Source organism: Arsenicicoccus piscis (genome assembly GCF_022568835.1).
Lineage (GTDB): Bacteria > Actinomycetota > Actinomycetes > Actinomycetales > Dermatophilaceae > Arsenicicoccus > Arsenicicoccus piscis.
Genome location: NZ_JAKZHV010000006.1, coordinates 1 through 112,651 on the forward strand (window position 1 = coordinate 1; position 112,651 = coordinate 112,651).

104 protein-coding genes, 3 tRNA genes, 1 other RNA gene, 6 pseudogenes and 1 other annotated feature (1 of these 115 cut by a window edge) are annotated in these 112,651 nt (G+C 70.9%); of the genes and pseudogenes, 52 read left to right on the top strand and 62 right to left on the bottom strand.

What is annotated here, in order from left to right; all coding sequences use genetic code 11:
• The first annotated feature begins 61 nt into the window (after window positions 1–61).
• Both MM440_RS11620 and MM440_RS11625 read left to right on the top strand, forming a co-directional pair.
• Window positions 62–693, top strand: a pseudogene (locus tag MM440_RS11620) (methylmalonyl-CoA mutase family protein).
• 383 nt (window positions 694–1,076) lie between these two features.
• Window positions 1,077–1,919, top strand: a pseudogene (locus MM440_RS11625) (adenine nucleotide alpha hydrolase family protein); the annotation flags it as partial.
• A 3-nt stretch (window positions 1,920–1,922) separates the two neighbouring features.
• On the opposite strand, the gene MM440_RS11630 reads toward MM440_RS11625, so the two are convergent.
• Window positions 1,923–2,228 (bottom strand): DUF6703 family protein, encoded by a 306-nt coding sequence (locus MM440_RS11630; protein WP_241444466.1) that lies wholly within the window; start codon window positions 2,226–2,228, stop codon window positions 1,923–1,925.
• A gap of 80 nt (window positions 2,229–2,308) precedes the next feature.
• Between MM440_RS11630 and MM440_RS11635 the strand changes: the two genes are divergently transcribed.
• On the top strand, window positions 2,309–3,718 hold the full coding sequence (locus MM440_RS11635) for a glycine--tRNA ligase (RefSeq protein WP_241444467.1): 1,410 nt from the start codon (window positions 2,309–2,311) through the stop codon (window positions 3,716–3,718).
• Between the two features lie 81 nt (window positions 3,719–3,799).
• Here MM440_RS11635 and MM440_RS11640 read toward each other — a convergent pair whose 3' ends face one another.
• Window positions 3,800–4,084 carry a DUF2277 family protein gene (locus MM440_RS11640; protein WP_241444468.1) on the bottom strand — a complete coding sequence of 95 codons (285 nt, stop codon included), beginning with the start codon at window positions 4,082–4,084 and terminating at the stop codon, window positions 3,800–3,802.
• A gap of 274 nt (window positions 4,085–4,358) precedes the next feature.
• Here MM440_RS11640 and MM440_RS11645 point away from each other — a divergent pair, with 274 nt between their 5' ends.
• From MM440_RS11645 to dusB, 4 genes are all read left to right on the top strand, one after another.
• A complete protein-coding gene (locus tag MM440_RS11645) occupies window positions 4,359–5,498 on the top strand; it encodes an LLM class flavin-dependent oxidoreductase (RefSeq protein WP_241444469.1) in 1,140 nt (379 codons plus the stop codon).
• A 1-nt stretch (window position 5,499) separates the two neighbouring features.
• Window positions 5,500–6,198: a CE1759 family FMN reductase gene (locus tag MM440_RS11650; RefSeq protein WP_241444470.1), complete on the top strand. Its 699-nt coding sequence runs from the start codon at window positions 5,500–5,502 to the stop codon at window positions 6,196–6,198.
• An 84-nt stretch (window positions 6,199–6,282) separates the two neighbouring features.
• Complete coding sequence (locus tag MM440_RS11655) at window positions 6,283–6,945, top strand: phosphatase PAP2 family protein (protein ID WP_241444471.1); 663 nt, start codon at window positions 6,283–6,285, stop codon at window positions 6,943–6,945.
• 15 nt (window positions 6,946–6,960) lie between these two features.
• On the top strand, window positions 6,961–8,157 hold the full coding sequence (gene dusB, locus MM440_RS11660) for a tRNA dihydrouridine synthase DusB (RefSeq protein ID WP_241444472.1): 1,197 nt from the start codon (window positions 6,961–6,963) through the stop codon (window positions 8,155–8,157).
• A gap of 51 nt (window positions 8,158–8,208) precedes the next feature.
• Here dusB and MM440_RS11665 read toward each other — a convergent pair whose 3' ends face one another.
• From MM440_RS11665 to MM440_RS11675, 3 genes are all read right to left on the bottom strand, one after another.
• A complete protein-coding gene (locus MM440_RS11665) occupies window positions 8,209–8,619 on the bottom strand; it encodes a class F sortase (protein ID WP_241444473.1) in 411 nt (136 codons plus the stop codon).
• A gap of 280 nt (window positions 8,620–8,899) precedes the next feature.
• Window positions 8,900–9,202 (bottom strand): hypothetical protein, encoded by a 303-nt coding sequence (locus MM440_RS11670; protein WP_241444474.1) that lies wholly within the window; start codon window positions 9,200–9,202, stop codon window positions 8,900–8,902.
• A gap of 33 nt (window positions 9,203–9,235) precedes the next feature.
• On the bottom strand, window positions 9,236–9,469 hold the full coding sequence (locus MM440_RS11675) for a hypothetical protein (protein WP_241444475.1): 234 nt from the start codon (window positions 9,467–9,469) through the stop codon (window positions 9,236–9,238).
• A gap of 173 nt (window positions 9,470–9,642) precedes the next feature.
• Between MM440_RS11675 and MM440_RS11680 the strand changes: the two genes are divergently transcribed.
• From MM440_RS11680 to MM440_RS11690, 4 genes are read left to right on the top strand one after another with little or no spacing between them, the layout of a single operon-like run.
• Window positions 9,643–10,047, top strand: a complete 405-nt coding sequence (locus MM440_RS11680) for a response regulator transcription factor (RefSeq protein WP_338155648.1) — start codon at window positions 9,643–9,645, stop codon at window positions 10,045–10,047.
• Window positions 10,047–10,232: a winged helix-turn-helix domain-containing protein gene (locus MM440_RS17390; RefSeq protein ID WP_338155649.1), complete on the top strand. Its 186-nt coding sequence runs from the start codon at window positions 10,047–10,049 to the stop codon at window positions 10,230–10,232. The genes MM440_RS11680 and MM440_RS17390 overlap by 1 nt, the downstream gene beginning before the upstream one ends.
• Before the next feature lie 10 nt (window positions 10,233–10,242).
• Window positions 10,243–10,467: a hypothetical protein gene (locus tag MM440_RS11685; protein ID WP_241444476.1), complete on the top strand. Its 225-nt coding sequence runs from the start codon at window positions 10,243–10,245 to the stop codon at window positions 10,465–10,467.
• A 56-nt stretch (window positions 10,468–10,523) separates the two neighbouring features.
• A complete protein-coding gene (locus tag MM440_RS11690) occupies window positions 10,524–11,435 on the top strand; it encodes a sensor histidine kinase (RefSeq protein WP_241444477.1) in 912 nt (303 codons plus the stop codon).
• A gap of 28 nt (window positions 11,436–11,463) precedes the next feature.
• Here the strand turns inward: MM440_RS11690 and MM440_RS11695 are convergent, their stop codons facing one another.
• Complete coding sequence (locus tag MM440_RS11695; RefSeq protein ID WP_241444478.1) at window positions 11,464–12,336, bottom strand: sulfurtransferase; 873 nt, start codon at window positions 12,334–12,336, stop codon at window positions 11,464–11,466.
• Between the two features lie 166 nt (window positions 12,337–12,502).
• On the opposite strand from MM440_RS11695, the gene MM440_RS11700 reads away from it, so the two are divergent.
• On the top strand, window positions 12,503–13,417 hold the full coding sequence (locus tag MM440_RS11700; RefSeq protein ID WP_241444676.1) for a GNAT family N-acetyltransferase: 915 nt from the start codon (window positions 12,503–12,505) through the stop codon (window positions 13,415–13,417).
• 49 nt (window positions 13,418–13,466) lie between these two features.
• On the opposite strand, the gene MM440_RS11705 is transcribed toward MM440_RS11700, so the two are convergent.
• From MM440_RS11705 to MM440_RS11720, 4 genes are all read right to left on the bottom strand, one after another.
• Window positions 13,467–13,856, bottom strand: a complete 390-nt coding sequence (locus tag MM440_RS11705) for a type II toxin-antitoxin system VapC family toxin (RefSeq protein WP_241444479.1) — start codon at window positions 13,854–13,856, stop codon at window positions 13,467–13,469.
• Window positions 13,853–14,101 (bottom strand): type II toxin-antitoxin system Phd/YefM family antitoxin, encoded by a 249-nt coding sequence (locus tag MM440_RS11710; protein WP_241444480.1) that lies wholly within the window; start codon window positions 14,099–14,101, stop codon window positions 13,853–13,855. The genes MM440_RS11705 and MM440_RS11710 overlap by 4 nt, the downstream gene beginning before the upstream one ends.
• Before the next feature lie 168 nt (window positions 14,102–14,269).
• A complete protein-coding gene (locus MM440_RS11715; RefSeq protein WP_241444481.1) occupies window positions 14,270–15,223 on the bottom strand; it encodes a cation diffusion facilitator family transporter in 954 nt (317 codons plus the stop codon).
• Window positions 15,220–15,618 (bottom strand): ArsR/SmtB family transcription factor, encoded by a 399-nt coding sequence (locus MM440_RS11720; RefSeq protein WP_241444482.1) that lies wholly within the window; start codon window positions 15,616–15,618, stop codon window positions 15,220–15,222. Before MM440_RS11720 ends, MM440_RS11715 begins: the two co-directional genes overlap by 4 nt.
• Before the next feature lie 111 nt (window positions 15,619–15,729).
• On the opposite strand from MM440_RS11720, the gene MM440_RS11725 reads away from it, so the two are divergent.
• From MM440_RS11725 to MM440_RS11735, 3 genes are all read left to right on the top strand, one after another.
• Window positions 15,730–15,942: a CopG family transcriptional regulator gene (locus MM440_RS11725; RefSeq protein WP_241444483.1), complete on the top strand. Its 213-nt coding sequence runs from the start codon at window positions 15,730–15,732 to the stop codon at window positions 15,940–15,942.
• A complete protein-coding gene (locus tag MM440_RS11730; protein WP_241444484.1) occupies window positions 15,939–16,367 on the top strand; it encodes a type II toxin-antitoxin system VapC family toxin in 429 nt (142 codons plus the stop codon). The genes MM440_RS11725 and MM440_RS11730 overlap by 4 nt, the downstream gene beginning before the upstream one ends.
• A gap of 151 nt (window positions 16,368–16,518) precedes the next feature.
• Window positions 16,519–16,962, top strand: coding sequence for a pyridoxamine 5'-phosphate oxidase family protein (locus MM440_RS11735; RefSeq protein WP_241444485.1), 444 nt, complete (start codon window positions 16,519–16,521; stop codon window positions 16,960–16,962).
• Between the two features lie 5 nt (window positions 16,963–16,967).
• On the opposite strand, the gene MM440_RS11740 is transcribed toward MM440_RS11735, so the two are convergent.
• Window positions 16,968–17,375, bottom strand: a complete 408-nt coding sequence (locus MM440_RS11740; protein ID WP_241444486.1) for an aldolase/citrate lyase family protein — start codon at window positions 17,373–17,375, stop codon at window positions 16,968–16,970.
• A 20-nt stretch (window positions 17,376–17,395) separates the two neighbouring features.
• Between MM440_RS11740 and MM440_RS11745 the strand changes: the two genes are divergently transcribed.
• Entirely contained in the window at window positions 17,396–19,297 is a 1,902-nt protein-coding gene (locus MM440_RS11745; RefSeq protein WP_241444487.1) for a tripartite tricarboxylate transporter permease, read from the top strand.
• 26 nt (window positions 19,298–19,323) lie between these two features.
• Window positions 19,324–19,707: a universal stress protein gene (locus MM440_RS11750; protein ID WP_241444488.1), complete on the top strand. Its 384-nt coding sequence runs from the start codon at window positions 19,324–19,326 to the stop codon at window positions 19,705–19,707.
• A 61-nt stretch (window positions 19,708–19,768) separates the two neighbouring features.
• Here MM440_RS11750 and rraA read toward each other — a convergent pair whose 3' ends face one another.
• Genes rraA through MM440_RS11775 form a run of 5 tightly spaced genes read right to left on the bottom strand, consistent with a single transcriptional unit; the run spans window position 19,769 to window position 25,320 of the window.
• Window positions 19,769–20,290, bottom strand: coding sequence for a ribonuclease E activity regulator RraA (gene rraA / locus MM440_RS11755; protein WP_241444489.1), 522 nt, complete (start codon window positions 20,288–20,290; stop codon window positions 19,769–19,771).
• A complete protein-coding gene (acnA, locus tag MM440_RS11760; RefSeq protein ID WP_241444490.1) occupies window positions 20,287–22,971 on the bottom strand; it encodes an aconitate hydratase AcnA in 2,685 nt (894 codons plus the stop codon). Before acnA ends, rraA begins: the two co-directional genes overlap by 4 nt.
• A 27-nt stretch (window positions 22,972–22,998) precedes the next feature.
• The gene (locus MM440_RS11765) at window positions 22,999–24,135 is read right to left on the bottom strand and encodes a lactonase family protein (protein ID WP_241444491.1); all 1,137 of its coding nucleotides are present in this window, start codon (window positions 24,133–24,135) and stop codon (window positions 22,999–23,001) included.
• Window position 24,136: 1 nt separating this feature from the next.
• Window positions 24,137–24,952, bottom strand: a complete 816-nt coding sequence (locus MM440_RS11770) for an MFS transporter (RefSeq protein WP_241444492.1) — start codon at window positions 24,950–24,952, stop codon at window positions 24,137–24,139.
• 11 nt (window positions 24,953–24,963) lie between these two features.
• Window positions 24,964–25,320, bottom strand: coding sequence for an MFS transporter (locus MM440_RS11775; RefSeq protein ID WP_241444493.1), 357 nt, complete (start codon window positions 25,318–25,320; stop codon window positions 24,964–24,966).
• A gap of 194 nt (window positions 25,321–25,514) precedes the next feature.
• Between MM440_RS11775 and MM440_RS11780 the strand changes: the two genes are divergently transcribed.
• The 5 genes from MM440_RS11780 (at window position 25,515) to MM440_RS11800 (ending at window position 30,351) form a co-directional block, all read left to right on the top strand.
• On the top strand, window positions 25,515–26,186 hold the full coding sequence (locus tag MM440_RS11780; RefSeq protein ID WP_241444495.1) for a GntR family transcriptional regulator: 672 nt from the start codon (window positions 25,515–25,517) through the stop codon (window positions 26,184–26,186).
• Between the two features lie 142 nt (window positions 26,187–26,328).
• Window positions 26,329–27,585, top strand: coding sequence for a deoxyguanosinetriphosphate triphosphohydrolase (locus MM440_RS11785; RefSeq protein ID WP_338155650.1), 1,257 nt, complete (start codon window positions 26,329–26,331; stop codon window positions 27,583–27,585).
• A 46-nt stretch (window positions 27,586–27,631) separates the two neighbouring features.
• Window positions 27,632–29,593, top strand: a complete 1,962-nt coding sequence (gene dnaG, locus MM440_RS11790; protein ID WP_241444496.1) for a DNA primase — start codon at window positions 27,632–27,634, stop codon at window positions 29,591–29,593.
• A complete protein-coding gene (locus tag MM440_RS11795) occupies window positions 29,593–30,180 on the top strand; it encodes a hypothetical protein (RefSeq protein ID WP_241444498.1) in 588 nt (195 codons plus the stop codon). Before dnaG ends, MM440_RS11795 begins: the two co-directional genes overlap by 1 nt.
• A gap of 98 nt (window positions 30,181–30,278) precedes the next feature.
• Window positions 30,279–30,351 (top strand) — tRNA-Asn (locus MM440_RS11800).
• A gap of 156 nt (window positions 30,352–30,507) precedes the next feature.
• On the opposite strand, the gene MM440_RS11805 is transcribed toward MM440_RS11800, so the two are convergent.
• Together MM440_RS11805 and MM440_RS11810 are read right to left on the bottom strand one after the other, a co-directional pair.
• Window positions 30,508–31,359, bottom strand: coding sequence for a transporter substrate-binding domain-containing protein (locus tag MM440_RS11805; protein ID WP_241444500.1), 852 nt, complete (start codon window positions 31,357–31,359; stop codon window positions 30,508–30,510).
• A gap of 156 nt (window positions 31,360–31,515) precedes the next feature.
• Window positions 31,516–31,863, bottom strand: coding sequence for a C40 family peptidase (locus tag MM440_RS11810; protein ID WP_241444501.1), 348 nt, complete (start codon window positions 31,861–31,863; stop codon window positions 31,516–31,518).
• Between the two features lie 1,064 nt (window positions 31,864–32,927).
• Between MM440_RS11810 and MM440_RS17395 the strand changes: the two genes are divergently transcribed.
• Window positions 32,928–34,664 carry a malectin domain-containing carbohydrate-binding protein gene (locus MM440_RS17395; RefSeq protein ID WP_241444502.1) on the top strand — a complete coding sequence of 579 codons (1,737 nt, stop codon included), beginning with the start codon at window positions 32,928–32,930 and terminating at the stop codon, window positions 34,662–34,664.
• Window positions 34,665–34,764: 100 nt separating this feature from the next.
• Here MM440_RS17395 and MM440_RS11820 read toward each other — a convergent pair whose 3' ends face one another.
• The gene (locus MM440_RS11820) at window positions 34,765–35,301 is read right to left on the bottom strand and encodes a hypothetical protein (RefSeq protein WP_241444503.1); all 537 of its coding nucleotides are present in this window, start codon (window positions 35,299–35,301) and stop codon (window positions 34,765–34,767) included.
• 202 nt (window positions 35,302–35,503) lie between these two features.
• Between MM440_RS11820 and MM440_RS11825 the strand changes: the two genes are divergently transcribed.
• Together MM440_RS11825 and MM440_RS11830 are read left to right on the top strand one after the other, a co-directional pair.
• Window positions 35,504–35,580: transfer RNA gene (locus MM440_RS11825), tRNA-Ile, on the top strand.
• 234 nt (window positions 35,581–35,814) lie between these two features.
• Complete coding sequence (locus tag MM440_RS11830; protein WP_241444504.1) at window positions 35,815–36,348, top strand: DUF3145 domain-containing protein; 534 nt, start codon at window positions 35,815–35,817, stop codon at window positions 36,346–36,348.
• Between the two features lie 114 nt (window positions 36,349–36,462).
• Here the strand turns inward: MM440_RS11830 and MM440_RS11835 are convergent, their stop codons facing one another.
• From MM440_RS11835 to MM440_RS11855, 5 genes and pseudogenes are all read right to left on the bottom strand, one after another.
• Window positions 36,463–37,713 carry a beta-ketoacyl-[acyl-carrier-protein] synthase family protein gene (locus MM440_RS11835; RefSeq protein ID WP_241444505.1) on the bottom strand — a complete coding sequence of 417 codons (1,251 nt, stop codon included), beginning with the start codon at window positions 37,711–37,713 and terminating at the stop codon, window positions 36,463–36,465.
• Between the two features lie 138 nt (window positions 37,714–37,851).
• Window positions 37,852–38,100 (bottom strand): acyl carrier protein, encoded by a 249-nt coding sequence (locus tag MM440_RS11840; RefSeq protein ID WP_241444506.1) that lies wholly within the window; start codon window positions 38,098–38,100, stop codon window positions 37,852–37,854.
• Window positions 38,101–38,227: 127 nt separating this feature from the next.
• A pseudogene (locus MM440_RS11845) lies at window positions 38,228–39,263 on the bottom strand (beta-ketoacyl-ACP synthase III).
• Window positions 39,260–40,255 carry an ACP S-malonyltransferase gene (locus MM440_RS11850; protein ID WP_241444507.1) on the bottom strand — a complete coding sequence of 332 codons (996 nt, stop codon included), beginning with the start codon at window positions 40,253–40,255 and terminating at the stop codon, window positions 39,260–39,262. The pseudogene MM440_RS11845 and the gene MM440_RS11850 overlap by 4 nt, the downstream one beginning before the upstream one ends.
• Window positions 40,256–40,425: 170 nt before the next feature.
• Entirely contained in the window at window positions 40,426–41,649 is a 1,224-nt protein-coding gene (locus MM440_RS11855; protein ID WP_241444508.1) for a PucR family transcriptional regulator, read from the bottom strand.
• Between the two features lie 128 nt (window positions 41,650–41,777).
• Here MM440_RS11855 and MM440_RS11860 point away from each other — a divergent pair, with 128 nt between their 5' ends.
• Window positions 41,778–42,953: a glycerophosphodiester phosphodiesterase gene (locus tag MM440_RS11860; protein ID WP_241444509.1), complete on the top strand. Its 1,176-nt coding sequence runs from the start codon at window positions 41,778–41,780 to the stop codon at window positions 42,951–42,953.
• A gap of 113 nt (window positions 42,954–43,066) precedes the next feature.
• On the opposite strand, the gene aceE is transcribed toward MM440_RS11860, so the two are convergent.
• Entirely contained in the window at window positions 43,067–45,811 is a 2,745-nt protein-coding gene (gene aceE / locus MM440_RS11865) for a pyruvate dehydrogenase (acetyl-transferring), homodimeric type (RefSeq protein WP_241444510.1), read from the bottom strand.
• 80 nt (window positions 45,812–45,891) lie between these two features.
• A complete protein-coding gene (gene fdhD / locus MM440_RS11870; RefSeq protein WP_241444511.1) occupies window positions 45,892–46,848 on the bottom strand; it encodes a formate dehydrogenase accessory sulfurtransferase FdhD in 957 nt (318 codons plus the stop codon).
• 129 nt (window positions 46,849–46,977) lie between these two features.
• Here fdhD and MM440_RS11875 point away from each other — a divergent pair, with 129 nt between their 5' ends.
• The 6 genes from MM440_RS11875 (at window position 46,978) to MM440_RS11900 (ending at window position 50,932) form a co-directional block, all read left to right on the top strand.
• Window positions 46,978–47,406, top strand: coding sequence for a DUF3052 domain-containing protein (locus MM440_RS11875; RefSeq protein WP_241444512.1), 429 nt, complete (start codon window positions 46,978–46,980; stop codon window positions 47,404–47,406).
• Between the two features lie 65 nt (window positions 47,407–47,471).
• Entirely contained in the window at window positions 47,472–47,951 is a 480-nt protein-coding gene (locus MM440_RS11880) for a peroxiredoxin (RefSeq protein WP_241444513.1), read from the top strand.
• A 133-nt stretch (window positions 47,952–48,084) separates the two neighbouring features.
• Window positions 48,085–48,157 (top strand) — tRNA-Val (locus MM440_RS11885).
• A gap of 1 nt (window position 48,158) precedes the next feature.
• Window positions 48,159–49,010: a Nif3-like dinuclear metal center hexameric protein gene (locus tag MM440_RS11890; protein WP_241444514.1), complete on the top strand. Its 852-nt coding sequence runs from the start codon at window positions 48,159–48,161 to the stop codon at window positions 49,008–49,010.
• Window positions 49,007–49,747: a zinc ribbon domain-containing protein gene (locus MM440_RS11895; protein ID WP_241444515.1), complete on the top strand. Its 741-nt coding sequence runs from the start codon at window positions 49,007–49,009 to the stop codon at window positions 49,745–49,747. The genes MM440_RS11890 and MM440_RS11895 overlap by 4 nt, the downstream gene beginning before the upstream one ends.
• Before the next feature lie 3 nt (window positions 49,748–49,750).
• Complete coding sequence (locus tag MM440_RS11900; protein WP_241444517.1) at window positions 49,751–50,932, top strand: bifunctional RNase H/acid phosphatase; 1,182 nt, start codon at window positions 49,751–49,753, stop codon at window positions 50,930–50,932.
• On the opposite strand, the gene MM440_RS11905 is transcribed toward MM440_RS11900, so the two are convergent.
• Window positions 50,913–51,659: a YaaA family protein gene (locus MM440_RS11905; RefSeq protein ID WP_277626655.1), complete on the bottom strand. Its 747-nt coding sequence runs from the start codon at window positions 51,657–51,659 to the stop codon at window positions 50,913–50,915. The genes MM440_RS11900 and MM440_RS11905 overlap by 20 nt on opposite strands.
• 51 nt (window positions 51,660–51,710) lie before the next feature.
• On the opposite strand from MM440_RS11905, the gene MM440_RS11910 reads away from it, so the two are divergent.
• From MM440_RS11910 to MM440_RS11940, 7 genes are all read left to right on the top strand, one after another.
• Complete coding sequence (locus tag MM440_RS11910; RefSeq protein ID WP_241444521.1) at window positions 51,711–53,150, top strand: RNB domain-containing ribonuclease; 1,440 nt, start codon at window positions 51,711–51,713, stop codon at window positions 53,148–53,150.
• Window positions 53,151–53,233: 83 nt separating this feature from the next.
• The gene (locus tag MM440_RS11915) at window positions 53,234–56,170 is read left to right on the top strand and encodes a GGDEF domain-containing protein (protein ID WP_241444523.1); all 2,937 of its coding nucleotides are present in this window, start codon (window positions 53,234–53,236) and stop codon (window positions 56,168–56,170) included.
• Window positions 56,168–56,553, top strand: an RNA gene (gene rnpB, locus MM440_RS11920) — RNase P RNA component class A. Before MM440_RS11915 ends, rnpB begins: the two co-directional genes overlap by 3 nt.
• Before the next feature lie 52 nt (window positions 56,554–56,605).
• Window positions 56,606–58,048: a GGDEF domain-containing protein gene (locus MM440_RS11925; RefSeq protein WP_241444525.1), complete on the top strand. Its 1,443-nt coding sequence runs from the start codon at window positions 56,606–56,608 to the stop codon at window positions 58,046–58,048.
• 40 nt (window positions 58,049–58,088) lie between these two features.
• Window positions 58,089–59,570 carry a GGDEF domain-containing protein gene (locus MM440_RS17400; RefSeq protein ID WP_241444527.1) on the top strand — a complete coding sequence of 494 codons (1,482 nt, stop codon included), beginning with the start codon at window positions 58,089–58,091 and terminating at the stop codon, window positions 59,568–59,570.
• Window positions 59,567–59,986, top strand: coding sequence for a hypothetical protein (locus tag MM440_RS11935; protein ID WP_241444529.1), 420 nt, complete (start codon window positions 59,567–59,569; stop codon window positions 59,984–59,986). Before MM440_RS17400 ends, MM440_RS11935 begins: the two co-directional genes overlap by 4 nt.
• 29 nt (window positions 59,987–60,015) lie before the next feature.
• Window positions 60,016–60,723 (top strand): MBL fold metallo-hydrolase, encoded by a 708-nt coding sequence (locus tag MM440_RS11940; protein ID WP_241444531.1) that lies wholly within the window; start codon window positions 60,016–60,018, stop codon window positions 60,721–60,723.
• 30 nt (window positions 60,724–60,753) lie between these two features.
• On the opposite strand, the pseudogene ppgK reads toward MM440_RS11940, so the two are convergent.
• A pseudogene (gene ppgK / locus MM440_RS11945) lies at window positions 60,754–61,523 on the bottom strand (polyphosphate--glucose phosphotransferase).
• Window positions 61,524–61,574: 51 nt separating this feature from the next.
• Window positions 61,575–62,441, bottom strand: a complete 867-nt coding sequence (gene map / locus MM440_RS11950; RefSeq protein ID WP_241444533.1) for a type I methionyl aminopeptidase — start codon at window positions 62,439–62,441, stop codon at window positions 61,575–61,577.
• Window positions 62,442–62,516: 75 nt separating this feature from the next.
• Between map and MM440_RS11955 the strand changes: the two genes are divergently transcribed.
• Window positions 62,517–62,708 (top strand): methionine aminopeptidase, encoded by a 192-nt coding sequence (locus MM440_RS11955; protein ID WP_241444535.1) that lies wholly within the window; start codon window positions 62,517–62,519, stop codon window positions 62,706–62,708.
• A gap of 8 nt (window positions 62,709–62,716) precedes the next feature.
• Here the strand turns inward: MM440_RS11955 and MM440_RS11960 are convergent, their stop codons facing one another.
• Entirely contained in the window at window positions 62,717–63,124 is a 408-nt protein-coding gene (locus MM440_RS11960) for an SRPBCC family protein (protein ID WP_241444537.1), read from the bottom strand.
• A 132-nt stretch (window positions 63,125–63,256) separates the two neighbouring features.
• On the opposite strand from MM440_RS11960, the gene glnA (MM440_RS11965) reads away from it, so the two are divergent.
• The 3 genes from glnA (MM440_RS11965) (at window position 63,257) to MM440_RS11975 (ending at window position 69,914) form a co-directional block, all read left to right on the top strand.
• Window positions 63,257–64,594, top strand: coding sequence for a type I glutamate--ammonia ligase (glnA, locus tag MM440_RS11965; RefSeq protein WP_241444538.1), 1,338 nt, complete (start codon window positions 63,257–63,259; stop codon window positions 64,592–64,594).
• 20 nt (window positions 64,595–64,614) lie between these two features.
• Entirely contained in the window at window positions 64,615–67,701 is a 3,087-nt protein-coding gene (locus MM440_RS11970) for a bifunctional [glutamine synthetase] adenylyltransferase/[glutamine synthetase]-adenylyl-L-tyrosine phosphorylase (RefSeq protein ID WP_241444539.1), read from the top strand.
• A gap of 209 nt (window positions 67,702–67,910) precedes the next feature.
• On the top strand, window positions 67,911–69,914 hold the full coding sequence (locus MM440_RS11975; protein WP_241444678.1) for a PhoX family protein: 2,004 nt from the start codon (window positions 67,911–67,913) through the stop codon (window positions 69,912–69,914).
• A gap of 38 nt (window positions 69,915–69,952) precedes the next feature.
• Here MM440_RS11975 and MM440_RS11980 read toward each other — a convergent pair whose 3' ends face one another.
• The gene (locus MM440_RS11980; RefSeq protein ID WP_241444540.1) at window positions 69,953–70,864 is read right to left on the bottom strand and encodes a diacylglycerol/lipid kinase family protein; all 912 of its coding nucleotides are present in this window, start codon (window positions 70,862–70,864) and stop codon (window positions 69,953–69,955) included.
• Between the two features lie 30 nt (window positions 70,865–70,894).
• Between MM440_RS11980 and MM440_RS11985 the strand changes: the two genes are divergently transcribed.
• Entirely contained in the window at window positions 70,895–71,479 is a 585-nt protein-coding gene (locus MM440_RS11985; RefSeq protein ID WP_241444541.1) for a TetR/AcrR family transcriptional regulator, read from the top strand.
• Window positions 71,480–71,498: 19 nt separating this feature from the next.
• Here the strand turns inward: MM440_RS11985 and MM440_RS11990 are convergent, their stop codons facing one another.
• From MM440_RS11990 to MM440_RS12025, 8 genes and pseudogenes are all read right to left on the bottom strand, one after another.
• Window positions 71,499–72,473 (bottom strand): 3-oxoacyl-ACP synthase III family protein, encoded by a 975-nt coding sequence (locus MM440_RS11990; RefSeq protein ID WP_241444542.1) that lies wholly within the window; start codon window positions 72,471–72,473, stop codon window positions 71,499–71,501.
• A gap of 261 nt (window positions 72,474–72,734) precedes the next feature.
• Complete coding sequence (locus MM440_RS11995; protein WP_241444543.1) at window positions 72,735–73,880, bottom strand: IS110 family RNA-guided transposase; 1,146 nt, start codon at window positions 73,878–73,880, stop codon at window positions 72,735–72,737.
• 243 nt (window positions 73,881–74,123) lie between these two features.
• Window positions 74,124–74,409: pseudogene (locus tag MM440_RS12000) on the bottom strand (DDE-type integrase/transposase/recombinase); the annotation flags it as partial.
• A 34-nt stretch (window positions 74,410–74,443) separates the two neighbouring features.
• Window positions 74,444–75,175, bottom strand: a complete 732-nt coding sequence (locus tag MM440_RS12005) for a transposase (protein WP_241444544.1) — start codon at window positions 75,173–75,175, stop codon at window positions 74,444–74,446.
• Window positions 75,162–75,548: an IS110 family transposase gene (locus MM440_RS12010; RefSeq protein WP_241444546.1), complete on the bottom strand. Its 387-nt coding sequence runs from the start codon at window positions 75,546–75,548 to the stop codon at window positions 75,162–75,164. The genes MM440_RS12005 and MM440_RS12010 overlap by 14 nt, the downstream gene beginning before the upstream one ends.
• A 294-nt stretch (window positions 75,549–75,842) precedes the next feature.
• On the bottom strand, window positions 75,843–76,304 hold the full coding sequence (locus MM440_RS12015; protein WP_241444547.1) for a hypothetical protein: 462 nt from the start codon (window positions 76,302–76,304) through the stop codon (window positions 75,843–75,845).
• Window positions 76,209–76,340, bottom strand: a sequence feature (AL1L pseudoknot). It overlaps the preceding gene by 96 nt.
• On the bottom strand, window positions 76,301–76,612 hold the full coding sequence (locus MM440_RS12020; RefSeq protein WP_241444548.1) for a transposase: 312 nt from the start codon (window positions 76,610–76,612) through the stop codon (window positions 76,301–76,303). (Overlaps the previous feature by 40 nt.) The genes MM440_RS12015 and MM440_RS12020 overlap by 4 nt, the downstream gene beginning before the upstream one ends.
• 102 nt (window positions 76,613–76,714) lie before the next feature.
• Entirely contained in the window at window positions 76,715–77,962 is a 1,248-nt protein-coding gene (locus MM440_RS12025) for an IS256 family transposase (RefSeq protein ID WP_241444549.1), read from the bottom strand.
• A gap of 138 nt (window positions 77,963–78,100) precedes the next feature.
• Here MM440_RS12025 and MM440_RS12030 point away from each other — a divergent pair, with 138 nt between their 5' ends.
• Window positions 78,101–78,712, top strand: a complete 612-nt coding sequence (locus tag MM440_RS12030) for an ATP-binding protein (RefSeq protein ID WP_284285138.1) — start codon at window positions 78,101–78,103, stop codon at window positions 78,710–78,712.
• A 61-nt stretch (window positions 78,713–78,773) separates the two neighbouring features.
• On the opposite strand, the gene MM440_RS12035 is transcribed toward MM440_RS12030, so the two are convergent.
• The gene (locus tag MM440_RS12035; protein ID WP_241444551.1) at window positions 78,774–79,103 is read right to left on the bottom strand and encodes a hypothetical protein; all 330 of its coding nucleotides are present in this window, start codon (window positions 79,101–79,103) and stop codon (window positions 78,774–78,776) included.
• Window positions 79,104–79,292: 189 nt separating this feature from the next.
• Here MM440_RS12035 and MM440_RS12040 point away from each other — a divergent pair, with 189 nt between their 5' ends.
• Window positions 79,293–80,363, top strand: coding sequence for a hypothetical protein (locus MM440_RS12040; protein ID WP_241444552.1), 1,071 nt, complete (start codon window positions 79,293–79,295; stop codon window positions 80,361–80,363).
• A 160-nt stretch (window positions 80,364–80,523) separates the two neighbouring features.
• Here MM440_RS12040 and MM440_RS12045 read toward each other — a convergent pair whose 3' ends face one another.
• From MM440_RS12045 to MM440_RS12090, 10 genes are all read right to left on the bottom strand, one after another.
• The gene (locus tag MM440_RS12045; protein ID WP_241444554.1) at window positions 80,524–82,194 is read right to left on the bottom strand and encodes an FAD-dependent oxidoreductase; all 1,671 of its coding nucleotides are present in this window, start codon (window positions 82,192–82,194) and stop codon (window positions 80,524–80,526) included.
• A complete protein-coding gene (locus tag MM440_RS12050) occupies window positions 82,172–82,279 on the bottom strand; it encodes a UBP-type zinc finger domain-containing protein (protein WP_241444555.1) in 108 nt (35 codons plus the stop codon). Before MM440_RS12050 ends, MM440_RS12045 begins: the two co-directional genes overlap by 23 nt.
• Before the next feature lie 167 nt (window positions 82,280–82,446).
• Window positions 82,447–82,899 (bottom strand): thioredoxin, encoded by a 453-nt coding sequence (gene trxA, locus MM440_RS12055; RefSeq protein WP_241444556.1) that lies wholly within the window; start codon window positions 82,897–82,899, stop codon window positions 82,447–82,449.
• The gene (gene clpB / locus MM440_RS12060; RefSeq protein WP_241444557.1) at window positions 82,896–85,532 is read right to left on the bottom strand and encodes an ATP-dependent chaperone ClpB; all 2,637 of its coding nucleotides are present in this window, start codon (window positions 85,530–85,532) and stop codon (window positions 82,896–82,898) included. Before clpB ends, trxA begins: the two co-directional genes overlap by 4 nt.
• A complete protein-coding gene (locus tag MM440_RS12065; RefSeq protein WP_241444558.1) occupies window positions 85,523–85,843 on the bottom strand; it encodes a chaperone modulator CbpM in 321 nt (106 codons plus the stop codon). Before MM440_RS12065 ends, clpB begins: the two co-directional genes overlap by 10 nt.
• Window positions 85,840–86,817: a DnaJ C-terminal domain-containing protein gene (locus MM440_RS12070; protein WP_241444559.1), complete on the bottom strand. Its 978-nt coding sequence runs from the start codon at window positions 86,815–86,817 to the stop codon at window positions 85,840–85,842. Before MM440_RS12070 ends, MM440_RS12065 begins: the two co-directional genes overlap by 4 nt.
• On the bottom strand, window positions 86,817–87,368 hold the full coding sequence (locus tag MM440_RS12075) for a nucleotide exchange factor GrpE (RefSeq protein WP_241444560.1): 552 nt from the start codon (window positions 87,366–87,368) through the stop codon (window positions 86,817–86,819). The genes MM440_RS12070 and MM440_RS12075 overlap by 1 nt, the downstream gene beginning before the upstream one ends.
• A 5-nt stretch (window positions 87,369–87,373) precedes the next feature.
• Window positions 87,374–89,269, bottom strand: a complete 1,896-nt coding sequence (gene dnaK / locus MM440_RS12080; RefSeq protein WP_277626645.1) for a molecular chaperone DnaK — start codon at window positions 89,267–89,269, stop codon at window positions 87,374–87,376.
• Between the two features lie 106 nt (window positions 89,270–89,375).
• Window positions 89,376–90,242, bottom strand: a complete 867-nt coding sequence (locus MM440_RS12085; protein WP_241444682.1) for an MEDS domain-containing protein — start codon at window positions 90,240–90,242, stop codon at window positions 89,376–89,378.
• Between the two features lie 845 nt (window positions 90,243–91,087).
• Window positions 91,088–92,218: an NAD(P)/FAD-dependent oxidoreductase gene (locus tag MM440_RS12090; protein WP_241444562.1), complete on the bottom strand. Its 1,131-nt coding sequence runs from the start codon at window positions 92,216–92,218 to the stop codon at window positions 91,088–91,090.
• Window positions 92,219–92,495: 277 nt separating this feature from the next.
• On the opposite strand from MM440_RS12090, the pseudogene MM440_RS12095 reads away from it, so the two are divergent.
• Window positions 92,496–93,023 (top strand): annotated as a pseudogene (locus tag MM440_RS12095) (IS256 family transposase); the annotation flags it as partial.
• 98 nt (window positions 93,024–93,121) lie between these two features.
• Here the strand turns inward: MM440_RS12095 and MM440_RS17630 are convergent.
• Entirely contained in the window at window positions 93,122–93,256 is a 135-nt protein-coding gene (locus MM440_RS17630) for a DUF4192 family protein (RefSeq protein WP_420914161.1), read from the bottom strand.
• A 169-nt stretch (window positions 93,257–93,425) separates the two neighbouring features.
• Window positions 93,426–94,850 carry a type I glutamate--ammonia ligase gene (gene glnA / locus MM440_RS12100; RefSeq protein WP_241444564.1) on the bottom strand — a complete coding sequence of 475 codons (1,425 nt, stop codon included), beginning with the start codon at window positions 94,848–94,850 and terminating at the stop codon, window positions 93,426–93,428.
• Window positions 94,851–95,109: 259 nt separating this feature from the next.
• Between glnA (MM440_RS12100) and MM440_RS17405 the strand changes: the two genes are divergently transcribed.
• A complete protein-coding gene (locus MM440_RS17405; RefSeq protein ID WP_241444566.1) occupies window positions 95,110–95,550 on the top strand; it encodes an RDD family protein in 441 nt (146 codons plus the stop codon).
• 23 nt (window positions 95,551–95,573) lie between these two features.
• On the opposite strand, the gene MM440_RS12110 is transcribed toward MM440_RS17405, so the two are convergent.
• The 3 genes from MM440_RS12110 to lipB form a co-directional block, all read right to left on the bottom strand.
• Window positions 95,574–96,311 carry a DUF4191 domain-containing protein gene (locus MM440_RS12110; RefSeq protein ID WP_241444567.1) on the bottom strand — a complete coding sequence of 246 codons (738 nt, stop codon included), beginning with the start codon at window positions 96,309–96,311 and terminating at the stop codon, window positions 95,574–95,576.
• 44 nt (window positions 96,312–96,355) lie between these two features.
• Window positions 96,356–97,372 carry a lipoyl synthase gene (gene lipA / locus MM440_RS12115; RefSeq protein ID WP_241444568.1) on the bottom strand — a complete coding sequence of 339 codons (1,017 nt, stop codon included), beginning with the start codon at window positions 97,370–97,372 and terminating at the stop codon, window positions 96,356–96,358.
• A 95-nt stretch (window positions 97,373–97,467) separates the two neighbouring features.
• On the bottom strand, window positions 97,468–98,187 hold the full coding sequence (gene lipB / locus MM440_RS12120) for a lipoyl(octanoyl) transferase LipB (protein WP_277626663.1): 720 nt from the start codon (window positions 98,185–98,187) through the stop codon (window positions 97,468–97,470).
• A gap of 79 nt (window positions 98,188–98,266) precedes the next feature.
• On the opposite strand from lipB, the gene MM440_RS12125 reads away from it, so the two are divergent.
• Window positions 98,267–99,802: a serine/threonine-protein kinase gene (locus tag MM440_RS12125; protein ID WP_241444570.1), complete on the top strand. Its 1,536-nt coding sequence runs from the start codon at window positions 98,267–98,269 to the stop codon at window positions 99,800–99,802.
• Between the two features lie 24 nt (window positions 99,803–99,826).
• Here MM440_RS12125 and MM440_RS12130 read toward each other — a convergent pair whose 3' ends face one another.
• The 4 genes from MM440_RS12130 to MM440_RS12145 all read right to left on the bottom strand — a co-directional run bounded on the left by MM440_RS12130 (window position 99,827) and on the right by MM440_RS12145 (window position 105,667).
• Window positions 99,827–100,813, bottom strand: coding sequence for a TIGR01777 family oxidoreductase (locus MM440_RS12130; RefSeq protein WP_241444571.1), 987 nt, complete (start codon window positions 100,811–100,813; stop codon window positions 99,827–99,829).
• On the bottom strand, window positions 100,810–102,654 hold the full coding sequence (gene sucB, locus MM440_RS12135; RefSeq protein WP_241444572.1) for a 2-oxoglutarate dehydrogenase, E2 component, dihydrolipoamide succinyltransferase: 1,845 nt from the start codon (window positions 102,652–102,654) through the stop codon (window positions 100,810–100,812). Before sucB ends, MM440_RS12130 begins: the two co-directional genes overlap by 4 nt.
• A gap of 72 nt (window positions 102,655–102,726) precedes the next feature.
• Entirely contained in the window at window positions 102,727–104,133 is a 1,407-nt protein-coding gene (gene lpdA / locus MM440_RS12140) for a dihydrolipoyl dehydrogenase (RefSeq protein ID WP_241444573.1), read from the bottom strand.
• Window positions 104,134–104,146: 13 nt separating this feature from the next.
• Window positions 104,147–105,667: a leucyl aminopeptidase gene (locus tag MM440_RS12145; RefSeq protein ID WP_241444574.1), complete on the bottom strand. Its 1,521-nt coding sequence runs from the start codon at window positions 105,665–105,667 to the stop codon at window positions 104,147–104,149.
• 99 nt (window positions 105,668–105,766) lie between these two features.
• On the opposite strand from MM440_RS12145, the gene gcvT reads away from it, so the two are divergent.
• Together gcvT and MM440_RS12155 are read left to right on the top strand one after the other, a co-directional pair.
• A complete protein-coding gene (gcvT, locus tag MM440_RS12150; protein WP_241444575.1) occupies window positions 105,767–106,873 on the top strand; it encodes a glycine cleavage system aminomethyltransferase GcvT in 1,107 nt (368 codons plus the stop codon).
• A gap of 907 nt (window positions 106,874–107,780) precedes the next feature.
• On the top strand, window positions 107,781–110,360 hold the full coding sequence (locus tag MM440_RS12155) for an HNH endonuclease (protein ID WP_241444576.1): 2,580 nt from the start codon (window positions 107,781–107,783) through the stop codon (window positions 110,358–110,360).
• Window positions 110,361–110,718: 358 nt separating this feature from the next.
• Here the strand turns inward: MM440_RS12155 and MM440_RS12160 are convergent, their stop codons facing one another.
• Window positions 110,719–111,507: an FAD:protein FMN transferase gene (locus MM440_RS12160; protein ID WP_241444577.1), complete on the bottom strand. Its 789-nt coding sequence runs from the start codon at window positions 111,505–111,507 to the stop codon at window positions 110,719–110,721.
• Window positions 111,507–111,758 (bottom strand): FMN-binding protein, encoded by a 252-nt coding sequence (locus MM440_RS17410; protein WP_338155652.1) that lies wholly within the window; start codon window positions 111,756–111,758, stop codon window positions 111,507–111,509. The genes MM440_RS12160 and MM440_RS17410 overlap by 1 nt, the downstream gene beginning before the upstream one ends.
• Before the next feature lie 22 nt (window positions 111,759–111,780).
• Here MM440_RS17410 and MM440_RS17415 point away from each other — a divergent pair, with 22 nt between their 5' ends.
• Complete coding sequence (locus MM440_RS17415) at window positions 111,781–111,960, top strand: hypothetical protein (RefSeq protein ID WP_338155653.1); 180 nt, start codon at window positions 111,781–111,783, stop codon at window positions 111,958–111,960.
• A gap of 139 nt (window positions 111,961–112,099) precedes the next feature.
• Here the strand turns inward: MM440_RS17415 and MM440_RS12170 are convergent, their stop codons facing one another.
• A protein-coding gene (locus MM440_RS12170; RefSeq protein ID WP_241444579.1) for a ferredoxin reductase family protein crosses the window boundary here: on the bottom strand, window positions 112,100–112,651 show its end. The gene runs 888 nt beyond the window's last position; the window shows 552 of its 1,440 coding nt (coding positions 889–1,440); its start codon lies beyond the right edge, outside the window — the gene reads right to left on this strand; the stop codon is at window positions 112,100–112,102.

Here is a 112,651-nt window from a genome sequence, read left to right on the forward strand (position 1 = left end):
CAGGCGGCGACCGACGAGCGGATGGAGCGCATCGGGTGGCGAAGTCCCCTACACGCGCGGGCTGCACGCGACGGGCTACCGCGGCAAGGCCTGGACGATCCGCCAGTTCGCCGGCTCGCGCAACGCGGTGCAGACCAACGAGCGCTACAAGATGATCCTCGAGCGCGGGGGCGGCGGTCTGAGCGTGGCGTTCGACATGCCGACCCTGATGGGGCGCGACTCCAACGACCCGATGAGCCTCGGCGAGGTCGGGCACTGCGGGTCGCGGTCGACAGCGCGTCCGACATGGAGGTGCTGTTCAAGGACATCCCGCTCGGCGCGACGACCACGTCGATGACGATCAGCGGCCCGGCGGTGCCCGTCTTCTGCATGTATCTCGTTGCGGAAGCTCGCCAGGGCGATGCCGACACGTCGACGCTTCAACGGCAGCTCTGCATCACGTTGAGGATCTTCAAGGAGTACATCGCCGTCTCGGGGCGCAGGAGTGGCTCTTCGTCCTGCCCGAGCCGCACCTGCGGCTGATCGGTGACCTGATGGCCTACTGCGACGCCGAACATCCCTGCCTACAAACCGCTCTCGGTCTCCGGCTACCACATCCGCGAGGCCGGCAGCACCGCCGCGCAGGTGGTCGGCGGGAGGAGCGGACCCCACGGTGATCACGCGTCAAGGCGACGCGACGGCCAGGTCGGCTAGTCTGTTGTCGTGCCCGAGGTTCTGACGGGCCGTCGCGCGGCCTCGACGTTCGACGTCGGCCTCGTGCCGGTCCTGTCGCGTTCGCGACCGTGCCACCTACACCGCCGACATCGGCCAGGGCTCGCCGACATCGCCTCGGTGCCGGATGCGCGCTGGCTGCATGAGCGCAGCCGGCGCTGCCGCCCGCCTTCGAAGGCTCTGCACCGCGCTTCCAGCACCCAGATCCCCGCTGATCGAGTAGTTCAGCCTGACGCCGTCCGCGCTGCCTGGTCGATGGCGGCAACGTCGTGCGCACCACCTTCGAGGCGCAACGCCGCGGTGCTCGGCCTGTCGCGAACCCGTCGCTCAGCACACCTTGTAGACGCGCGACGGACTGGGTCGCCGCCAACATCTGGGGCGCGACGCACGAGGCCAAGACCCTCGAGCACCTCGACACCGGCGTCGAGTCCGTGGAGCCGATCATGGGCGTGAAGTTCTGGGACGACACCGTCGAGATCGCCCCCGAGGTCGTGTCGGTCCGGTTCGAGCAGGGCCGCCCCGTTGCCATCAACGGGCACGTCTTCGACGACGCCGTCGCGCTCGTCATGGAGGCCAACGCGATCGGCGGGCGCCACGGTCTCGGCATGTCCGACCAGATCGAGAACCGCATCATCGAGGCGAAGTCGCGAGGGATCTACGAGGCGCCGGGCATGGCGCTGCTCGCGATCGCCTACGAGCGCCTGCTCAACGCCATCCACAACGAGGACACCCTCGAGACCTACCACGAGCAGGGCCGCAAGCTCGGCCGGCTGATGTACGAGGGGCGCTGGCTGGACCCCCAGTCGCTCATGCTGCGCGAGTCGCTGCAGCGGTGGGTCGGGTCGGCCGTCACCGGCGAGGTGTGGCTGAAGCTGCGCCGCGGCGAGGACTACTCGCTCCTCGACACCCAGGGTAGCGGGTTCTCCTACCACCCCGACAAGCTGTCGATGGAGCGCACCGAGGGGGCGGCGTTCGGTCCGGTGGACCGGATCGGTCAGCTCACCATGCGCAACCTCGACATCGCCGACTCGCGCGCGCGGCTCGAGCAATACGCCTCGCTCGGTCTGCTCGGCCGCCCGCAGGCCCAGCTGATGGGCGAGCTCGAGGTCGGCCGTGCCGCCGCGATCTCGACCGATGCGCGCTACGTCGACGCCGACGAGGATGTGGAGAGCCTCGACGCGGCCGCGATGGAGTTCGGCCTGGACTGACCTCTAGCGAGGGACCAGCTGGATGACGACGACGGCGACGGCGAAGCAGATCACGGCGATCCGCATGAGCCGGCCGTTGAGGCCGAGGGCGGGCCACGACAGGTAGAGCATCCAGCCGATGAACGCGAGCGCCAGGACGAAGAGGGTCCAGCCGACCGGGCCGGTGATCAGTGCTGCCGCGAGGCACAGGCCGAAGAACACGGCGAGCGGCGCCCAGGGCGGCAGCCGCAACAGCTGCTGGGCGAGGGGCGTGCTGGCGCGGTGGACGGACTCCCGGACGGGTCCGAGGTGGGGCGGGGTGGAGGACACCGCTCCAGGGTAGGACACGGGCTCCGACGGCCAGGCACCGGCGCACGGTGGGCCCCCGGTGACCCGGTAGCCTTGACACCATGGCAAAACAGACCTCCACCGTCGACACCGTCGTCAGCCTCTGCAAGCGTCGGGGCTTCGTGTTCCCGTGCGGTGAGATCTACGGTGGGACCCGCTCCGCGTGGGACTACGGGCCCCTCGGCGTCGAGCTCAAGGACAACATCAAGCGTCAGTGGTGGAAGGCCATGGTCACCAGCCGCGACGACATCGTCGGCCTGGACTCCTCGGTGATCCTGCCGCCCAAGACCTGGGAGGCGTCGGGTCACGTCTCCACCTTCACCGACCCGCTGGTCGAGTGCCTGTCGTGCCACAAGCGCTTCCGGGCCGACCACCTGCAGGAGGCGGCCGCCGAGAAGGCGGCCAAGAAGGCCGGCGCCGACGTCGACCCCGACACCATCTCGCTGAGCGAGGTCGCCTGCCCGAACTGCGGGACGCGGGGCCAGTGGACCGAGCCGCGCCAGTTCTCCGGGCTGCTCAAGACCTACCTCGGCGTGGTGCAGGACGAGAGCGGGCTGCACTACCTGCGCCCCGAGACGGCGCAGGGCATCTTCTTGAACTTCCTCAACGTGATGCAGAGCTCGCGCAAGAAGCCGCCGTTCGGCATCGCCCAGATCGGCAAGAGCTTCCGCAACGAGATCACCCCCGGCAACTTCATCTTCCGCACCCGCGAGTTCGAGCAGATGGAGATGGAGTTCTTCGTGGCGCCCGGGTCGGACGAGCAGTGGCACCAGTACTGGATCGACGAGCGCACCCGCTGGTACACCGACCTCGGCATCAACCCCGACAACCTGCGGCACTACGAGCACGCCAAGGAGAAGCTCTCGCACTACTCCAAGCGCACCGTGGACATCGAGTACCGCTTCAACTTCGCCGGGAGCGAGTGGGGCGAGCTCGAGGGCATCGCCAACCGCACCGACTTCGACCTGTCGACCCACTCCGAGCACTCGGGCACCGACCTGTCCTACTTCGACCAGGCGACCGGCGAGCGCTACGTCCCCTACGTCATCGAGCCCGCAGCGGGGCTGTCGCGCTCGCTGATGACCTTCCTCGTCGACGCCTACACCGAGGACGAGGCGCCCAACACCAAGGGCGGCGTCGACAAGCGCGTCGTGCTGCGCCTGGACAAGCGGTTGGCCCCGGTCAAGGTCGCGGTGCTACCGCTGTCGCGCAACGCCGACCTGTCGCCCAAGGCCAAGGACCTCGCCGCCCAGCTGCGCCGGTACTGGAACGTCGAGTTCGACGACGCGCAGGCGATCGGCCGGCGCTACCGCCGCCAGGACGAGATCGGCACGCCGTTCTGCGTCACGGTCGACTTCGACACCCTCGAGGACCACGCCGTCACCATCCGCGAGCGCGACACGATGTCGCAGGAGCGCGTGGCGCTGGACCAGGTCGAGGGCTACCTCGCCGCCCGGCTGATCGGCTGCTGACCCTGGTCGACCCCACCCACAGACAGACGCGAAGGGCCACCGCCCGGCAGGCGGTGGCCCTTCGTCGCGTGCGGGGCGACCTCAGCCGACGGCGGCGAGCCCGGAGCCGTGGTCGGGGCGTGCACTCGTGTCGGAGGCTGCTGCGGCGACCCGCTCCTGCGCCCGGTCCATCAGCTGCTGGGTGATGGCGGCGATCTCCATCACGGCCGCGGAGAACGCCCGGCGGTCGGGGCCGGTCGGCAGCGCGGTGCCGGAGACGAGCCGGACGTACTGCAGGGCGGCGGCCCGGGCCTCGGCCGACGTCGGGGACTCGGCGAAGGTCGCAGCGGGGCGGTTGACCTCGTGGAGTGCGCGGACCGTTGTCATGCGGTCCAGCGTCACAGAATCGGCCGAGCACGTCAGGCAAATCGCTCGGGAGCGGACTTTTCCACCCAGAGGGGGCAACGGCCCAGTGCGGAGCGCCACGTCTGGCCCAGGGCTTGAACGGTCTAAATCACGCTCAGTGAGATGTGACAGCGGCTCGCCGGATGTGACGTCGGCACTGCGTGATCGCCGTTCACCCGTGTCGCACCGGGGAATGGACCGCAGGTCACCTCTGGTTACATGATTCAAGATTCAACTACCTAGCAAGGAGGACGACGTGCAGTTCGGCATCTTCAGCGTCGGTGACGTCACCATGGACCCGACGACCGGCCGCACCCCCACCGAGGGTGAGCGCCTGCAGGCGATGGTCGCCATCGCGCGCAAGGCCGAAGAGGTCGGTCTCGACGTGTTCGCCACGGGCGAGCACCACAACCCGCCCTTCGTGCCGTCGTCGCCGACCACGCTGCTCGGTTACCTCGCCGGTCAGACCGACCGGCTGCTGCTCTCGACGGCCACCACGCTGATCACGACCAACGACCCGGTCAAGATCGCCGAGGACTACGCGATGTTGCAGCACCTCTCCGGCGGTCGGGTAGACCTCATGATGGGTCGCGGGAACACCGGTCCGGTCTACCCGTGGTTCGGCAAGGACATCCGCGACGGCATCCCGCTGGCGGTCGAGAACTACCACCTGCTGCGGCGACTGTGGCGCGAGCGGGTCGTCGACTCGGAGGGTCAGTTCCGCACGCCGCTGCGGGGCTACACCTCGACGCCGGCGCCGCTCGACGACACTCCGCCGTTCGTGTGGCACGGCTCGATCCGCAGCCCCGAGATCGCGGAGCAGGCCGCGTTCTACGGTGACGGCTTCTTCCACAACAACATCTTCTGGAACATGGAGCACACCGCGGCGATGGTGCGGCTCTACCGCGAGCGGTTCGAGCACTACGGCCACGGCGCCGCCGACCAGGCGATCGTCGGGCTCGGTGGCCAGGTCTTCCTGGGCGAGAGCCAGGCCGACGCGATGCGGCGGTTCCGGCCCTACTTCGACAACGCCCCGGTCTACGGCCACGGGCCGTCGCTGGAGGAGTTCATGGAGCTCACCCCGCTCACCGTGGGCACGCCCGAGCAGGTCGTCGAGCGCACGCTGACCTTCGCCGACGAGGTGGGGGACTACCAGCGTCAGCTGTTCCTGATGGATCACGCGGGCCTGCCGCTCGAGGTGGTCCTCGAGCAGCTGGAGATCCTCGGCCGCGAGGTCGTCCCGGCCCTGCGCCGGGAGATGGAGGCTCGTCGACCGGCGCACGTGCCGAGCGACCCGCCCACCCACGCCAGCCTCGTGGCGGCCGGGCCGGACAGCCCGCACCACCTGGTGCTCCCCAACACCACCACCAGCGACAACACCACCGTGGAGGTCTGACATGACTCGTCGTCTCGTCGTCGTCTCGGCCGGTCTCTCGGCCCCGAGCAGCACCCGGCTGCTCGCCGACCAGCTCGCCGACGCCGTCACCGCTGCGGTGACGGCGCGGGGCGAGGCGCTCACCGTCGACACGATCGAGGTGCGCGACCTCGCCAGTGACCTGGTCACGACACTGACCGCCGGGGGACTCCCCACGGCGTCGGTGACCCGGGCGCAGGAGCTGCTCGCGTCCGCCGACGCGGTGATCGCCGTGACCCCGGTGTTCAGCGCGAGCTACAGCGGACTGTTCAAGATGTTCTTCGACGTCCTGGAGCCCGGCACGCTCGACGGCACCCCGGTGCTCGTCGCGGCGACCGCCGGCACGCCGCGCCACTCGCTGGTGCTCGAGCACGCGCTGCGGCCGCTGTTCAGCTACCTGCACGCCGTGGTCGTGCCCACCGCCGTGTTCGCCGCCACCGAGGACTTCGGCGGCACCAGCGAGCTCGGCCCGCGGGTCGCTCGCGCGGCGGCCGAGCTGTCGGCGCTCATGGTCGCCGAGACCGGCGCCGTGGGCGGGTTCGCCGCCGTGCCGGGGGTGGACTCCGCACGGTCGGGCGGCCGGTCGGGCGGCCGATCGGGCTCTCGTGCGGGCGCCGGCGCAGGCGCCGGCCGCGCGGCGGTCACGCCGTTCGCGGAGCTGCTGCGCGGCCACAGCGGCTGAGCGCTGCGCGCCCGTAGCGGCTGCGTGCGGCCTGGGCAGCCCGCCGATGGGGTGCCGATAGGTGCCGATGGATAGGGTGCGGCCATGAACGTGGACGTCACCCCTGAGCTCGGTCGCGCGGTCCTGCGCGAGGTCGTGCTCCCCGGGGCGGTCGGTGTCGGTCTCATCGCCGGCATCGGCCGCCTCATCATGGGCCCGCTCGACGGCTTCCCGGCCGAGGACGCCGTCAACCGCGAGCTGGAACGGCGACGGACCCCTGCGGCGAACGCCGTGACCTGGGCGGTCTCGACCTATGCCGACACCGTCCCGACCATCGCCGCGGCGCTCGGCTACGGCGCGCTGGCTCGGCGGGCCTACGGCCGGTGGGACCTCGCCGTCGCACCGCTCGCCGCCATCACGGTCGAGACCACCGTCTTCGTCGTGGGCTCGCACCTGGTGGGTCGCCCGCGTCCGGACGTCACCTGGCTGGACAAGCCCGCCCCGACCTCGTCCTTCCCGAGCGGGCACACGGCGGCCACCACGGCGCTGCACCTCACCTTCGCGGACCTGCTGTCCCGCAGCACGAGCCCGCGCGTGCGGGCCGTCGCTCCTGTGCTGCGCTGGGGGTTCCCGCCGGTCGTGGCCTACTCCCGGCTCTATCGCGGGATGCACCACCCGAGCGACGTGGTCGTCGGGGTGGCCCTGGGGGTCTGGGCCGCCGGCGCCGTGCGTCGGGTCATCGCGACCCGGCCGGGGGCGCGGGTCTGAGACAATCGGGAGGCCATGTCTGTCCTGCTCCCGCTGCTGCCTCCGCTCACCCTCGGACGTCACATCCTCGACGTGCCGGTCGTCCTCGCGCCCATGGCCGGCATCACCAACCGTGCCTTCCGGCGCCTGTGCCGTGAATACGGAGAGGTCGGTCTGCGGGCCGCTGGGGCCGGCGGGGCGTCCGCGCTGTTCGTCAGCGAGATGATCACGTCGAGGGCGCTCGTCGAGCGAACTCCGTTGTCCATGAAGCTGATCGAGCACGACCCGGGGGAGTCGCCCCGGTCCGTCCAGCTCTACGGCGTGGATCCCGGCACCGTCGCGGCCGCGGTCCGGATGCTCGTCGAGGAGGATCGCGCCGACCACATCGACCTCAACTTCGGCTGCCCCGTCCCCAAGGTGACCCGCAAGGGCGGCGGGTCGGCCCTGCCGTGGAAGACGACGCTCTTTCGCGACATCGTCGCGGGCGCCGTGCGAGAGGCCGGCCGTGGCGGGCTGCCCGTCACCGTGAAGATGCGCAAGGGCATCGACGACGACCACCTGACCTATCTCGAGGCGGGCCGGATCGCCGAGGGTGAGGGCGCTGCCGCCGTCGCGCTGCACGGGCGGACGGCGAGCCAGCACTACTCCGGGCAGGCCGACTGGTCCGCGATCGCCCGGCTCAAGGCCGAGGTCCGCACGATCCCGGTGCTCGGCAACGGCGACATCTGGTCCGCGCAGGACGCGGTGCGGATGGTGCAGGAGACCGGCTGCGACGGGGTCGTCGTGGGTCGCGGCTGCCTCGGTAGACCGTGGCTCTTCGCGGACCTGGCCGCGGCCTTCGCGGGCGGCGACCACCGCGCGACACCGACGCTCGGTGAGGTCGGCGAGGCGATCCGGCGGCACGCGGCCTACCTGGTCGAGTTCTACGGCGACGAGCTCAAGGGCTGCCGCGACATCCGCAAGCACATCGCGTGGTACCTCAAGGGATTCCCGGCGGGACACGAGGTGCGCCACCGGCTGGCGCTGGTCGACACCCTCGAGGCGCTCGACGAGCTGGTCGCGACGCTCGACGCCGACGCTCCCTGGCCGGGGGATCCCGCCGAGGGTCAGCGCGGGCGGGCCGGCTCGCCGAAGCGGGTCGCGCTGCCGGACGGCTGGCTCGACTCGCGCGAGCTGGACGCCGCGTCCGCGGTGACGGTCGCCCAGGCCGAGCTCTCGGTCTCCGGCGGCTGAGCCCCGCGCGGGCCAACCCTGGTCGCGCACCGATCGGGCGACTCGGGCGACTCAGACGACCAGCCGCGCGTAGACGATGACGTTGTCCGGGTAGGAGTGCTGCTCGGCGTCGTAGCTGCCGCCGCAGGTCACCAGGCGCAGCTCGGGATCACTCGTGTCGCCGTAGACCCGCTCGGTCGGGAACGCGTCCTTGGCGACGGTCTCGCTCCCGGTCACGGCGAACTGTGCCACCGAGCCGTCGAAGCGCCGGACCTGGATGCGGTCGCCCGGGCGCAGCCGGGTCAGGGCGACGAAGGCACCGTCGCGTCCCCGGCCGGTGACGTGCCCGAGCAGGACCGCCGGACCGAGGGTGCCGGGGGCGGGTGACCCGTCGTACCACCCCACGTCGTCGAGCTGGCTCATCGTGGGCACCTCGACCGTCCCGTCCGGGTTGAGCCCGGTGCCCAGCACGGTCGCGTCCACCCCCCGATCGCCGGGATGACGATGCGCTGCGGCGCCGAGTCCGGCAGCGGCCGGACGCTGGTGGTCGTGGTGGTGGTGCTGCGGGATGTGGTGCCGGTGGTGGGGTCGGACGAGGGGTTGGCTGCCGTGCTGGCCGACATGCTGCTTGTCTCACTGGGAGCCGTGCGGGTCGACACCGTCCCCCCGGGACCCCCGGGGGAGGTGCCGGCGGACTGGCACCCCCCGAGGGCCAGGACGAGGGCGACCCCGAACGCCGCCCCCGCCCGGGTGGAGACCCTGGTCACGCGAGGGACGCGGCGCGGCGACCGACCGCGTAGCCGGCGCTCGCGACCAGGGTCAGCAGACCAGCAGCCGCCCCCAGCTCGGCTGCGTGGTCGTCGGTGGCCGGCTCGCCGCCGGTGGCTGCGGCGCCGCGGGGACGCTGGACCACCTGGTGCCCCCGGGTGGAGGCGTCGCCCTTCTTGGTGACGGCCTTCGGCACACCCGTGGTGGCCGCCGGCGCTGTGTGCAGCGTGATGTCGGCCTCGGCACCGCCGGCGCAGGTCATCGTGTACGTCACGTTGCGCGAGATGGTCCCAGGCATGGTCAGCTCGGCACCGAGGGCCGCGACCCCCGCCTAGTTGACTCCGCAGTCCCCGTAGACCGCGATGGTCTGGCCGGGAGCGAGGTGGCCCTGGACCCACACGCGAGGCGTGGGCCTGGGCTTGGCGGGTGCCTCGGCGGCGGCGTGGGCGGCCGGGGCGACAGCGAGTCCGGCGAGGCCGAGGACGGCGACGGCGCCGAGTCGGTGCGCGGTGCGGTGCGTGGTGCTGTGAGCGGTGCGGCGGGTGGCGCGGGCGGTGCTGGTCATGCTGGGCTCCTGGTGAGCGGGGCGAGCGCCCGTCCTGACCGGGTCGCTCTCGATGTGCCGGACACTAGGGAGCCGGATCGACGAACCGATGGCGGTCAGGCCCCGACGGCGGTCGAGGACGACGACGGCATCCGTGAGGCGACCGCGATGGCGCTCGAGCTCTAGGGTTCACGGTGACGACGGCCGCGGACGGGCTGCAGGGGCGGGCCGCGCTGCGCCGGGTCGAGCCCGACATCGTGCTGCTGGACGTGATGATGCCGTTCGTCGACGGCTTCACGTTGTGCCGCGAGATCCGGAGCCGCTCGACGGTGCCGATCATCATGCTGACCGCCCGTTCGGACAGCGTCGACGTCGTCCAGGGGCTCGAGGCGGGAGCGGACGACTACGTCACCAAGCCGTTCGACCCCATGGTGCTGGTCGCTCGGATGCGGGCGGTGCTGCGCCGCGGTCCGGTAGACCCAACGGCCGGCTCCCAGCACCACCGCAGCGCGGTCGGCGACCTCGTCGTCGACCACGAGGCGCTGGAGGTGAGCATCGGGGGCAGCGGGTCGACCTCACGCCGACCGAGATGCGGCTGATGATCGAGCTGGTCGAGAACGTCGGGATCGTGCTCAGCCGAGACACCCTGCCGACCCGCGTGTGGGACTACCCCGGCGGTGGCGACACGCGGGTCGTCGACGTGCACATGCAGCGGCTGCGTCTGAAGGTGGGCAAGGATCGGATCGAGACCGTCCGTGGCCTCGGCTACAAGCTGAGGCGCTGAGCTCGCCCCGATGAAGCTCTCCGTCAAGGTGCCGGTCCTGCTCGGGGCGGTCGTCGTGGTGCTCGCCGTCGGGTTCGCCTCGTGGCTGCACCTGGTGATGACCAACGCGACCGAGCAGGCGGCCCGTGACACGGCGCTGCAGTCCCTGCAGGTGGCCCGCAGCGCCTACACGTCGGGTGCGTCCATCCCCGACTTCGCGCCCTGCTCGACGACCCGACCACGCCCGCCGAGCTGAAGGCCCAGGCCAAGGCGGGGCACACCGCGACCTACCTGCTCGACGACCCGCCGCAGGTGTGGGCTGCGACCCAGCTGCCCGAGGGCTACGTGCTGGCGATCCACCAGGACTGGACGAGCGGGAGCAGCCAGCTCGACGACCTCGACCAGTACCTCGTCGTCGGGGTGCTCAGCGTCGCGGCCGTGACCGTGCTGCTGGCCATCGGCACCGGCGTGGCGCTCAGCCGGCGGCCCGGGCGCGCCGAGCTCACCGCGCGCCGGATCGCGGACGGTGAGCTGGGGCTACGGGTGTCCGACGCCGTGCGCGGTCGCGACGGGGTGGCGTCGCTCGGAGCGGCCATCGACCACCTCGCGAGCAGCATGCAGGACCGGCTCGCGTCCGAGCAGCGGGTCACGGGCTACATCGCGCACGACCTGCGCACGCCCGTGACGAGCCTGGTCACGGCCTCGTCGTTGCTGCCGGACGACCGGGCCGGCAACCTCGTCCGCAGTCAGGCCACCCGGTTGTGGCGGCTCATCGAGGACCTGCTCGAGGTGGACTCCGCCGAGCAGCAGGTCGACCTGGTGCCGACGAGCACGCCCGCCCTCGCCCGCGCCGCGGTCGAGGCCGCGTCGCAGCCGGTGCGCCTGACCGTCGAGGAGTCCGCCGACGTGACCACCGACCCGCGGCGGGTCCAGCGGGCACTCGTCAACCTCCTTGAGAACGCCATCCGGCACGGCGGGGCCGAGGTGGAGTGCGTGGTGCGTGGGCGGGCGATCCTGGTGCAGGACGATGGCGACGGCTTCCCGCCCGTGCTGCTGGAGCACGGGCCGCGCCGGTTCGTGACCGGCTCGCCCTCGCGCGGCGGCGGCAACGGGCTCGGCCTGACCATCGCGGCCGGTCAGGCCGGCGCCATCGGTGCCACCTTGCAGCTGGCCAACCGCGCCCAGCCGCGCGGGGCGGTCGCGACGCTCACGCTGCCGGCGTGAGCCGGCGTGAGGCGGGGCGGGTGTGGGCTCAGGCGACGGGGCGGCTCGGGTCGCTGATCCAGTCGCTCCACGACCCGACGTAGACCGCGGCGTCCGGCGCCACGTCGCTCGCCGCCGCGGCGAGGGCCAGGTGACAGGCCTGCACGCCGGAGCCGCAGTAGGTCGCCAGCAGGTTGCCGTCGACCACGCCTGCGGCCCGCAGCCGCTCGGCCAGCACGGCGTTGGGGAGGAACCGGCCCTGGTCGTCGACGTTCTCGAGCGCAGGCACGCTCACCGCGCCGGGGATGTGCCCGGCGACCGGGTCCATCGTCTCGTTCTCCCCGCGGAAGCGGTCGGCCGGTCGCGAGTCGACCAGCACGGCGCTGTGGGCGTAGCGCGCTGCCTCGTCGGCCGTGATCACCCGACGGTGCCCCGGCTCGGCCTGAAGGTCACCCGGCTCGGGGACCTCCGAGCCGGTCGACACCGGCAGGCCCGCCGCGACCCACGCCTTCCAGCCACCGTCGAGCACCCGGACCCGCTCGTGCCCGAAGTAGCGCAGCAGCCACCAGGCGCGTGCCGCAGCCACCGAGCTCCAGTCGTCGTAGACCACCACGTCACGGTCGGCGCTCACGCCGGCCGCACGCATGCCCTCCTCGAAGGCCTCCGCGCTCGGGAGCGGGTGCCGACCACCCACGCCGTCGGGTCGTCTCGGGCCGGCGAGGACGGTCTCCAGATCGAGGAAGACCGCACCCGGCACGTGACCCCGCGCGTGCTGCTCGCGCCCGTCGGCACGGCCGGGGGAGTAGCGCACGTCGAGCACGACCGGCCGTGCTGCCGGGTCGCCGGTGAGCTCCTGGTGCAGCTCCTGGATGTCCACGAGCGGGCTCTGCGGGAAGTCGGGACCAGCGGGGTTCGTCGCCATGCGGACACTGTAGAGCCCTACGCCTCGCGGCCCCCGGGTCCTGCCGAGGCCTACCGAGGCCCACCGCGGCCCTCGCGGCTCACCGTGCTGCTGATCCCAGCCGCCTGGACGCTTGGATAATCGGGTGCGGTTCGCGCACCCAGGGTGCTGGACTGAGCCCGTGAGCATGACCTCGATGACGCCGTCGGTGGCTGACCTACCTCGTGTCTTAGCGGCTCTGGCGTCGTTCCAGACCGATGACGACGGTCCGCCGCAGCTGCACCCGGGCGACGTCGGCTGGGGCCAGAAGGACGGCGCCGCGGCCCTCGCGCACCAGATCCGCGTCTGGGAGCGCGAGGGCGACCCCGTCGTCATCGGCGTGGGCGACGCCTCCGTCATGCGGCTCGCGGTGTCGCCGACGGTCGCCGAGGACGAGGCGTTGGCGGTGAGCATCGCCGACGACCTGGCCGGCGACGGGGTCATCGGCGGTCCGGTGGCCAGCGCCGAGGTGCGCTACGGCGGGGCGCTGCGACGCACGCTGCACGCCCGCGGCTGGACGCCGGGCGATGCGTGGGCCTGCTTCACCAGGGACCTGTCCCGCCCGGTGCCGGCGCCTGCCCTGCGGGTCGAGGTCGTGGACGGCGCAAGCGGCGCAACCGGTGCCGACGCCGAGACCGCAGACGAGATCGGCGACGAGACCGTCGTGCGGGACGTCGTCGCCGCGCACCTGGCGGCGTGGCATCGCTCGACGTTCAGCGTCGAGAAGTTCCGTGCGATGGCCGCTGGGCCGGCCTTCCGCCGCGCCAGGTTCCTGGTCCTGCATGCCGATGACGCCCCCGTCGCCACGGCGTGCGTCTGGTCCGCCGGGCCAGAGCGTCCGGGGCTGATCGAGCCGTTGGGCGTCGGTCGCGAGCACCGCGGCCATGGGCACGGTCGAGCGATCGTGGACGCCTGCGCCTGGGCGCTTCGCGAGCTGGGAGCCAGCTCGATGCGCGTCGCCACGCCGGTGACCCAGTGGCCTGCCGTCCCGCTCTACGCCGCGACGATGCGCCGGCTGCCCGACGTCCCGGACTTCGTCCGGCCCGCGCGCGAGCGGTCGTGATCATCACCACCGCTCTCGCGTCACCAGTCGCGTCACGGAAAGCCGCTCGTCATACGGGAGCGATGACCCGCAGGCCCAGGTCGCGCGCGCTGGAAGCCAGTCGCGTGTCGTAGGTGACGATCGCGTCCACCCCGATGCGTAGGGCGGCGGCGACATGGATCGCATCGAGGGACCGCAGCTGCGGCCCGGGCAGCACCCCGGCCTCGGTGAACAGGGAAGCCGGCACCTCGTAGAGCGCGACGCCCTCGAGGAACTCGGTGATCAGCGGCTGGGTCACCTGTGGCGCCCGGTGCGCCGCGCGCCGCAGCTCTGTGTCGAGCAACCAGCACGCCACGAGGTCGGGCTGCTCCTCATCGATGCGCCGAGCCAGGGCGTCGGACTCCGCCTCGTCAACGATCAGCTTGAACGCGGCCGACGGGTCGAGGTACCAGACGGTCACCGCTCGCCGCGCAGGTCGTCGAGGAGGGCCGCGGTCGGCACGTCGAGGACGACCCGCGCCTGGGTGCTGTACGTCGGGCGTCGCCGCGCCGGCCGGTCGCACCGCAGATCGGTGGCGGCGCCGATCGGTCCGAGTCGCGCCACGGGGACGCCCCGGCGAGTGACGACGAAGGTCTCGCCGGCCTCGACGCCCCGCATGACGTCAGCGTTGTCGTTGCGCAGCTCCCGCTGACTGATCGTCCTCATGGCGCCAACGTAGCACGTTGTAGCACATGAAGGCGGACGACAAGCCCGATGCGTGCTCGGGACAGCGGTGGTCCGCCCACCGTGTCCGATGTCGTGGCTTCCCAAGACAGTGGCAGTCTGCACGTCAGATGTGACCAGCAGACTGCCACTGTGATGGGCCGGGGGTCGTCAGGTGTGCAGGTGCTCGGCGTGCGCCGCCGCGAGCGACGCGGACTCCAATTGCAGTGTGGCGTGCTCGATCTCGACGCCGTGGTGCGAGGCGACGCAGGCGTGCAGCGCGGTCAGGATCTCCAGGCAGTGCCCATCGCCGAAGCACTCGTCGTCGAGCACCACATGACAGGTCAGCACCGGCAAGCCACTGGCCACCGTGGACGCGTGCAGATCGTGGACTCCCCGCACGTGCGGCTGCGCCAGGATGTGCGACCGCACCTCGTCGAGATCCAACCCCGCCGGCGTCGACTCCAGCAGGATCGCGGCCGACTCGCGCAGCAGGATGACGGCCCGCGGCACGATCAGCGCCGCGACGAACAGGCCGGCGACGGCGTCCGCGCGCATCCATCCGGTCAGGGCGATGACCGCACCCGCCACGAGCACGGCCACGGACCCGAGGGCGTCGTTGGCGACCTCGAGGAAGGCGGCTCGCATGTTGAGGTTGTCGCCTCGCCCGCCCGACAGCACCAGCAGCGAGGCCACGTTGGCAGCCAGACCGATGGCGCCGACGATCGCCAACAGGCCCGAGCCCATCTGAGGCGGGTGAATGAGCCGCTGCACACCCTCGTAGACCGCGTACGCACCGACGACCAGCAGGATCGACGCCTGGGCCGCCGCCGCGATGACCTCGGCGCGCTGCCAGCCCCAGGTGCGGCGAGTGGTGGCCGGCCGCGCGATCAGGGTCGCGGCCAGGGTGGCCACGACGAGACCGACCGCATCGGTGAGCATGTGCGCGGCGTCGACCAGCAGCGCCAGCGAGCCGGTGACGACGGCGGCCACGACCTCGATGCCAAGCACCGACAGGGTGATCGCGAGCGCGACGAGCAGTCGACCGCGGTTCGCGGTGGCGAGCCCGTGGTCATGGGCGTGGCCGAGGGAGGGCGCGGAGGTGCGCCCGAGCTGGTTCGTCATCGCGCGTCCACCTGCCGGTCGGTGGCCAGACCGGTGGCCGGTCCGCTGGTCGGGCACGGCACGACGGCGTCGCCGGTGGCGGCGAGCAGGGCCTCGGCGCCGCTCAGCAGGACGCCTGTCAGCTCGGGCTCGGCGAGGGAGTAGTAGGTCGACCGGCCGCGGACCCGGGTGGCGAGCAGCCCGCAGTCGCGCAGGCAGGCCACGTGCGCCGAGACCGTGGACTGGGCCAGCCCGAGGTGGTCGGTCAGGTCCGCGACACGATGCTCACCGAGCAACAGGTGCTGCACGATGGCGAGCCGGTTCGGGTCGGCGAAGGAGCGGAACAGGAGGGCGACCGGTTCTAGTGGGGCAACCTCGATTGCCACATCATCGAGACGTGGCGCTTTCATCGACATGCGCCGATGATAACCCACGGTTCCTGGATGATGTGAATCAGTGATGTCAGAGTCGTGCATCAGTGATGCTAGTATCCAACGATGAGGACTACGGTGCGATTGGATCCTGAGGTGGCAGCCGCCGCCGAGCGGCTGCGCAGGGAGCGAAACATCGGTCTGGGCGAGGCAGTCAATGAGCTGGCCCGAGCCGGGTTGGCGCCACGGGAGCATCCGGCCCGTCGCTTCGTGCAGCGGACGGCGATTGTCGGGTTGAAGGTCGACGTCACCGATGTCTCGGGGACGTTGGAGCTGCTGGACGAGTACGACGCCGAGGACCACAGGTGATCGTCGACGCCAACGTCCTGCTCTATGCGGTCGACGGGGCGTCGCCTTTCCACCGCGTAGCCCGAACCTGGCTCGACGACGCGCTCAACGGCACCGAGCGCGTAGGCCTCCCGTGGGTGTCCCTTCTGGCATTTCAGCGGATCGTGACGCACCCGCGAGTGACAACCGATCCGCTGTCACCGGCGGACGCGTGGAGCTATGTCAACGACTGGCTGGACGCGGATCTCGCCTGGGTGCCCACCCCCGGGCAGCGACACCGTGACATCCTGCGCCGGCTCATCCTCGCAGGCACCTTTCGGGGCAACATGATCACTGACGCACACCTGGCTGCACTCGCGCTCGAACATGGCACGAGCGTCTGCTCCTTCGACAGCGACTTCGCACGGTTCGACGGGCTTCGGTGGACCAACCCGGCGCGTCCCTAGCACGGATCCGGTCAGGGCGCCTTGGCGGTTGCCGCGCGCCAGCACGTCATCCATCTCTTGCGGAGAGGCGGTGGCAAGGTCGACGTGGGTGCGGTTCTGTCGCCGTTTCAGGCCCCTCCCACGCGCCGACCGTGCCCCTAGCGTTGAGGGCATGAGCAACGACGCGATCGATCTCGGCTCGTCCGAGGCGCCGGCGGAGGCCGTCTCCCGCCGGCTGGACACCGACACCATCGGCTGGCTGACGACGATCCGCCGCGATGTTCGTCCGCACGCTGTGCCCGTCTGGTTCCTGTGGCACGCGGGCGTCGTGCTGATCATGAGCGAGCCGGACACCGTGAAGGTGAAGAACATTCGCCGGAATCCGCACGCCCTGATCCACCTGCATGCCGACCCTAGCGGCAACGGTGTCGTCGTGCTGGACGGCCGCGCGACGATCAGCGACCGGACGTCCACCCAGTGGTTGGCCGAGATCCGCGAGTCACACACCGCGAAGTATGCCGACGCCATGGTCGCGTTCGGCATGGGGCTGGACGACATCGCCGCCAAGTTCTCCACGGTCATCGTCCTGACGCCGCAGAGCCTCACTGCCTGGTGACCGGGCTACTCGGCGGTGAGGTCGAGCACGGCCCGCGCGCCGAGGTCGGTCAGCGCGATGTCCGTGGCGACGGCGATCGCCCGAATCCCTTGGGCGCGTAGGGCGTTGACGCGCGACGGGTCTCCCGCGAAGGCGGCGACCGTCCGTCCCGAGGCGGCGGCTGCCGCCACCATCCGCGGGATCGGCGCCCCGGCCGAGCGGTCGGCCAGCACGTCGTCCAGGTCGTGACCGAGAGCCAGCGAGAGGTCTACGGGCCCGAGGAAGAGGCAGGTGACGCCGTTCAGGGCGGCGATCTGCTCGACCTCCTCCAGTGCCCCTGCGGTCTCGATCATCACCGCACACTGGACGCCGGCATTGGCCGACTCCGCGTCCGGCGCCGGCCGGCCCCACAGCGGGGCGAACGGGCCCCTCACGGTCGAGTGAGGCACCCGAAATGATGGATTCAGCCCTGTCCGCGCTCGCCTCGCTGGCGCAACCCTCCCTGCTCATCAAGCTCGCGATCGGCGTCGTCGCCGGTCTCGTGATGGGCCTCATCCCCGGCCTCGGTGGCACCGGTGCCGTCGCCATCCTGCTGCCGGTCACCTTCGGCATGGACCCCGAGCAGGCCTTCGCGCTGCTCATCGGTGCGCTCGCCGTGGTGCACACCTCGGACACCGTGTCAGCGGTGCTGCTGGGCGCGCCAGGCTCGGCCTCTGCGAGCGTCACCATGCTCGACGGCTATGCCATGGCCCGCAAGGGTCAGGCGAAACGGGCGCTCTCCTTGGCCTTCCTTTCCTCCATGGCCGGTGGTGTGATCGGCGCGCTCGGCCTGACGCTGGCTATCCCGCTGGCCCGGCCGCTGGTCCTCTCCTTCGCCAGCCCCGAGCTCTTCATGCTGACCGTGCTCGGCGTCTCGCTGGCGGCGGTGCTGTCCCGCGGCAACGTCGTCAAGGGTCTGCTCAGCGGCTTCCTCGGCCTGCTGCTCGGCATGGTCGGCACCTCGCCGACCACGGCGGAGGAGCGGTTCACCTTCGGCAGCCTCTTCCTCGGCGACGGCCTGTCGCTGGTCGCGGTGGCGCTGGGCATCTTCGGGCTGGCCGAGATCGCCTCCCGGGTCGGACAGCGCACCGTGGACAAGGACATGGTCACCCTCGGCGGTGGCTGGGGCAGCGGCATCGTGGAGTGGCTCAAGCACTGGAGCCAGGTCATCCGCGGCGCGCTCATCGGCATCTGGGCAGGCGTGCTCCCGGGCGTCGGCGCCACCGCCGGCACCTGGCTCGCGTATGGCCAGGCGGTCGCCACCGCCAAGGACAAGCGCCAGTTCGGCAAGGGCGACCCGCGCCGCATCGTCGGCCCGGAGAGTGCCAACAACTCGGTCGAGGCCGGTGACCTGATCCCGACCCTGCTCTTCGGCATCCCCGGCGGTGTGCCTTCGGCCATGCTGCTCGGCATGCTGCTGACCTACGGCATCCAGCCGGGTCCGTCGATCGTCACCGAGCACGAGAGCCTGATGTACCTCATCGTCTGGTGCTTCGCGATCGCGAGCGTCGTCGGCGCCTTCCTGTGCTTCCTTGCCACCCCGAGCCTGGCGAAGCTGACCAAGGTGCCGTTCGCCGTGCTCGGTGCCGGCCTGCTGGTCATCATGCTGCTCGGCGCCTTCCAGGAGGGTGGCCAGATCGGCGACCTGTGGATCATGATCGTGCTCGGTGCGGTGGGCTGGCTGATGAAGGCCACCGACACCCCGCGGGCGCCCTTCCTCATCGGCTTCGTGCTGGCGATCCCGATGGAGCGCTACTACTACCTGACCGAGAGCCTGTACGACGGCTTCGACTGGGTGACCCGTCCGGGCGTCCTGGTCTTCCTCGCGGTGCTGATCGCGCCGGCGCTGTGGGCCTTGTTCAAGAAGGTCCGCGGCGGCTCGCAGGCCAACGCCGACCTCGGTCACCGCGGTGACGTGGAGATCGCCCACGGTGAGGACGACGAGTCCGAGGAGGGCGCGCTGAAGGACTCGGTGTGGTCGCTCGGGATGGCGGTCGGCATGACCATCGTCTTCGCTGCCGCGCTGATGGTCAGCCAGGGCTTCTCCTCAGAAGCCAAGCTGATGCCGACACTGGTCGGCGCCGGCGGGCTGATCACCGGACTCATCCTGGTGTTCAACGAGCTCCGGGCGCGGCGAGCCGGTGGCCTGCGCGGCCCGAGCTGGACGCACGACGTCACCCTGGCGCTGCGGATGTTCGGCGGGATGGCGATCTTCCTGGTGCTGGTCATGCTCGGCGGCTACCTCTTCGCGGTCTGCCTGCTCGCCCTGCCCTCGTTGCTGCCGGTAGACCTGCCCACCGGTCTGCTGCAGAGCTGACCCCTCGTCTCGAAAGGACTTCAGTCATGACCATCGTCGTCGCCTACGCCGACACCGAGCCCGGCCACGCGGCCCTCCGGGCGGCCGTCCAGGAAGCGGTCCTTCGTCGACAGGACATCGTCGTCACGCCGCCGGTCAGCGATTTTCACCCGACCGAGCAGGACATCACGGCCTTCCTGGCCGGCAGCGAGGAGGACCTCGGCACCACCGGGGTGCAGCTGAGCGTCAAGACCTCGCAGCTGCACGACCCGGCGGACGCGGTCATCCAGGTCGCGCAGGAGGTGGGTGCCTCGGCGATCTGCCTCGGGCTGCGGCACCGCACGGCGATCGGCAAGCTGCTGCTCGGCAGCACCGCCCAGCGGATCCTGCTCGACGCGCCGTGCATGATCATCGCCGTGAAGCCGAGCTGACCGGCGCTCGCGAGTGAGCCGGGGAGTGCCGTCCGCATTCCCCGGCTCTCGCGTCTGCTCGTCAGGAGCTGCGTTCAGCCGACCCGCCTGGGGTCAGCACGACGACGCCGTCCTCGTCGGCCACGAGCAGATCGCCTGGGCTGATCGTGATGCCGCCGAAGGACACCGGCACGTCGCGGGTGCCGATCCCGGCCTTCGCGCTGCGCCGCGGGTTCGACCCCAGCGCGAATACGCCGAGATCGACCGCGGCGAGCTCCAGCCGGTCCCGGACGGCGCCGTGGATGACCAGGCCCTCCCAGCCACTCTTCGCGGCACGGGCCGCCATGTTGCCGCCGACCATCGCGCAGTGCAGGGTGCCGCCGCCCTCGACGACCAGCACCTTGCCGTGCCCATCCTCGTCGAGCATGGCCTTGAGGACGAGGTTGTCCTCGCGGCTGTCGAGAGTGACCACCGTCCCGGCGAATTGGGGCCGGGCTCCGAAGCTGATGAAGGCGGTGTCCGGGACGCGGGCCTGCTCGGGATAGGCGTCGTAGACGTCCGAGGTCAGGGCGGGGCGGGGGAGCTCGAACTGGCTCGTGCTCATGGGTGGTTCCCTTCTGCCGCGTCCTGGTCGTTGCGGCTCGTCACGGTGCTCAGGATGGCGGGGATCGCGCCGCCCTCGCGCAGCAGATCGACCTCGGCGCTGGTCTCGATCGCGGCGGTCAGCGTCAGCTCCGTGCGGGAGCCGTCGGGCCGCTTGAGCACCACGGAGACCGGGCAGCGCGGGCTGATCGATCCGGGCTCGGCGTCGACCTGCACGAGGTCGTCGGCGTGGATCTCGCCCAGCGCTGCGCGGGCCTGCGGCGGCAGCAGCAGGGGCAGGATGCCCATGCCGATCAGGTTGGTCCGGTGGATCCGCTCGAAGCTGGCCGCGAGCACGGCCCGTACGCCGAGCAGGCGCTGGGCCTTGGCCGCCCAGTCGCGCGAGGAGCCCATGCCATAGCGCTCACCGGCAATCACGACGGTCGGGCGGTCTTGAGCGGCATAGTGATTCGCGGCATCGAAGATGGTCATGAGGTCTCCGCCGGCGACCATGGTGGTGCCCACCGGGGCATTGGGTGCCAGCTCGTTGACGAGGGACGCGGCGTAGAACGCCCCTCGGGTCATGACCTCCCAGTTGCCGCGCCGGGAGGCGAAGACGTTGAGATCGGCGCGGTCCTCGCCCCGCTCGACGAGGAAGTCCGCGACGGGGCTGTCCGCCGGTATGGCGCTGGCGGGTGAGATGTGGTCCGTCGTGACGTCGTCCCCGAGCACCAGCAGCGGACTGGCGTCGAAGGTCCCGAGCAGGGTTCCCTGCCCGGCGCCGGCAAAGGGCGGCCGCCGCAGGATCGTCGACGTCTCGGACCACGGGAAACGAGCCGCGGACGGACTCTCCAAGGCGGCCCACAACGGGTTCGCGTGGGCGCGGGCAAAGGCCTCCGGGAAGTCCTGTGCTCGCACCGCCGTCGCCAGCACGGCATCCACCTCGCTGGTGCTGGGCCACAGCTCGTCGAGCATCACCGACCGACCGTCCGGGGTGTGGGCGACCGGCTCGCTGGCGAGATCGCGAGCGGCGTCCCCGCCGAGGGCGTAGGCGACGACCAGGGCGGGCGTCATCAGATAGCCGGTCCGCAGGTCGGGGTGGACTCGGCCCGAAAAGTTCCGATTGCCCGACAGGACGGCGACCGGGGTGACGGTGCCCGCCCGTCGGGCCGCGTCGACCCGCGGCGGCAGCGGCCCGGAGTTGCCGATGCACGTCGTGCACCCGAAGCCGACGACGTCGAAGCCGACCGCGGACAGGTCGGTGTCCAGGCCGGAGCGGGCCAGGTACGCCGCTGCCGCAGGTGACCCGGGGGCCAGGGAGGTCTTGACCCAGGGCGCCGCAGTCAGCCCGAGGGCTCGTGCCCGCCGGGCCAGCAGCCCCGCGGTGACGATGAGCCGCGGATCGGAGGTATTGGTGCAGCTGGTGATGGCGGCCAGCGCTACCGGGAACGCGGGTAGCCCATCGATGTCCGACGCTCCGGCAGCTGGCTGTGCCAGGGTGCTCGGCGCCGCCGGCTCGCCTGCAGGCAGACTGGCCGGCACCGCAGCCGGTGTCAGCAGGTCCTGGGGTCGAGCCGGCCCGGCGATGCTGAGCTCGATCGAGGTCAGGTCGAGGTCCAGGACTCGGCTGTACGTCGGCGCCGAATCCGGCTCGAGCCACAGCGAGCTCGCCCGACAGTAGGCCTCGACCAGGCCGGGGTCGACCCGGTCCCGGGCGACCAGCGCCAGGTAGTCGCAGACCTGAGCGTCGACCGGGAAGTACCCCGTGGTCGCGCCGTACTCCGGCGCCATGTTGGCCACGACCGCGCGCTGACCGACGGTGAGCGACCCCGCGCCTGGTCCGAAGAACTCGACGAAGTCACCGCTGACACCGAGGCGCCTGAGCTGGTGGGTGAGGGTGAGCGCCAGGTCGGTCGCGGAGATCCCGTCGCGCAACCGGCCAGTCAGCCGCACCCCCACGACGTCGGGCAGCCGCAGGGTGCACGGCAGCCCGAGCATGACCATCTCGGCCTCGAGGCCGCCGATGCCCCAGCCGAGCACGCCCAGACCGTTGATCATCGGGGTGTGGCTGTCGGTGCCGAGCATGACATCCGGTGTGAGCCAATCGGATTCGCCGTCGCTGGCGGTGACGACGCTGACCACCGTGGCCAGCTGCTCGAGGTTGATGGTGTGCATGATGCCCGTCCCGGGCGGGTTGAGCCGCACGGTGTGCATCGCCGTGGCCGCCCACTTCAGGAAGCGGTAGCGCTCCGCGTTGCGGCGCAGCTCAAGGCGCAGGTTCGCGGTGGCCGCATCGGGATTGGCGTACGACTCCACGGCCAGGGAGTGATCGACCGACACGTCGACCGGCAGTGTCGGCGACAGCAGTCCCGGGTCGTACCCAGCCTCCGCGAGCGTGTCCCGCATGGCTGCCAGATCGACCAGGGCGGGAGTGCTGGTCGTGTCGTGCATGAGCAGTCGACCCGGCACGACCTCGAGCTCGGCCACGCTGGTCCCTTCGGCGAGCCACCGGGTCAGCGCGGCCTGCAGCGCGGTCAGCTGCGTCGGGCTGCCGTGGCGGGCCACGTTCTCGGCCAGCAGCCGCAGCGCGAACGGCAGTCGATCCAGGTCCGACGCGAGGGTCGCCGGCAGGTCGATCATCCGGTAGGTGCGGCCGACATGCGTCAGGCTGGTCGCGGCGCGGGCCCCGGAAGCGGTTGTCATGACAGGATTCTCCGTGGTCAGGGGTGGTCAGGGGTGGTTCGGATCGCTTGCGGCGGGCTGTGGTGCGCCACGACCGGTGGTTGTCGGGTCGGTCGCGAAGACGAGACAGACCGGGGAACCGGTGGCTGCGACCTGGGTCGGCGTCGCGAAGGTTCCGGTGGCGGGGTCGGGGCGGAGTCGCGTGACCGTGTGAGTGCGCTCGTGCGTGACGTAGAGCGCGCCGTCGTGCCAGGCCATGAAGCGGGGTCGGATCCCACCGGTCCGGATCCATCCGCAAGGAGTGAGCGAACCGCCCGGTGCTACAGCGAACTCGGCGACGTAGTCCTCGCCGGGCCCTCCCGGCTCTCGGTCGCCGGCACCGGAGCGCAGGCTCACCAGCAGTCGTCGCCCGTCGGGAGAGAGCACCACCTCAGCGCCCCGGAAGTCGCGCACGTCATCCGGATCCAGCGCCGAGTGGACGGCCTGCAGGGTGAGCCGTCCAGCGGCTGCGACGGTGAAAACGCTGATCGTGCAGGCGAGCTCGTCGATGGTGTACGCCGCGGACCCATCGGCCGCCAGCGCAATGTGTCGCGGCCCGCTGCCGTCACGCAGCCGGACTCGGCCGAGCGTCGTCAGAGCCCCGGTGCGCACGTCCAGCCTCAGCGTGACGACGACGTCGAGCCCCTTGTCGGGCACCAGGAAGAGCTCGCTGTCGTGGTCTGCCGAGCCGGGAATCGGCACCACCTGATGTGGTCGTGGACCGGGTTGGTCGCTGCGGTGCGGGCCGGGGGTGCCGGTCAGCTCCACCCGGCCGGCGGGGGAGCCCAGCTCCCCGAAACTTGCCACCGGCAGAGCAACCACGCTGCCGGAGTGGTTGACGATGAGCAGCCACGAGCCGGAGCTGTCCAGCGCCAGGTGCACCGGATTGGTGCCTGTCGTGTCGACCTCCTGGACGGCGCGCAGCTGCCCGCTGGCGGCAAGGCTCAGTCGGGTCAGCCGGTGGTCGTCACCGTGAACGGCGTAGACCATGCCCGCGGCCCGTCCCTGCACAAGAAACGAGGGGTTATCGGCCGGCCACTGACACACCTGGCGCCAGTCTCCGTAGCTGGTCGAAAAGACAGTGATGCCAACACCTTTGGCCTGCCGCCTGGCAGTCGTGCGGGACCCGACGAGCGCGAACGGCATGTCAGTGCACCGGGTCACTGGTCGACTCGTCGGGCTCCCGCAGTCGGATGACGACCATCATGATCGTGGCCACGACGAGCAGGATGCCGAAGAAGATCAGGCCTGCGGTCTTGGAGCCCGTTCGGTCCACGATGATTCCTTGGGCGTACGGTCCGACGAAACCACCGAGGTTGCCGATCGAGTTGATGGCCGCGATGGCGGTCCCCGCCGTCGCCGTGGAGAGGAACAGGCTGGGGACGGCCCAGAAGGGCGACTTGAACGAGTAGAGGCCGGCCAGCGCGATGCTGATGGCGGCGATCGCCAGCACCGGGCTCTTCGTCATCGCGGCGGCGAACATCGCGACGGCAGACAGGGCCAGCGGCAGGTAGCTGTGCGCCTTGCGCTCCTGGAGACGATCCGAGCGGCGCGACCACACGATCATTGCGGCCGTTGCCACGACATAAGGGATCATGCCGATGAGCCCGACCTGGGTGTTGGTCAGCGACCGACCGAAGGACTTGATGATCTGGGGCAGCCAGTAGCCCGTGCCGAGGCTGCCCACCTGGTAGACGAAGTAGATCGCCCCGAGGTAGAGCACCTTGGGGTTGGCCAGCGTGGCGAGGATGGACAGGTGCTTGACCTGGCCGGACTTGGCCTCGTCCTGGCGGCGCAGCTCGTCGGTCAGCCAGTCCCGCTCGGCTGGCTCCAAGAACGTTGCCTGCGCGGGGGACTCGGTGAGTCGGAAGTAGCACAAGACGCCGAGGAAGACCGCGGGCAGGCCCTCGAGGATGAACATCCAGCGCCAGCCGGACCAGCCGAACCAGTGGATGTGGTCCATGATCAGCGTGCTCAGTGCACGGTGATGAGCTGGAAGTCGTTGTGCACGAAGCCCATTGCGGTCGCCAGGGCACCCCAGGTGAGCAGGATGCGGGCGATCCAGCGACGCGCCCCAAACTTGGCGAGGGCGATGTTGCTCGGCACCTCGAAGAGGAAGTAGCCGATGAAGAAGAGGCCGGCGGCGAGTCCGAAGGCCTGACTGGTCAGGCCGAGCTCCTTGTTCATCTGCAAGGACGCGTAGCCGATGTTGGCGCGGTCGATGTAGTTGACGATGTAGAGGACGAAGACGAAGGGGATGACGTTGCGGGTCACCTTGCGGACAACGGTCTGAGGGTCGATCTCGACCGTCGGTGTCGCAGTGCTGGACATCGCATGAATCCTTTTCCAGGGCCAGGTCGTCGGTGACGCTGGCGGGACGGGGCGGAGCGTGTCAAGGCTGGCCAGCCGTAGGACCATGGTGACGGTTATAACCTATAACCGTCAAGGGGCAGCGCGAAACTCCCTTGCGAGAGGGTGGTGGCCCAGGCTCGGAGTCGGCTATAACCTGACCCGCAGGAGGTGCCATGGAGACTGGTGTCGAGTTCAAGACCAAGAGCGACTTCGCCTATCGCGTCGTGCGGGACCGGATCGTCTCCGGGGACCTGGCGCCGGGTGCGGCCATCCAGCAACGGGACCTGGCCGCAGAACTCGGCATCAGCACCACCCCGTTGCGCGAGGCCATGCGGCGGCTGCATGCCGACGGCCTGGTCGAGCTGGACTCGCACAAGGACGCGCGGGTATCGGCGCTGCGCGCCCAGGAGGCGCAGGACTTGCTGGAGCTGCGCCTCGCCCTGGACCCGCTCGCAGCCTCGCTCGCGGCGCAGCGGCGCACCGAGGCGGACCTCACGGCGTTGCAGTCGGCGTTGGCCGCTCTGCGCCCACTGCCGAGTCCGCCCAGCCTGGACGACCTGGTCCGGCACCGTCAGTTTCATCAGGCCGTCTACCGGGCCGCCCACAACGTCCTGCTCGAGGGCGTGCTGGACACCTTGTGGGACAAAGCGGATCGCTATCGGCTGCACGGCCTGCGGTCCGACCCCGGGCAGCGGCACCGCGATGCCAAGTCCGGCGATCACCGGCGGATCGTCAATGCCATCGTCAAGGGTGATGCTGCCGCCGCAGAAGAGGTCATGCGCGCACACATCGACTCCAGCCATGGTGCGCACGCTCTCGTCGAGCTGGGGGAGGCAGGCGCCTGACCGCAGGGTGATCGGATCCACTTGGCCGATCGCGCAGACGTGGGTGACGTTCCGGCTCCGCAAGCGGCTCGGGACCTCGGGCGAGCCGATGACACCAACGCCCGAGGGGGGTGTGTCGGTGCCCTGGTCTACTGTCGGGCGCGTGGACCAGTGGACAGCAGCCTCGCGCTACGACGCGACCGACCGGGAGCGAGCGGTCATGGAGGACACGCGGCACAAGCACTCCGACCGTGACGAGTTCGCCCGCGACCGCGGCCGGGTGGTCCACAGCGCTGCGCTGCGTCGGCTGTCCGCCAAGACCCAGGTGGAGCAGCCCGGGTCGAGCGACTTCGTCCGCACCCGGCTCACCCACTCCCTCGAGGTGGCGCAGATCGGCCGCGAGCTCGGCGCCGCGCTCGGCTGCAGCGCCGACGTCGTCGACACGGCCTGCCTCGCCCACGACCTCGGCCACCCGCCGTTCGGGCACAACGGGGAGGTGGCACTCGCTGCCGCGGCCGCCGACATCGGGGGGTTCGAGGGCAACGCCCAGACGTTGCGCCTGCTCGTGCGTCTCGAGGCCAAGAGGTTCACCCCGAGCGGTCGGTCGGTGGGCCTCAACCTCACCCGCGCCAGCCTCGACGCCTCCAGCAAGTACCCGTGGGCGCGTGGCGAAGGGCCCGCTGGGACAGCCAAGTTCGGGGTCTACGCGGATGACCTCGAGGCCTTTGAGTGGGTGCGGCTCGGTGCCGTGCCGGGGCACACCTGCCTCGAGGCGCAGGTGATGGACTGGTCCGACGACGTCGCCTACTCCGTGCACGACGTCGAGGACGCGGTCGCGAGCGGGCGGCTCGACCTACGCTGGTTGTCCTCGCAGACCGAGATGGCGGCCGTGCTGGACGTCGCGCACGCCACGTACGCGCCGGACAGCACGATCGACACGCTGGCCGCGGCCCACGACCGGCTGCTCGCCTCCGGTGCCGTGCCGAGCACCTTCGACGGCTCGCGGCGTGCGCTCGCCGCGCTGAAGGACATGACAAGCCGGCTGGTCGGGCGGTTCGTCGCGGCGAGCGAGGCGGCGACCCGGGCGCGCTACGGCCCCGGCCCGCTCACCCGCTACGACGCCGACCTCGTCGTCCCCGAGGAGGTCCGGGCCGAGTGCGCCGTGCTCAAGGGCATCGCCGCGCACTTCGTGATGTCCACCGACGAGCGACGCGACCTGCAGGTGCACGAGCGGTCCATCGTCGCCGACCTGCTGGCGGCCTACGCGGTAGACCCCGAGGGCCGCCTCGACGCGGACCTGCGGGCCGACTTCGTCGAGGCCGCCGACGACGCGGCGCGCCGCCGGGTGCTCGTCGACCAGGTGGCCTCGCTGACCGACGCCCGCGCCATCCACACCCACGCACGGTGGTGCGCGGCCTGAGCGACGCAGCCGCATAGACTCGATCGGCAGAGGACAAGGAGGGCACGTGGCGGGGCGGATCAAGGCCGAGGACGTCGCGCTCGTCAAGGAGCGTGCCTCCATCGAGGACGTCGTGCGTCAGCACGTCACGCTGCGCAACGCCGGGCCGGGATCGCTCAAGGGGTTGTGCCCTTTCCACGACGAGAAGACCCCGTCGTTCACCGTGCGGCCGGCCGTCGGCTCCTACCACTGCTTCGGCTGCGGCGAGGGCGGCGACGTCATCGACTTCGTCCGCAAGGTCGACCACCTCGACTTCACCGAGGCCGTCGAGCGGCTCGCCGTGAGCAGCGGTGTCGAGCTGCACTACGAGGAGGGTGGCGGCCCGCGTCAGGGCGAGGCGCCCGGCCGACGGGCCCGGCTCGTCGAGGCGCACCGCGCCGCTGCCGAGTTCTACGGCGATGCGCTGATCACCCTGGGTGAGGCGCGCCAGGGCCGAGACTTCTTGCGCGGCAAGGGTTTTGATGGTGCCGCGGCCAAGCGGTTCGGGGTCGGCTACGCCCCCCGTGGGGGAGAGGACCTGACTCGTCACCTGCGTGGCAAGGGCTTCTCCGACGACGAGCTGGTCCTGGGAGGCCTCTCCGCACGGGGCCGCCGAGGGCTCTACGACCGGTTCCGGGGGCGGGTCGTGTGGCCGATCCGCGACGTCACCGGCGACACCGTCGGCTTCGGTGCGCGCCGCATCTTCCCCGACGACCGCATCGAGGCGAAGTACCTCAACACCTCGGAGACCCCGATCTACAAGAAGACCACCGTGCTCTACGGGCTCGACCTGGCCAAGAAGGCCATGGCGCGCGACCGCCAGGCGGTGATCGTCGAGGGCTACACCGACGTGATGGCCTGCCACCTGGCCGGCATCGAGCATGCCGTGGCGACCTGCGGCACGTCGTTCGGGCTCGACCACATCAAGGTGCTGCGCCGGATCCTGCGCGACGAGGCGGACCAGGCGCCGGCCAAGGTGATCTTCACCTTCGACGGCGACGCGGCCGGGCAGAAGGCTGCCATGCGCGCGTTCGCCGAGGACCAGCGCTGGGCCTCCCAGTCGTTCGTGGCGGTCGCGGATGCGGGGCAGGACCCCAACGAGCTGCGCCAGTCCGGTGGAGACGAGGCCGTGCAGCACCTCGTCGCCGACGCGGTCCCGATGTTCGAGTTCGCGGTCCGCACCACGATGGGTCGGTTCGACCTCGCGACCGCCGAGGGTCGGGTGGGCGCCATCCGGGCCGTCGCCCCGATCATCGCGGGCATCCGCGACCAGGGCCTGCGCCCTGAGTACTCCCGCACCGTGGCCGGGTGGCTCGGCGTCGGCGTGGAGCAGGTGACGGCCGAGGTGGCGCGGGCCGGGCGGGCCGGCCGCGATCAGCGCGAGCACGTCCTTGCGCACCGACCCGAGGCCGACGACCGAGACCGGGGAGTCGACGGGGGAGTCGACGCGGGAGCGGCCGGTGGCGTCGACGCAGCCTCGGCGTTCACGCTCGCGCAGCCCGACCTGCGGCACCCCGCGATCCGGCGCGAGCGCCAGCTGCTCGTCAGCCTGCTGCAGTACCCCGGCTCGCACGACCCCGAGCTGGTCGCTGAGCTCGATGCCGAGATGTTCAGCCCGGGTGCCCACCGGCACGTCTTCGAGGCGATGCTGGCCGCCGGGGGCTGGGAGGCCGCGCGTGCCCAGTCGGCGAAGGCCTGGGTCGCCGCCGTGGCCGAGCAGGCGGGCGAGGTCGCGCAGGGCCTGGTGGCCGAGCTGTCCGTCGCGGAGCTGCCCGAGCGGCCCGACCCGATGACGGGCCAGCCGACGCGCCGCTACCTGGACTCGCTGGATCTCGGGGTGCACGAGGCCGCGCTGCAGCGCCGCATCGACGACGCGATCAGCGCGCTGCAGCGCAGCGACGGCTCCGACCCCGAGGCGGCGCGACAGATCGCCGTGCGCCTGACCGAGCTCCAACGCCGACTGAGTGCCCTGAAGACGAGGATGGCCTGATGCCCCTGTTCCGCCGCAGCTCCGACCGGCGCCGCAGCTCTCACCAGCCCGGTGCGCCCAAGCCCGACCGCCTGCCCCGCCTGACCAAGGCGCAGCGACTGCTGCTGTGCCTGCGCGACGGCGACCGGGTGCTGGGCCACGACGTTGCCAAGGACGGCGCCGTGCTCGTCGCCGGCCTGCACACCGTCTCGCTGCTCGCGCCCACCGTGCTCGGCGAGCCCGCCGACCACCTCGTCGACCAGGCGCCCTGGCATGTCGTCGAGCGTGGCTCGTGGTCGGCCTCGCTCGGTCGCCTGGTCATCACCTTCGTCGACGGGCGGCCGGACCTATCGGTCGAGCTCCAGCCGACCTCGCCCGTGCTCGCCACGGTGCGCGAGCGGGTGCAGGCGAGCGTGATCATGCACCAGGACGTCAAGGTGCGCGGTGGCACCGCACGCGTCGTGCTGCGCCAGGACCTGGCGCGGTCCGCGCCGTTCGTCCAGACGGTCTACGGGCAGGGCGTGGAGGCGCAGGACCCGGCCGTCGCAGGTTCCGTCGAGGCGGCCGCTGCCGAGCTGCGCGAGTCGATCGGTCTCGCGCGCGCCTGAGGCGATCTGCGCAGGCCCCGGTAGCGCCCGCGGCGACCCCCGCCGGTTTCCGTTTGCGGGCGCGCCTTTGCTACAGTTGCGTCCGCGCTGAGACGCATTCCCCTGTAGCTCAATTGGCAGAGCAGCCGGCTGTTAACCGGCAGGTTATTGGTTCGAGTCCAATCGGGGGAGCAGATCGAGCCCCGTCCGAGTCTCTCGGGCGGGGCTTCGTGCTGTCCCGGCGGTGTTTCGTGCTGTCCTGGCCGACCCGGTCGACGCTGAGCTGGTGTGCCGCAGCGCAGTCGGTGGGTGCGTGCGCGCCGGGCCGTCTGGCGCTGGACGCCAGGCCTAGGAGCAGCCGGTGACCTTGGGTGCTGCTGGGACCTTGTCGACGAGGCCGGGGTAGACGAACGCGCGGCGATACGCGTCGGCCCACTCGCCGTCGGCGACGAAGCCCTGCAGGGCTCGGGTCAACCGGCGACAGAGGTCGGGTTGGTCCTTGGGCAGCGCCAGGCCGTAGTCGAGGGTCGTGAACGTCGGCTCCAGCACCCGCAGCTTGCCGGCGTAGGGCGCTACCGTGCCGTAGCCCTCGAGCACGAGCCGCTCGTCGGTCACGGCGTCCACGGTGCCCTCGAGCAGCATGGTCAGGCACGTGGAGACGGTGCTGCGCACGACGATCCGGGAGGACGGCAGGTGGGTCGCGGCGCCTTCCTGCATGGTCGACGCGCCACCGGCGACGCAGACGGGTCGGCCGGCGAGGCTCTGCGGGCCGGTGATGGCGCGTGATCTCGGGTCGTCGGCGCGGACGGCGAGGGTCTGCCCACCGCTCAGGTAGGGCCCGATCAGCTGCGAGACCTTGGCGTTGGCGGGAGTCATCGGGGTAAGCGCCACGGCGAAGTCGAGCCGGTTGCTCCGCCAGCTCGCGCCGAGGTCCGCCTCGCTGACGTAGAGCACACCGAGCGAGCGTCCCTGCCCGTAGCCCAGCCGATCGGCCAGGGCGAGCGCGACATCGGCGTCGAAGCCGACCGTGACGTTCGTGCGCCGGACCGCGAGACCCGGGTGGTCGGAGTCCAGGCCGACGGAGAGCGGGTCCAGCGCCTTCGAGCACCCGGCGAGCACCGCCACCGCGACCGTGGCCGACGCCAGGACCTTCACCGCCGACCGTGCCGAGCGCACGAGGCGGGTGGTGGGACGGGGCATGGCGGGCGAGGTCCTTGTGGGTGCGGGGTTGCGGGGGCCGTGTGGGTGTGGTGCGACGGGGGAGGGCAGCTGCTGGCCTCACCGTAGCGCGGACCCGGCAACGACGAAGACCTGGCACCCCGAGGGGCCCAGGTATTCGTCAGTGTGCGTGGAGCGTCAGCGCTTGGTGCCGAACGACACGTTGCTGCTCCAGATGCGCTGGTGGCGGATGCCGCGGCGCGGGTTGCCGGCGTCGACCATCATCGAACCGCCGGCGTAGATGCCCACGTGGTAGGTGCTGCGGCCACGGTGGAAGAAGATCAGGTCGCCGGGACGAGCCGCGCCGCGGGAGATGCGGCGGGTCGCGGCGCGCTGGGCGGCAGCGGTGCGCGGCAGCCGGATGCCCTGACGAGCGTAGACGTACTGGGTCATACCCGAGCAGTCGAAGCCCGTGCGGGGGCTGGTGCCACCCCAGCGGTAGCGAACGCGCCCGGCAAAGCTCTTGGCCATGCCCAGGATCGCCATGCCCTGAGCGAGGGAGGCGGCCGAGGGGGCAGCGACGGGAGCGGCGGAGGCAGAGGCAGCGGTGGCGATCGGCGCGGCGACGAGGGCGGCGCCGACAAATCCCACCGAGCGCGGAGCGGCGCGACAGCAGAGTCGAGCCAGGCTTCGCAGAGTCGTACATGAGTGTTCCTTTCACGTGCGGCCGAGGGCGCCGCCGGTTGATTGGCCATTTCTCAGGTAAGGACTGGTGCCCTGATGGCAGGGCATGAGAAACAGTCGCCCGGGTGGGCTGGATTTGGTTGTGCGCGCCCCGACGCGCTGCGGACCACGGCCTGCTGGGGGTGCAGGCGGTCCAGACCGGGCAGCCGTTGTCCATGGCTGGGCGCACATGGCTACTCGGTGTGACAGGGACTCGCGCATCGCCCCTGTCTTTGCGAAGACATTCACAAGCGTGGTCCTCCGCGGGCTGCTCAACCAGTATTACCGATTCGTGACCTGGGAGGGAAGATCCGTGAACGTTCAACCGCCCTATTCGGGCCGATTCGGACGTCCGCATCTGCCCTGGCGTGTGGACAGCGGACTCATAGACTCAGCGTTTTCGCAGGTACAGACGCCGCGTCAGGGGAGGTTCCGGCCGCGGTCCGGGTTACGTGTGACCTTCGTCACAACGTAACCGTTCTGTGTCATGACCGCAGGAATCGAGCGCCCGTCGAGGCGCGGCTGTGACGTGGCTGAGATGTTCGCGTGTCCCCGCCTCACGGCCCGACGAGGGTCGGTTCTACCGCTCCTCAGGAGGGGCTGCGACAGGGCCGATCGTGGCCTAGTCGCTACGGAGAGTGAACATATGCCCTCGGACCGACTCCCAGGAGCTCGCGGAGTCTGATCGATCAACCGTGATCTGTGTCACACCCGGCATCGCTCGGCAGGGTGGTTCGGGAGGTTTCGTCCGGGGGTGGGTGGCCAGCGCGGCAGCGGTCTCATTCGCTGCGAAAAGTGCATGCTAGTCACACTCTGTAGTCACTGGTTACAGTCAGTGATACGTGGGGGACGCCCATCCACATATCTCACTCCTCAAGGAGCAACCAGTGTCCCAGCGACGCTTGCGCTTGTGCGCCACCGGTGTGGTCGCCACGAGCATCGCCGTCTTCGGCACCGCCATCGGCACCACGACCTCCTCGGCCGCCGATCACGTCAGCACGCCAGCCTCCCGGACGGTGGCCAAGGCCACTGCCAAGGTCGCGACCAGGACGACCAGCAAGGTCGCCGCGGCACGCACCCAGGCGTTCCCGTCGCGCATCTTCGCTGCGTCGAGCCCGTTCTACCAACGCCTCCCGGACCGGACGCCCACGGACAACCAGTCCACGGCGATGGCGCGCAATCTCTACGACCAGGGAGTCAACTACTACGGCGACAAGGCCGGGCGCCGCCCCGCCATCGCGCTCAACACCTCGAGCTACACGCCTCCTATGTACGTCGCCACCAACAGCGACCCGCTCGTCACCTTCTCGTGGGAGAACTGCCAAGGAAAGACCTACGGCGACTTCGGCCTGATCGCCAAGCACCTCACCGGGATTCGCATCCCGGCGAACGCGCTGCCCGCAGAGGGCACCGACGCCGAGATGACGATCTACAACCAGGACACGGACGAGTACACCGACACGTGGGTCACTCGCAAGCAGAACGGCCGCTGGAGCGCCTGCTGGGCCGGCACGATCCGCAACGCGAGCAAGAACGACGGTGTCTTCGAGTCGCCGTTCGGGGCAAGTGCGAGCGGAATCGCCTTGGCTGCCGGGGTGATTCGGGCGGACGAGCTCAAGGCGGGTCGCATCGACCACGTCGTCGGGCTGGCCATGCCGGCGTACAAGGGCTGGCCGTCGGTGTCCTGGCCGGCGAACCGGACCGACGGCTCCGAGCCAGTCAACGGTCGACCGGCGCCCTCCGCCGGCCAGCTGCTGCGCCTGCCCGCAGACCTGAACATCGACGCCATGAAGCTGTCGCCGGTGGCCCGCACCATCGCCAAGGCCGCGCAGGAGTACGGCCTCATCATCTGGGACACGGCCGGTGCGATCTCGTTCCGCCTCGAGAACCCTGTCTCCATGGGGTCGGACCCCTACCCCTCGATCATGCGGGGCCGGGCGGGTTGGGACGAGATGTGGGGTGACCCGAGCCGAGGCGAGCAGATGTTCCCGCTCGACAAGCTCGAGGTGCTGCCGATGAACTACCGTGCGCCGCAGACGAACTGGGTGGGTGGCCAGCCCGGCCAGAGCACCGCGCCGTCGGTCCCGTCGACGCCTGCACCGTCTCCCGCGCCGAGCACGCCGACGCCGCCCCCGGCAGGGGTCGGCGGGTCCGACGCCGGGTCGGGCAACCAGGGCCGGGTCATCGTCCGGCAGGCCGCCTCGTGGTCGGACGTCAAGGACTCGGCCGGCAACACGTGGACGCGGCGCGGTGACTTCGACTCGTTGATGACGAGCACCGAGCTGGCGAGGACCGGCGTGACCGGGACGGCCGACCAGGCGCTCTACGCCCAGCAGGTGTTCGGGCTCCGGTCCTACACCAAGGCGGTGCCGAACGGCCGCTACCGGGTGACGGTGCTCATGGCGGAGGACTGGTTCACCAAGCCCGGCGAGCGCGTCTTCGACATCACCGCGGAGGGCTCGACCGTGAGCGCAGGGGTAGACCTCGTGGCCCGGACCGGCGGCAAGGGTCGCGCCACGAGCGTGTCGGCGGACGTGGACGTGCGCGACGGCCGGCTGGACCTCGGCTTCGTGCCGATCAAGGACCGCGCGATCGTCGCCGGCGTGCAGATCGCCGCTCTGTAAGCCGATCAGGCTCGGACGGCGGTTGCGGACGCAGCCGCCGTCACCGGACACAGCTCGCCCACCGACCCCGCAGGGAGGGGCCGGTGGGCGAGAGTCTTGCTCAGGCTGAGGCGCTGGGGGCGCTGGGGGCGCCGGCGCCGCCGCTCGGGGCCTCGCCGCCGCCCGTGCTGCTGCCGCCGGACCCGGCCCGACCACCCGGGCCGCCTGAGCCACCCGGACCGCCCTGGCCCATGACCTGGACGTTGGTGACGGTGAAGTCGGCGTTGACCTGGACGATGATGTGGGTGCCGTCGGAGCGCGTCATGTGCGCCTCGTAGACCCCCTCGGAGTCCGTCTCGACCCGGTCCACGGTCGCGGTCGGCTCCTTGGCCTTCGCGGCAGCCGTCACCTTGGTGGCGGTGGTGCCAGTCAGCGCGGTCTCACCGGCGTGACCACCCCCGCCCCGCTTGCCGCCCTGGCCGCTCTGACCGCCCTCGCCGCCGCGCTGGCCACCCTCGCCGAGCTGCTGACCGTAGTAGCCGGTCGAGCGCACCAAGTTGTTGGCGTCGGCGTTGGCGAGCGAGGCTCCCGTGATGGTGATCCCAGCGGCCGCCGCAGCGACCGCGGCACCGATGGCGATGCCCTTGTTCCTGTTCACAGTGTCTCCTTCTGCTCGGAGCAGGCGGATGGTCCGCCCGATCTGATCCTGCGAGCCTCGCCAACCACGCTGCGCGGGCCCGATGGTGAGGCTGTGGCGGGGCTGAGCATCGTGGAGGATCCACACAGGTTCGGCCGGCGCCGCGGAAGGCGCGCGTCGACTGGCCGCGGGCGGCGGGGCCCGACTAGCCTGCGATGGCCCCGGGACAGTAGCTCAGTCGGTCAGAGCAGCGGACTCATAATCCGTCGGTCGTCGGTTCAAGCCCGACCTGTCCCACCACAGATCCTCGCCGAGGGCCGCGGCAGCGCCTGGTTCCTCCTGTATCTCACGACGTCACCCGTTCGGTGGGCCCGTAGAGGTGTCACAGGTGGGGTTGATGGGGCATGATGGACACAGCGTGACGCCTGAGGCGACACGCCAGACCAGCACAACATCCATGGTTCGCGGCAGCAGACCGGCCATCCTCGTCGAGGTCGTTGGGGAAGACGTCCCTCGTACGCCCAGGAGGTCCGGATGTCCACCGCAGAGAACCTGCACCGGAGTGCCACCACTCCGACGACGCGCGGAGTCGTCTTCATCCACTCCGCGTCCACTGCTCTGTGCCCGCACGTCGCGTGGGCGCTCGAGGGTGTGCTCGGCACGACCGTCACCTTGGACTGGGAGCCCCAGCCGCTCGGTGACCGGGCTCAGCGCACCGAGATCAACTGGGTCGGCCCGCAGGGGACCGGCGCGGCGATCGCGTCGGCGCTGCGCGGGTGGGACTCGCTGCGCTACGAGATCACCGAGGAGCCGAGCGCCGGTGCCGACGGGTCGCGCTGGTCGTTCACCCCGAGCCTGGGCCTCCACCACACCTGGGTGGGCGCGAGCGGGGACAGCGTCGTCAACGAGGACCGGATCCGGCACGCGGTGGCGCAGGCGCAGGGCGACCCGCTGGTCTTCGCGGACCTGATGGACGGCCTGCTCGGCACTCGCTGGGACGAGGAGCTGGAGGGCTTCCGGCACGCCGGCGAGGACGCTCCCGTGCGGTGGCTCTACAAGGTCGGCTGACCGAGCCCGGACCAGACACGACGTCGCCCCCGCAGAGCCAGGCTCTGCGGGGGCGAACAGCTGTGGCCCTGCGCGGGCGCGGGTCGACCGCTGCAGCGTGACGCCGCTACGGCGCTACGGCGTCGTGAAGACCAGCGCCACGTTGTGCCCGCCGAAGCCGAACGAGTTGTTCAGCGCGGCCAGGTCGCCGTCGGGCAGGCTGCGGTTCTCGCCGCGCACGACGTCGAGGTCGATGGCCGGGTCGAAGTCCTCGATGTTGATCGTGGCCGGGGCGACCCGGTCCCGGAGCGAGAGCATCGTGAGGACGGCCTCGAGGGCGCCGGCGGCGCCGAGCAGGTGCCCGGTCATCGACTTGGTGCCGGAGACGACCATGTGGTCGGCCTCGTCGCCGAACGCGCGCCGGATGGCGTTGGCCTCGGCCACGTCACCGACCGGCGTGGAGGTGGCGTGGGCGTTGATGTGCACGACGTCCTTGGCGCTCAGACCGGCCTTGTCGACGGCCTCGACCATCGCGCGGGAGGCGCCGGCGCCCTCGGGCTCCGGTGCGGCGATGTGGTGGGCGTCCGAGGACAGGCCGTAGCCGGACAGGACGGCGATCGGCGTGGCGCCGCGCGCCTTGGCGTGCTCCTCGGACTCCACGACGATGACCGCGGCACCCTCACCGAGGACGAAGCCGTCACGACCGGTGTCGTAGGGCCGCGAGGCGGTCTCGGGGGAGTCGTTGCGGGTCGAGAGCGCCTGCATGGCCGCGAACCCGGCGATGGGCAGCGCGTGCACGGCCGCCTCGGCGCCACCGCAGACGACGACATCGGCCTTGCCGGAGCGGATGATCTCGATCGCCATTCCCATCGCCTCCGCGCCCGAGCTGCAGGCGCTGACCGGGGTCTGCGCGCCGGCGCGGGCGCCGAGCTCGAGCGAGACGGTCGCGGTGGGGGAGTTGGCCATGAGCATGGGCACCGAGAGGGGGTAGACCCGCCGGGGGCCCTTCTCCTTGAGGTTGTCCCACTGCGCGAGCAGGGTCTGCACGCCACCGATGCCGGTGCCGATGACCACGGCGAGCCGCTCGGGGTCGACCTCGGGCTTGCCGGCGTCCTCCCAGGCCTCGCGGGCCGCGACGAGCGCCGCCTGGGCGGACGGGTCGAGCCGCTTCTGCTCAGGCTTGCTCAGCACCTCGGAGGTGGGCACGGCCAGGGTCGCCGCGAAGGTCACGGGCAGGGCGTACTTCTCGACCCAGTCGTAGTCCATGGTGCGGGCGCCAGGACGACCGGCCAGGATCGCCTCCCAGGTCTGGGGGACGGTGCCCCCGAGTGGCGTGGTCGCGCCGATCCCGGTCACGACGACGCGCGCGGGGCTCGATGGGGTCATCTCGCTGCTCCTCGTTCACTTGCTCGATTGGTCGACTGCTCGACTGCATCAGGTAGATCATGGCGGACCGGCCGGGCCTGCGCTCGCCCGAACCGTGCGGGACGGGCGGCGCAGGCCATCGGTCGGCGAGGCGGTCGGTCAGCTCTGCGCGCCGGCGATGTAGGAGACAGCGTCCTTGACGGTCTTGAGGTTCTTGACCTCCTCGTCGGGGATGCGGACCCCGAACTTCTCCTCGGCGTTGACGACGATGGTCATCATCGACAGCGAGTCGATGTCGAGGTCGTCGGTGAAGGACTTGTCGGGCTGCACGTCGGCAGCGTCCAGGCCGGTCTCCTCGTTGATGATCTCGGCCAGGCCGTCGAGGATCTCGTTCTCGCTGAGTGCCATGTGGTGCTCCTTTGGTTCGTGGACCGAGGTCCGGGGTGTTGCCGCTGATGGTCGACCCGAATAACCCGTCGGGCCGCGGGAACTCGTGATCCCGGTCTGCTGCCCAGGGGCAGGAAGGGTCTGAGGGTCAGGGGAGGACGATGACCTGCGCGCCGTAGACCAGACCGGCGCCGAAGCCGATCTGCAGCGCCAGCCCGCCGCTGCTGACCTCCCCCTCGTCGAGCATCCGCCGCGTGGCGAGCGGGATCGAGGCGGCGGAGGTGTTGCCCTGGTGGCGGATGTCGTCGGCGACCGGCACGTGCGAGGGCAGCTTCAGCTGCTTGACCAGCGCGTCGACGATGCGGATGTTGGCCTGGTGCGCCGATGAACGCGTCGAGCTGGTCGGCGGTGATGCCAGCCGCGTCGAGCGCCTGCTGCGCGATCGGTGCCATCGAGTAGACCGCCCAGCGGAACACGCTCTGGCCCTGCATCGTGAGGTAGGACCAGGGCATCTCCTCGGTCGGCGCCGCGCCACCCTTCGCACCGTCCCGCAGGTCGATCCAGCTCTCGCGGTTGCGGATGACGTCCCAGTCCTCGCCCTTGGACCCCCACACGGTCGGGCCGATGCCGGGGAAGTCCGAGGGGCCGACCACGGCAGCGCCGGCGCCGTCGCCGAAGATGAAGGCGGTGCCGCGGTCGGTGCGGTCGGTGAAGTCCGAGAGCTTCTCGACGCCGATGACCAGCACGTAGTCGGACGTGCCCGCGCGCACCATCGCGTCGGCCAGGCCGATGCCGTAGCAGTACCCGGCGCAGGCGGCCGAGATGTCCATGGCAGCAGCGGCGCCCGCACCGAGCGCGTGGGTGACGGCGGCGGCCGCGGACGGCGTCTGGAAGGGGTGCGTCACGGTTGCGACGATGACCGAGCCGAGCTGGTCGGCGCTGATGCCGGCGTGCTCGAGGGCGTCGCGCCCGGCCGACACCGCCATGTCGATCACGGTCTCGTCGTCCGCGGCGAAGCGGCGCTCCTCGATGCCCGAACGGCTGCGGATCCACTCGTCCGAGGAGTCGATCCAGGTGCAGACCTCCTCGTTGGTCACCACGCGCTCGGGGCGGTAGCCGCCGACCCCGTGGATGCGCGAGTGGCGCGCGCCCTCATGCTGCGCGAGACGGGGACGGTCGCTCATCTGCTCTCCTCGGTGCTGGCGGTGCCGGACGTGCCGGCGGTGCTGGTCGTGCTGCTCGGGTCGGCCGCGCCGCCGTGCTCGGCGATGAGCGCGCGAGCCTGGTCGATGTCGTCGGGGGTCTTGACCGCGACGGCCGCCACGCCCTTCATGGCGCGCTTGGCGAGTCCGACCAGGGTGCCCGCCGGCGCGAGCTCGATCAGCCCGGTCACGCCGAGGTCGAGCATGGTCTGCTGGCACAGGTCCCAGCGGACCGGGTTGCTGACCTGGGACACGAGCCGCTGGAGCACCTCGTCACCGTTGTCGACGACCTGGCCGTCCTTGTTGGACAGCAGCCGGACGCGGGGTGCGGCCGGGGTCAGCGTGTTGGCGAGCGCGGCGAGCTCCTCGACGGCGGGGGCCATGTGCTCGGTGTGGAAGGCGCCGGCGACCTGCAGCGGGATGACCTTGGCCTTGGCGGGCGGGTCCTCGCGGAGCGCGGCGAGCTGCTCCATGGTGCCGGCGGCGACGATCTGGCCACCACCGTTGACGTTGGCGGGGGTGAGACTGTGCCGCTCGATCACGGCCAGCACCTCGTCCGGGTCGCCGCCGAGCACGGCAGCCATGCCGGTCGGGGTCACGGCGGCGGCCTGGGCCATCGCACGACCGCGGGTGCCGACGAAGCGCATCGCGTCGTCGTCGCCGAGGACGCCGGTGAACGCGGCGGCGGTGATCTCGCCGACCGAGTGCCCCCCGCCGACGCCGACGGCGTCAGCGGGGTGGTCGGCGTCGAACAGCGCCGAGAAGGCCAGCAGGCCCGCACCGACGATGAGCGGCTGCGCGACCGCGGTGTCCTTGATGGTGTCCGCGTCGGAGGTCGTGCCGTGGGTCACGAGGTCGACCTCGGCGGCGTCGGACAGGGCCTGGGCGCGGTCGCGTAGACCGGGCAGCTCGAGCCAGGGCGAGAGGAAGCCGGGGGTCTGCGCCCCCTGGCCGGGCGCAACAATGGCAAGCACCCCTCCACTGTCGCGTCACCAGACCCCGCCGATGGGCACCACAGCGGACGAAGATGACCGGAGATCCTTGGAGGTTTCCTACAAAAAGCCGGAGTCGGCTCTGCTTGACGTTGCGTCAATCCCGGATCGGCCTGGGGTGAGCGTGACGACAGCGTGGTGTCACGGTGACGTCAGCGCGGCGAGCGCCAGGACGCGGCCTGGGGGACGGCCAGCCGGCCGAGGGCGAGCGCGACCTGCGCGGTGTAGGCGGCGCGGGGGTCGGTGAGGTCCAGACCGCAGACCTGGGCGATGCGGGTCAGCCGGTAGCGCACGGTGTTGGGGTGCACGAACAGCACGCGGGCGGTGTGCTCCAGCGTCGCCTCGGCGAGGTAGGTCTCGGCCGTGAGCAGCAGTGCACCGCCGGCCTCGGCGAGCGGCCGGTGCACCCGGTCCACCAGCGCCCGCCTGGCGTGGTCGTCGCCGGCGAGCACCCGCTCGGGCAGCAGCGCGGCGGCGCTCACCACCCGCGGCGCCTGCGGCCAGGCGCGCGCCGCGCCGAGCCCGGACAGCGCCGCCCGCGCCGACCGGCCGGCCGCGAACAGGTGGGGCACGGTCGGGCCGAGGACGATCGGGCCGTCGCCGAAGTGCGCGGCGAGCAGGTCGGCCACCTGTGCGGGTTGCGAGGTGTCACCGAGGATCAGGACCAGGCGGCGACCCTGGACTCCGGCCAGGAGCTCTACGGAGTGCTGGTCCGCGGCCTTGCGCAAGGTATCGATCGTGCTGGTGGAGTCACCGCGGGGGCCGCCGGCCACCCGAGGGTTCGCGCCCGCGACGACCGTGACGTGGTGCACGGCGTCCCAGCCGAGGGCCGCGGCCCGCGAGCGCAGCGAGTCGTCGGCCTCGCCACGCAGCACGGCGTCCACCACGAGGGCCTCGAGCCGCGCGTCCCAGGCACCTCGGGTCTCGGCGGCCTGCGCGTAGACCTGGGCGGCGGCAAAGGCGATCTCGCGCGAGTAGCGCAGGACGGCCTCCCGCAACGCCTGCTCGTCACCGGGGGCGGCCAGCGCGCCGGCGTCCTCCTCGACGACGTCGACGACCGACCGCACCAGGTCCAGCGTGCGGGACAGGCTGATCGAGCGGGTCAGCTCGCGGGGCGCGGTGCCGAAGACGTCGGCCTGCACGACCTTGGTCGGCGACGGGTCGCGCAGCCAGGCGATGAAGCTGCCGATGCCGGCCTGCGCGACCAGCCCCACCCAGGAGCGGTCCTCGGGCGCGAGCTCGCGGAACCAGGCATGGCTGGCCTCGATCAGGCCGATGGCCGTCGTGGACAGCGTGCCCGCGTCGGACACCAGCCGGCGCAGCGTCTCGTCCGAGACGCTCGCGGCTGTGGTCTGGACGCGCTGGCTGCCGGTCATGGTCGAAGCGTAGTTGTCCAGCCGCCACAACCGCTGAGCCGTCCGGGTGAGAGCCTTCGGCCGGACGTCGACGAGTGTTCACGTCCTGGCCGCCGCAGGGACCCACTCGGCGCCCTAGGTTCGGCCCCATGAAGCGACTCCCCACCGCCACTGCCGTCGCGACGCTCGCCGCGGTCGCCGTCTCCCTCACGTCCGCCGTGCCCGCGGGCGCCTCCGCCGGACCAGGGTCGGACGACGTCAAGCGTCCCGACCCGCACTCCCGCGCGAAGGCCACCAAGATGCCCAACCCCCTCGTCGTCGCGCACCGCGGCGCCTCCGGCTACCGCCCCGAGCACACCGTCGGGGCCTACGAGCTGGCCGTCCAGATGGGCGCCGACTACATCGAGCCGGACCTGGTGATGACCAAGGACGGTGTGCTGGTCGACCGGCACGAGCCGGAGATCTCCGGCACCACCGACGTGGCGGCCCACCCCGAGTTCGCGGCGCGCAAGACCACCAAGGTGCTCGACGGCACGCCCACCACCGGGTGGTTCACCGAGGATTTCACCCTCGCCGAGCTGCGCACCCTGCGTGCCAAGGAGCGGCTGCCCCAGGTGCGCCAGCGCAACACGATCTACGACGGTCGCTGGCAGGTGCCCACCTTCGAGGAGGTTCTCCAGCTGCGCGAGAAGCTGTCCAAGCAGACCGGTCGCACGATCGGGATCATCCCCGAGATCAAGCACTCGACCTACTTCCACGCGGCCGGGTTGGACCCCGAGAAGGCCTTCGTGCAGCAGGTCACCGCGCACGGCCTGAACAAGCGGAACGCGCCGCTGTGGCTGCAGTCGTTCGAGATCACCAACCTCAAGACCGTGCGCAAGCTGGGCTACAAGGCGAGCTCGACGTTCCTGTCGTGGACCGGCAACGGACCGCTCGACGGCCCCTACGACCTGATCTCTCGGGGCGACACGCGCAAGTACTCCTACTGGAACACGCCCGAGGGGCTGCGCCAGATCGCCCGGTTCGCCGACGGCATCGGCCCGGAGAAGTTCTTCGTCATCCCGAAGAACGCGGACGGCACCCTCGGCAAGCCGACCAGCCTGGTCGGCGACGCCCACCGGCTCGGGCTGAAGGTCATCCCGTGGACGTTCCGCAACGAGAACCAGTTCATGGCCAAGGACTTCTGGAACGGCACCAACCCCAGCGACTACGGCAAGGCCGTCGAGGAGCAGGTGACCTACCTCAAGACCGGGCTGGACGGGCTGTTCACCGACAACCCCGACACCGGTGTCATCGCGCGTGAGGACCTCTGGGCCGGCCGGTGAGCCGGACGCGCTGAGGCCTGCGCCGCCACACTCACCTACCGAAGCAGCGATCCGCGGGTCCGAGTCGGACCCGCGGATCGCTGCTATGTGGCTACCCGGTGCTCAGTCGATGCTCAGGACTCGCCGCCCGCGTTGCCGGACGCGCCTGCGGTGACGTCGTGCAGCTTGTACCTGTCGATCGCCTGCTGCAGCACCGACTGGTCGAGCTTGCCCTGCCGGACCAGGCCCTGCAGGGTGCGCACGACCATCGACGGTCCGTCGATGTGGAAGTAGCGACGGGCCGCGGCGCGGGTGTCGGAGAAGCCGAACCCGTCGGCGCCGAGGGTGAGGTAGTCGCCGGGCACCCACTCGCGGATCTGGTCCATCACCGCGTGCATGTAGTCGGCCGTGGCGACGACCGGGCCGGGTCGGTCCGTCAGCGCCTTGGTGACGTAGGGGACCGGGGCCTCCTGCTCGGGGTGCAGGAACGCGGCCTCGTTGGCGGCCAGCCCGTCGCGGCGCAGCTCGCCCCACGAGGTGACGCTCCAGACGTCGGCCTGCACTCCCCAGTCCTTGGCCAGCAGCTCCTGGGCCTCCAGGGCCCACGGCACACCGACGCCGGAGGCCAGCAGCTGGGCGCGCAGCTCGCCGTCGCCCTCCGCGGGCTTGAGCAGGTACATGCCCTTGAGCAGCCCCTCGACATCGAGGTTCTCGGGCTCGGCCGGCATCACGATCGGCTCGTTGTAGACCGTGAGGTAGTAGATGATGTTCTCGGCGTTCTCGCCGTACATCCGACGCAGGCCGTCCTGCATGATGTGCGCGATCTCGTAGGCGTACGCGGGGTCGTAGTGCACGATCGCGGTGTTGGTCGACGCGAGCAGCGGGCTCTGGCCGTCCATGTGCTGCGTACCCTCGCCGGTGAGCGTCGTCTTGCCGGCCGTGGCGCCGATGAGGAAGCCGCGGGTCAGCTGGTCGGCCGCCGCCCAGATGGAGTCACCCGTGCGCTGGAAGCCGAACATCGAGTAGAAGACGTACATCGGGATCATCGGCTCGCCGTGCGTCGCGTACGACGTGCCGGCGGCGGTGAACGCGGCCACGGACCCGGCCTCGTTGATGCCGGTGTGCAGGATGTGGCCGTCCTTGGCCTCGCGGTAGGCGAGCATCAGCTCGTGGTCGACCGGGGTGTAGTTCTGCCCGTGCGGGTTGTAGATCTTGATCGACGGGAAGAACGCGTCCATGCCGAAGGTGCGGGCCTCGTCCGGGATGATCGGCACCACGCGGGCGCCGAACTCCTTGTCGCGCATGAGGTCCTTGAGCAGCCGCACCCACGCCATGGTCGTGGCGATCTGCTGCTTGCCCGAGCCCTTCTTGACCGTGGCGTAGGCCTTGTCGTCGGGCAGCTTGATGGCCTTCTTGGGGTCACGCCGCTCGGGCAGCCCGCCTCCGAGCTCGCGGCGCCGCTCGAGCATGTACTTGATCCGCTCGTCCTCGGGGCCGGGGTTGAAGTACGGCGGCTGGTAGGGGTCGTCCTCGAGCACGGCGTCGGTGATCGGCAGGTCGAGCCGGTCGCGGAACGCCTTGAGGTCGTCGAGCGCGAGCTTCTTCATCTGGTGCGTCGCGTTGCGGCCGGCGAAGTGCTGACCGAGGAAGTAGCCCTTGATGGTCTGGGCCAGGATGACCGTCGGCGCGCCGGTGGTCTTGGTGGCCGCGTCGTAGGCCGCGTAGACCTTGTGGTAGTCGTGGCCACCACGGGACAGGCCCCAGATCTGGTCGTCCGACCAGTCCTCGACGAGCTTGGCGGTGCGCGGGTCACGGCCGAAGAAGTGCTCGCGCACGTAGGCACCGTCGTTGGCCTTGAAGGTCTGGTAGTCGCCGTCGGTGACGGAGTTCATCAGGTTGACGAGCGCACCGTCGGTGTCCGCCGCGAGCAACGGGTCCCAGCCGGAGCCCCAGACGACCTTGATGACGTTCCAGCCGGCGCCGCGGAAGAACGCCTCGAGCTCCTGGACGATCTTGCCGTTGCCCCGGACCGGGCCGTCGAGCCGCTGCAGGTTGCAGTTGACGACGAACGTCAGGTTGTCGAGCTCGTCGTTGGCCGCGAGCTGGAGCAGGCCGCGCGACTCGGGCTCGTCCATCTCGCCGTCGCCGAGGAAGGCCCACACGTGCTGGTCGCTCGTGTCCTTGATGCCGCGGTTGTGCAGGTAGCGGTTGAACTGCGCCTGGTAGATCGCGTTCATCGGGCCGATGCCCATGGAGACCGTCGGGAACTCCCAGAAGGTCGGCATCTGGCGCGGGTGCGGGTAGGAGGGCAGGGCCTGGACCGTGCCGTCGACGACGTGGCTGTGCTCCTGGCGGAACCCGTCGAGCTGGGTCTCGGAGAGCCGGCCCTCGAGGAACGCGCGGGCGTACATGCCGGGGGAGGCGTGCCCCTGGAAGAAGATCTGGTCGCCACCGCCCGGGTGGTCCTTGCCGCGGAAGAAGTGGTTGAAGCCGACTTCGTAGAGCGTGGCGGAGGAGGCGTAGGACGAGATGTGGCCGCCGACGCCGATGCCGGGCCGCTGGGCGCGGTGCACCATGACGGCGGCGTTCCAGCGCAGCAGCCGGCGGTAGCCGCGCTCGATGGAGACGTCACCGGGGTAGTCCGGCTCGCGCTGCGGGGGAATCGTGTTGATGTAGTCCGTCGCGGTCAGCGACGGCACTCCCACCTGGCGCTCGCGCGAACGCTCGAGGAGCTTGAGCATGACGTAGCGAGCGCGCTGACGACCCTGCGCGTCGACCAGCGCATCCAGGGAGTCGACCCACTCCTGGGTCTCCTCGGGATCGATGTCGGGGCGTTGGCTCGGAAGCCCGTTGATGATCGGGCCTGCGGCGTCGGACACGCTGCGTCCTTCCTCTTCGGTGATGGCAACCGGCGAACCGGATAGGGACAGTCTGGACCCAGTTGAGCCCTGGGTCACACTCAGAGCAGGGTTCGAGCCGGATCCGGCCTTGCTCGGGTGGGCGTTCGCACCCGCTCCGGGTGCGCGTAGACCGTGGCGCGTGGGCTGCGGGTGAAGGCCACGAGCGTCGTGCCCGCCTCCTCGGCGAGGGCCACCGCGAGCGACGTCGGGGCCGAGACGGCGACCACGACGGGCACCCGGGCGGCGACCGCCTTCGCCACGATCTCGAAGCCGGCCCGGGCGCTCACCACCAGCACGAGGTCGTCGAGGGGCCAGTGTCCCGACCGCGCCGCAGCGCCGATGACCTTGTCGACGGCGTTGTGCCGACCGACGTCCTCGCGCACGACCAGCACCTCGCCGGCGGGCGTGAACAGCCCGGCCGCGTGGGTGCCGCCGGTGCGGTCGAAGGTCGACTGGTGGGCCCGCAGCCGGTCGGGGAGATCGACCAGGGTCTCGGGGTCGAGCTGCACGGGCTCGACGGTCCCGGTGTCCCGGGCGGGGATCGGCCGCCCGAGCACGTCCTCGATGCTGCGTGACCCGCACAGCCCGCACGCGCTGGTGGGGGAGGAGGCGCGCTGGGACGCCGCGTACGCACGGGCGGTGAGCGCAGGGGCTACGTCCTCGCGGGCCGTGACGTCCACGACGTTGTAGGTGGGGCTGCCGGACTCGTCGGCGTCGACGCAGTGCATCAGGCCGAGCACCTCGTCGGGGGCGCTGATGAAGCCCTCGGTGAGCAGATGGCCGATCGCCAGGTCGAAGTCGTCACCCGGCGTGCGCATCGTCACCGTGAGCGGCTGACCGAGCACCCGCACCTGCAGCGGCTCCTCGACCGCCACCGTGTCCGGGCGCGCGACCTCGGTGACGGCGCGCTGCTCGTCGCCACGGTTCTCGCCAGCGCCCGCCTTACCGCCTTCGCGACCGACCTCGCCACCGACGCGCAGCCGCACGGACGGCACCCGCTGCGTCACTCGACCCATGGACCCACCCTAAGAGACTGCGCCAGGGGATACTTGCCAGATTCGCGTGCGCGCGGTGCACTGTGCGAGGAAAGATGACAGGTCGGCGCAGGTGAGCGCCGAGAACGCACAGGTGAAGGAGAGGAACACGTGGCACCGACCGCGCCGGCGGCGGCACTGACCAGCCAGCTGACCAAGCTGGGATTCACGACGGGGCTCGTCGTCCAGGAGATCGGCTACGACGACGACGTCGACCAGTCGCTGCGCGAGGCGATCCAGGCCGCGACCGGCGCCGAGCTGGAGGACGAGGACTACCAGGACGTCTGCGACGCGGTCCTGCTGTGGCACCGCGAGGAGGACGACGACCTGACCGACGCGGTGGTCGACGCGCTCACCGAGCTCGACGACGAGGGCTTCGTGCTGCTGCTCACCCCGAAGACCGGGCGGGAGGGTCACGTCGCCCCCAGCGAGATCGCCGAGGCCGCGACGACCGCGGGTGTGCACACCGCCGGCATGCTCAACGCGTGCGCCGACTGGGTCGGCACCCGGCTCGCGGCACCCAAGGGCCAGCGTCGCTGACCATCGCGCTGAACGTTGCTGAACGCCGCTGGGCGGGCTCGCCGGAGCGTGCAAGACTGGCCGCCATGAGCGACTCCACTGCATCGGTCCCCGAGGTCGGACAGCCCGCACCCGACTTCACCCTCGTCAACCAGGACGGCGAGCAGGTCACCCTGTCGTCCTTCCGCGGCGACAAGAACGTCGTCGTGGTGTTCTACCCCTTCGCCTTCTCCGGCATCTGCACCGGTGAGCTCTGCGAGATCCGCGACAACATCGCCGGCTTCCAGAACGACGCCGTCCAGGTGCTCGCGGTCTCGTGCGACCCGAAGTTCACCCTCAAGGCCTGGGCCGACGCCCAGGGCTACGACTTCCCGCTGCTCAGCGACTTCTGGCCGCACGGCGCCACCGCCAAGGACTACGGCGTGTTCGTCGAGGCCGCAGGCCTGGCCAAGCGCGGCACCTTCTTGATCGACAAGGACGGCGTCGTGCGCTGGACCCTCGTCAACGAGCCGGGCGAGGCGCGCGACTTCGCCGGCTACCACGAGGCGCTGAAGTCCCTCGACTGACCGACACCCGCCACGCACGCACCGCACGCGCACACCGCGCCGTGCACCGCGCCGTGCCAGGTGGGACGCGGTGGGACGACCATCGCCTCCCGCCTGGCACAATGTGGGGTCGGCACGGCTTGCGCGTGCCACGGGGCCTGTAGCTCAGCTGGTAGAGCACTGCGTTTACACCGCAGCTGTCGTCGGTTCGATCCCGGCCGGGCCCACATGTCAGAACCGACGACGCCCACGCTGCGCCAGGTGGTCGCCGTGCTCGACGGCCACTACCCGCCAGGCACCGCCCAGAGCTGGGACCGGGTCGGTCTCGCGGCGGGTGACCTGGACCAGCCGGTCCGCAGCATCCTGCTGGCCGTCGACCCCACGCTCGACGTCATCAACGAGGCGCGGGCGAGCGGCGCCGACCTGCTCGTCACCCACCACCCGCTGCTGCTGCGTGGTGTGAGCTCGGTCGCCACCACCACCGGCAAGGGGCGCGCGGTCACCGCGCTGCTGGTGCACGACCTCGCGCTCTACACCGCCCACACCAACGCCGACGTCGCGACGCCGGGGGTCTCCGACGCGCTCGCCGAGGCCGCGGGACTGCCGGCTGACGCTCTCGTGCCGCTCGCCGAGCCGGAGGGTCAGCCCCTCGGGCGGGTCGGCGACCTGCCCGAGCCGCTCACCCTCGCCGACTTCGCCGCCCGTCTTGCCAACCGGCTGCCCGCCGCCCCGGTCGGCCTGCGGGTCGCGGGCGACCCCGACCAGCTGGTCCGCCGGGTCGCCGTCGCCGGGGGAGCTGGCGACGACCTGTTCGAGGAGGCGCGCGCGTCCGGTGCCGAGGTCTACGTGACCGCGGACCTGCGCCACCACCCGGCCCTGGAGGCGCGCGAGGAGAGCCCGATGGCCCTCGTCGACGCCGGCCACTGGGCCACCGAGTGGCTCTGGCTCGAGGCCGCCCGCGATCGGCTGGTCGACGCGCTCGCCGCCGAGGGGGCCCAGGTCGAGGCGCGCGTCTCGACCCTCCCGACCGATCCCTGGACCTTCCTGGTCCCCACCCGAACCACCGAGGAGCCCTCGTGAAAGCCGACCCGTCCCGCCAGTGGCGCCTCCTGGACCTTGTCGACCTGGACACCCGGGCGGCCCAGCTCAAGCACCGTCGCACCGTGTCACCGGAGGCCAAGGCGCTGACCGAGCTCGAGGCCCGGGCGGGTCTGCTCGACAACGACCTGGTGCGCGCGCGCACCGCGGCCGGGGACATCCAGCGCGAGGTCGACCGCGCCGAGAACGACGTGCAGCTCGTGCGAGATCGCTTGTCCCGCAACCAGTCTCGTCTCGAATCGGGCACTGGCAGCGCCAAGGACCTGCAGGCCCTGCAGCACGAGAACGCCTCGCTCGAGCGACGTCAGTCGGCGCTCGAGGACGTCGAGCTCGAGGTCATGGAACGCGCTGAGGCAGCCGCCGCCGAGGTCACAAGGCTGGAGGCCGAGCGCAGCGAGCTCGGCGACCAGATCGGTGCGGCCACGGCCGAGCGCGACCGGGTCTTCGGCGAGATCGACCTCGAGGAGCAGGCCATCGCCGGACGCCGGCCCGACGTCGTGGCGGGCGTCGGCGCGGACCTCGTCGCGCTCTACGACAAGATCGCAGCGCAGGTCGGTGGTGCCGGTGCGGCCGCGCTCAAGGCGCGCCGCTGCGAGGGCTGCCACATGGAGCTGAACCAGGTCGACCTGGCCGCCATCCGGTCCGCGACCGAGGACGACGTCGTGCGCTGCGAGGAGTGCCGCCGCATCCTCGTGCGCACCGCCGAGTCCGGTCTGTAGACCGTGCTCGTCCTCGTCGTCGAGGCCGACGGCGGCTCGCGGGGCAACCCCGGCGTCGCCGGCTACGGCGCGCTGGTGCGCGAGGCACCTGACGGGGCGGTGCTTGCCGAGCGGGCCGCCCCGCTCGGCAAGGCCAGCAACAACGTGGCGGAGTACTCCGGGCTGATCGCCGGTCTGGAGGCGGCCATCCGCATCGGCGACCGCCGCGACGAGCCGATCGACGTCCTGGTCCGGATGGACTCCAAGCTGGTCATCGAGCAGATGGCCGGTCGCTGGAAGATCAAGCACGAGGACATGCGCCGGCTGGCGCTGGAGGCCACCGAGCTGTGCCGGGCGATCCGCTCGGGCGGCGGCTCGGTGCGCTTCGAGTGGATCCCGCGCGAGCAGAACAAGGCCGCCGACAAGCTCTCCAACGATGGCATGGACGGCCAGACCGTGGACCGCGACCTCGAGGAGGGTGACTCGGTCGAGTCCAGGCGCTCGGACACGAGTGTGCCTGCGGCTCAGGCAGATTCGCTGGTCGCGACTGGTCCGGCTGTCCCTGCGGCCACTCCGCCCGACCTCGGCCACCCGACCCGGCTGGTGCTCGTGCGGCACGCGGTGACGGGCTACACCTCGGCGGGTCGCCTCGACGGCCGCGGCGGGGCCGACCCCGAGCTCGACGCGACCGGGGTCGCCCAGGCGCAGTCGCTGGCCCGGGTCGTCCCGGAGCTGGTCGCCGGCAGCCCGCAACCGGTGCGGGTGGTGACGTCGGGGCTCGCCCGCGCCAAGGCGACCGGCGCGGCCATCGCCGCTGCGCTCGGGGTCGATGAGCAGCACGACGACGACTGGGACGAGCGGGCGCTCGGCGAGTGGGACGGCCTGACCATGGGCCGGATCGCGGTCCGCCACGGCCACGACCTGCTGCGGCTGCGCACCGACGAGGACTTCGCACCGCCGGGGGGCGAGTCGGCAGCGCAGGTGCGCACCCGGGTGCGCGCCGGCTACGCCAAGGCGGTACGCCGACGCGGGACCACGGTCGTGGTGGCGCACGGTCTACCGATCCGATTGGTGCTGGCCGACCTGCTCGGGATGGACTACGCGCACCAGTGGCGGCTCGACATCGCTCCGGCGTCGCTCAGCCTGGTCGACGTGTGGGCCGACGGGAACGCGAGCGTGCGCTTCCTCAACCGGCCGGGGGCCTGACCAGCAGGACGCTCGGGGTGCCTGCGCGTGCGCCGGCGTCCGGGGTCTGCAGCGTCACGTCGACGTGCGGCGCGAGCAGCTCGGCCAGCTCGGCGGGGGTGCGTGGGTCGGCCGGCTCCTGGCAGAGCAGGCGGGCGACCAGGCCGCGGGTGTGCTTGGCCATGTGCGTCGCGCCGGGCACCTTCACCTGCACCCAGCGAGCAGCGACGTCCGGCCGCCACGCCGCCAGGTAGTCGCTCGAGCGGCAGTCGACGACCAGCCCCCGCCCCACCAGCGGGTCCAGCGCCGCGCCGAGGTGGGCGCGCCAGTAGCCTGCGAGCGGGCCGACGCCGTCGAGGTTGACCCCCATCGCCAGCCGGTAGGGCGCGAGCGCGTCCCCCAGCCGCACCGCGCCGTAGAGGCCGGACAGCACGACGATCCGGCGACGGGCCCGGCGCAGGGCGGCCGGGTCCAGGCTGGCGAGGTCCAAGGCGTCGAACAGCACCCCGGTGTAGAACCGCTCGGCCGGTGTGGCGACCGCCTCCGCGAGGTGCCGGTTGCGCTCTACGGCTGCCGCGAGCCCCGGCGACACGCCGAGCCGCTCGGTGGCATCCGGCAGCGCCGACACGGCCGCGAGCGCCTGCGCCACCTCGGCGCGCGGGCCGCTCAGCTCGGGGAAGGACAGCCGGTCCGGGCGCACCGGCGCACCCCGCCGTCGGGGGGTCTTGGTCTCCGACGGGGGCAGCATGATCAGCACGCAGCCAGGCTAGACGCTGCGGCGGTGGGTACTGTGTCGACCATGGCGAGACGCTGGATCCACCTGACGAGCCCGGTCTCCGGGGAGGCGCTCGGCGCGGCCTTCGAGGCCGTCCGCAGCGAGCTGAAGGTGCCGGCGCAGTTCCCTCCGGAGGTCCTCGCCGAGGCCGACACCGTCGCGGCCGACCCACCCCGGGTAGACCGGGACGAGACGACGGTGCCCTTCGTCACCATCGACCCGCCGGGCTCGCTGGACCTCGACCAGGCCATGCACCTGGAGCGCGACGGGCAGGGCTACCACCTGCGCTACGCCATCGCGGACGTGCCGGCGTTCGTGCGCCCGGGCGGCGCGATCGACGCGGAGGCCCGCCGGCGCGGCCAGACGATCTACTGCCCGGACCAGCGGACCGGGCTGCACCCGCCGCGGCTGTCCGAGGACGCCGCCAGCCTGCTGCCCGACCAGGTGCGTCCGGCGTTCGTCTGGGACCTGCACCTGGACGCTGACGGGAGCGTGCGGGACCGGGCGCTCTACCGGGCCATGGTGCGCAGCACCGCCCGGCTGGACTACGCGAGCGTGCAGCGCGACCTCGACGGTGGGTCGGCCCCGGAGGTGCTGCAGCTGCTGCGCGCGGTGGGTCTCGCCCGGATCGAGCAGGAGCAGGCGCGCGGCGGCGCGAGCCTGCCGATGCCCGAGGAGGAGGTCGTGCCGGACGGCCACGGGGGCTACACCGTCAGCCTGCGCCCCCTGCTGCCGGTCGAGGACTGGAACGCACAGATCTCGCTGCTCACCGGATTCGTCGCCGCCGACCTGATGCTCGGGGCCAAGGTCGGCATCCTGCGCACGATGCCGCCGGCGCACCCGCGAGATGTCGAGCGGTTCCGGCTGCAGGCCAAGGCGCTCGGCGTCGACTGGCCGAGCGGACAGTCCTACGGTGACTTCCTGCGTGAGCTGGATCGCACCGACCCGCGCGAGCTCGCCGTGATCTACGCCGCGACCACGCTGTTCCGCGGGGCGGGTTACACGCCGTTCGACGGCACCGAGCCGCAGCCGCACGTCACCGCGCCGCTGCGCCGCCTGGTCGACCGCTTCGGGCTGGCGATCTGCGAGGCGATCGCGAGCGACCAGCCGGTGCCTGACTGGGCTCGCGCCGCGCTGCCGGAGCTGCCCGAGATCATGAAGCGCTCGGACCACCAGGCCAAGGCCGTAGAGCGCGCCTGCACCGACGCGGTCGAGGCCGCGGTGCTGCACGACCGGGTCGGTGACACCTTCGAGGCGTCGGTCGTCGAGCTCGACGACCGGGACGGCGGCGCGCAGCCCGACGCGCCCGACCAGCCCGCCGCGCCCGGGGGTCAGGTGCAGCTGACCGACCCGCCCGTGCTCGGACCCTGCGCCGGACCGCTCACGTTGGGGGCCCGCCTCACCGTCCGACTGGTCGAGGCCGACACGATCAAGCGCCGCGTCCGCTTCACCCCATCGGCCTAACAACGGTGCACACAGGTAATTTTCCAGCAGCAAAGCGTTGAAATTTTGATCACCGAGCCCCGGTGATCCGCCAGGATGAAGCGGTGCGGCTTCAGCGGATCTACGTCGGGCTCATGGCGAGCCTCGCCGTGGCCCTGCTCGCCCGACCCCTGATCCGGGCCGCCGACCAGAGCAGCTGGTCCATCGGCATCGGGGCCGTCGCCACCGTCGCCACGGTGCTGGCCGTGACCGCTGCCGCGTGGGTGTTCCGCATCAGGCGCGTCGGGCTGGTGGTGTCCTTCGTCGTGGCCGGGGTGCTGTGGTTGGGCGCCACCGTGATGATGTCCGCCGCCCCGGTCGCGGCGGTCGCCTGCAACCTGCTGGCTTTCCCCTTCGCGCTCGCCCCGCTGCTGCACATCGAACGCAGCCACCGGCACGCCAACCCACGCGACGCCCTGGTCGACACCTTGACGTTGATCGTGCCAGGGCTGCTGATCGTGTGGTCCTTCACCACGGCGCAGCCGCTGGCCCGGGGCGGGCTCGGGCCGACAGAGGTCAACCACTGGATCCTGCAGCTCACGAACCTCGCCATGCTCGGCGTGGTCGCCCGGATCGCCACGGTGGCGCCCGTCGGCAACGTGGCGGTCCGCTACCTGCTCGGGTCGATGGGGCTGGTGGTGCTCCAGGACACGCTCGGCTGGCGATACCCGGGAGGCGCCCTGGAGGGCCCGGTCTGGCTCGGACTGATCAACCTCGCGTCGTGGTCGCTGCTCGGTTTGTTCGCCCTGCACCCCTCGGTGACCGAGGTGACCGAGCCGGAGCGAGTCAGCGCGACGGTCTGGACTTCGCGCACCACCGTGCTGCTCGGCGGGGCCGCGCTGGTCGTGCCGCTCGTGCTGCTCTTCGGGCCACCGCACAGCAGGGTCAGCGACCTCCCGATCGCCCTCACCAGCATGGCCTGCGGCGGCCTGATCCTCTATCGGATGGGGTCGGTCGTGCGCAGCAAGGCGCGCGCCTCGGCCGGCCTTGCCGAGCTCGCCGACCAGGACGCGCTCACCGGCCTCGGCAACCGACGCTCGAGCGACGCCCTGCTGGACCGGCTGATCGCCGCGGCGGACCCCTCGACCGCGCTCAACGTCGTCCTGATCGACCTGGACTGGTTCAAGGCCTACAACGACGAGCACGGACACCAGGGTGGTGACCTGCTGCTCCGTGAGTGCGCGTCCCGGTGGACCAATCTGCTGCCGCGCGGTGCGACGCTGACCCGCTACGGCGGCGAGGAGTTCCTGGTCATCGACCCCGATGCCAGCATCGAGGGCACGGCCACCTTGATCGAGACCTTCCGTCATGCGCTGCCGCCTGGTCGCACCTTCTCGGCGGGCATCTCGCGCTGGAGCCCGGGCGAGCACCGGGTGGCGCTGGTCGACCGAGCCGACCAGGCGCTCTACGCGGCCAAGACGGCGGGCCGGGCGACGACCCGCGTCTCGGGCAAAGACCTGCCCGCCTTCGCGCCACCCATCGCCCCGGAGGTCCGGCGCCACCGCGACGACGACCACCTCGCCTTCCGGGTGGCGTGCCTGCTCACGGTGCTCATCCCTCTTGGTTTCCTGTTCGCCCCGTGGCCGCTCGCCCGACAGCTGCTCTACGGCTCCTCGATCCTGCTGGTGGTGCTGGGCTTCCTGCGCGCGCTCGCCCACGGTCTACAGCTGAGCCGGATCGGGATCCAGTGGTCGATGGTGCTGGTGACCTTCTGGGTGGCGCTGCTCGTCGCGCAGCTCAGTCCCCAGGTCGCGCTGCCCGGTCTCAGCATCACCCTGGTCGAGTCGCTGGGGGTGGTGTCCCACGTGCTCGTCATCCCGACGATCATCGCGCTGTTCCGGCCCTGGGGCCGCGGTTTCGAGCCGGACGCCTGGCTCGACACCGTGATCATCATCTTGCCCATGGGCCTGGTCGGCTGGGTGCTGGCCAACTCCCAGGATCTGCCGGCGCGTCAGGAGGCGGCCTCCAACACCCCGTGGGTGATGCTCGCGTACGCCGCCACCTCGCTGGTGATCGTCAGCCTGGTCACCCAGCTGATCCTGCCCAACGCCTTCCCGCCGATGGCGCTGCGCATGCTGGGCTGGGGTGCGACCTTTGAGTTCTTCGCCGACATGGCCGCGCTGATGCTGCCCGAGCACCGCTATCCGCTCGACACCGGCTGGGGGTTCCTGCACCTGCTCGCGATGGTGTGCATCGCCGCCGGGCTGGTGCACCCGAGCGTGCGGCTGCTGGGCCTGGACACCGGCACCCGGCACCGCAACGTCGTCCTGGAGCAGTTCGCGGTGCTCGGCGCGGCTGCCACGGCCCCGGGCATCGTGCTGATCCTGCAGGCCTTCGTGCTGGACCGGTCCTTCGACACCCTCGTCGGCATCGTCTCGGCGATCTTGGTCGGCCTGCTCATCACCCGGCTGCGGATCATGATGGCGGGGCTGAACCGCGAGGTCCGCGAGCTGGAGCTGGCCGCCTCCACCGATCACCTCACGGGCCTGCCCAACCGGCGCACGATCGACGCCCACCTGGCGGCCCTGTGTGCCGTCACCCAACCCGGCGGGACGCTCGAGGACGCGGTGCCGAAGGAGCTCGGGCCCGCCGTGGCGATGCTGGATCTGGACCGGTTCAAGGCGTTCAACGACCGCTTCGGCCACCCCCGCGGCGACGAGCTGCTGCACGGCTGTGCGCTCGCCTGGAGCGCCATCCTCGACCCGGGCCAGCAGGTTGGCCGCCACGGTGGTGAGGAGTTCCTGCTGATCGTGGAACGAGCCGACGCCGACACGACCCTCGCCGTCATCGCGGCACTGCGCGAGGTGATGCCGCACGGGCAGAACTTCTCGGCGGGCGTCGCGATCTGGGACGGTCAGGAGAGCACCGAGCACCTGCTCGGCCGGGCCGACGCCGCGCTCTACCAGGCGAAGGCCAACGGGCGCGGCCGCAGCGAGGTCGCCTCCGGTCGCACGCCGACGAACCCGGTCTCCGGCGGCGCGACTATACTTCGGCTCGGATGAGTCGGTCGGGCGATCGCGTCGTCGACCCTGCGGGGTCGGCGCCGAGGAACGTCCGGGCTTCGTAGGGCAGGGTGGTGGCTAACGGCCACCCGGGGTGACCCGCGGGACAGTGCCACAGAGAACAGACCGCCGACCGGCTGGGCGACCAGTCGGGCGGTAAGGGTGAAACGGTGGTGCAAGAGACCACCAGCGTGCCGGGTGACCGGCACGGCTCGGTAAACCCCACCTGAAGCAAGCTCAGACAGCACGCGTTCGAGGGCGGCCCGCCCGAGCGTGCGGGTAGAGCGCTGGAGGTGGTCGGCAACGGCCACCCGAGATGGATGATCGCCCGATCCGCCCGAGTGACGGATCGACAGAACCCGGCGTACAGACCGACTCATCCCCCTAGCATCGAAGCGGCCGGTGCACCGGCCGATGCACGAGGAAGGGGCGTCGATGAGCGTGGCGATCGTCACGGTGCTGGCAGGCAGTCACCTGCTGACCGTCGTCGCCGCCTACGTCGGGGTCCGTCGCCATCTCACCCGCCGCGGCTGGGCCTGGGCCCTGCTCGCCGCGGGGCTTCTGCTCGCCGCGGCCGGCACGCTCGTGAAGTGGACGCTCTTCCTTCCAGGCGCCTTCAAGCCCGGTCCGGTCACGCTCGTGCTTCCGGTCGCCGGCCACCTGATCTACGTGGCTGCGCTGGTCGCGTGGACCCGGCACAGCGGCAATCACGTGACCCTCGAGCGCGTGCTCGACGGCCTGTTCGTCATGGTGGTGCTGCTCACCCTCTGCTGGGTGATGGTCGTGGACCCCGCGCGGGCGGGCGGGGTGGCGCCCAGCGAGGTCCCGGTCTACCTGCTCTTCCCCGTCCTCGACCTGCTGCTGCTCGGCTGCGTGACGGTCATGCTCTCGGAGGTGGTCTTCGGGTCCGCCGCCGGGCTGATGATCGTGGTCGCCGCGTCGACACTGTTCTTCTCCGACCTCGCCGGTGGCCGCGACCTGGCCTCGGGCCTGCCGGTGGGGCTGCCCGTGGCCGCGCTCGCCGTCGCCAGCAACGTCGCCTTCGCCGTCGCCCTGCTCCTCGAGCCGCCCGAGGCCGAGCAGCACCCCACCACCACGCCGGCCGACAAGGTGGTGCGCCGACGGCTCGCGCTGCTCACCGTGCTCGGAGTGGTGCCGGTGGTTCTGCTCGTCGTGGAGGTGAGCCGTAGCCGCCTCGTCCAGGACGCCGAGATCGACCTGCTCGACATCCAGGTGCTCTCGGGCTCGATGATCGTGCTGCTGGCCGTGGCCTTCAGCCGGGTGGCCCGGATGGTCTCGACGGCCGAGAGCCTGTCCAGCGACCTGGCGTCGCTGGCGCGCAGCGATCACCTGACGGCGCTGCCCAACCGGCGCAGCGGCGACGCCGAGCTCGGCCGGGCCATCGACGCGGCCGCCGTGACCGGTGAGACCCTGGCCGTCGCCCTGCTCGACCTGGACCGGTTCAAGGCGTTCAACGATCAGTTCGGCCACCACGCCGGTGACGAGCTGCTCGTCAGCAGCGCCCAGGCGTGGCAGTCCTGCCTCGGGGTCGGACAGGTGCTGGCCCGCTACGGCGGCGAGGAGTTCCTGCTCGTCTGCTCGGACATGCCGGCCAGCTCGGTCGCGGAGGTCATCGACCGGATGCGCGGGTTCACCCCGCACGGGCAGAACTTCTCCGCCGGGGTAGCCGTCTGGGACGGGACCGAGTCTGCGACCCAGCTGGTCTCGCGGGCGGACGACGCGCTCTACGAGGCGAAGGAGAGCGGACGCGGCTGCACCCGGCTCAGCTACGGTCGCGAGGCGACCCCGCTCGAGACCGTCGCCCGACCGCGGCCCATGCCGGCCACCGGGCGGCCGTCCTTCGAGGACCTGCCGTGAAAGCCCCCACCGTCAGGGGACCTGCCGTGAGGAGCCGGTCGTGAGGGACGCCCCGCCGGCCTTCCGGGTCTACCTGACGATCGCGCCGATGCTGCTGGTCATGTACCTCGGGGTGGGCGACCCCACCGCGCGCGCGGGCATCATCGTCGTCTGCGCGGTCCTCACGCCTGTGGTCCAGGCGGTCGGGTTGATGATGAACCGTCCGCTGCGGTCCGGGTCCTGGTGGTGGATCCTCTCGGCCGAGGCACTGTGGTTCAGCGCCGCCATGATCGGGCCGCAGTGGTCTTGGGGCCACGCGCCCGGGGTGGGCCAGATCCACGACCTGCTGGACCTGCTCGGCTACGCGCTGATCGTCCCCGCGGGGCTCAGCCTGAGCCGTAGCCTCGATTTCGGTCGGGACGAGGACGGCGCCATCGACACGGCGATCCTCGTCATCGGTGCCAGCGCCGTGGTGTGGGTGCTCACGATGGACCCCGACCGGTTCGCCCGGCGCGCCGCTGCGCACGGCCAGCTCGTGGCGCTGGCCTACCCTTTCGTGGGTCTGCTGATGGTGGCTGTCGTCGTGCGACTGCTGTTCCGGATCAGCCGCCCCTCGGTCAGCCTGTCGCTGCTGCTCGTGTCGGTGGTCATGCTGATCGTCGGCGACATCACGCACCTGGCTGCGCCGGAGGTCGGCAGCAGCCATCGCGACATCAGTGTCTGGTACCTGATCGCCTACCTCAGCATCGGGCTGAGCGCCCTGCACCCGACGGCCCGCGAGCTCGGGCGGCCGCACAGCGTCGCGCCTTCCCCGGCCGCCGGCGGGATCCGCCTCGGGGTGCTGGGGATCTTCTCGGTCATGCCGCCGCTCATGCTCTTCTTCGGCGGGGCTGCGCTGGCGGGGGCCCACCCGTTCGTGCTCTCCGCCGCGGCGCTCATCGTCTTCGTCCTGGTCATGGTGCGGCTCGCCCAGATGGTCGACGTGGTCGGCCATCAGACCGAGCTGCTGTCCAGCCAGGCGCGCACCGATCACCTCACCGGCCTGCCCAACCGGCGCACCACCGACGCCGAGCTCGACCGGGCCATCGTCGACGCGGCCGAGGACGGGACGGCGCTCGTCGTGGCGCTCATCGACCTGGACCACTTCAAGCGCTACAACGACCGGTTCGGGCACCAGGCGGGGGACACCCTGCTGATCGGCGGCACGACCGCGTGGCGTCAGGTGCTGCCACCCGACGTCTTCCTCGGCCGCTACGGCGGCGAGGAGTTCATCGTCGTGACCCGCGGCCGCACGCCCGACGAGGCCGTAGCCCTGGTCGACGCGCTGCGTCCGCGCACCCCTGGAGGGCAGACCTTCTCGGCCGGGCTCGCGACCTGGGACGGGCTGGAGCCCGGGTCGGGGCTCGTGCGCCGGGCCGACCGGGCGCTCTACGCCGCCAAGGCTGCGGGACGGTGCTGCACGGTCCAGACCCGCGGGCACCAGCGGCTCGTCGTCATCGGCTCCGAGGCGACCCCCGTGCCGGCCGGGTCGGTGCCCGCATGAGCACGCCGGTCGTCGTCGCCGTGGTCGCGGTCCGGCTCCGGGGCCCGCTGCGGCGGCGCGACGACTCGCTCATGGGGTCCGACCTGCGCGAGCTGGCCGCCCGGTGGGCCGACGCCCTCGGCGACCCGGTCCAGGTCACGGTCAGCGGCCGCTCGACGCTGGACGTCGTGCTGCCCGGCACCGACCTGAACCAGGCCCGGCTGGTCATCGCCCGGCTGCGCTCGGGCCTGCCGCCGCACTTGTCGCTGCGCACCGGCCTCGCCGGGGTGCTGCCGGACGAGTCCCTCGACGCCGCTCGCGAACGTGCCGCGGCCGCCGTGGTCGCGGCCCGCTCGCGCGGTCGGTGGAGCGTGGTCGTCGCCGCCGCCGAGCCGCCGCGGCACCTGCGCGTGGCACCGGCGCCGGAGGACGGGTAGACCGGAGCGTCCTCGCCTAGAGTGGGGTGATGGCTTCCCAGGCTGACCATGGTTCCTCGACCGGCGCGTCGCCCGACTCATCGACCGGCCCGCTGACGATCTCCCACCTCGGACACGCCTGCGTCCTCGTCGAGGTCGCGGACCGGCGGATCCTGGTCGACCCCGGTGGGTTCTCCGACGACTGGCACGGCCTCACCGACCTCGATGCCATCGTCGTCACCCACCAGCACCCGGACCACCTCGATCCCGAGCACGTGCCCGACCTCGTGCGGGCGAACCCCGACGCGGTGCTGCTCGTCGAGGAGCAGGCGCGCGCGATGGTCCCCGACCTGGACACCGAGGCGTGGAGCGACGGCACGGTCGTCCAGCTCGGCGCGGTGACCCTGCGCGGGGTGGGCAGCAAGCACGCGATCATCAACGAGTTCGTGCCCCGCGTCGGCAACACCGGCGTGCTGATCACGGCGGGGGAGCAGCCGACCTTCTTCCACCCCGGGGACGCCTACGACGGCGACCCGGGCGACGTGGACGTGCTCGCGCTGCCGATCAACGCGCCGTGGTGCGCGAGCAAGGAGACCATCGCGTTCGTGCGCCGGATCGCCCCCCGCTTCGCGTTCCCCGTGCACGACGCGCTGCTGTCGGCGCGGGGCCGCACGCTCTACTGCGACCACGCGCGCAACTTCAGCCTCGACAGCACGGAGCTCGTCGACCTCGCCGGCGGCGAGCCGCGCCGCTTCTGACCCGCCCGCTTCTGACCCGCCGGGAGAGGTCTACCGCTGCGTGGCGTCCTCGGCGGCGAGCACGGCCGCCCCGACGATGCCGGCCGTGTTGAGCAGCGCGGCCGGGATGATGGGGGTGCGCAGGTCGAGCAGCGGCAGGAACTTCTTGGACTTCTTGGAGATGCCGCCGCCGACCACGAACAGGTCCGGCCAGAGCAGGTTCTCGAGGTGGCTGTAGTAGTGCTGCAGGCGAACGGCCCAGTCCTCGTAGCTGAGGTCCTCGGCCTCGCGCGCCCCGAGGAGGCGCGGCTCTCGGCGTCGTGGCAGTCGAGCTCGAGGTGACCCAGCTCGGCGTTGGGGATCAGCACGCCGTTGTAGATCAGGGCGACGCCGATGCCGGTGCCGAGCGTGGTGAGGATGACGAAGCCGTCCTTGCCCTTCGCAGCGCCGTAGCGCACCTCGGCGAGCCCGGCCGCGTCGGCGTCGTTGACCACGTGCACGGTGCGCCCGAGGCGCTCCTCGAACAGCTGCTTGGCGTCGAAGTCGATCCAGCGCTTGTCGATGTTGGCGGCGCTGCGCACCACGCCGTGGGTCACGACCCCCGGGATGGTGATGCCGACCGGTGCGTCGTCGTCGACCTCGTCGAACTGGTCGATGATCTGGGCGATCACGTCGGCGACGGCCTCGGGCGTGGACTTCTCGGGCGTCTCGATGCGCACCCGCTCGGCCGCGAACTCGCCGGTCTCGAGGTTGACCGGAGCACCCTTGATGCCGCTGCCACCCACGTCGATGCCCAGGGGGCGTGAAGACTTCTGCGTCATACCTCCAACCTTAACCCGGCGTTCACCTCGGTGCGGGCCCAAACGAGAGGGTCAGGGCAGGGTCAGGATCTCGGCGCCGGTGTCGGTGACGACGAGGGTGTGCTCGAACTGCGCGGAGCGGCTGCGGTCGGCAGTGACGACGGTCCAGCCGTCGTCCCACTGGTCCCACTCGGGGCGACCGAGGTTCAGCATCGGCTCGATGGTGAAGGTCATGCCCGGCACCATCACCGTGCTGTAGGCGGGCGCGGCGTCGTAGTGCGGGACGATCAGCCCCGAGTGGAACTCGGTGCCGATGCCGTGGCCGGTGTAGTCGCTGACGACGCCGTAGCCGAACCGCTTGGCGTAGCTCGCGATGACGCGGCCGATGACGTTGATCTCGCGCCCGGGGCGGACGGCCTTGATGCCGCGCATCATCGCCTCGTGGGTGCGCTCGATCAGCAGCCGGGACTGCTCGTCGATCTCGCCGACGGGGTAGGTCGCGTCCGTGTCGCCGTGCACGCCCTCGATGTACACGGTGACGTCGAGGTTCACGATGTCGCCGTCGACCAGCTCGCGGCTGTCCGGGATCCCGTGGCAGATCACCTCGTTGACGCTGGTGCAGATGGACTTCGGGAAGTCCTTGTATCCCAGCGGGCTGGGGTAGGCGCCGTGGTCGAGGATGAACTCGTGCGCGATCGCGTCGAGGGCGTCGGTGGTGACGCCCGGCGCGATGGCCTTCGCGGCCTCCTCCATCGCCTGGGCCGCGATCCGCCCGGCCACGCGCATCCGCTCCAGTGTCTCCGCGTCCTTGACCAGCGCGTCGCCGTCCTCGCGGATCGCGCCGCCCCGGTCCACGTAGTGCGGTCGGGCGATCGAGGCGGGGACCGGACGCCGGGCGCTGATCGCCCCGGGAGCCACGCTGGCGAAGGTGATCGACATAGGGTGCAGTCTAGGGATCGGGCCGCACCGGTCCCAAAGCCCACAATGCTGCGGCCACATCGCGAAGGAGCTGACATGGCCTACTGGTTCAACATCGTCACCAAGCAGGTGGAGACCGACGACAACCGGGCCCGGGACGAGGACGTCATGGGTCCCTACGCCACCGAGCAGGAGGCGCACGACGCCTTCGCCACGGCGCGCAAGCGCACCGAGGAGTGGGACCAGGCCGACCGCGAGTGGGAGGGCGACGAGCCCCCCAAGAAGTAGGACGGGGCTCAGCCGGCGGCGAGCCGGCCGAGGGCGTCCTCCCAGTGCTGGCGCAGGGCGTCCCGGTCGGCGTCGGCGGGCAGGTGGTCGTGGACCAGCGTCACGAGGGTGCCGCCGTCGTCGGCCTGGGCGAGGTGCAGATCGACCAGGGTCGCGGGAGCGTCCTCGTCGGCGTGCCAGGAGAACCGGATCTGTTCGAGCGGGTGGAAGCTGCGGGCGACGCCGTGCGAGCCGTCGGACGCTCGCCAGTGCTCGCCCTTGCCGCCGAGCGCCCCGCCCTCGCCGAGGAGAGCCTCCGCGCCACGGGGGGCCATCAGCGCGGCCCAGACGTCATCCAGGGGTTGGGACACCACGCGGCTGACCTCCACCGGGGTGCCCACGGCTTCGCCAACGGCCTCGCTGCTCTGAGTTGTCATGACTGACCTCGATCCGAACGTCGGTGTTCATCTGGTCGGACCGTCTACGGTCCGATGAGCACGACCCTACTCCGCGCCACCAGGGCGCGGGCAATGGGGGGCGAGGTCGGGCGCGGGCCGTAGGATCGGGCCATGAATCGTCAGGAGGAGTTCGTCCTGCGCAGCATCGAGGAGCGCGACGTCCGCTTCGTCCGGCTGTGGTTCACCGACGTGCTGGGCACGCTCAAGTCGGTCGCCATCTCACCGGCCGAGCTCGAGACCGCGTTCGCCGAGGGGATCGGCTTCGACGGCTCCGCTATCGAGGGCTTCGCCCGGGTCTACGAGGCCGACATGCTGGCCAAGCCGGACCCGGCGACCTTCCAGATGCTGCCCTGGCGCACCGAGGGCCCCGGCACGGCCCGGATGTTCTGCGACCTGCTCAACACCGACGGCACCCCGTCGGTGGCCGACCCGCGCTACGTGCTGCAGCGGGCGCTGACCAAGGCCGCTGACCTCGGCTTCACGTTCTACACCCACCCCGAGATCGAGTTCTTCCTGTTCGAGCAGGGTCGCAAGCCGGGTGACAAGCCAGTGCCGATCGACCAGGGGGGCTACTTCGACCACCTGCCGCAGGGGCACGCGCACGACTTCCGCCGGGCCGCGATCACGATGCTCGAGTCGATGGGCATCTCCGTCGAGTTCAGCCACCACGAGGCAGCGCCGGGTCAGAACGAGATCGACCTGCGCTACGCCGACGCCCTGACGATGGCGGACAACATCATGACCTTCCGCACGGTCATCAAGGAGGTCGCCTACGAGCACGGCGTCTTCGCCTCGTTCATGCCCAAGCCGCTGATGGAGTACCCAGGGTCCGGGATGCACACGCACCTGTCCCTGTTCGAGGGCGACACCAACGTGTTCTACGAGCCGGGCGCGCGCTACCAGATCTCCAAGACGGGCCGCGCGTTCATCGCCGGCCTGCTGCGCCACGCCGCCGAGATCACCGCGATCACCAACCAGTGGGTCAACTCCTACAAGCGCCTCTGGGGCGGCGGCGAGGCGCCGGCATTCGTCAGCTGGGGGCACAACAACTCCTCGGCGATGGTGCGCATCCCGATGTACAAGCCGAGCAAGGGTCAGGCCACCCGCGTCGAGGTCCGCACGCTGGACACGGCCTGCAACCCCTACCTCGCCTTCGCGGTGCTGCTCGCCGCCGGGCTCAAGGGCATCGAGGAGGGCTACGAGCTGCCGGACGAGGCCGAGGACGACGTGTGGTCGTTGACCGACGGCGAGCGTAGAGCTCTCGGCATCGACGCGCTCCCCACCTCGCTGCACGAGGCGGTCACGGTCATGGAGCGCTCCGACCTCGTCGCCGAGACGCTCGGGGAGCACGTCTTCGACTACTTCCTGCGCAACAAGCGCCAGGAGTGGGTCGACTACCGCACCCAGGTGACCCCGTTCGAGCTCGAGCGGCTGCTGCCGCGCCTGTGACCCCGCGCTGAGGCGACGCCGTGCCGAATCCCCGCACCAGCACAGCCCACGCGGCCCTTGCGCGCCTGGGCTTCCATGACCCCGCCCGGGCGGAGCGCTTCCTGCGGGACCCGTGCCTCGCCGGGCTGGCGCTCGAGGGCGAGGACGTCGTCGTGGGCGGGCTGGCCCAGGCCCTCGGCGCGGTCGCCGACCCGGACCTCGCGCTGCTCGCCCTCGTCCGGCTGATGGAAGGCCTGCAACGCAGCTCGGGGAGCCACCTCTCGGCGCTCACCGACGCGCTGGCCCGCCCCGGGGTGGCCCGGGATCGGCTGCTCGCGGTCATGGGCGCCTCGACGGCGCTCGCCGACCACCTCGCCGCGCATCCCGAGCACTGGTCCTCGGCGGCGGACGCGCGGCGGCTCAGCGACCGCGAGCTCACCGCCGTGCTCGTCGACGCGGTCACCGGACGCGAGACCGCCGCCGCGCTGGACGCGCTACGGGTGGCCTACCGGCGCGAGCTCATCGGCATCGCGGCGCTGGACCTGACCGCGCCGTCGCCGGTCGACGCGCTGCCCGACACGGCCCGCTCGCTCGCCGACCTCGCCGCCGCGGCGCTCGAGGCGGCCTGGGTCATCGGCCGCGCCGAGGTGGGGCCGGACGCCGACAGCGTGCGGCTGTCGGTCATCGGCATGGGCAAGTGCGGCGGCCGCGAGCTCAACTACGTCTCCGACGTCGACGTCATCTTCGTCTGCGAGCCGGTGGGTCACCCTGGCGATGCCGACGGGCCCACGGACGCCGCCGGTGACGTCGACGGCGACGCCGAGGCCCGGGCGATGACCGTCGGCACCCACTGGGCCAGCGCGATCATGCGCGCGTGCGCGACGGCCACCGCCGAGGGCACGCTGTGGCCGGTGGACGCGGCCCTGCGCCCGGAGGGCAAGCAGGGGCCGCTGGTGCGGACCGTGCGCAGCCACAAGAGCTACTACGAGCGCTGGGCCAAGACCTGGGAGTTCCAGGCGCTGCTCAAGGCCCGGCACGTCGCGGGGGACCGTGAGCTGTCCGAGCGCTACCTCGACGAGATCACCCCGATGGTGTGGCAGGCCTCGGCCCGCGAGAACTTCGTCGAGGACGTCCAGGCCATGCGGCGCCGGGTCGAGCAGCACGTGCCGGCCCGGGAGGCCGAGCGCCAGCTCAAGCTCGGCCCGGGCGGCCTGCGCGACGTCGAGTTCAGCGTGCAGCTGCTGCAGCTCGTGCACGGGCGCAGCGACGACTCCCTTCGCAGCCGCACCACCCTCGACGCGCTCGCCGCCCTGGCCGACGGCGGCTACATCGGCCGCGAGGACGCCGCGGTCCTCGACGAGGCCTACCGCTTCCTGCGCGCGATGGAGCACCGCATCCAGCTGCACCGGCTCCGGCGCACCCACCTGGTCCCCACCAGCGACGACGAGCTGCGTCGCCTCGGCCGCTCGATGGGCCTCACGAGCGAGCCCGACAAGGCGATCGTCGAGCAGTGGCAGCGACGCGCCCGCGAGGTGCGCTCCCTGCACCAGCGACTGTTCTACCGGCCGCTGCTGAGCGCGGTGGCCCGCCTCGGCGCGGACGAGCTGCGGCTCACCCCCGCCGCCGCCGAGGAACGGCTCGCAGCCCTCGGCTTCCGCGACCCCAAGGGCGCGCTGCGGCACATCGAGGCGCTCACCGACGGGGTGTCCCGCACGGCCGCCATCCAGCGCACCCTGCTGCCGGTCATGCTCGGCTGGTTCGCGAGCGGCGCCGACCCCGACGCCGGTCTGCTGGCGTTCCGCAAGGTCAGCGACGAGCTCGGCACCGTGCCGTGGTATCTCAAGATGCTGCGCGACGAGGGCGACGCCGCCGAGCGACTCGCACACGTGCTGTCCTCCAGCCGGTTCGCCGCCCAGCTGCTCGAGCGCTCGCCGACCAGCGCCCAGATCCTGGGTCTGCCGGGCGGGCTGCGTCGGCGCACCCGCGACCAGCTGGACGCCACGATGGCCGCGGCGCTCGCGCGCTACGACTCCCCGGCGGAGGCGTTCGAGGCGGTGCGCACGGTCCGTCGCCAGGAGCTGTTCCGCGTCATCGTCATGGACGTCGTAGACCTCCTGGACCTGGAGGAGGTCGGCCATGCGTTGACCGACATCGCCGCGAGCACGATCGGTGCCGCGCTGCAGCTCGCGACCCGTGCGGTCGAGACCGAGCTCGGGGAACCGCTCGGGACGGCGCTGATGGTCGTCGGGATGGGGCGCCTCGGCGGAGGCGAGATGAGCTACGCCAGCGACGCCGACGTGATGCTCGTGCACGACCCCGGGCCTAGCTCTGATGGCGACTCCGAGCACGATCCCCGGCCCGACGACGCCGAGCTGCAGCGCCGCGCCTCGCTGGTGGTGCAGGAGCTGCGCCGCCTGCTCGCGATCTCGGGGCCCGAGCCGGCACTGGGCCTCGACGTGGACCTGCGTCCCGAGGGCAAGAACGGCCCGCTGGTGCGCAGCCTGGACTCCTACCGCAGCTACTACGAGCGCTGGGCCGCGACCTGGGAGCGGCAGGCACTGGTCCGGGCGGCACCGGTCGCGGGGGACCCCGACCTCGCGGCCGCGTTCGTCGCCCTGATCGATCCGTTGCGCTACCCCGCCGACGGCCTGACCAGCCACGAGCTGCGCGACATCCGCCGGCTCAAGGCGCGGATGGAGTCCGAGCGACTGCCTCGCGGCGCCGACCGGCGCACCCATCTCAAGCTGGGCACGGGCGGGCTCTCCGACGTCGAGTGGACCGTGCAGGTGCTGCAGCTGCAGCACGCCCACGAGGTCCCCGGGCTGCGCACGACCTCGACGCTGCCGGCGCTGCGGGCGGCGTGCGAGGCGGGACTGGTCACCACCGAGCAGGCGCAGGAGCTGACCGCCGCCTGGTCGATGGCCTCGGCGATCCGCGACGCCGGCATGGTGTGGCGCGGGCGGGCGATGGAGTCCGTGCCGAGCGACCTGCGCGACGCCGACGGGGTGGGTCGACTGATCGGTCGGGCACCGGGCGAGGGACAGGCCATGGTCGACGCCTACCTGCGCAGCGCGCGGCACGCCCGAGCGGTCGTCGACGAGCTCTTCTACGGCGACACGCCGCGTTGAGGCCTCAGCGGATTCACAGGGTGTTCACCTGCCCGTCGTCGGGCGATGGAGCCGTGTTGGGGGTCGGCTCCTAGGTTCGGTCGAGAGAACGACGCCTCTGTCGCGTTCGTCCGAATTCGCCTCGCTCCGGACCGCGTGCCCGGAGCAGCCCCGAAGGAGTAGCCCCCGTGCCCCAGTCCTCCGCCCCCGAGCAGCGCACCTCCTTGCCGATGGCCGGCCTCACCCACGGCAACCGCAGCGCCGTGACCTGCCAGCTGCGCTGCGCGAACGCGTGCTTCCACCCCGCACCCAACGTGTCCAGCAACCCGACCTTCGCCGACATCGCCAGCGCGGCCGTCAGCCGCCGCTCGGTCCTCGGTGTCAGCGGTGCCCTCGCGCTCGCCCTGGTGGCCGGGCCGCAGCCGCCCGCGCAGGCCAGCGGGGTCGCCGCCGACGCCGGTGACCTGGCCCGGCGCCGCAAGGGGCTGCGCTACACCGGCATCGCCCCGGTGGCTGCGACGGTCGACGCGCTCACCGTGCCGAGCGGCTTCTCCTGGCGCCCGATCATCCGCTGGGGCGACCCGATCCTCGCCGGCGCACCCGCCTTCGACGCCACCAACCAGAGCGCCGCGGCGCAGGCCCAGCAGTTCGGCTACAACAACGACTACACCGACATCATCGTCGAGCGGGGCGGTCGGCGCGGGCTGCTCGTGTGCAACCACGAGTACACCAACGAGGGCATCATGTTCCCGCCCACCATGGACAAGACCGAGGCCATCGAGACGGCCTGGGCCGCCCACGGCCTGTCGATCGTCGAGCTGACCCGTCGTTCGCGGGGCGGCCGATGGGTCTACGTGCAGGGCGGGGCGCGGAACCGGCGGATCACCCTGGACACGCCGTTCGCGGTCGACGGCCCGGCCGCCGGCAGCCCGCTGCTGCGCACCAAGGCCGACCCCACCGGGCGCACGGTGCGCGGCACGATGAACAACTGCTCGGGCGGCACCACCCCGTGGGGCACCGTGGTGTCGGGCGAGGAGAACTTCAACCAGTACTTCGTGGCCGGGGGCACCGACGCGCGCGAGAAGCGCTACGGCCTCTCCGCGACCCAGGACACCCGCGGCTGGCACACGGTTGACCCCCGGTGGGACGCCCGCACGGCCGACTTCCGCAACGAGCCCAACCGCTTCGGCTGGATCGTCGAGGTCGACCCGGAGGACCCGACCTCGACGCCGGTCAAGCACACCGCCATGGGTCGGTTCAAGCACGAGGGTGCCAACATCATCATCTCCCGCTCCGGTCACGCGGTGGCCTACATGGGTGACGACGAGCGGTTCGACTACGTCTACAAGTTCGTCTCCAAGAAGCGCTACGACCACAGCAGCTCGCGCCGGGCGCGTCGCCACAACCTGCACCTGCTGTCCGAGGGAGACCTGTTCGTCGCCCAGTTCCGCGGCGACGGCGCGGCCGACGGGGTCTACGACGGCACCGGTGAGTGGATCCCGCTCACCAAGAACGGCCGGTCGATGGTCAAGGGCTTCTCGATCGAGGAGGTCCTCGTCTACACCCGCCTCGCCGCCGATGCGGCCGTCGGCAGCAACGGTCAGGGGCCGACCAAGATGGACCGTCCCGAGGACGTCCAGCCGAGCCTCGCCACCGGCAAGATCTATGTCGCCTGCACCAACAACACCGACCGCGGCAAGGATGGCAAGCCGGGTCCCGACGAGGCCAACCCCCGCAACGCCAACAAGGACGGCCACGTCGTCGAGATCATCGAGACGTCGGGCGACCACACCGGCACGGCGTTCAGCTGGAACCTGCTGCTCGTCTGCGGTGACCCGAAGACCGCCGGCACCTACTTCGGTGGCTACCAGGGCCCGGTCGCACCGATCTCGTGCCCGGACAACCTCGCCTTCGACTCGGCGGGTGACCTGTGGATCTCGACCGACGGCATGCCGTCGACGCTGAAGTACAACGACGGCCTCTTCCAGGTCGTGCTCAACGGCGACGAGCGCGGCAAGGTCACCCAGTTCCTCGCCGTGCCCCGCGAGGCCGAGACCTGCGGCCCCGTCATCCACGACCGGGACGGCTCGGTGTTCGTCGCGGTCCAGCACCCGGGCGAGGACGGCTCCTGGGCCGACCAGCACTCGGCCTTCCCGGACTACACCAAAGTCAACGCGCCGGGCACCTTCGCCGGGCCGCGCCCGACGGTCGTGCAGGTCGCCCGCGGCATCTGATCTCGTCTGGCGCTGAGCTCTGAGCGCCGAGCAGCGCGTCAGGGCCGTCCGGGTGCGAGCACCCGGGCGGCCCCTGCGCGGACCCGGATCACGGCCGGGGTAGACCCCATCGGCTCACCGTCCGCGCTCAGCAGCCCTGGGACCTTGGCCTCGATCCGCACGTTGCGGACCGGCACCGTGCTCACCCACGGCAGCCGGTCGACGCGGCCCGCCAAGGCCGCGAGCAGGGTGGTCACCAGCCGTGCCGTGTCGGCGAGCGGTCTACCGCAGGCGCGGACGACGACCAGCTCCAGGGCGCCGTCGTCGTGGCGCGCCGACGGCGCCAGCCGCACCCCACCACCGACCGCGCTGGTGCTGGCGACAGCGACGAACCAGACGGGGCCGGTCCAGCTGCGCTCGGCGCCGGCCGTGAGCGTCACCTGCTCGGGCCGCGACGAGAACAGCTCGAGCACCGCCGCCGTCACGTAGACCCCCCGGTGCCGTGGGCGAAGCCGCGCCCCGCGGTCGCTCACCCGCTGCAGGTAGCCGAGCAGGAGGGCCGTCACGCAGGTCCGGCCGCCCACGTCGAGCAGGTCGATCGGTGACGGCGACCAGGCCCTGGCTGCCCGGGCTGCCGTCAGCGCGTCGGAGGGGATGCGCAGGTGACGGCACAGGTCGTTGCCGCTGCCACCGGGCAGCGGGAGGATCACGGCACCGGACCGCGCCGCCCCCGCGAACGCCGCACCCAGCATGCCGTCCCCGCCGACCACCGCGACGACGTCGTCCGCCGCGCACGCCGCCACGTAGGCGGTGACGTCCGCGAGGCTGCGCGAGCGGTGCACGGTGACCGTCTCGGTGGGGCTTGCGGCCAGCGCCGCGACCAGGGCATCGAGCCGCGCGGCGTTGCGCGCAACCCGGCTGCGGGGGTGCACGACGAGATGGCGGGTGGCGCCAGCGGCGGGGTGACTCATGGACGTCTCCGGAGACTTTACGATGCGCGTGTGAGCCAACCGGGTGGAGGGCGTACCGCCGAGGAGCGCATCCTTGACGCGGCGATCGACGCCATTGTCTCAAACGGTCCCCGCCGCACGACGGCCACCGACATCGCCGCCCGCGCCGAGGTCAGCCGGATGACGGTCTACCGACAGTTCGGCGACGTGAAGAACACTGTGCGCGAGGCGATGAACCGGCTCATGCGCAGCTATCTCGAGTCGATCATGCAGCAGGCGGCGGGGGAGACTGCCCGGGACCGGCTCGTCTCGGCCATCACCGGCTGCGTGGTTTTCCTCGGCGGCTCGCCGCTGCTGTGCGCGCTGCGCGAGCACGACCCGCAGTTCTTCGGGCAGTACACCCTCGAGCGGTTCGGGGCGAGCCAGCGCGACGCCGCCGACCTCATCGTGCAGATGATCGGCGAGGGGCACGCCGACGGCTCCATCCGCCCGCTCGACGCCGACTCGGCGGCCGTGATGATCGTGCTGACGGCGCAGGCCTTCGTCGTCGGCGCTCCCATCCTGTGGGCGCGCGACGACAACGAGGCGATCGTCAGCGAGCTGAACCAGATGCTGGAGCGCTACCTCGCGGCGTGAGGCGCGGGCGGTGGGCGCCTCACCAGCGCAGCAGCGCCAGCCCCGCAGCCATCCCGCCGCCGAAGCCGGCGAGCAGCACCGTGTCACCCGGACGCAGCGCACCCTCGCGGGCCGCGTGGTCGAGCGTCACGCCCACCGATGCCGCACCGGTGTTGCCGTAGGTCTCCAGGGTGCGGTGCACCGTGGCGTGCTCGAGGCCGAGCTCGACGACCAGGTCGTCGAGCATCATGCCGTTGGCCTGGTGGGGCACGAAGTGGTCGATGTCGGCCGGGGTGAGGCCCTCGTCGGCGAGGTAGTCCGCGACCAGCGGCGGCAGCTCGCCCAGCACGAAGTCCTTCACGTCGCGCCCCTGCATCTGGAAGTAGGCCTCACCGGTCTCCCGGTGGTGGGCCTGCATCGGCAGTCGGCTGCCGCCCGCCGGCACCAGGATCTTGTCGTTGAGGGCGCCGAAGGTGTGCAGCCGGGTGCTCGTGATCTCGGCCCCGCCACGGCTGGGGCCGAGCACCGCCGCGCCGGCCCCGTCGCCGAACAGGATCACGGTGCGTCGGTCGGCCGGGTTGAGGATGCGCGAGTAGGTGTCGGCACCCACGACGAGCGCGTAGTCCTCCCGGTCGCGCAGCATGCGCTCGGCCGTCGCGAGCGCGAAGACGAAGCCGCTGCAGACGGCGTTGGTGTCGAAGGCGAACGCGTTGTGCGCCCCCAGGTTGTGCTGCACGAACGCCGCCGTCGGCGGCTGCAGGTGGTCCGGCGTCGACGTCGCCACCACGATGAAGGACAGGTCGTCCGGCGTCAGCTGGGCCCGCTCGAGGGCCTCCTGCGCGGCGACGGTGGCGAGGTCGGACGTGGCCTCGTGCTCAGCCGCGTAGCAGCGCGTGCGGATGGCGGTCTTGGCCTGGATCCACGCGTCGTCGACGCCGGCCGCGGGGCCGATCTCGTCGTTGGAGACGACACGCTGGGGAAGGTACGAGCCGGTGCCGAGAACTGCGGTGGTCATGGGGCGCTCCTGCCGCTCGATCGAAAAGGTTACTCGTGAGTAGAACCATGCCCCACGGTCTACCTGGTGGGTAGGGGCGCCGGCCCAGATGTGATGCGGTCCACTGCCGCGACGCAGATCCTCCTGAGTCCCTAGACCGACTGAGGGTCTTGTACTGGCGCTCTCCGGGCCCGAAGACCGTCGCGCGGATGCACTCGGTCTTGTAGAGGCCGTTGATCGACTCCATGAGCGCGTTGATGCTCCTATAGATCGTCAAGTCGATCAGGCCGCGATTTCGAGCTCTCCATTAACGGGCTTGGCGATGGCGTCCGGGGCCGGCAGCAGGCGGAAGAGCTCGCGAGCGAGGTACCGCTTCAGGCACCGGATGATCTCCCGCTTCGACATGCCCTCGGCGGTGCGACGGGCCACGTAGTCGATCGTCGGCTGATGCCAGCGCATGCGCACGATGACCACGCGATACAGCGCGGCGTTGGCCTGCCGGTTCCCGCCGCGGTACAGACGGTGCCGGCTGTTGGTCTTGCCGGATCCAGCCGGGATCGGGCACGCGCCACACGTCTTGGCAAACGCTGCCTCGGACTTGATCCGGTTGGCGTTGTCGCCGGCGGTGATCAGCATCTGTGCCGCAGTGTCGTAGCCGACGCCGACGGCCTCGACGAGCTGGGGCGCAGCGGCCGCAGTGAGTGCCTTCAGTGATGCGGCGTGAGCCTTGGCCTCCTCGTGCAGCGCCAGCCAACGCTTCGCCATCGAGGACAGCACGTGTCGCATCGCCACATCCGGGTCGCCCGGCACAACAACGGCAGGTGCGCCACGGCGCACGGGCGGCTGTGGAGTCGGACCCTCCAGCGCCGCGCACGCGAGGATCAGCTTGTGGTCGGTGAGCGTCTCCAGCTCCGCCCGCAACGCCTCGCTCCCGGTCGCGAGGGTCGCCTTGAGCGTGATCATCGCGGTTGTCCGCGCTTGAACGGCACCGTCGTAGGCGATCTTGACCAGCCTGATCGTTTCGACCGCGCCGTCGGCGGTCTTGGGTGTCGACAGCCCGTGCCCAGCCAGGAGCTGGCGTGCAGCGTGCTCGGCATCGATGGTGTCGTTCTTCCCTGCGAGTCGACGTTCCGCGGCCCGTGCTGGGCGGGCGATCTCGTGGACGTCGTGACCGTGGTTGCGCAGGTAGCGCGCCAAGCCGACCCCGTAGGAGCCGGTGCCCTCGACGCCGAACCCGATCAGCCGACCGGCCGACCCGACGAAGGCCAGACAGAAGGCGAGGAGCTCCTCAAACCCGGCGATGGTGGTGGGCACGACGATGTCGCCGAGCCGGCCGCCAAAGCCGTCGATCGCGACCGCTACGTGGTTGTCCTTGTGGGTGTCGACGCCGACGATGACATCGTCACGCCGAAGCTGCATGCTGGGCATCGGGCTGTGGATCCTCTCTCGCACTTTCCGGGCGGGCTGTCCATGGCTCAGCTGGCCGGAGTGGGCGGACAGGACTGCGATGAGGCCCTGGTCGAGTCAGGCTCCTATCAGGTCACTGCCCACCCGGCCAGCAGCCTGGTGAACGCCACCACCCGGGGCCGACACGTCAACGCGAGGGCACCCGCAGGGCCGGTCATAAGCAAGGGTCAGACCCCAAATGGTGGCGCAGTCACGATGCTCGCAGTCGTAGGCGTCGCCGACCGTGCCGATCGAGGGCCTGATGTCTTGCAGGGCCAGGTGCTCGGTCAGCCGGATCGAGGTGTTCTGGCTGCCGGCGTCGGAGTGGTGGATCAGCTCGTGCGGGTCCGGTGGGTTCGCGTCGCGGTCACGCTCCCACAACGCCATCCGCAGGGGTGTCATCACCAGGTCGGTGCTCTTGGACGTCGATGCGTGCCAGGCCACGATCTTCTGGGCGTACACGTCCACGATGAACGAGACGTACACGAATCCCTGTCCAGGTCCGCACATGGACATCCCACGCGAGTCAGCGGTCAAGCCGGGGGTCAGGCTGCGGTCGACAGGGCGCCCCGTGGATGATCGGGCCAGGCGGTGGTCTCGTCCCATTCCAGCCCATGCGTCAGGCACCACCAGAGTTTGCCGAGGAGCTTGTTCGCGAGGTTGCGCAAGGCAGCGTTGTGGTGATCGCCGGCGGCGCGGCGGGCGTCGTAGTGGGTACGGGCTGCTGGCGAGCGGGTCAAGGTGGCGAAGGCCCACCAATGGCAGGCGTCGCCCAGCCGCTTGTTCCTCACTCTGCGCGCCTTGACGTAGCGGGATCTGCCGGATGCCTTGGTGACCGGTGCGGTGCCGGCGTAGCAGCGCAGGGCTGCTGCGGTGGGGAATCGGGTGGGGTCGTCGCCGATCTCGGCCAGGACGCGCGCGGCCAGGACCGGTCCGAGTCCTGGCGCGCTGGCCACGATCGCTGCTTGGGGGTGCTCGGTGAACGCGGCCCTCAGGGCGGCTTCGAGCTCGTTGACACCGGTGCTCATCGTCTTGGCCACGGCGATCAGCTGAGCGGCTGCCGTGCCGAGGGCTGCTTCGACGGCGGGCGGCTGGGCGAGGCCGTCTGCGCGGAGTGCCGTGAGGAGCTGATCGACCAGGGTGGGGTCGTTGCGGCGCCCGCAGCGGTGCAGGGCCGCGGCGAGGCGTCGGCGGGTCAGGGCCTTGGCTCTCGTCGGGGTCGGGGCGAGGCCCAGGACCTCGATGGCGGCCTTGTGCTTGAGGCTAGGGAAGGCCACAAGTGCCTGGGGGTAGAACTCCAGGAGCAGCGATCGCAGACGGTTGAGGACGTCGTGCCATGCCCAGATCGCTTCCTGGTGCTGACGCGCCAACGCCTTCAAGGGCAAGCCCCTGCTCGCTGATCGCGGGCATCGGTCGGTGCAGGTGGCGGTCGGTGCGCAACACGTCGGCGAGCAGGTTCTTGTCGGTCTCGATGCCGACCGGGCTCTGCTCGGGCGAGCCGCCGTGCTCGGCGATCAACGCGAGCAGCTCGGTGACGCCGGCGACTCCGGTGTCGATCCGGGCCTTGCCGACGACGGAGCCGGTCTCGTCCATGACGGCGACGTCGTGGTGGCCCTCAGCCCAGTCGATCCCGACCGTGACAGATCCCATTCAGTTCTCCTCGTCCCTTCGTCCTGGCCCGACGGTCGGGCCGGTGATGAGCATCGGGACGAGCACGGCGACCTAATGGAAGCGCTCGGGGGCGCGGCATCTCACAAGCCGATGATCTGGTCCCGGGCGACTGGCAGGGCCACCGTCTACGTTAAGAAACCTCGGCACGGCCGAGCCTTGGTGAAGCACAGGTGAGTGGACACCCGCCAGCAGCTCACGACCAGCATCGACCCCACGGGTCGGTGAAATCTCAGTGGCCCCTGCCAGGAGCCGCCACCTGGGGTGGCTCCACCATTAGGTGAAGTCCATGACCCAGGTGCGGTTCGGTGCGTCTGCGGTGAAGTTGCGGTCGAGCAGGTCTCCAGCGCGCCGACCATCCTTGGCCGGGGCCGTGGTCCGGACGCCTCGTCCGCGCCGGACGCCCTGCAACCCAAGAGTTCTCATCGCCCGGTCGACGCTGCCGCGCGAGGCGTTGGGGGTCGATCTGCGGACCAGTGCAGTCATCTTCCGACGCCCGTACAAGCCCTCGGGTCGCAGCCGGTAGCCGCCCGTGGCGGGGTGCAGGACGAACGCGCGGGTATGGATCTCATTCATCAGGTACGCCAGACGGAGCACACCCGGCGACGGTTCCCGGGCTGCCTTGGCGGCTCGGTAGGTCCTCGCGGCGATCGGCGCGCCCAGACTGGTGAGCACTGCGCAGATCGACTCGACCGCGTGGCCAGCGGCCCGCTGCTCGTCGATGAAGTCGACGATCATCGGCGTCGGGGGTCGAGTTCCCCCGCGAAGAAGGTCGCTGCGGAACGCAGGATCGCGTTCTCCTCTTCCAGCGACCGGACCCGCGCCTTGAGGGTCTTGACCTGCGCGGCTTCCTCGCTCGAGGGGCCAGGCCCGGTCCCGGCATCAGCCTTGGCGGCGCGGACCCACCCCCGCACCGTCTCCTTGCCCACGCCCTCCCGGGCGCCGACCAGCTCACAGGCCTTCGAGACCGAACCGGCGTCCTTGGCCTGCTCCAGGACCATCCGCACGGCCCGCTCCTTCAACGCGGGATCAAACTTCTTCGGCATGACTACATCCTTCCTGACCGGAAACGATGCGGCACCAAACCCCGAACGCTGCAGGTCAAGTCCCGGGTAGTGGTGTAGCGCTGCGTTCTCCCTCTGGATTGGTCAGGCGGTCAAGGCTGGTAGGTCATCGGCTCCGATCTCGGGTTGGGTGGTGGGAACGATGTTGACGCGGCAGCGGGCGAGTGCCTCAAGTCCGAGGTAGCGGCGGCCTTCGGCCCATTCGTCGGTCTGCTCGGCCAGGACGGCTCCGACGAGCCGCACGATCGCTGGGCGGGTCGGGAAGATCCCGACGGCGTCGGTGCGGCGCCGGATCTCGCGGTTGAGGCGTTCAGCGGGGTTGTTGGACCAGATCTGGGTCCACACGTCTTTGGGGAAGCCGGTGAAGGCCAAGATGTCGGCGCGGGCGCCGTCGAGGTGGTCGTGGACCTCGGGCAGCTTGTCGGCGACGTAGTCCAGGAGTCGGTCGAACTGGGCGTGGACCGCGGGTCGGTCGGGCTGGTCGTACACGCTGTGCAGCATCGCCTTGACCGCGGGCCACATCGACTTCGGGGTCACCGACATGAGGTTGGCGGCGTAGTGGGTGCGGCAGCGCTGCCACGAGGCTCCGGGTAGGTTGGCTGCGATCGCCTCGACCAGGCCGGCGTGCGCATCGCTGGTGACCAGACGGACCCCGGTCAGGCCGCGGGCAACCAGGTCGGCGAAGAACTCGTTCCAGACTGGGCCGGTCTCAGCGGTGGCCACTCGCATACCGAGGACCTCGCGGTGCCCGTCGCCGTTCACGCCGGTGGCCAGCAGCACGACGGCGTTGATCACCCGCCCGCCTTCGCGGAGCTTCATGGTCAACGCGTCCGCGGCGACGAACGTGAACGGCCCAGCTGCGTCCAACGGCCGGTGGCGGAACTGCTCGACGTGCTCGTCGAGCTCAGCGGCCATCCTTGAGACCTGCGACTTGGACAGTGAGTCGATGCCGAGGGTCTTGACCAGCTTGTCCATCCGCCGCGTGGACACGCCGGCGAGGTAGCAGTCGGCCACGACGGTGATGAGAGCGGTCTCGGCACGCTTGCGGCGCTCGAGGAGCCACTCGGGGAAGTAGGTGCCCTTGCGCAGCTTGGGGATCGCCACCTCGAGGGTCCCGACGCGGGTGTCCAGGTCGCGGTGGCGGTAGCCGTTGCGCTGCGCGGTCCGGCCCGGGCTGGGGCGGCCGTACTCAGCGCCCACGACAGCATCGGCATCCGCGGACAGCAGGGCATTGATCATCGTCTGCAACAACTGGCGCATCAGATCCGGCGACGCTTCGGCGAGAGCTTCGCCGAGCAGGCGTGCAGGGTCGACAATGTGTGGTGCGGTCATCGTGATGACTCCGTTCGAGTGAGCTGTAGGAGGTGAACTCGAAGGATCACGCGGTGGCCGCGTCTACGTCCGGCGTACACGCCGGCGACGATCACGGCGACCGCGCTACACCACTATCGGGGACTCAACTACGCTGCAATCCGCGGCCGCGACCAGGCCACCAAAGCGATGCGCCGCAAGGCCGCCGGACTACCCGCCGGGAAGACCCTCGCCTCCTGGCGCGAGGCCGACTCCTCCATCCCGACCCCGACCCAGTCCGCCCTGGCCGCGCTGGAATGGGTCCACCGCGCCGAGAACCTCGCCATCAGCGGCCCCTCCGGAACCGGCAAGACCCACTTCGTGGAGGCCCTGGCACACAAGGTCATCGACGAAGGCATGCGGGTGTCCTGGTTCACCCTGGAGTCCCTCACCACCGCGATCGGGCGGGCCGCGGTCGACGGCACGGTCAGCAAGGTCCTGGCCAAGATCACCAGGGCCGAGCTCATCGTCGTCGACGACATCGGCATGCTGCCCTCCGGGCAAGCCGCCGCCGAGGCGTTCTACCGACTCGTCGACGCCACCTACGAACGCCGTTCCCTGGCCGTGACCAGCAACATTTACCCCTCCGGCTACGACACCATCATGCCCAAGACCTTGGCCACCGCCGCCGTCGACCGACTCCTGCACCACGCCCACGTCATCATCACCGAGGGCACCTCACTACGCCTGGCCGAGGCCACCACAGGACGCGGGGTGATCCCCCTGACCTGACCAACCACAGGAGATCAGCTGACCGCAGACAAGGAGATGAACTGTCCGCCACCAAGGAGATCTACCGTCCGCCCACAGGGAAGTCCCACTGTCCCTTGACAATTCCTGCCAGTCCGGTGGCCAGGAAGGTGGTCGTGATGCCGATGCCCATACCGGCGAAGCCGAAGAAGCCCACGAAGCTGAGGGTATGCAGCGCTGCGTCGTCCTTGGCGTTGGCGGCTCCGTTGATGAGGCCCCAGTTCCACATCACCATCTGGGACAGGCCCGCGGCGACCAGGAGCAGGCCGCCGTAGGCGATGGCGGAGTAGGTCGCCTCGCGCGCCTCGCCCGATCGCAGATGGCTGCGCAGGGCAGATCGCTGACATGGGTTTGCATGACCATGAGCACTCACTACCCGGGCGGGCGTCGTAGGAGCCGCGTCAACGCCACGTCCGCCAACTCGACGCGCTGGTACGCGTTGCTCGACGTCTCGAGTGGCGGACGCCTGACGGTGCTTCTTGCCCTACTCCGCGGGCGCCCCCAGACTCGTGTGCGTGACGCACAACGTTCGGACCCATTCGTGCAGCCCGGCCGGCTCCCCGTGAGTGCCGGTGAGGTGGTGATCGGGCTCATCTCGGCTCCGGGCACGCCAGCCGAGGTCGCGGCTGACCTCGCCGAGGACCTGCGCGCAGAGCTGAGTGTGCTGATGCCGACCGTCCGATGGCGGGTGCCAACGGTGGTAGATGCCCTCGTCCACCCACCTGCTGACGACGCCGTGCTCGTCGGCGCGGCGCGGGAGCGGCTCCTGGCGGAGAGTTGGGACCTCATCGTCTGCCTCACGGATCTGCCGCTCACGGTTCGTCGCCGGCCGGTGGTCGCCCATGCCAGCCCGCTGCACGGAGTGGCTGTCGTGTGCCTGCCGGCGCTCGGGGCGGTGGGACTGCGTCGACGCGCCCGTGACGTAGTCGTCGGTCTCGTGCGCACCTTGCTCGGGGAGGCCGAGGATCACGCGCACTCCAGCTCGGAGGCCGCCCTCCGGCGCCGCGCTCGCGAGCTCGGGGGTCAGCAGGAAGCGGGAGACGGCAGCGTCATGTTCACTGCGAGGGTCCTGAGCGGGAACGTGCGCCTCCTGGTCGGGATGATCCGAGCCAACCAGCCCTGGCGGCTTGCCATGGGACTCTCCAAGGCTCTGACCGCCGCTCTGGCAGCCGGAGTCTTGACGTTGGTCACATCCGATATCTGGCAGCTGGGCGACGCGCTCAGCTGGACCAGGCTCGCGGCGATCGGGGTGGGCGCCGTCACGGCGATCACGGCCGCCCTGATCCTCGGAGCGGGCCTGTGGGAGCGCGGTTCGAATCCGGCCGGTGGGAAGCACGTCACCCTGTTCAACCTGGCCACGACGGGAACGGTCGTGCTGGGCGTGCTCTTCCTGTACACAGCCCTCCTGCTCCTCGCACTTCTGACCACCCCACTCCTGGTGCCTGCGCCTTTGCTCGAGGAGAACCTCGGACACGCGGTTCGAGTCGGCGACTACCTCAAGCTCGCGCTGCTGGCCAGCGCCCTAGCGACGCTCGGCGGAGCCCTGGGCGCGGGCCTGGAGAGCGACGAGACGGTCCGGGCCGCCGCCTACACGTACCGGCAGGAGCCGGGCGAGGTGCTGCGGAACGGGTGACACACATCTACCGGGTCCCGACCTCGCCTCTCACCACGTCGAAGGCCACGGTGTGCATCTTGCCCGCGGGGCGATGCCGATCTCACCGACGAACCGCATCACCTTGGTCTTGAGCTCCCGCTGCTCCATGACGCTGAGGGCTCTACGGGTCTGCTCCTGCTCACCGGCGACCCTCGGCTTCCAGGAACCGGTGCACCTGGCGGATCGCGACCGAGCCTTCGCCGACGGCGGAGGCGACGCGCTTGACCGACCCACTGCGTACGTCGCCCACGGCGAAGACGCCCGGGCGGCTGGTCTCGAACATGCCCCCCTCGGAGCCGTCGGCCACGGGCCCGGTGAGGATGAACCCCTTCGCGTCCAGCGCGATCTGCCCGTCGAGCCAGCTCGTGTACGGGGTCGCTCCGATCAGCACGAACATGGCCGTGGTCGCGACGCGCTGCTTCGCGTCGGTGCGGAGGTCGTGCAACACCACCTCCTCGAGCGCTTCGTGTCCGATGAGCTCGCTCACCTCGCTGCAGCGCCAGATCTTGATGCGTGGTGACTGCTCGACGCGGTCGGCCAGGTAGCGGGACATGTCCCTTCCCAGGTCGTCGTGCCGGATAACCAGGTTGACCACCGGTGAACGGCGGGCCAGGAAGCAGGCCGCCTGGCCCGCCGAGTTGCCACCCCCGACGACGGTGACAGGGTCCTGTTGGCACAGCCGGGCCTCGAACTCCGTAGCGGCGTAGTAGACGCTGCTGCGCTCGAGTCGATCCAACCCGGGGACGTCGAGACGCCGGTAGCGCACACCCGTCGCGACGACGACGGCGTGCGCGACCAGATCCTCCCCCTCCGCCAACCCCACCACGTGGTAGCCGTCGGCGTGTGTGAGGGAGGTTGCCTCACCGGGGATGCTGAAGGCGGCGCCGAACTTGCGCGCTTGCACCACGGCCCGGTCGGCCAGCTCCGCCCCGGAGATACCGGCGGGGAACCCCAGGTAGTTTTCGATCTGGGACGACGTGGCTGCCTGCCCGCCGGTGGCGAGCGCGTCCAGGACCACCGTCGAGAGTCCTTCGGAGGCGGCGTACACCGCGGCGGCGAGACCACCCGGGCCTGCGCCCACCACGACCAGGTCGTACGCCGACCGGCTCGGCGCCGCACGAAGACCGAGAAGCTCGGCCAGCTCCGTATTGCTGGGGTTCCGCAAGACCGTCCGCGCTTTCCAGATCACGACGGGCGTCTGGTCGGGCGGGATGTCGAGGGCTCGCAGGGTCGCCTCGGCGTCCAGGTCATCCTCCAGGTCTTCCCACCGGTACGGGATGCGATTGCGGCTCGCGAAGTCCCTCAACCGGCGGGTGTCGGCTGAGTAGCGGGAGCCGATGATCCTCAAGCCCGCGCCGAGGCCGGCGTGGAGGTTGCGTCGGAGGAGGAAGGCTCGCAGGATCAGATCTCCTAACGCCTGGTCCTGGGTGACCGCCTCCTTGATGCCGTCATAGAGAACCTCGAGGACCTCCACGTCGGTCTGAGCGACGGCGGTGACGTAGACCGCCTGGCCGGTCAACATCGAGAGGTCACCCACGAAGCGGCCTCGCCCGTGGACCGCGATCACTCGCGCCTCTCCTCCGGGACCTTCCTCCTGCACGACCCGTACCTTGCCGTCCAGGACGACGAACACGCCGCAGTCGCGGTCTCCCGCGCAGAACAGTGTGGTGCCCTCGGCCAGCACCTTCCGCTCGCCGTGCTGCGAGAGCAGCAGGATCTGCTCGTCATTGAGCCGGGGATAGGCGCCGGTGGTGTCGGGGGTCTCGGGCAGGTCCGCCATCTCGAGCTCAGACGAACTGTTCGTCGACATAGCACCATCTCCAGTTCTCTCCCGGCTCGATCGAACGCACGATGACGTGACCCGTCGTGGCGGCGTGAGCGCGCGCGTGTCGCATCGGTGAGGAGTCGCAGCACCCTACCTGGCCACAGGTCAGGCACTGTCGCAGGTGCACTCAGGGGGTGCCGAGCTTCACGCACTCCGCGCAGGCGTGCTGGGTGGGTAGCGGCACGGGCCGGATGACGCCGATGTGCGGGTCGGCACCGAAGCCTGTAAAGTGCGCGGTCATCGCTCCCCGTTCGGCAGCCTTGACTCGACCCACGAGCGCAGTAAGTGCTCCGGAAGGGCGCCGATCTGGGTGTCGACCACCTCTCCGTGCTCGAGTAGGACCAGCGTCGGGATCGACTGGACCCCGAACCTACGGCTCACGATCGGGTTCTCGTCAGCGTCGACCTTGACCAGCTTGAGGTTGCCCGCCAGCTCCCCAGCCAGCTTCTCCAGGGCCGGGCTGACCATCCGGCATGGGCCGCACCACGGAGCCCACACGTCGACCAGCACCGGGATGCTCGACTCATCCACGACCGCGTGGAAGTCAGCGTCGTTCGCGTCCACCACCCAGGGCAGCGGAGTGCTGCACCTCCCGCAGCGTGGCGTGCCCTCGGCCACCGCCGGCACGCGGTTCCTGGCTCCGCAGTTCCCGCACACGACCGTAGCCGTCCTCTGAGCGTTCGCGGTCATGCCCCGGCCTGCCCCTGCGTCGGACTGCTGGACGCGGTCACCACGAGCTCCCCGTTGGCCACGTCCACCGAGATCGTGCCCCCGTCCGCCGCGTCGCCGCGGATCAGCGCTCGGGCCACCTGGGTCTCCACCTCACGGGAGATGTATCGCCGCAGCGGGCGGGCGCCGTACGCCGGGTCGAAGCCCTGTTCAGCGATGAACCGGCGCGCCTCGGTCGTGACCTCAAGGGTGACCCGCATCTCGGCCAGCCGGACCCGCAGCTCCTCGAGCTGGAGGTCGACGATGCGCTCGATCTCGGCCAAAGTCAGCGGCTTGAACATGACGATCTCGTCGACGCGGTTGAGGAACTCGGGGCGAAAGTGCGACTGCAGGGTGCGCATCACCATCGAGCGGGCGTCGTCCTTGACCTCGCCACCAGCGGTGACCCCCTCGAGCAGGTACTCCGAGCCGATGTTGGAGGTCATGATCAGCACGGTGTTGCGGAAGTCGACGGTGCGGCCGTGGGAGTCGGTCAGCCGGCCGTCGTCGAGCACCTGCAGCAGCGTGTTGAAGACGTCGACGTGGGCCTTTTCGATCTCGTCGAGCAGGACGACGGAGTAGGGCTTGCGCCGCACGGCCTCGGTGAGCTGGCCACCCTCCTCGTACCCGATGTAGCCCGGGGGTGCCCCGACCAGCCGGCTGACGGTGTGCCGCTCCTGGTACTCGCTCATGTCGATCCGGACCAGGTTCTCCTCGGTGTCGAAGAGGGCCGTGGCCAGCGTCTTGGCCAGCTCCGTCTTCCCCACGCCTGTGGGGCCGAGGAAGATGAACGACCCGATGGGGCGATGCGGGTTCTTGATGCCGGAGCGGGCGCGGACGACGGCGTCGGCCACCAGCTGGACCGCCTCGTCCTGGCCGATGACCCGCTCGTGGAGCACCTCGTCGAGCCGGAGCAGCTTGTCGCGCTCTCCCTCCTGCAGGCGGGTGACCGGGATCCCGGTCCAGCGCGACACGATGTCGGCGATCTCGTCGGCGGTCACCACCTCGCGCAGCAGCCGGCGACCGCCCTGCTTGCCCGCGAGCCGCGACTCGGCCGCCTCCAGCCGCCGCTGGATCTCCGGCAACCGGCCGTGCCGCAGGGACGCTGCCCGGTTGAGGTCGTACTCACGCTCGGCCCGCTCGCTCTCCAGCCGGACCTGTTCCAGCTCCTGACGCAGGGACTGCACCTCGCGCAGCGCCAATCGCTCCGCCTCCCACTGTGCGCGCAACGCGTCGGCCTCGGCCCGGGCGTCGGCCAGCTCCTTGCGCAGCTCCTCGAGACGAGCCCTGCTCGCCGCGTCCTCCTCCTGCGCGAGTGCCGCCTCCTCGATCTCCATCCGGGTCACGCGCCTGGTGAGCTCGTCCAGCTCGGCCGGCATCGAGTCGATCTCGGTACGCAGCATGGCGCAGGCCTCGTCGACGAGGTCGATGGCCTTGTCGGGCAGGAAGCGGTCGGAGATGTAGCGGTGGCTCAGCGTCACCGCCGCCACCAGGGCGCCGTCGTGGATCTTCACCCCGTGGAAGACCTCGAACCGCTCGCGCAACCCACGCAGGATCGAGAGAGCGTCCTCCTCGCTGGGCTCGTCGACCAACACGGGCTGGAACCGGCGCTCGAGGGCGGCGTCCTTCTCGATGTGCGAGCGGTACTCGTCCAGCGTGGTCGCGCCGATCATGTGGAGCTCGCCGCGTGCGAGCAACGGCTTGAGCATGTTGCCGGCGTCCATCGCACCCTCGCCGGCGCCTGCGCCCACGACGGTGTGGAGCTCGTCGACGAACAGCAGGATGTGGCCCTCGGCGCTCTGCACCTCGTTGAGCACCGCCTTGAGCCGCTCCTCGAACTCGCCGCGGTACTTCGCGCCGGCGATCAGCGCACCCATGTCCAGGGCGAAGACGGTCTTGTCCCGCAGGCCCTCGGGGACGTCCCCGTCGGCGATCCGCTGGGCCAGCCCCTCGACGATCGCCGTCTTGCCCACTCCGGGCTCGCCGATGAGGACCGGGTTGTTCTTGGTCTTGCGGGACAGAATCTGGACGGTCCGACGGATCTCGGAGTCCCGGCCGATCACCGGCTCGAGCTTTCCCGCCTTCGCGGCCTCGACGAGGTCACGGCCGTACTTGCCCAGCGCCTCGTAGGTCCCCTCGGGCGTCGCAGACGTCACCCGTTGGTGGCCGCGCACCTCGGTCAGCGCAGCCAGGAAGGAGTCGCGGGTCAGGCCCTGGTCCCGCAGGAGCCGCCCAGAGGCTGACTGCGAGCCCTCCTCCACCAGCGCGATCACGAGGTGCTCGACCGAGACGTACTCGTCCTTGAGCCTCCGGGCCTCACGATCGGCCGTCTCGAGCAGCCGCGAGAGCCGCTGCGTGACGTGCACCTGCCCAGGCGTAACGCCCGGCCCGCTGACCCGCGGGCGCCGGCCGAGCTCGGCCTCGAGCTCCTCACGCAGTCGGTCCGGGTCGGCCCCGGCGCGTGCGAGCAGCGGCGCGACGAGCCCCTCGGGTTGGTCGAGCAGCGCGAGCAGCAGGTGCTCGCCGTCCACCTCGGTGTGGCCGAAGCGCAGCGCCTTGGTCTGCGCGTCGTGCAGAGCCTCCTGCGACTTCTGGGTCAGTCTGTTCATGTCCATGGAGCGCCTCCTCGTCGTGTCGTGCGTGGTTGTGCGTTCTCCAGCTCCGCGATCCGGTCGAGCAGCTGGACGACCAGCCCGATGGCGCTGTAGCCGAGGTTCAGGCTCATCCGCAGCCGCTGGATCCTGGCCATCTCCTTCACCTGGGACGGGTCGAACCACAGGCGACCCTGCGCGTCGCGGGTGACCTCCAGCAGTCCCAGCACGACCAGGCGGCGTACGAGCTCCGGATGCACGCCGGTGAGCTGGGCATAACTGTCCAGGCTGAGCCGGTGGGGCCGAGCGAGGACGAAGTGCGTGACCGCTGTCATCGTCTGCTCCTAGCGTCGAAGTTGGACACCTTCGCGAGCTCCTCGAAGAGCCGCTGCTCCTCGTCGGTGAGGGTCTTGGGCGCGCGGACCTGCAGCTCGGCGTAGAAGTTCCCCGGTGTGCCGCGTCGATTGGGAAGCCCACGGCCCTTGAGCCGCAGCCGGCGGTGGCTGGACGAGCCTGCCGGAACCTTCACCGTGGCGGTCCCTCCGGGAGTCTCGACTGGCACCGAGGCGCCCAGGGCCGCCTCCCAGGGCGCGACCGGCAGGAGTGCGTGCAGGTCGCGGCCCTCGACCCGGTAGCGCGGGTGGTCGGCGATCCGGACGACCAGGTAGAGATCTCCGGCCGGCGCCGAGCCGCTGCCCGGGCCGCCCTGACCGCGCAACCGGATCCGCTGACCGTCGACCACCCCCATCGGGATGGTGACGTCGACGGTTCGGCGACCGTCGGCGCCCTCGATGGTGAAGCTGCGCTCGGTGCCGTGGTAGGCCTCCTCAACCGACACCTCCACCTCCGCCTCGTGGTCGGAGCCGGGGATAGGGCCCGGTCCCCAGCCGCCTCGGCCGCGCCCGCCAGGCGCCCGCCCGCCGAAGATCCCCCCGAGCAGGTCTTCGATGTCGACCTCGCCACCGAAGTCGTCGGCTCCGAAACCGCCCGACGGTCCTGCCCCGGACGACCAGCGACCACGTGCGTCTGCCCCGGCTCCGGCGGAACTCCTGGCGCGGCGCCACGCGCCCGGATCCGTGTCGGGAGGCACGCGCCGGAAGTCCTCACCGAAGGCGTCGTAGCGGCGACGCTGCTCGGGGTCCGACAGTACGTCGTAGGCCTCGGCGACGTCCTTGAACCGTTCCTCGGCCCCGGCCTCCTTGTTGACGTCCGGGTGGTTCTGGCGCGCCAGCCTGCGGTAGGCGCGCTGAATCTCGGCGGAGTCTGCATCGCGCGAGACCCCGAGGACCTCGTAGAAGTCCCTTGCCATCAAGACGCCCTGGTGGCCACTACGACCGCGGCCGGACGCAGGAGCCTGTCGTCGGACCCGTAGCCGGGGCGCACGACCTGTGCCACGGTGCCCGGCACCAATCCCTCGCCGGACACGGTACTGACCGCCTCATGCACGGCCGGGTTGAAGGCCCGGCCGCTGTCGTCGCGCCGCGGGTAGCCGAGGTCGGCCATGACGCCGACCGCCTGCGCGAGCACGGCCCGCACGCCCTCGACCACCGACTCGGGGTCGGACGACGCGTGTTCGAGCGCCCGTTCCAGGTTGTCCAATACGGGCAGCCAACTGGACGCCACCGCCGTCCGTTCCTGCTCACGAGCACGGACGACGTCCCGCGCGCAGCGCTTGCGGAAGTTGTCCAGCTCGGCAGCCGTCCGTCGCCAGGCGTCCTCGAGCTCCGCGACCTTGCGCGCGTGGCCGCCCTCATCCGGTGCGTCGTGCGCCTCGTCCCTCGCTTCGACCTCGTTCGGCGGTTCCCCGCTGGCCAGGGCCTCGGTCGGGGCCTCGGTCGTTGCCGCCTCGTCGTCGGACATCACGGTCAGTGAGAGGTGAACTCGGCGTCGATGACGTCGTCGTCATCGCCGTCCGGCGGCGTCTGGCCGGAGGCGCTACCCGACGACCCTGCGGACGGCCCGTCGTCCCGGGACGGGGTGCTCAGCACCTGGCTCATCTGGTGGAGTTCGCCGGTGAGGGCGCGGAGCCGGTCGACTGCTTCGTCGCCCTCCATCGCCTGGCGGGCCTCCTCGACCAGCATCTCTGCCCGGGCGCGGTCGTGCTGTGGCACGGACTCGCCTGCGTCCTCGAGGGCCTTGCGCACCCGGTAGGCCACGGAGTCCAACTCGTTGCGAGCATCGACCCGCTCACGCAGGGCAGCATCCTCACCGCGATGGGTCTCGGCGTCCCTGACCATTCGGTCGACCTCCTCCTGGCTCAGCGTGGAGGACTCGCTGATGGTCACCTCCTGCTCGGCACCGGTGTCCTTGTCCCGCGCCGAGACGTGCAGGATCCCGTTGGCATCGATGTCGAAGGTCACCTCGATCTGGGGCACCCCACGCGGGGCGGGACGGATGTCCTCCAGACGGAACCGTGCCAGCACCCGGTTGTCGGCCGCCCTCTCCCGCTCGCCCTGGAGCACCACGACGTCGACGGCGGACTGATTGTCCTCCGCGGTACTGAAGATCTCGGTCCGCCGGGCCGGGATTGTAGTGTTGCGCTCAATGACCTTGGTCATCACCCCGCCCATCGTCTCCAGCCCCAAGGACAGGGGCGTGACGTCAAGCAGCAGCACGTCCTTCACGTCGCCCTTGATGATGGCCGCCTGGACGGCTGCACCGAGGGCCACGACCTCGTCCGGGTTGACGGTCATGTTGGGCTCCTTGCCGCCGGTCAGGCGGCGCACCAATGCCTGGACGGCCGGAATCCGCGTCGAGCCGCCTACCAGGATGACCTCGTCGATGTCGTCGGCGGTGACCTTGGCGTCCTCCATCGCCTGCTTGACGGGGCCGAGGCAGCGCTCGACGAGGTCGGCGGTGAGCTGCTCGAAGGTGGATCTCATCAGGTTGACATTGAGGTGCTTGGGTCCGGAGGCGTCAGCGGTGACGAACGGGAGGTTGACCGCGGTCTGGGTGACCGCTGACAGCTCCACCTTGGCCTTCTCGGCAGCCTCGAACAGGCGCTGCAATGCCTGGGAGTCGTCGCGGAGGTCGATGCCGTTGGACTTCTTGAACTCGTCGGCCAGGTAGTCCACGATCCGCCGATCGAAGTCATCGCCGCCGAGGTGGGTGTCCCCGGCCGTCGATCGCACCTCGACCACGCCGTCCCCGACCGTGAGGATGCTGACGTCGAAGGTGCCGCCGCCGAGGTCGAAGACCAGCACGGTCTCGTTCTCGAGCTTGTCCATCCCGTACGCGAGGGCGGCCGCCGTCGGCTCGTTGATGATCCGGAGGACCTCGAGCCCCGCGATCCGGCCGGCGTCCTTGGTGGCCTGACGCTGCGCGTCGTTGAAGTGCGCCGGGACGGTGATGACCGCCTCGGTGACCCGCTCGCCGAGGAACTTCCCGGCGTCGTCGACCAGCTTGCGCAGCACTTGGGCGGAGATCTCCTCCGGTGCGTAGAGCTTGCCGTTGACCTGGAAGCGCACCGCGCCATCGGGGCCGGCGACCACATCGAACGAGACGGTGGTCATCTCACTGCTGACCTCGTCGAACTTGTGACCGATGAACCGCTTCGCGGAGTAGATCGTCCCCTTCGGATTCAGGATCGCCTGCCGCCTCGCCATCTGGCCGACCAGCCGCTCGCCGTTCTCGAGGAAAGCCACCACGGACGGCGTCGTCCGGTTGCCCTCCGCGTTCGGGATCACCTGCGCCTGCCCACCCTCCATCGCTGCGATCACCGAGTTCGTCGTTCCCAGGTCGATGCCAACTGCCCTGCCCATGACCACTCCATTCGCCGGAAGTTCGTGTGTGACCATGCTCCTCAGGGGCCACGTCACCGGAATCCCGTGAACGGGTGACCTTTGAGGGGCGAGGTCTACGGCTATCCTATGGAAGGTGATGCTGCAGCGCCAGCACGGTCAGCTCGACTCGCGTGTGGATGTCGAGTTTGCGGTACACGTGCTTCAGGTGGGCGTCCACGGTGTGACGCGAGAGGTGGAGCTCCGTGGCGATAGCGCGGTTGGTCATGCCCGCAGCGACCCCGGCCACGACTCGCAGTTCGCCGTCGGTGAGCGACCCCCACCCTCGGTCCACGTCCTCGTCGCCGTGCGAACCCACCCTGACCATGGGGTACCGGCTCGCCTCGGTGAGGCGGGCCGCGGGGTACTCCGCCGGCCGCAGGTAGTGAGGGTTGTCGATCACCATGCCGTCTAGCAGGACGTTGGGGTGCGTCTGGAGCACCTGGACGAGCATCCTCGCCCCGAACTTGTGGAGGTCGTAGAGACAGATGAGGATGGCGGGCATCTCCTCGACCATGCGGTTGAGGGACGACTCGTAGACGAACAGGTCGTCCCAGCCCGGAACGCCGGGCAGCACCCACGACATCTCGCCGGCGGCTCTGATGAGGTCTAAGTTGTCGGCGATCGCCTTGTCCACGCTGCCGGACAGGAAGCTCACCATGGCCTCGACGCTGAACTCCCCCGAGCGGAGGTATGCGTCCGACGAGCGTTCAACGTCGAGCTGCGCCGAGCGTCGCGAGTAGTCGGCGCCGGGCTGCCCGACGACGCGCTCCCGGACCAGCGCCGGCTCGACGTCGTCGATCAGGCACAAACACTTGTCGCCGTGCCTCAGCCCCTCCTCGAGGAAGGGGTACAACAGCCGGTCGCGCTCGGCCGGACCCGAGTAGAGCGCGCAGGAATGAGTTCCCGAACTCACAGCGCCGACCCCGGGCATTCCGAGACTCAGACCGCTCATGCTCGCCACCGTTCGATGGATCCAATGGATGGATCGCACCGTAGCGCATCCGGCACGGACGGCATCCCATGCCCGAGTCGGCTGGGTGAACGCCCACACGAGCGGAGGCTGTCACGCCCACGAGTTCCGTCAACGTCAGGAGGTCGGCGGACGCCCTCCTCAGCGGGCGTGGCCCTGAACCACGTGGATCAGGGATGTCACGTGGTCCCGGGCCGGTCAGGCTGAGCGCATGGGAGCGTCAGGGCCACGCACCGTGACCAGTGTCTGCCCTCCGACTCGGCCAAGGTGCGACGAGGCTGGTGCTGAGTGGGCCGCCCGGGTCCGGTTCGCCGAGCGGACGGCTCCCTCATCAGGGTCTAACGCGACAGCGGCATCCTCGTCGAGGTGGATGGAGCGGGCGAGACCGGCGAGGTCCGCGGGCGCATCCTCGACGGCCTCGGCGCGAGCTGACCGCGTTCGCCGTCGCCAGACCTGATGGGCTGCGCTGCCCCTGCGATTCCTCACCCGCTCCCGTGAACACGGGATGACAGCCCGGTTCCTGGTCGGCACGGTCGACGCCACGACGCTGGAGCACCGGCCTCGGGTCGCAGTGGGTATCCCGCCGGGCACGTCCCTGGTGGTGGTGTAGCGCTGCGTTCTCCTTCGTGTGACGACTCCCGGAGCGGGTCTTGCGGGACGGTTGCCCACGTGCGCGCGGGACGACCAGCCACCGTCTCATTCAGGGTTGGCTCCGCGGTGTCGGAGAGCGTTCAGTAATCGAAACGTGCCGGGGCGATCAGCTCACGTCGAAGGGTCGAGTGATTCACCCCAGCTGGCTGAGTGCGGCAGCCGTGGGTCACCGGCCGCTAGTCCTGGGCCTCGCCGAGGCGCGCTTCGGGCGTGAGGTCGGCGGAGAGGCCGCCGCCGGTCGCAGCTCGGGCGAGGGCGCGACCCAGCGCTGGTGCCTGCTTGAACAGATTGTGACCGGCCACGAAGAGGACCGAACCGGCCTCCCATACGGCCACGCCGTCCTCACTCCACGGGAGGTCGGTCACCCAGCAGTGGAGGAAGTCGCGCGGCTCTGGGTGGAGGCCGGGCAGTGCCCGTGTCACGTAGTCGCGTGCGCGTTCGTCCAGTGATCGAATGGCCGCAGGGTCGATGAAGGTTCCGTCGTCGCGGACGCCGACGGTCTCGCTGAGTCCGACCGCATAGCTGCTGTTGCCCGGTAGCGGCGTCGCATAGACGCCGACTTCGCCGAAGACGCCGCTGCTGTCCTGCAGGCACGCGACTCGTGCCGGGGCGGCGGCTTTCACGTCGAAGGTCAGCCGGACGTGTGCGGCAAGGCGAACCGGCAGCGACAGGCCGACTGTGCGTGCCAGGCGGGCGGTCTCGCGGCCTGCGCACACGACGACCGTGGAGTAGATAGCCCGGTCGGTGACGCTGCGCACCTCGACCGTCCCCTCGGTGCGGGGGTCGATGGAGATCACCTCCCCGGTGGTGACGGTGTCTCCGAGGGCACCCGCGAGTGCCGTGATCGCGGCGCGGGTGCGGATCGCACCTCCCGACTCGTCGAGCACCGCGGGCCCCGAGTACCCAGCGAGCAGCGGCATTCGCTGGGCGAGCTCTGCTGCATCTAGTTCGTGCGCTTCCACGCCGCCGACCCGGTCGAGCACACGCAGCCGCGCTAGTGCGCTGTCGCCGATCGCCACGACACCGTCTGATGAGACCAGCTCGACGTCGAAGTGTTCGGCCCACTCATCCCATATGCCGCGGCTCTCTCGCGCGAACGCCACGAGTCGCGGGTCGTCGTGGGCGTGCCGGAAGATCCGTGACTCGCCTGCGGACTGACCCGACCCGGGCAGACCCGCCTCGTACAGGCGCACCGGTACGCCCTGCTCCCGCAGCGCATAGGCTGTAGACAGGCCGACGATCCCGCCTCCGATCACTGCTACCTCGGGTGAACGCGTCGTGGCAGCGCCGTCGTCAGTTTCCGTCATCGTGGTTCCTTGTCTATCCGTTGGGCACTTGCGATAGGCGCAAGAGAAGGGGCCGGGGTGCGTCCCATAGCGTGGTGGCATTCCCGCGGTGGTCGCGACGCTGGTGAGGGGGTCATCGCGGGTGCCTCCAGATTCCGCCAAGAACCAAGGACCCGCGATGACCGCTGCCCAGTCTGCCTTGTCTGCTCTGATCGGTGAACTCCTGACCGATCCCGACCTGGCCCACGACCAGGTGTAGGCGTTGTACGCGGTGAGCTGCACCGCCTGGATCGAAGGAGTGTCCACCCGCAAGGTCGACCAGCTCGTCAAGGCCCTGGGCAACGAGTCCGGGATCAGCAAGTCCACCGTGTCCCGCATCTGCGAAGACATCGACACCGCCGTGCACACCTTCTTGACCCGCCCGCTGGACCACACCTGGTTCCCCTACGTGTACCTCGACGCCACCTACCTCGACGTCCGCCACGGCGGACGGGTCGTGTCCCAGGCCGTGGTCACCGCGATCGGTGTCTCAGCCCATGGCCGCCGCGAGATCCTCGGCATGGCCGTCGGGGACAGCGAGACCACCGACTTCTGGACGAGTTCCTGCGCGGCCTGCGCGCGCGCGGGCTGAACCCCAGCAAGCCCGGGCAACGGCGAAGGCGTGGCCCTGGTGATCAGCGACGCCCACGCCGGCCTCAAGGCCGCGGTCAAGGCCGTGCTGCCTGGTGCCGGCTGGCAACGCTCCCGGGTCCACTTCGCCCGCAACGTCACCCAGACCCTGGGCTCGGCGCACTCCAAACCGATCAACGCGCTGATCAGCACGATCTTCGCCCAGACCAGCCCCGAAACGGTCCGCGAGACCTACCACCAGGTCACCGCCACTGTCGACGAGGCCACGGTCCGCGCTACACCACTATCAGGGACTCAACTGAGGTCGATCCGGGCGAGAGGCAGATCGGGGCGAAGCGGTACGAACACGATCGACTCCTCGGGCGTGAACCCGAGCAGGTGCGGGAGCGCTGCGACAAGTTCGTCGGGGGAGTGAATGGAGAGTGTCATACCCCTGAGGTGCGCACACCTTGACGAAGTAGTTGAAACCAAACTTGGGGTGCACTGGGTGCGCACGACAACGGAAAATGGCGTCTGACGCTGCGAGACGTTGAAAAGACGTTTCCGCAGGTCAGACGCCACTTTCGACGACTAACGGAAGAGGGTGAAAACCCTCAAATCAGATGTCGTAGTACATCTCGAACTCGTGCGGGTGCGGCCGGAAGCGGATCGGGTCCACCTCGTTGACGCGCTTCCACTCGATCCAGGTGTCGATGAGGTCCTTGGTGAAGACGTCGCCCTCGAGCAGGAACTCGTGGTCCTCCTCCAGCGCCTTGAGCACCTCGGGGAGCGAGCCGGGGACCTGCTCGATCTGGTCGTGCTCCTCCGGCGGCAGCTCGTAGAGGTCCTTGTCCACGGGCTCCGGCGGCTCGATGCGGTTCTTGATGCCGTCGAGGCCGGCCATCAGCTGGGCGGCGAATGAGAGGTACGGGTTGGCCGACGGGTCCGGGATGCGGAACTCGATGCGCTTGGCCTTCGGCGAGGTCCCGGCGATCGGGATGCGGACGCACGCGGACCGGTTGCGGGCCGAGTAGACCAGGTTGACCGGAGCCTCGTAGCCGGGGACCAGGCGGTGGTAGGAGTTCACCGTCGGGTTCGTGAAGGCCAGCAGCGCCGGAGCGTGCTTGAGCAGGCCACCGATGTACCAGCGGGCGATGTCGGACAGGCCGCCGTAGCCGGACTCGTCGTAGAACAGCGGCGCGCCGTCCTTCCACAGCGACTGGTGCGTGTGCATGCCCGAGCCGTTGTCACCGAAGAGCGGCTTCGGCATGAAGGTGGCGGACTTGCCACCCTCCCAGGCGACGTTCTTGACGACGTACTTGAACTTCATGATGTCGTCGCCGGAGTGCAGCAGGGTGTTGAACTTGTAGTTGATCTCCTGCTGACCGGCGGTGCCCACCTCGTGGTGGCTGCGCTCGACCTCGAGGCCGACCTCGTCGAGGACCAGACAGATCTTGTCGCGCATGTCGGCGAAGTGGTCCACCGGCGGGACGGGGAAGTAGCCGCCCTTGTAGCGGGTCTTGTAGCCCCGGTTGCCACCCTCCTCCTCGCGGCCGGTGTTCCACGCGGCCTCGATGGAGTCGATGTAGTAGAAGCTCGCCTCGGCCGACGTCTTGAACCGGATGTCGTCGAAGATGTAGAACTCGGCCTCGGCGCCGAAGAACGCGGTGTCCGCGATGCCGGTGCTCTTGAGGTACTGCTCGGCCTTGCTCGCAATGTTGCGCGGGTCGCGGCTGTAGGGCTCGTCGGTGAAGGGGTCCACGATCGAGAAGTTCATGATGAGCGTCTTCTCGGCGCGGAACGGGTCGATGTAGGCCGTCGACACGTCCGGCAGCAGCTTCATGTCGGACTCGTGGATGGCCTGGAAGCCGCGGATCGACGACCCGTCGAAGGCCTGACCGGTGGTGAAGAAGTCCTCGTCCAGGGTCTTGGCCGGCACGTTGAAGTGCTGCATGACGCCGGGCAGGTCACAGAAACGGATGTCGACGAACTGGACGTTCTCATCCTTGATGTACGTCAGGACCTCGTCTGGGGTACTGAACACTCGTCCTCCTCGATGGTGCCGGCCCCTCGGTGAGGAGCCAGCCGCGTCTACGGCAGGCGTGCTGGTGCGTTGCCGTTCGGATCAACTCTAGGGCCGGGCGATTTCTCGACCATGACTCGGATGTTTCCACTTTGTTACGGTACGCAGCCAGGACCTGCGGTCACGGGCCCGCTGGTACGGGCTTGCGGTCCCATCTAACCGGTTTCGCCCCCGCGACGGGGCGTCGGAACCGCACCGTGGACTGAAGTAGCCTGGCCGGGTGGCCCAGGCACCCTCGACACCGACCCGACCCGACGACGCGCACCCCGGCGCACGCCTCGGTCTACCGGCCGACGGTCCCGGCTCGATGGCCCGGCTCGGACCGCGCGTGCTGGCGCTGCTGGTCGACTGGATCGTCTGCACGATCATCGCGGTGGCCGTGCTGCGGATGCCCTACCCACCGCACGGCGAGGAGTCGTTCAAGCCGCTGCTCGTGCTCTTCGTCGAGTACGCCCTGCTGGTCGGCACCGGGGGAGCGACCCTCGGGCACCGGCTGCTCGGTCTGCGGGTCGTGGACGAGCACGGCAACCGGCTCGGGCTGGTGGGCGCGACGCTGCGCGCCCTGCTGCTCGTGCTGGTGATCCCGCCGATGGTGTGGGACCGCGACGGCCGAGGCCTGCACGACCGGATCGCGCGCTCGGTGATCGTCCGGGCCCGCTAGGACCCGGTAGACCGCGCAGCGGCTCAGCGGCCGCGCATCGCCGATCGGTTGACCCGGGACTTGGTCGGGTCCATGCCCGCCGGGATGTTCGTGCCCTGGCGCATGGCGTCCATCGAGCGCAGCCGCTTGGCGATGACGGCCGTCTCCTCCTTGGTGAGCGTGCCCCGCAGCAGCTGCACCTTGCGGGTCAGCTTGCGCACCGGCACGGTGTCCTCGCCCTCGCCGACGCGCAGCAGGTGGACGGGGGCGCCGGGCACGAGGCGCTCGACCTTCTTCTTCTCGGCGAGCATCAGCTTGGTGGCGCGGCTCTTGGGGCCCTCGCCGATCAGCACGACACCGGCGCGCCCGACCGTGCGGTAGAGCGACCCCACGTTGGTGAAGTCCTGGCCCTGGGGGCGCCCGTCGATGGCGATCGGCTGCTGCTCGGTGTACCACCCGCCGCGCAGGCTCTGCAGGGCCGCGAGCGCCGCGCCCGGCTTGCCCTCGAGCATCTTGTAGGCCCCGGCGTCGGTGCGCCGGCTCATCACGATCACGGCGGCGAGCAGGGCGAGGAAGAACCCGCCGATGCCCCAGATGATCGGCTGGTGCAGCAGGAACCCGAGGCCCAGCATCAGGGCGAAGACCAGCAGGAAGGCGCCGAGCATCCACCAGATCAGGTGCGGGTCGACCTGCGTGCCGAACTGGTAGGCCTGCTTCATCTGGGCGAACCGGCCGGGCTTCTTCGCCCCCGAGTTCTGGGTGTCCTTGGTGCTCGATGCCATGGCGGGGATTCTACCGATCGTGGGGTGGGGTTCGGGACTGGTGACTAGGCGCGGCGCGCGAGCAGGGTCGCGGCCTCCTGGCGGGCCGGGGCGGGGTCCGCACCGCCGGCGAGGTGGGTGAGGTGCTCGGGCAGCGGCCGACCCCAGCGCGCCATGGCCTGGGTGTAGAGCCGACCGGCGCGGTAGGACGAGCGCACGAGCGGCCCCGCCATGACGCCCTTGAAGCCGATCTCGGCGGCGAGGTCGCTCCAGGCCACGAACTCCTCGGGCTTCACCCACCGGTCGATGGGGTGGTGCAGCTTCGACGGGCGCAGGTACTGCGTGATGGTGAGGATGTCGCAGCCCGCCTCGTGCAGGTCGCGGATCGCCTGCTCGATCTCGTGCTCCTCCTCGCCCATCCCGAGGATGAGGTTGGACTTGGTGACCAGCCCGGCCTCGCGCGCCATGGTCAGCACGCGCAGCGACTTGTCGTAGGTGAACGCGGGGCGGATCCGCTTGAAGATGCGCGGCACGGTCTCGAGGTTGTGCGCGAACACCTCGGGGCGGGCGTCGAACACCTGGCCCACGAGCCCGGGGCGCGCGCCGAAGTCGGGGGGCAGGATCTCGACCCCGGTGCTGGGGTTCAGCTCGTGGATGGCTCGGATCGTGTCTGCGTAGAGTGAGGCGGCACCGTCGGGCTGGTCGTCGCGGGCGACGCCCGTGACGGTGGCGTAGCGCAGGCCCATCGAGCGGATCGACTCGGCGACCTTGCGGGGCTCCTCGGGGTCCAGCGCCTGGGGGCGGCCGGTCGCGATGTCGCAGAAGTCGCACCGACGGGTGCAGGTGTCACCCCCGATGAGGAAGGTGGCCTCGCGGTCCTCCCAGCACTCGAAGATGTTGGGGCAGCCGGCCTCCTGGCACACGGTGTGCAGGCCGCCGCTCTTCACCATCGACTGGAGCTCGGTGTACTGCGGACCCATCTTGGCGGTGGTGCGGATCCACTCGGGCTTGCGCTCGATGGGCGTCTCGGCGTTGCGGGCCTCGACGCGCAGCAAACGGCGGCCTTCGGGGGCGATCGTCACGAGGATTCTCCTTGGTGCAGGCGGTCGGACCAGCGTACGCCTCCGAGGTGAGGCGAGCCTACGGCCGGCCCGCGCGGGCGGTCCGTGCCGGTCGGTCAGAGCAGCCCGACGGGCAGCGGCGTGGTGCCCTGGACGGCGCCACGGGCGCGGGCTGCCTCGTTGGCCTCGTCGGTGGTCATGTCGAACACCCGCGCGAGGTGGCGCTCGGCGAGGGGCAGGATCTCCTGGACCGTGACGTCCCGGTCGAGCTCGCGGCTGAGGCTGGTGACCCCTGCGTCGGCGATGCCGCACGGCACGATCTGCTGGGCCCAGCCGAGGTCGCAGTCGGCGTTGAGCGCGAAGCCGTGCATCGTCACGTCGCGCGCGACCCGGATCCCGATCGCCCCGACCTTGCGGTCGCCGCCACGGTCGTCGGCGAGCACCCAGACGCCGGATCGCCCGGCGACGCGGTGGGCGGCCACGCCGAGGTCGGCGCACACGCCGATCATCATGTCCTCGAGCCGGCGCACGTGGGCCACCACGTCCTTGTTGCTCGGCAGGTGCACGATCGGGTAGCCCACGAGCTGGCCGGGTCCGTGCCAGGTGATCTTGCCGCCGCGGTCCACGTCGATGACGGGCGTCCCGTCGAACGGCCGCTCGTGCGGCTCCGTGCGCTTGCCGGCCGTGAAGACGGCCTGGTGCTCGAGCAGCAGCACCACGTCGGGCCGCTCGCGCGCGACGACGGCCGCGTGCACCTCGCGCTGGTGCTCCCACGCCTGCTGGTAGTCCACGAAGTCCGGCGCGTAGCCGAGGTGCTCGAACTGCATGACGGTCAGCCTACGCCGCCTCGCCGAGGACCCCACCCCTGTGGATAACTCGCACGGGTGCCCGCAACCCCGGCGCAGACTGGGCCGCATGAGGCAGCCACCGCAGGTGCCGGGCTACGAGCTCGGGGAGGTGCTCGGACGCGGTGCGACGAGCACCTGCTGGGCCGCCCGCCGGGTCACCGACGGTGCGCCGTTCGCGGTCAAGGTGGGGCACGCCGACGCCGATCCACGCCAGCTGCGGCGCGAGCTGATGGTGCTCGCCCACGTCGTCCACCCGCACGTGCTCGCCATCCGCGAGGTGCTCCCGCTGCCCGAGGACCGGCTCGCCATCGTGCAGGACCTCGCCGACGGCGGCACGCTCGAGCAGCTCGTCGCGGCCCGCGGTCACCTGACCCCGGGTGAGATCGTCACCGTCCTCGCGCCCTGTGCCGAGGCGGTCGCCTTCCTGCATGCCTCGGGGGTCGTGCACGCCGACCTGTCGCCCGCCAACGTGGTCTTCGACTCTGCCGGTAGGCCTCTCGTGGGCGACCTGGGAGCGGCTCGCGTCTTCGGCGACATCCACGACGAGCGTTACGGCACAGACGGATTCATCGCCCCCGAGGTGCGCTACGCCGACAGCCCGGTCTCCGGCAGCGACGTGTGGTCGCTCGGCGCGCTGGGCTGGCACGCGCTCACCGGGCGCACCGTCGAGCCGTTCCAGGACCTCGGTGCGCTCGACGACCTGGCCCCCGACGCCCCGGTCGCCCTGCGGTCGCTGATCGTCGAGTGTCTTGCTGCCGAGCCGGGCGAGCGGCCCGCGGCCGACACGCTCGCGACGCGCCTGTTCGCGGCCTGCGACCCCGCCCCCGTGGAGCTGGGGGACCGATCGGCGTCCGCCACCTTGGTGACCCACCGGCTGCGCGCGCTCGCGGCGCAGGCGCCGCAGACCAAGCGGGTCCGTCGCCCGATGACTTGGCGCGACCGGGTGCTCCCGGTGGCGGTCGTGCTGATCGGTGGGCTGGGGCTCGGTGGGGTCGTGGGCTGGGCGGCCTTCGGTGGCGGGCGGCAGATCCTGACCGTGGGCTCGCCCTCCGGCGCCGGCAGCCCCGTGGTCCCCGCGGCCGGAGCACCCGAGCCGTCGTCGACACCCACGCCCACCCCCTCGCCCACGCCCACCCGCACGCCCACACCCACGACAACACCGACACCAACAACAACACCCACGACCCTGCCCACCCGCTGGCGCACGACCGAGCAGGCGCCACGCACGGCATCGGTGGCCCTGCTCGAGGAGCTCTTCGCCGACCGCGCGGCGGCGATCGAGGCCCGCTCGACGCAGGCGCTGACCCGGGTGGACCAGCCCGGGTCGCAGGCGGCCCGCCAGGACGAGGCGATCGTGGGCGCCCTGCTGGCGCGCAAGCAGCGCCTGGCCGACGTGGGATACACCGTGTCCGGGGTGCGGCTGCGGTCGCTGCAGGGCGACACCGCGGTGGTGCGGGCGACGGTGTCGCTCGATGCCTACCGGTGGATCGGGCCGGACGGGGTGGCGCGACCGCACGCGGGGGTGCCGAGCGCGCCGAGCGACTACGCGCTGACCTGGACCGATGCCGGGTGGCGGCTGCGGACCATCACGGCGGTGCGCTGACCGGCAGCGGTCGAGGTGGCCAGCTCAGCCGACGACGTACGCGACGCCGTCGGCTGGATCGGGCTGGGCCCACTCGAAGCCGCCGGCCTTGAGCACGGTCGGGCGCACGAGCTGCGAGCCGAGGATGTCGTCGGCGAACTCGCCGAGCACCAGCCGCAGCGCGACCGCCGGCGCGGGCAGCACGGCCGGACGGTGCAGCCGCCGGCCGAGCAGACGCATCAGCTCGCGCTGGTGGACGGGCACCGGGGCGACCAGGTTGACCGGCCCGGAGTACGGCTCGTCGATCAGCGCGGTCAGCGCCCGCACCTCGTCCTCGAGGGTGATCCACGGCCAGTACTGCCAGCCGGAGCCGAGCGGCCCACCGAGCCCGAGGCGGGCGAGCGGCAGGACCTGCGCCAGCGCACCCCCGTGCCGGGAGAGCACGATCCCGGTGCGTGCGAGGGCTACCCGAACGCCGGCGTCCGTGGCCGGGGCCGTCGCCGCCTCCCAGTCCTGGACCACGCCGGCGAGGAAGGTCGTGCCGGGCGCGGAGGTCTCGGTGAGCGGCTCCTCACCGCGGTCCGAGCCGTAGATCCCCACGGCCGAGCCGTTGACCAGCGTCGACCCGATCGCACCGGCGAGCAGGGCGCAGGTGGTGGTCGCGTCGACGCGGGAGCGGCGCAGCGCGACGCGGTAGTCGGAGGTCCACCGCTGGCCGGCGATGGGCGCGCCGGCGAGGTTGACGATCGCGTCCACGCTGCCGGGGCCGCGCAACCCCTCGACGCGGCCGAGGCGCCGAGCGAGGTCGACGACCGAGTCCTCGTCGTGGGCGGTCGGGTCCCACCGGACGTCGTCGGGGGTGGTGGGTGCGGCCCGGACCAGGCGCACGACCTGGTCGCCGCGGGCCCGCAGGTGGCGGACCAGAGCCGTGCCGATCAGACCGGTGGCCCCCGACACGACGACGCGCAGGGAACCCCGCTCGGAGCGGGGACCCTGCGCGTCGGTGACCACGGGGGCTACCTGGGTCGTCACAGCCCGAGGGCGGCGCCGAACTTGCCCTCCTCGAGCCGGGCCTTGACCGCGGAGAGGAAGCGACCGGCGTCGGCACCGTCGACCACGCGGTGGTCGTAGGTGAGGACGAGGTGCATCATCTGGCGGATCGCGATGGTGTCGTTGCCGAGGTCGTCGGTGACGACGACGGGCTTCTTGACCATGGCGCCGGTGCCGAGGATGGCGACCTGCGGCTGGTTGATGATCGGCGTGTCGATCAGCGAGCCGTTGGACCCGATGTTGCTGATCGTGAACGTGCCGCCACCGAGCTCGTCGGGCGTGACCTTGTTGTCGCGGGTGCGCGCAGCGAGGTCGGCGATCTTGCGGGCGATGCCGGCGATGTTGAGGTCACCGGCGTCCTTCACGACCGGGACGAGCAGGCCGCGCGGGGTGTCGACCGCGATGCCGATGTTCTCGGCCGCGTGGTAGGTGATGGTGTCACCGTCGACGCTCGCGTTGATGTTGGGGAAGGCCTTGAGGGCCTCCACCACGGCCTGGGTGATGAACGGCAGGTAGGACAGGTTGACGCCCTCACGTGCCCTGAAGTCGGCCTTGGCCTGGGCGCGCAGCGTGGCGACCCGGGTCAGGTCGACCTCGACGACGGCCGTGAGCTGGGCCGAGACCTGCAGCGACTCGACCATGCGCTGGGCGATCACCTTGCGCAGGCGCGACATCTTCTCGGTGGTGCCACGCTTGGCGGCGACCTCCGGGGCGGCCGAGGGCACCTTGGCCGAGGCCGAGGTGTCGACCGCAGCGGCCGGAGCCGCAGCGGGGGCGGCAGCAGCGGGAGCGGCGACAGGAGCCGGGGCCTTCGCGGCCTCGGCGGCGTCCAGGACGTCCTGCTTGCGGATGCGGCCACCCACGCCGGTGCCCTTGACCGAGGCCAGGTCGACGCCGTTGTCGGCGGCGAGCTTGCGCACGAGCGGGGTGACGTAGGACGACGCGTCGCTCTCGGCAGCGGTCGCCGGGGCGGACGGGGCGGCAGGAGCGGACGGAGCAGCGGGAGCCTTCGGCGCCTCCTGCTTCGGAGCCGGGGCCTCGGCCTTCGGCTCCTCCTTGGGCGCCTCGTCCTTCTTCTCCTGCTTGGGGGCCTCCTGCTTGGGCGACTCCTGCTTCGGAGCGTCCTGCTTGGGGGCATCGCCGCCGGAGACCTCGCCACCGATCACGCACAGCTCGGCGCCGACCGGGACCGTCTCGTCCTCCTGGACCAGGATCTTGGTGAGCTTGCCCGCGGCAGGGGAGGGGACCTCGGTGTCGACCTTGTCGGTCGAGACCTCGAGGAGGGGCTCGTCCACCTCGACGTCGTCGCCCTCGGCCTTGAGCCAGCGGGTCACGGTGCCCTCGGTCACCGACTCGCCGAGCGCCGGCATGGTGACGGTGTCGCCACCGGAGACCGAACCACCAGAGCTGACGGAGTCGTCCGAGCTGGACGAGGACGCAGCCTCGGCGTCGGCCTCCTCGGGCTCCTTCTCGGTGGACGGCTCGACGGGGGTCTCGGCCGCGGTCTCGTCGGTCGCGGGCTCCGCGGAGTCGGACTCCTTGGCGGCCTCGGTGGCCGAGCCACCGCCGGAGCTGTCGGCCTCGGACCCGTCACCGATCACGCAGAGGTCGGAGCCGACCGGCACCGTCTCGTCCTCCTGGACGAGGATCTCGGTCAGGGTGCCCTCCACGGGCGAAGGAACCTCGGTGTCGACCTTGTCCGTCGAGACCTCGAGGAGCGGCTCGTCGACCGCCACCTGGTCCCCGACGTTCTTGAGCCAACGGGTGACGGTGCCCTCGGTGACCGACTCTCCGAGGGCCGGCATGGTCACGCGTTCAGACATCTGGTGGTTCTCCTTCGGTGAGCCGTGATGTTCGGATCGAACTCTCCCGAGCACTCTACTGGGTGCTCGCGATCATGGGTGGGCGTGAAGAGGCTTGCCCGCCAACGCGAGCGCCGCCTCTCCGAGGGCTTCGTTCTGGGTCGGGTGGGCGTGCAGCAGCGGGGCCACCTCGTCGGGCCAGGCCTCCCAGTGGTAGAGCAGGGCGGCCTCCCCGACCTGCTCGCCCATCCGGGCTCCCACCATGTGGACCCCCACGACCGGCCCGTCGGTGCGCCGGACCACCTTGACGAAGCCGGTGGTGCCCAGGATCTGCGAGCGACCGTTGCCGGCGAGGTTGTAGTCGTAGACCTCGACGTCGCCGAACGCCTCGCGGGCGGCCGCCTCGGTGTAGCCCACGGACGCGATCTCGGGGTCGCAGTACGTGACCTTCGGTAGGCCGAGGTCGTCGACCGGTGCCGGGTCCAGCCCGGCGATCGTCTCGGCGACGAGGATGCCGTGCGCGAACCCGCGGTGCGCGAGCTGCGGCCCCGGCACGAGGTCGCCGACTGCGAAGACGCCGGGCACCCCTGTGCGGCAGTGGTCGTCGACGCTCACCAGACCGCGCTCGAGCGTCAGGCCGAGCTGCTCGTAGCCCAGGTCGGCACTCACCGGACCCCGGCCGACGGCCACGAGCAGGACGTCGGCGTCGAGCGTCGAGCCGTCCGCGAGCTCTACCTGGACCTGCTCGTCGCTCTGGGTCGCACCGGAGAGCGCGACACCGGTGCGGACCGTGATGCCGCGCTTGGTGAACGCGCGCTGCAGCGCCTTGGAGATCGCCTCGTCCTCGGCCGCGACCAGGCGCGGCAGGGCCTCGACGATGGTGACCTCGCTGCCGAAGCTGGTCAGCGCCGACGCCAGCTCGACGCCGATGACGCCGCCACCGAGCACGATCGTGCGGGCCGGGACGGTGTCCATCTCGAGCAGCTGGTCGGAGGTGACGATCCGGCCGCCGATCTCGAGACCCGGCAGCGTGCGCGGCGCGGACCCGGTGGCGAGGACCAGGTGGCGGCCGGTGACCTGACGCGTCGCGGCGCGGCCCTCGCCGCTGGTGCGGACCTCGACGGTGTGCGTGCCGTCGCCGGACCCGACGACGCGACCGTCGCCGTTGATCACGTCGACACCGGCCCCGCGCACGAGCCCCTGCAGGCCCTTGTAGAGCCGGTCCACGACGCCGGACTTGTAGCGCTGGAGCGCCGGCACGTCCACGGCGTCGAACGTGGCCTTGACCCCGAAGCGCTCGGATTCCTTTGCGCCGTCTGCGATCTCGGCCGCGTGGAGGAAGGCCTTGGTGGGGATGCAGCCGCGGTGCAGACAGGTGCCGCCGACCTTGTCGCGCTCCACGAGGGCTACGGTCAGGCCCAGCTGACGAGCACGCAGGGCGCAGGCATACCCTGCGCTGCCCGCACCGAGGACGACGATGTCATAGGTGGTGTCGGTCATCGCAGAGCCTTCCTCAGCGCACCGACCCGCGCTCCGCGAGCCGCTCGGCGACGCCCAGCAGGGTGCCCGTGCCGAAGCCGGTGCCGCCCTTGCCGAACGGTCCGCGCGGGGTGCTCGTGAACGACGGGCCGGCGATGTCGAGGTGCGCCCAGGGGAGCTGGGTCCCGTCCTCGGCCGTCGGCACGAACTCCCGCAGGAACAGTCCCGCGTGGAGCATGCCGCCCTCGCGGCCGCCCTTGTGGGCGATGTCGGCGCACTCGGTGTCGAGCGCCTTGCGGTAGGACTTCGGCAGCGGCATCGGCCACAGCTCCTCGCCGTCCTCGGCACCGGCCGCGAGGACGAGCGCCCGGAACGCGTCGTCGTTGCCCATGACCGCGGCGATCTCGTGCCCGAACGCGATCACCTGGTGACCGGTCAGGGTGGCGATGTCGATGATCGCGTCCGGCTTCTGCTCGCCGGCCGCGGCGATCGCGTCCCCGAGCACCATGCGTCCCTCGGCGTCGGTGTTGCTCACCTCGACGGTCATCGAGCTGCGCATGGTGACGACGTCGCTCGCGCGGTAGGCCGACCCGCTCGGCATGTTCTCGGCGAGCCCGAGCCAGCCCGTCACCTTGATGGGCAGGCCCAGCTCGGCGATCGCGAACACGGTCGCGGCGACCGCTGCGGCACCGGCCATGTCGGACTTCATCTCGTACATCCCGTTGGCGGGCTTGATGTCCAGGCCGCCGGAGTCGAAGGTGATGCCCTTGCCGACCAGCGCGAGGTGCACCTTCGCCTTGGCCGGCGCGTAGGTCATCGAGACGAGCCGCGGCTTGTGCTCCGAGCCCATGCCCACGGCGAGGATGCCGCCGTAGCCACCCTTGATCAGGTCCTGCTCGTCGAGCACCTTCACGCTGACCTTGGTGCCGGCGGCGTCCGCGCGCACCTTGTCGGCGAACGTCTCGGGGTAGAGCAGGTTGGGCGGGGTGTTGACCAGGTCACGGGCGTAGGCGCTCGCCGTGGCGGCGGCCTCGGCCCGGGCGAGCAGTGCCTTGACGGGCCCCTGCTTGGCCCGCGGCGTCCAGACCGTCAGCTCGCCGACCTCGGCCGGGGTCTTGGACGTGCCCCGGACACCCTGCTGGCGGTAGGAGCCGAGCAGAGCGCCGAGCGTCGCCGCCTCGAGCAGCTCGTCGGAGGCGTCCTGGTCGGCCCCGAGCGCGACGATCACGCGACCGCCCTTGGTGAGGCTGCGGACGGCTGCGCCGATGGAGCTACGCAGGACGGTGGCGGTCTCCTCGGTGGCGAGCTCGCCGAGTCCGGCGACCGCGACCAGAGGGGCGTCGACACCGGGGACGGCGGCCAGCAAGGTGGCCTGGTCGGCCCCGGTGCTGGACGCGAGGGCGGCCAGCTGGGCGTCGAGGTGGGCGACGGCCTCGTCGGGCAGGTCGGTCGGTGCGAGGACGCGCGCGATGCCGTCCGTGGTGGCGGCGGTGAGGACGAGGACGTCCACTACCGAGGCGTCGAGCGGGCGTGAGGTGGCGCGCAGTGTGGGCAACGGACATCCTTCGTCGATGGCGGCCGATCGGACCGTGAGCAGCGGTCCGACCCGAGGTCCGGCCATGGTAGCGGTCGGGACGCCGATATCGTCAGGGCCATGAGCGCTGCGACGAAGAAGTCACCCGTACACGACCGCCACGTGGCCCTCGGCGCCAAGATGGCGGACTTCGGCGGCTGGGACATGCCGATCGAGTATCCCGGGGGAGGGGTGCTGCGTGAGCACACCGCCGTGCGGGAGACCGTCGGCCTGTTCGACGTCTCCCACCTCGGCAAGGCCGTGGTCCGGGGACCGGGCGCCGCGGACTTCGTCAATCGCTGCTTCACCAACGACCTGCACAAGGTCGCGCCGCCCAAGGCGCAGTACACCCTGTGCTGCGACGAGGCCACCGGCGGAGTCGTCGACGACCTCATCCAGTACTACGTCGACGACGACCAGATCTTCCTGATCCCCAACGCCGCCAACACCGCGGAGGTCGTCCGGCGCCTGCAGGCCGAGGCGCCCGAGGGCATCGAGGTCACCGACGAGCACACGTCCTACGGCGTGCTGGCCGTCCAAGGTCCCCGCTCCGCTGAGGTGCTCGAATCGCTCGGTCTGCCAACGGATCTCGACTACATGTCCTTCGAGCAGGCGACGTGGCAGGGGCAGCCGGTCATCGTGTGCCGCACGGGCTACACGGGTGAGAAGGGCTTCGAGCTGCTGCCCACGTGGGACGCCACGCCCGCCCTGTGGGACGCACTCGTCGCAGCGGTCGAGGAGCGCGACGGTCGCCCCTGCGGCCTCGGCGCGCGCGACACCCTGCGCACCGAGATGGGCTACGCCCTGCACGGGCACGAGCTGAGCATGGAGATCACCCCGCCGATGGCGCGCACCGGCTGGGCCATCGGATGGGACAAGCCGGCGTTCTGGGGCAAGGACGTGCTCGAGGCGCAGAAGGCCGCCAAGGACTACCACCTCACCTGGGGCCTGCTCGCCGACGGCCGCGGCATCCCGCGCTCGGGCTGCGCGGTCAAGGACTCCTCCGGCGCCGCGATCGGCGTCGTGACCTCCGGCACCATGTCGCCCACGCTCAAGCAGGGCATCGCCATCGCCCTGCTGGATCGCGGTGTGCGAGAAGGAGACTCGGTGGTCGTCGACGTGCGCGGCCGTGAGCTCCCGATGACGGTCACCAAGCCGCCGTTCGTCCCCTCGCACGTCATGGACTAGCTGGGCTGGTTGGTGGCCCGTCGCGGGCTGGGTCCGGTGCTGGGCTGCTGCGGCTGGCTACTTGTCCGTGTGAGGGGTGTCCTGTGCTGCGCTGGGTGTTCGTCACTCGGTGCGGGACAGGGCGCCCTGCCGCCCACCCGCGCGCGCAGCCGCGCACGTTGCGGTAATCCGCGCACGTTCCAGTAATTCGCCGCCCTCCCGACCCTGCGCACCACACGCGTTCCTGCGCGTCATACGAGTTCCTCCGCACCTCACCACACCCAGCGCGTAGACCGCCGGCGCGGCCACGAGGTCAGTGCCAGGGGTCGCGCGGACAGCTGCCCCGGGCCGTAGCCGTGCACGTTCCCGTGACTCGCGCGCGTGCGGAGTTCGTCGAGCTGGCGCCCGACCGGCTGGCCCCGGTGCACGCGGAGGACCCCGCGCTGGGCAGCCTCCCAGGTCGCCACCCCAGCCCGCCACCAACACAGTGGCAGTCTGCTGGTCACATCTGACGTGCAGACCCCCACTGTCGTGAGTTCCGTGATCCGCGCCCGCCCGACCCCGCACCTCACGCGTTCCGGCGCAGGCAGGGCGTTCCTGCGCGCCGTCGGCGGCCGCCTCCGTCCCCGCCCACGCCCACGCCCACGCTAGGTGACGATAGCGTTGGGGTGGGTGGGCGTTCGGGTGAACGCCCACGCTCCCATGAGGGCCTGTGCGGGGCTGGTGGGGGTTCTGGCCGGTCGAGTCGTCGGGCCTGTGATCGCCTGCCCAGGCCCCTCCCGGCGACCGTCAGCTGCGGCGTGCCGGGAAGCCCGTTCCGTGGGGTGCCGTTCGTGGTGACGGTGGGTGTCGAGGCTGCGGTCGGTGACCTGCTGGTGGGCGAATGAGGGACTACCACGCTGCTGGTCCGATCGTTAAAATCGTAGTTATGAGCGGACAGCCCCACCACAGTCTCCCGGACGCCGTCCGGGCGCTGCGGGGCGTGCCCGGAAGCCCCCTCGGCACCCTCGTCGGTGCGTTCGCCGACGAGGCCGGGATCGGGTTCGACGAGCTGACCGGCCTGACCGAGTCCGTCCTCACCCTGGACCAGCACGGCGCCGCGGCGCTGGCCGTCCATGGTGAGGACGCGGCGATGCTGTTGACGCTGTGTCAACAGACCATCGCGTTCCTGACGTTGACGCAGGCGTTCACGGTGCACGCGTTGACCAAGGCGACCGCCGAGCAGCGCCTGACCGTGGAGCACGGTCCGGGGGCGACACCGTCGGCGTCGGCGCGGGGCCGCGCGGCCGGGCGGGCGAGGACCGCGGTCGTGGGGGAGGCGGTCGCGTCGTGCGGGTTCGACCCCGCCCAGCGGGCGTTGGTGTCGCACCTGGCAGGGATGGACGCCGATCGGACGCAGGTCGCAGCGCGGCTCCTCGCCCAAGGCGTGTTGACGGGGCCGATGGTCGCCATGTTGTTGTCGAGGCGGACCGAGCACCTCACCGACTCCCAGGTCGCCTGGCTCACCCGCCACTGCGCCGACCTCACCCACCCCACCACCAACGACCACCACAACAGCGACAGCAGAGACAGCACCGACAGCACCGACCGTGACAGCAACGTCAGCGATGACGGCGCCGGCGCTGGGGCCTGCGAGACAGGCGTCCACCGTGACGACACCGCTGCGGCGCCCGCCGGCAGTGAGGGTGAGGGTGGCCGGTTGCGGTTGGTGGGGTCGTTGTCGCGGCGGGAGCGGGTGGCGTTGGCGCGCCGGCAGGCGTTCGCGGAGGCGTGCGACTGGACCGACGCGGACTGGGTCGACCCCGACACGGCGGTGCCGTCGTGGGCGGTGTTCCGCGACCGGTTCGACCAAGGCCTGGCGTGGCTGCTCGCCGACGACCCGGACATCGCGGGGGACTACGAGACAGGCATGGCCGCCCGGTGCGTGTCGTCGCGACTGGACCCCGAGGGGACGGGGTCGTTGACGGTCACCGGCGACGGTGTCGCGGTCGCCGCGGCCCGCAACCGGGTGCACCGCCTCGCCCGCCGGTTGCGGCAGCTGGGGGATGAGCGGACCGTCGCGCAGATCGCGGCCGACCTGACATTGACGCTCCTCACGCACGGGTACGTGACCTGCCCCCACTGCGGCCACACCATCACCACCACCCCCACCAACAACAGCAGCGGCAGCACCGCCAGCAGTACGGGCCAGGTCGCCGACGGCGGTCCGGCCGGCGGGTGCGGCGGGGTTCACGACGACCGGGCCGACGGCGGCGGCTGCGATGGCAGCAGCGGCAGCCAGGCCGCCGCCGGTGGTCGGGCCGGCGCCTGCGCTGGGGTCCACGACGGCGCCGACGAGGGGGGCGGAGCCCCCGAGCCGGCAGGCGATACGACAGCCGAGCCTGCGTCAGCTGGGCCGGGGCCAGAGGATGCGAGGCCAGCGGGGTCACCCCCGGCAGCATCGGCAGGGCAGAGCTCAGCAGGGTCGGGGGCTGATGGTGGGTTGGACGTGTTGCTGCCGTACCCGGACCTGCCCGAGGACCGCACCCCGCCCCTCGACGAGGGGCTGGGCAAGGCCGTCGCCGACGGGCTCGCGCCACCCGCCGTGACCGTTCACGTGACCGTCTCGCTGGAGACCCTGCTCGGCATGACACAGCTGCCCGCCCGCATGGACTCCGGGCCCGTCCGCGCGTGGATCCCCGCACGGCAGGCCCGCGCCCTGGCCCTGACGCTCGGTGGGACGTGGCAGCGGATCGTGACCGACCCCGCCACCGGCGTCGCCCTTAACACCGCCGTCCGCTCCTACCAGCCCGGACCCGCCACCCGAGCCCACCTCGTCATGCTCGACAACGGCTGCCGCGCCCCCGGCTGCACCACCCGCCACGACCTACAGCTCGACCACCTCCAACCCCACGCCACCGGCGGCCCGACCAGCGGCGACAACCTCCACACCCTCGACCACCAGCACCACCAGCACAAGAGCAACGCCACCTGGCACGCCACCCCCGAGCACGACCAAGGGGACGACGGCCACCCGGACCGGCGCGACGGGCACGGGGACGGCCAGCAAGGCTCGGGGTCGAGCTCCGGCTCGGGCGCGGGATCAAGCTCCGACGCAGGGTCGGACTCGGGTGACGGCTCGTTGACGGACTGGCCCGGGCGGCGGGTGCGCTGGACGTTCCCGTCCGGACGGCAGGCCACCACGAGTCCGCACCCCTACCCCCGCCCCGAACACCTCACTGCGCCACCACACGGGTCGCTGGACCGACACGCCGAGCTCAACGACTACGAACGAGCCCTCGTCGAAGAGACCTACGACCCCTGCCTACCCTTCCCCCGCCAACCCGCAGCACCATGGAACCCCACCAACCCCACCAGCAGCGGACCCGCCACCGGACACCTCCCGGACAGACGCGAGGACGCCCAGGCAGACGGCACGGCCGACGGCAGCGGTGCCGATACCCGGCCCGAGCCCGCCCAGCCCATCCCCTGGACGCAGACCGACTACCCCGAGCAGGCACCCTTCTGACCCCGGCCGAGGGAGTGTCCGATGAACGGTGTCAGCGGCGGTGTCATTTGCAGCGCACCTCGGTGGCCGGCATGCGGTCGGCGAAGGTGACGGCCGCGTTGCGGCCGGACCACCTCGACGCTCTCGCGGTCACCCGGGAGGAGAGCCGACGACCGGGTCTGGCCGACCGTGATCCTGGTGGATCTGCAGGAGCACCTCGACGAACCGGCGCGTCACCGCTGAGGCCACCCCTCGCGTGGCTGCGTGGCATGGTCGCAGAGCCTCGCCGCATCGACGATCAGGCAGCCGGGAGGTGCGATCACTGTCCTGTGCCCGATCGATACCGACCGCATCCCGGCCGCCCCGCGCCCACGGCAACTCAGCGAGCGCGCAGGTCGATCACCTGGTGCACTCGAGGGTCGGCTTCTGCAAGTGCTCGCGTGGAGGTGTCACCGACGAATACCGCTGTGGCCCAGACGTCTACCCAAGTGAGGTCGGTGCCGACGACGGTGACCGAGCCGCGTCGCGTGGACGGCAGGCCGGTGCGTGGGTCGAGCAGGTGGCTGCCCCGGGCGGCGGTGCCACTGGTCGCGAGGGCGCCGGTGGCGAGCTCTACGGTCTGGAGGATCTGGGTGCGGTCGGCCGGGTTCTCGAGGCCGATGCGCCAGGGCTGCTCGGCGAGGCCTGGGTCGACGTCGGGGCCGTGCCCGGCGACCAGGTCGCCACCGGCGTTGATGCAGAACGTGTGTCGCGGCAGCTCGCGCAGCACCTGCGCAGCCCGTTCGACGCCCCAGCCCTTCACCAGGCCGGTGGGGTCGAACAGCCTTGGGGCACTAGGAACTACGCCATCCGGACGCTGAGGCAACCACGCCGAGAACGTGCCCTCGGTAAGCTGCTCGGCCTCGGCGCAGAGGGCCGCGACCTCTCGGACGGGACCGGAGAGGTCGGCCAGCTCGACCTCGCCCCGGCGCAGGCGGCTGATCGGGCTCGCGGGCTTCCACGTCGAGAAGACCTCGTCGACCCAGCGCAGCCGTGAGAAGACCCGCTGCACAGCGGATTCCACGTCGAGGCCGCGCGCCTGCGGGCCGCGGACGTGCACCGAGATCGGCAGCCCCATGATCTGTGCGACGAACGCTCGGTGCTCCACCGTGCTGACCTTGGCCGCCATCACAGGTTCGCCTGGTCGAGCGCGGACTGCAGGGACTGGAGGTAGCCCGTCGACGTGACCGTCGCGCCGGAGACCATGTCGATGTTGGCGCTCTGCTTGCTGACCGCCTCCTGGTTGAGGGTGGGGATCGCGTAGCTGTTGATCTCGACGTCGTGGCCGTTCTCGGTCGGGTAGACCACGGCCTCCGCGGCGGTGATCTTGCCGTTCGTGACGGTGATCTTCACCTGCACGGGGCCCCAGCGGGTATCCACGCTGTCGCCGGTGTAGGTCTTCGTGTCGCTCGTGCTGGACGAGGAGCTCGAGGACGAGCCGGACGACCCAGACGAGCCGGACGAGCCGGACGAGCCCGTCGAGCCGGACGACGAGCCCGAGCCCGACGAGCTCGACGTGGTCCCGGAGCTCGTCGTCCCGGTCGTGCTGGGAGCCATCGCGGAGCTCGTGCTGGTGCGATAGCTGAACAACAGGACGACGATGGACAGGGTGGTCATGAACCAGGTGGTGATGCGGCGCATCGGGTTCTCCTCAGGAGGTTGTCAGAAGTGAAAGGCGTTGCGGGAGCGCGGGACTCGTGTGGACAACAGAGCCGGTGAGGTCAGTAGCTGAACCGCTCGGCGTGGATCCGCGCGTCGGGGACGCCGCAGTCGCGGGCGGCCTGCTCGGCGGCGTCCATCCATCGCGAAGCACCGCACACGAACACGTCGTGCGCAGCGATGTCCGGCACCAGCTGGCGCAGCCCCTCCGCGTCGGACAGGTCGGCGGCCGACTCCGGGAGCCAGCTGTCGCGGCCCTGCACGCGCACCCCCGTGACGAAGAACAGCCGGGCTCCACGGCTGGCGGCCAGCTCGGTCAGCTCGTCGCGCCAGATGATGTCGGCCGGGGAGTGCGCTCGGTAGATCATGGTGACGTCACCCGGACCCTGCTCCAGGTCCTCGAGCAGGGCCCGCAGCGGCGTGATGCCGATGCCGGCGCCGAGCAGCAAGACCTTGCGCTGGGTGCGGACGCCCGAGTGCAGCCGTCCGTAGGGGCCCTCGACGAGCACGCGGGTGCCGGGCGACAGGGTGGCGGTGCGCGCCGAGCCGTCCCCGAGGTGGGCGACGGTGACCTTGAGGGTCCGGCCGTCGGGGGCGTGGGACAGGCTGTAGGG

Excerpts from the sequence above, each read along its gene's own strand:
- MM440_RS12090 (WP_241444562.1), bottom strand. The coding sequence starts at position 92,218 with ATGACGGAAACTGACGACGGCGCTGCCACGACGCGTTCACCCGAGGTA.
- lpdA (WP_241444573.1), bottom strand. The coding sequence starts at position 104,133 with ATGACCGACACCACCTATGACATCGTCGTCCTCGGTGCGGGCAGCGCA.
- MM440_RS17630 (WP_420914161.1), bottom strand. The coding sequence starts at position 93,256 with ATGACACTCTCCATTCACTCCCCCGACGAACTTGTCGCAGCGCTCCCG.
- MM440_RS11635 (WP_241444467.1), top strand. The coding sequence starts at position 2,309 with ATGGCAAAACAGACCTCCACCGTCGACACCGTCGTCAGCCTCTGCAAG.
- MM440_RS17390 (WP_338155649.1), top strand. The coding sequence starts at position 10,047 with ATGATCGAGCTGGTCGAGAACGTCGGGATCGTGCTCAGCCGAGACACC.
- MM440_RS11750 (WP_241444488.1), top strand. The coding sequence starts at position 19,324 with ATGACCATCGTCGTCGCCTACGCCGACACCGAGCCCGGCCACGCGGCC.
- MM440_RS12020 (WP_241444548.1), bottom strand. The coding sequence starts at position 76,612 with ATGCCGAAGAAGTTTGATCCCGCGTTGAAGGAGCGGGCCGTGCGGATG.
- MM440_RS11685 (WP_241444476.1), top strand. The coding sequence starts at position 10,243 with ATGAAGCTCTCCGTCAAGGTGCCGGTCCTGCTCGGGGCGGTCGTCGTG.
- MM440_RS11700 (WP_241444676.1), top strand. The coding sequence starts at position 12,503 with ATGACCTCGATGACGCCGTCGGTGGCTGACCTACCTCGTGTCTTAGCG.
- MM440_RS11925 (WP_241444525.1), top strand. The coding sequence starts at position 56,606 with ATGAGCGTGGCGATCGTCACGGTGCTGGCAGGCAGTCACCTGCTGACC.
- MM440_RS11840 (WP_241444506.1), bottom strand. The coding sequence starts at position 38,100 with ATGGCACTCAGCGAGAACGAGATCCTCGACGGCCTGGCCGAGATCATC.
- MM440_RS12015 (WP_241444547.1), bottom strand. The coding sequence starts at position 76,304 with ATGATCGTCGACTTCATCGACGAGCAGCGGGCCGCTGGCCACGCGGTC.
- dusB (WP_241444472.1), top strand. The coding sequence starts at position 6,961 with ATGTCTGTCCTGCTCCCGCTGCTGCCTCCGCTCACCCTCGGACGTCAC.
- gcvT (WP_241444575.1), top strand. The coding sequence starts at position 105,767 with ATGAGCGCTGCGACGAAGAAGTCACCCGTACACGACCGCCACGTGGCC.
- MM440_RS11655 (WP_241444471.1), top strand. The coding sequence starts at position 6,283 with ATGAACGTGGACGTCACCCCTGAGCTCGGTCGCGCGGTCCTGCGCGAG.
- MM440_RS12075 (WP_241444560.1), bottom strand. The coding sequence starts at position 87,368 with ATGTCCGACGACGAGGCGGCAACGACCGAGGCCCCGACCGAGGCCCTG.
- trxA (WP_241444556.1), bottom strand. The coding sequence starts at position 82,899 with ATGACCGCGAACGCTCAGAGGACGGCTACGGTCGTGTGCGGGAACTGC.
- glnA (WP_241444538.1), top strand. The coding sequence starts at position 63,257 with ATGAATCGTCAGGAGGAGTTCGTCCTGCGCAGCATCGAGGAGCGCGAC.
- MM440_RS12010 (WP_241444546.1), bottom strand. The coding sequence starts at position 75,548 with ATGGGATCTGTCACGGTCGGGATCGACTGGGCTGAGGGCCACCACGAC.
- MM440_RS11810 (WP_241444501.1), bottom strand. The coding sequence starts at position 31,863 with ATGGCGATCCTGGGCATGGCCAAGAGCTTTGCCGGGCGCGTTCGCTAC.
- MM440_RS11830 (WP_241444504.1), top strand. The coding sequence starts at position 35,815 with ATGTCCACCGCAGAGAACCTGCACCGGAGTGCCACCACTCCGACGACG.
- MM440_RS12025 (WP_241444549.1), bottom strand. The coding sequence starts at position 77,962 with ATGACCGCACCACACATTGTCGACCCTGCACGCCTGCTCGGCGAAGCT.
- MM440_RS11955 (WP_241444535.1), top strand. The coding sequence starts at position 62,517 with ATGGCCTACTGGTTCAACATCGTCACCAAGCAGGTGGAGACCGACGAC.
- MM440_RS11910 (WP_241444521.1), top strand. The coding sequence starts at position 51,711 with ATGGCGAGACGCTGGATCCACCTGACGAGCCCGGTCTCCGGGGAGGCG.
- MM440_RS11640 (WP_241444468.1), bottom strand. The coding sequence starts at position 4,084 with ATGACAACGGTCCGCGCACTCCACGAGGTCAACCGCCCCGCTGCGACC.
- MM440_RS12155 (WP_241444576.1), top strand. The coding sequence starts at position 107,781 with ATGAGCGGACAGCCCCACCACAGTCTCCCGGACGCCGTCCGGGCGCTG.
- MM440_RS11770 (WP_241444492.1), bottom strand. The coding sequence starts at position 24,952 with ATGGACCACATCCACTGGTTCGGCTGGTCCGGCTGGCGCTGGATGTTC.
- MM440_RS11745 (WP_241444487.1), top strand. The coding sequence starts at position 17,396 with ATGATGGATTCAGCCCTGTCCGCGCTCGCCTCGCTGGCGCAACCCTCC.
- MM440_RS11795 (WP_241444498.1), top strand. The coding sequence starts at position 29,593 with ATGCCCCTGTTCCGCCGCAGCTCCGACCGGCGCCGCAGCTCTCACCAG.
- MM440_RS11860 (WP_241444509.1), top strand. The coding sequence starts at position 41,778 with ATGAAGCGACTCCCCACCGCCACTGCCGTCGCGACGCTCGCCGCGGTC.
- MM440_RS11975 (WP_241444678.1), top strand. The coding sequence starts at position 67,911 with ATGGCCGGCCTCACCCACGGCAACCGCAGCGCCGTGACCTGCCAGCTG.
- MM440_RS11995 (WP_241444543.1), bottom strand. The coding sequence starts at position 73,880 with ATGCCCAGCATGCAGCTTCGGCGTGACGATGTCATCGTCGGCGTCGAC.
- MM440_RS11735 (WP_241444485.1), top strand. The coding sequence starts at position 16,519 with ATGAGCAACGACGCGATCGATCTCGGCTCGTCCGAGGCGCCGGCGGAG.
- MM440_RS12160 (WP_241444577.1), bottom strand. The coding sequence starts at position 111,507 with ATGGCGGCCAAGGTCAGCACGGTGGAGCACCGAGCGTTCGTCGCACAG.
- MM440_RS11890 (WP_241444514.1), top strand. The coding sequence starts at position 48,159 with ATGTCAGAACCGACGACGCCCACGCTGCGCCAGGTGGTCGCCGTGCTC.
- MM440_RS11780 (WP_241444495.1), top strand. The coding sequence starts at position 25,515 with ATGGAGACTGGTGTCGAGTTCAAGACCAAGAGCGACTTCGCCTATCGC.
- MM440_RS11675 (WP_241444475.1), bottom strand. The coding sequence starts at position 9,469 with ATGACCAGCACCGCCCGCGCCACCCGCCGCACCGCTCACAGCACCACG.
- MM440_RS12045 (WP_241444554.1), bottom strand. The coding sequence starts at position 82,194 with ATGTCGACGAACAGTTCGTCTGAGCTCGAGATGGCGGACCTGCCCGAG.
- MM440_RS11650 (WP_241444470.1), top strand. The coding sequence starts at position 5,500 with ATGACTCGTCGTCTCGTCGTCGTCTCGGCCGGTCTCTCGGCCCCGAGC.
- MM440_RS11695 (WP_241444478.1), bottom strand. The coding sequence starts at position 12,336 with ATGGCGACGAACCCCGCTGGTCCCGACTTCCCGCAGAGCCCGCTCGTG.
- dnaK (WP_277626645.1), bottom strand. The coding sequence starts at position 89,269 with ATGGGCAGGGCAGTTGGCATCGACCTGGGAACGACGAACTCGGTGATC.
- rraA (WP_241444489.1), bottom strand. The coding sequence starts at position 20,290 with ATGAGCACGAGCCAGTTCGAGCTCCCCCGCCCCGCCCTGACCTCGGAC.
- MM440_RS11990 (WP_241444542.1), bottom strand. The coding sequence starts at position 72,473 with ATGACCACCGCAGTTCTCGGCACCGGCTCGTACCTTCCCCAGCGTGTC.
- MM440_RS11805 (WP_241444500.1), bottom strand. The coding sequence starts at position 31,359 with ATGCCCCGTCCCACCACCCGCCTCGTGCGCTCGGCACGGTCGGCGGTG.
- MM440_RS11980 (WP_241444540.1), bottom strand. The coding sequence starts at position 70,864 with ATGAGTCACCCCGCCGCTGGCGCCACCCGCCATCTCGTCGTGCACCCC.
- MM440_RS11720 (WP_241444482.1), bottom strand. The coding sequence starts at position 15,618 with ATGTCGATGAAAGCGCCACGTCTCGATGATGTGGCAATCGAGGTTGCC.
- MM440_RS12125 (WP_241444570.1), top strand. The coding sequence starts at position 98,267 with ATGAGGCAGCCACCGCAGGTGCCGGGCTACGAGCTCGGGGAGGTGCTC.
- MM440_RS11715 (WP_241444481.1), bottom strand. The coding sequence starts at position 15,223 with ATGACGAACCAGCTCGGGCGCACCTCCGCGCCCTCCCTCGGCCACGCC.
- MM440_RS12050 (WP_241444555.1), bottom strand. The coding sequence starts at position 82,279 with ATGCGACACGCGCGCGCTCACGCCGCCACGACGGGTCACGTCATCGTG.
- map (WP_241444533.1), bottom strand. The coding sequence starts at position 62,441 with ATGTCGATCACCTTCGCCAGCGTGGCTCCCGGGGCGATCAGCGCCCGG.
- MM440_RS11855 (WP_241444508.1), bottom strand. The coding sequence starts at position 41,649 with ATGACCGGCAGCCAGCGCGTCCAGACCACAGCCGCGAGCGTCTCGGAC.
- MM440_RS11940 (WP_241444531.1), top strand. The coding sequence starts at position 60,016 with ATGGCTTCCCAGGCTGACCATGGTTCCTCGACCGGCGCGTCGCCCGAC.
- MM440_RS12085 (WP_241444682.1), bottom strand. The coding sequence starts at position 90,242 with ATGAGCGGTCTGAGTCTCGGAATGCCCGGGGTCGGCGCTGTGAGTTCG.
- MM440_RS11835 (WP_241444505.1), bottom strand. The coding sequence starts at position 37,713 with ATGACCCCATCGAGCCCCGCGCGCGTCGTCGTGACCGGGATCGGCGCG.
- MM440_RS12065 (WP_241444558.1), bottom strand. The coding sequence starts at position 85,843 with ATGACAGCGGTCACGCACTTCGTCCTCGCTCGGCCCCACCGGCTCAGC.
- MM440_RS12110 (WP_241444567.1), bottom strand. The coding sequence starts at position 96,311 with ATGGCATCGAGCACCAAGGACACCCAGAACTCGGGGGCGAAGAAGCCC.
- MM440_RS11880 (WP_241444513.1), top strand. The coding sequence starts at position 47,472 with ATGAGCGACTCCACTGCATCGGTCCCCGAGGTCGGACAGCCCGCACCC.
- MM440_RS12070 (WP_241444559.1), bottom strand. The coding sequence starts at position 86,817 with ATGGCAAGGGACTTCTACGAGGTCCTCGGGGTCTCGCGCGATGCAGAC.
- MM440_RS11765 (WP_241444491.1), bottom strand. The coding sequence starts at position 24,135 with ATGCCGTTCGCGCTCGTCGGGTCCCGCACGACTGCCAGGCGGCAGGCC.
- acnA (WP_241444490.1), bottom strand. The coding sequence starts at position 22,971 with ATGACAACCGCTTCCGGGGCCCGCGCCGCGACCAGCCTGACGCATGTC.
- MM440_RS11935 (WP_241444529.1), top strand. The coding sequence starts at position 59,567 with ATGAGCACGCCGGTCGTCGTCGCCGTGGTCGCGGTCCGGCTCCGGGGC.
- MM440_RS11775 (WP_241444493.1), bottom strand. The coding sequence starts at position 25,320 with ATGTCCAGCACTGCGACACCGACGGTCGAGATCGACCCTCAGACCGTT.
- clpB (WP_241444557.1), bottom strand. The coding sequence starts at position 85,532 with ATGGACATGAACAGACTGACCCAGAAGTCGCAGGAGGCTCTGCACGAC.
- fdhD (WP_241444511.1), bottom strand. The coding sequence starts at position 46,848 with ATGGGTCGAGTGACGCAGCGGGTGCCGTCCGTGCGGCTGCGCGTCGGT.
- sucB (WP_241444572.1), bottom strand. The coding sequence starts at position 102,654 with ATGTCTGAACGCGTGACCATGCCGGCCCTCGGAGAGTCGGTCACCGAG.
- MM440_RS11960 (WP_241444537.1), bottom strand. The coding sequence starts at position 63,124 with ATGACAACTCAGAGCAGCGAGGCCGTTGGCGAAGCCGTGGGCACCCCG.
- MM440_RS11905 (WP_277626655.1), bottom strand. The coding sequence starts at position 51,659 with ATGCTGCCCCCGTCGGAGACCAAGACCCCCCGACGGCGGGGTGCGCCG.
- MM440_RS11710 (WP_241444480.1), bottom strand. The coding sequence starts at position 14,101 with ATGAGGACGATCAGTCAGCGGGAGCTGCGCAACGACAACGCTGACGTC.
- MM440_RS11670 (WP_241444474.1), bottom strand. The coding sequence starts at position 9,202 with ATGCCTGGGACCATCTCGCGCAACGTGACGTACACGATGACCTGCGCC.